Origin of the sequence: Arthrobacter sp. MYb213 (genome assembly GCF_002979915.1) — a bacterium.
Taxonomy (GTDB): domain Bacteria; phylum Actinomycetota; class Actinomycetes; order Actinomycetales; family Micrococcaceae; genus Glutamicibacter.
Genome location: NZ_PCQA01000004.1, coordinates 229,490 through 344,832, shown reverse-complemented (window position 1 = coordinate 344,832; position 115,343 = coordinate 229,490). Strand labels below are relative to the sequence as shown.

General features: G+C 54.8%; 113 protein-coding genes (2 of these 113 running past the window's edge). 60 read left to right on the top strand and 53 right to left on the bottom strand.

Features of this window, described 5'->3' with window-relative positions:
• Both CQ011_RS11855 and CQ011_RS11850 read right to left on the bottom strand, forming a co-directional pair.
• Positions 1-553: the 5' portion of a helix-turn-helix domain-containing protein gene (locus CQ011_RS11855; protein WP_105677922.1), read on the bottom strand. 44 nt of this gene lie to the left of the window's left edge; only the first 553 of its 597 coding nucleotides appear in the window; it begins with the start codon at positions 551-553; its stop codon lies off the left edge, out of view.
• A 62-nt stretch (positions 554-615) separates the two neighbouring features.
• Positions 616-1,161 (bottom strand): DinB family protein, encoded by a 546-nt coding sequence (locus tag CQ011_RS11850; protein ID WP_181148095.1) that lies wholly within the window; start codon positions 1,159-1,161, stop codon positions 616-618.
• A gap of 104 nt (positions 1,162-1,265) precedes the next feature.
• Between CQ011_RS11850 and CQ011_RS11845 the strand changes: the two genes are divergently transcribed.
• The 6 genes from CQ011_RS11845 (at position 1,266) to CQ011_RS11820 (ending at position 7,590) form a co-directional block, all read left to right on the top strand.
• Complete coding sequence (locus CQ011_RS11845) at positions 1,266-2,222, top strand: helix-turn-helix transcriptional regulator (protein ID WP_105677921.1); 957 nt, start codon at positions 1,266-1,268, stop codon at positions 2,220-2,222.
• A 481-nt stretch (positions 2,223-2,703) separates the two neighbouring features.
• On the top strand, positions 2,704-3,408 hold the full coding sequence (locus CQ011_RS11840; protein ID WP_286161178.1) for a type IV secretory system conjugative DNA transfer family protein: 705 nt from the start codon (positions 2,704-2,706) through the stop codon (positions 3,406-3,408).
• 29 nt (positions 3,409-3,437) lie between these two features.
• Positions 3,438-4,819, top strand: a protein-coding gene (locus CQ011_RS11835; protein WP_105678048.1) for an IS3 family transposase whose coding sequence is annotated in 2 segments (ribosomal slippage) — positions 3,438-3,756 and positions 3,756-4,819 — 1,383 coding nt in all. Because the reading frame shifts where the segments join, the coding sequence is not laid out codon by codon here.
• Positions 4,820-5,092: 273 nt separating this feature from the next.
• The gene (locus tag CQ011_RS11830) at positions 5,093-6,157 is read left to right on the top strand and encodes a hypothetical protein (protein WP_105677920.1); all 1,065 of its coding nucleotides are present in this window, start codon (positions 5,093-5,095) and stop codon (positions 6,155-6,157) included.
• On the top strand, positions 6,150-6,731 hold the full coding sequence (locus tag CQ011_RS11825; RefSeq protein WP_146112607.1) for a DUF4367 domain-containing protein: 582 nt from the start codon (positions 6,150-6,152) through the stop codon (positions 6,729-6,731). The genes CQ011_RS11830 and CQ011_RS11825 overlap by 8 nt, the downstream gene beginning before the upstream one ends.
• A 439-nt stretch (positions 6,732-7,170) precedes the next feature.
• Positions 7,171-7,590 (top strand): hypothetical protein, encoded by a 420-nt coding sequence (locus tag CQ011_RS11820; protein WP_105677918.1) that lies wholly within the window; start codon positions 7,171-7,173, stop codon positions 7,588-7,590.
• Positions 7,591-7,730: 140 nt separating this feature from the next.
• Here the strand turns inward: CQ011_RS11820 and CQ011_RS11815 are convergent, their stop codons facing one another.
• The 4 genes from CQ011_RS11815 to CQ011_RS11795 form a co-directional block, all read right to left on the bottom strand.
• Positions 7,731-8,183, bottom strand: a complete 453-nt coding sequence (locus CQ011_RS11815) for a DUF4913 domain-containing protein (protein ID WP_105677917.1) — start codon at positions 8,181-8,183, stop codon at positions 7,731-7,733.
• Positions 8,180-8,635 carry a hypothetical protein gene (locus tag CQ011_RS11810; RefSeq protein WP_105677916.1) on the bottom strand — a complete coding sequence of 152 codons (456 nt, stop codon included), beginning with the start codon at positions 8,633-8,635 and terminating at the stop codon, positions 8,180-8,182. Before CQ011_RS11810 ends, CQ011_RS11815 begins: the two co-directional genes overlap by 4 nt.
• A 489-nt stretch (positions 8,636-9,124) precedes the next feature.
• Positions 9,125-9,532 carry a molybdenum cofactor biosynthesis protein MoaE gene (locus CQ011_RS11800; protein ID WP_219844210.1) on the bottom strand — a complete coding sequence of 136 codons (408 nt, stop codon included), beginning with the start codon at positions 9,530-9,532 and terminating at the stop codon, positions 9,125-9,127.
• A 2-nt stretch (positions 9,533-9,534) separates the two neighbouring features.
• Positions 9,535-10,707 carry a ThiF family adenylyltransferase gene (locus CQ011_RS11795; protein WP_286161177.1) on the bottom strand — a complete coding sequence of 391 codons (1,173 nt, stop codon included), beginning with the start codon at positions 10,705-10,707 and terminating at the stop codon, positions 9,535-9,537.
• Positions 10,708-10,746: 39 nt separating this feature from the next.
• Between CQ011_RS11795 and CQ011_RS11790 the strand changes: the two genes are divergently transcribed.
• Genes CQ011_RS11790 through CQ011_RS11770 form a run of 5 tightly spaced genes read left to right on the top strand, consistent with a single transcriptional unit; the run spans position 10,747 to position 13,431 of the window.
• On the top strand, positions 10,747-10,998 hold the full coding sequence (locus CQ011_RS11790) for a MoaD/ThiS family protein (protein ID WP_105677912.1): 252 nt from the start codon (positions 10,747-10,749) through the stop codon (positions 10,996-10,998).
• A gap of 3 nt (positions 10,999-11,001) precedes the next feature.
• On the top strand, positions 11,002-12,234 hold the full coding sequence (locus tag CQ011_RS11785) for a molybdopterin molybdotransferase MoeA (protein WP_105677911.1): 1,233 nt from the start codon (positions 11,002-11,004) through the stop codon (positions 12,232-12,234).
• Positions 12,227-12,703: a cyclic pyranopterin monophosphate synthase MoaC gene (gene moaC / locus CQ011_RS11780; protein WP_105677910.1), complete on the top strand. Its 477-nt coding sequence runs from the start codon at positions 12,227-12,229 to the stop codon at positions 12,701-12,703. Before CQ011_RS11785 ends, moaC begins: the two co-directional genes overlap by 8 nt.
• Positions 12,693-13,184: a MogA/MoaB family molybdenum cofactor biosynthesis protein gene (locus CQ011_RS11775; RefSeq protein WP_105678047.1), complete on the top strand. Its 492-nt coding sequence runs from the start codon at positions 12,693-12,695 to the stop codon at positions 13,182-13,184. The genes moaC and CQ011_RS11775 overlap by 11 nt, the downstream gene beginning before the upstream one ends.
• A gap of 37 nt (positions 13,185-13,221) precedes the next feature.
• Complete coding sequence (locus tag CQ011_RS11770) at positions 13,222-13,431, top strand: DUF1653 domain-containing protein (RefSeq protein ID WP_105677909.1); 210 nt, start codon at positions 13,222-13,224, stop codon at positions 13,429-13,431.
• A 24-nt stretch (positions 13,432-13,455) separates the two neighbouring features.
• On the opposite strand, the gene CQ011_RS11765 is transcribed toward CQ011_RS11770, so the two are convergent.
• Positions 13,456-13,887 (bottom strand): MarR family winged helix-turn-helix transcriptional regulator, encoded by a 432-nt coding sequence (locus CQ011_RS11765; protein ID WP_105677908.1) that lies wholly within the window; start codon positions 13,885-13,887, stop codon positions 13,456-13,458.
• Positions 13,888-13,966: 79 nt separating this feature from the next.
• Here CQ011_RS11765 and CQ011_RS11760 point away from each other — a divergent pair, with 79 nt between their 5' ends.
• Positions 13,967-15,067 (top strand): ABC transporter permease, encoded by a 1,101-nt coding sequence (locus CQ011_RS11760; protein ID WP_181148094.1) that lies wholly within the window; start codon positions 13,967-13,969, stop codon positions 15,065-15,067.
• 97 nt (positions 15,068-15,164) lie between these two features.
• On the opposite strand, the gene CQ011_RS11755 is transcribed toward CQ011_RS11760, so the two are convergent.
• Positions 15,165-15,458, bottom strand: coding sequence for a DUF6966 domain-containing protein (locus tag CQ011_RS11755; protein ID WP_105677906.1), 294 nt, complete (start codon positions 15,456-15,458; stop codon positions 15,165-15,167).
• A gap of 66 nt (positions 15,459-15,524) precedes the next feature.
• Positions 15,525-16,175 (bottom strand): alpha/beta hydrolase, encoded by a 651-nt coding sequence (locus CQ011_RS11750; protein ID WP_105677905.1) that lies wholly within the window; start codon positions 16,173-16,175, stop codon positions 15,525-15,527.
• Positions 16,176-16,647: 472 nt separating this feature from the next.
• Here CQ011_RS11750 and CQ011_RS11745 point away from each other — a divergent pair, with 472 nt between their 5' ends.
• The 3 genes from CQ011_RS11745 to CQ011_RS11735 all read left to right on the top strand — a co-directional run bounded on the left by CQ011_RS11745 (position 16,648) and on the right by CQ011_RS11735 (position 18,549).
• Positions 16,648-17,529 carry a lipase family alpha/beta hydrolase gene (locus CQ011_RS11745; protein WP_105677904.1) on the top strand — a complete coding sequence of 294 codons (882 nt, stop codon included), beginning with the start codon at positions 16,648-16,650 and terminating at the stop codon, positions 17,527-17,529.
• Between the two features lie 230 nt (positions 17,530-17,759).
• Positions 17,760-18,017: a VOC family protein gene (locus CQ011_RS11740; RefSeq protein WP_286161176.1), complete on the top strand. Its 258-nt coding sequence runs from the start codon at positions 17,760-17,762 to the stop codon at positions 18,015-18,017.
• Between the two features lie 235 nt (positions 18,018-18,252).
• Positions 18,253-18,549, top strand: coding sequence for a cysteine hydrolase family protein (locus CQ011_RS11735; RefSeq protein ID WP_219844209.1), 297 nt, complete (start codon positions 18,253-18,255; stop codon positions 18,547-18,549).
• Positions 18,550-18,629: 80 nt separating this feature from the next.
• Here CQ011_RS11735 and CQ011_RS11730 read toward each other — a convergent pair whose 3' ends face one another.
• The 4 genes from CQ011_RS11730 to CQ011_RS11715 all read right to left on the bottom strand — a co-directional run bounded on the left by CQ011_RS11730 (position 18,630) and on the right by CQ011_RS11715 (position 22,096).
• Complete coding sequence (locus CQ011_RS11730) at positions 18,630-19,433, bottom strand: IclR family transcriptional regulator domain-containing protein (protein WP_105677903.1); 804 nt, start codon at positions 19,431-19,433, stop codon at positions 18,630-18,632.
• An 80-nt stretch (positions 19,434-19,513) separates the two neighbouring features.
• Positions 19,514-20,170, bottom strand: coding sequence for a 3-oxoacid CoA-transferase subunit B (locus tag CQ011_RS11725; RefSeq protein WP_105677902.1), 657 nt, complete (start codon positions 20,168-20,170; stop codon positions 19,514-19,516).
• Entirely contained in the window at positions 20,170-20,841 is a 672-nt protein-coding gene (locus CQ011_RS11720; RefSeq protein ID WP_105677901.1) for a 3-oxoacid CoA-transferase subunit A, read from the bottom strand. Before CQ011_RS11720 ends, CQ011_RS11725 begins: the two co-directional genes overlap by 1 nt.
• 43 nt (positions 20,842-20,884) lie before the next feature.
• Positions 20,885-22,096: a thiolase family protein gene (locus CQ011_RS11715; RefSeq protein WP_105677900.1), complete on the bottom strand. Its 1,212-nt coding sequence runs from the start codon at positions 22,094-22,096 to the stop codon at positions 20,885-20,887.
• A gap of 576 nt (positions 22,097-22,672) precedes the next feature.
• On the opposite strand from CQ011_RS11715, the gene CQ011_RS11710 reads away from it, so the two are divergent.
• On the top strand, positions 22,673-22,972 hold the full coding sequence (locus CQ011_RS11710) for a hypothetical protein (protein ID WP_105677899.1): 300 nt from the start codon (positions 22,673-22,675) through the stop codon (positions 22,970-22,972).
• A 379-nt stretch (positions 22,973-23,351) separates the two neighbouring features.
• On the opposite strand, the gene CQ011_RS11705 is transcribed toward CQ011_RS11710, so the two are convergent.
• The 4 genes from CQ011_RS11705 to CQ011_RS11690 form a co-directional block, all read right to left on the bottom strand.
• A complete protein-coding gene (locus CQ011_RS11705; RefSeq protein ID WP_105677898.1) occupies positions 23,352-23,825 on the bottom strand; it encodes a DUF3237 domain-containing protein in 474 nt (157 codons plus the stop codon).
• Positions 23,826-24,198: 373 nt separating this feature from the next.
• Positions 24,199-25,557, bottom strand: coding sequence for an MFS transporter (locus CQ011_RS11700; protein ID WP_105677897.1), 1,359 nt, complete (start codon positions 25,555-25,557; stop codon positions 24,199-24,201).
• Positions 25,558-25,650: 93 nt separating this feature from the next.
• Positions 25,651-26,661 (bottom strand): PDR/VanB family oxidoreductase, encoded by a 1,011-nt coding sequence (locus CQ011_RS11695; protein WP_105677896.1) that lies wholly within the window; start codon positions 26,659-26,661, stop codon positions 25,651-25,653.
• A gap of 29 nt (positions 26,662-26,690) precedes the next feature.
• Complete coding sequence (locus CQ011_RS11690) at positions 26,691-27,785, bottom strand: aromatic ring-hydroxylating oxygenase subunit alpha (RefSeq protein WP_105677895.1); 1,095 nt, start codon at positions 27,783-27,785, stop codon at positions 26,691-26,693.
• 113 nt (positions 27,786-27,898) lie between these two features.
• Here CQ011_RS11690 and CQ011_RS11685 point away from each other — a divergent pair, with 113 nt between their 5' ends.
• Together CQ011_RS11685 and CQ011_RS11680 are read left to right on the top strand one after the other, a co-directional pair.
• Positions 27,899-28,480, top strand: coding sequence for a PadR family transcriptional regulator (locus tag CQ011_RS11685; RefSeq protein ID WP_105677894.1), 582 nt, complete (start codon positions 27,899-27,901; stop codon positions 28,478-28,480).
• An 84-nt stretch (positions 28,481-28,564) separates the two neighbouring features.
• Complete coding sequence (locus CQ011_RS11680) at positions 28,565-29,314, top strand: IclR family transcriptional regulator (protein ID WP_105678046.1); 750 nt, start codon at positions 28,565-28,567, stop codon at positions 29,312-29,314.
• A 114-nt stretch (positions 29,315-29,428) separates the two neighbouring features.
• On the opposite strand, the gene CQ011_RS11675 is transcribed toward CQ011_RS11680, so the two are convergent.
• The 10 genes from CQ011_RS11675 to CQ011_RS11630 all read right to left on the bottom strand — a co-directional run bounded on the left by CQ011_RS11675 (position 29,429) and on the right by CQ011_RS11630 (position 39,321).
• Entirely contained in the window at positions 29,429-30,298 is an 870-nt protein-coding gene (locus CQ011_RS11675; RefSeq protein WP_105677893.1) for an ABC transporter ATP-binding protein, read from the bottom strand.
• Positions 30,288-31,061: an ABC transporter permease gene (locus CQ011_RS11670; RefSeq protein WP_105677892.1), complete on the bottom strand. Its 774-nt coding sequence runs from the start codon at positions 31,059-31,061 to the stop codon at positions 30,288-30,290. The genes CQ011_RS11675 and CQ011_RS11670 overlap by 11 nt, the downstream gene beginning before the upstream one ends.
• Positions 31,058-31,891 (bottom strand): ABC transporter permease, encoded by an 834-nt coding sequence (locus CQ011_RS11665; RefSeq protein WP_105677891.1) that lies wholly within the window; start codon positions 31,889-31,891, stop codon positions 31,058-31,060. Before CQ011_RS11665 ends, CQ011_RS11670 begins: the two co-directional genes overlap by 4 nt.
• Positions 31,888-32,865: an ABC transporter substrate-binding protein gene (locus CQ011_RS11660; RefSeq protein WP_105677890.1), complete on the bottom strand. Its 978-nt coding sequence runs from the start codon at positions 32,863-32,865 to the stop codon at positions 31,888-31,890. Before CQ011_RS11660 ends, CQ011_RS11665 begins: the two co-directional genes overlap by 4 nt.
• 86 nt (positions 32,866-32,951) lie before the next feature.
• Positions 32,952-33,950, bottom strand: coding sequence for an ABC transporter substrate-binding protein (locus CQ011_RS11655; RefSeq protein ID WP_105677889.1), 999 nt, complete (start codon positions 33,948-33,950; stop codon positions 32,952-32,954).
• Positions 33,951-34,209: 259 nt separating this feature from the next.
• Positions 34,210-35,727 (bottom strand): o-succinylbenzoate--CoA ligase, encoded by a 1,518-nt coding sequence (gene menE, locus CQ011_RS11650; RefSeq protein ID WP_105677888.1) that lies wholly within the window; start codon positions 35,725-35,727, stop codon positions 34,210-34,212.
• Between the two features lie 57 nt (positions 35,728-35,784).
• Positions 35,785-36,240 carry a MaoC family dehydratase gene (locus CQ011_RS11645; RefSeq protein ID WP_105677887.1) on the bottom strand — a complete coding sequence of 152 codons (456 nt, stop codon included), beginning with the start codon at positions 36,238-36,240 and terminating at the stop codon, positions 35,785-35,787.
• A 56-nt stretch (positions 36,241-36,296) separates the two neighbouring features.
• Complete coding sequence (locus CQ011_RS11640) at positions 36,297-37,484, bottom strand: acyl-CoA dehydrogenase family protein (RefSeq protein ID WP_105677886.1); 1,188 nt, start codon at positions 37,482-37,484, stop codon at positions 36,297-36,299.
• Complete coding sequence (locus CQ011_RS11635) at positions 37,484-38,374, bottom strand: amidohydrolase family protein (protein WP_105677885.1); 891 nt, start codon at positions 38,372-38,374, stop codon at positions 37,484-37,486. Before CQ011_RS11635 ends, CQ011_RS11640 begins: the two co-directional genes overlap by 1 nt.
• Before the next feature lie 17 nt (positions 38,375-38,391).
• Positions 38,392-39,321: an SDR family NAD(P)-dependent oxidoreductase gene (locus CQ011_RS11630; RefSeq protein WP_105677884.1), complete on the bottom strand. Its 930-nt coding sequence runs from the start codon at positions 39,319-39,321 to the stop codon at positions 38,392-38,394.
• Between the two features lie 134 nt (positions 39,322-39,455).
• Here CQ011_RS11630 and CQ011_RS11625 point away from each other — a divergent pair, with 134 nt between their 5' ends.
• The 7 genes from CQ011_RS11625 (at position 39,456) to pcaC (ending at position 45,483) form a co-directional block, all read left to right on the top strand.
• The gene (locus CQ011_RS11625) at positions 39,456-39,935 is read left to right on the top strand and encodes a MarR family winged helix-turn-helix transcriptional regulator (protein ID WP_105678045.1); all 480 of its coding nucleotides are present in this window, start codon (positions 39,456-39,458) and stop codon (positions 39,933-39,935) included.
• 157 nt (positions 39,936-40,092) lie between these two features.
• Positions 40,093-41,289: a 4-hydroxybenzoate 3-monooxygenase gene (locus CQ011_RS11620; protein WP_105677883.1), complete on the top strand. Its 1,197-nt coding sequence runs from the start codon at positions 40,093-40,095 to the stop codon at positions 41,287-41,289.
• Positions 41,290-41,333: 44 nt separating this feature from the next.
• Complete coding sequence (gene pcaH / locus CQ011_RS11615; protein WP_105677882.1) at positions 41,334-42,167, top strand: protocatechuate 3,4-dioxygenase subunit beta; 834 nt, start codon at positions 41,334-41,336, stop codon at positions 42,165-42,167.
• Entirely contained in the window at positions 42,168-42,746 is a 579-nt protein-coding gene (pcaG, locus tag CQ011_RS11610; protein ID WP_105677881.1) for a protocatechuate 3,4-dioxygenase subunit alpha, read from the top strand. It abuts the gene before it with no gap.
• Positions 42,747-42,873: 127 nt separating this feature from the next.
• Positions 42,874-44,280, top strand: a complete 1,407-nt coding sequence (locus CQ011_RS11605) for a lyase family protein (protein WP_105677880.1) — start codon at positions 42,874-42,876, stop codon at positions 44,278-44,280.
• Positions 44,262-45,059 carry an alpha/beta fold hydrolase gene (locus tag CQ011_RS11600; protein ID WP_181148093.1) on the top strand — a complete coding sequence of 266 codons (798 nt, stop codon included), beginning with the start codon at positions 44,262-44,264 and terminating at the stop codon, positions 45,057-45,059. Before CQ011_RS11605 ends, CQ011_RS11600 begins: the two co-directional genes overlap by 19 nt.
• A gap of 16 nt (positions 45,060-45,075) precedes the next feature.
• Positions 45,076-45,483 carry a 4-carboxymuconolactone decarboxylase gene (gene pcaC / locus CQ011_RS11595; RefSeq protein WP_105677879.1) on the top strand — a complete coding sequence of 136 codons (408 nt, stop codon included), beginning with the start codon at positions 45,076-45,078 and terminating at the stop codon, positions 45,481-45,483.
• Positions 45,484-45,568: 85 nt separating this feature from the next.
• On the opposite strand, the gene CQ011_RS11590 is transcribed toward pcaC, so the two are convergent.
• Together CQ011_RS11590 and CQ011_RS11585 are read right to left on the bottom strand one after the other, a co-directional pair.
• Positions 45,569-46,000: an acyl-CoA thioesterase gene (locus CQ011_RS11590; protein ID WP_105678043.1), complete on the bottom strand. Its 432-nt coding sequence runs from the start codon at positions 45,998-46,000 to the stop codon at positions 45,569-45,571.
• A 68-nt stretch (positions 46,001-46,068) separates the two neighbouring features.
• Positions 46,069-47,184 carry a hypothetical protein gene (locus tag CQ011_RS11585; RefSeq protein WP_105677878.1) on the bottom strand — a complete coding sequence of 372 codons (1,116 nt, stop codon included), beginning with the start codon at positions 47,182-47,184 and terminating at the stop codon, positions 46,069-46,071.
• A 179-nt stretch (positions 47,185-47,363) separates the two neighbouring features.
• Between CQ011_RS11585 and CQ011_RS11580 the strand changes: the two genes are divergently transcribed.
• Both CQ011_RS11580 and CQ011_RS11575 read left to right on the top strand, forming a co-directional pair.
• Positions 47,364-49,211 (top strand): calcineurin-like phosphoesterase C-terminal domain-containing protein, encoded by a 1,848-nt coding sequence (locus CQ011_RS11580; protein ID WP_105677877.1) that lies wholly within the window; start codon positions 47,364-47,366, stop codon positions 49,209-49,211.
• 111 nt (positions 49,212-49,322) lie between these two features.
• Positions 49,323-50,297 (top strand): D-2-hydroxyacid dehydrogenase family protein, encoded by a 975-nt coding sequence (locus CQ011_RS11575; RefSeq protein WP_105677876.1) that lies wholly within the window; start codon positions 49,323-49,325, stop codon positions 50,295-50,297.
• On the opposite strand, the gene CQ011_RS11570 is transcribed toward CQ011_RS11575, so the two are convergent.
• Entirely contained in the window at positions 50,263-50,979 is a 717-nt protein-coding gene (locus CQ011_RS11570; RefSeq protein WP_181148092.1) for a phosphatase PAP2 family protein, read from the bottom strand. The two genes, CQ011_RS11575 and CQ011_RS11570, sit on opposite strands and share 35 nt — an antisense overlap.
• Positions 50,980-51,045: 66 nt before the next feature.
• On the opposite strand from CQ011_RS11570, the gene CQ011_RS11565 reads away from it, so the two are divergent.
• The 8 genes from CQ011_RS11565 to CQ011_RS11530 all read left to right on the top strand — a co-directional run bounded on the left by CQ011_RS11565 (position 51,046) and on the right by CQ011_RS11530 (position 60,407).
• Positions 51,046-51,504: a 23S rRNA (pseudouridine(1915)-N(3))-methyltransferase RlmH gene (locus tag CQ011_RS11565; protein ID WP_181148091.1), complete on the top strand. Its 459-nt coding sequence runs from the start codon at positions 51,046-51,048 to the stop codon at positions 51,502-51,504.
• A 45-nt stretch (positions 51,505-51,549) separates the two neighbouring features.
• A complete protein-coding gene (locus tag CQ011_RS11560) occupies positions 51,550-52,032 on the top strand; it encodes a hypothetical protein (protein WP_105677874.1) in 483 nt (160 codons plus the stop codon).
• Between the two features lie 58 nt (positions 52,033-52,090).
• Positions 52,091-52,555 carry a hypothetical protein gene (locus tag CQ011_RS11555; protein WP_105677873.1) on the top strand — a complete coding sequence of 155 codons (465 nt, stop codon included), beginning with the start codon at positions 52,091-52,093 and terminating at the stop codon, positions 52,553-52,555.
• Positions 52,539-52,841: a transcriptional regulator gene (locus CQ011_RS11550; protein WP_105677872.1), complete on the top strand. Its 303-nt coding sequence runs from the start codon at positions 52,539-52,541 to the stop codon at positions 52,839-52,841. Before CQ011_RS11555 ends, CQ011_RS11550 begins: the two co-directional genes overlap by 17 nt.
• Before the next feature lie 40 nt (positions 52,842-52,881).
• A complete protein-coding gene (locus tag CQ011_RS11545) occupies positions 52,882-57,546 on the top strand; it encodes an ATP-dependent helicase (RefSeq protein ID WP_105677871.1) in 4,665 nt (1,554 codons plus the stop codon).
• 23 nt (positions 57,547-57,569) lie between these two features.
• A complete protein-coding gene (locus CQ011_RS11540; RefSeq protein WP_105677870.1) occupies positions 57,570-58,385 on the top strand; it encodes an Fpg/Nei family DNA glycosylase in 816 nt (271 codons plus the stop codon).
• A gap of 11 nt (positions 58,386-58,396) precedes the next feature.
• Positions 58,397-59,404 carry a pseudouridine synthase gene (locus CQ011_RS11535; protein ID WP_105678041.1) on the top strand — a complete coding sequence of 336 codons (1,008 nt, stop codon included), beginning with the start codon at positions 58,397-58,399 and terminating at the stop codon, positions 59,402-59,404.
• Positions 59,405-59,507: 103 nt separating this feature from the next.
• Positions 59,508-60,407: a hypothetical protein gene (locus tag CQ011_RS11530; protein WP_105677869.1), complete on the top strand. Its 900-nt coding sequence runs from the start codon at positions 59,508-59,510 to the stop codon at positions 60,405-60,407.
• Here the strand turns inward: CQ011_RS11530 and CQ011_RS11525 are convergent.
• The 3 genes from CQ011_RS11525 to CQ011_RS11515 form a co-directional block, all read right to left on the bottom strand.
• Entirely contained in the window at positions 60,404-61,180 is a 777-nt protein-coding gene (locus tag CQ011_RS11525; protein ID WP_105677868.1) for an SDR family NAD(P)-dependent oxidoreductase, read from the bottom strand. The genes CQ011_RS11530 and CQ011_RS11525 overlap by 4 nt on opposite strands.
• Positions 61,181-61,400: 220 nt before the next feature.
• Complete coding sequence (locus CQ011_RS11520) at positions 61,401-61,859, bottom strand: GatB/YqeY domain-containing protein (RefSeq protein WP_105677867.1); 459 nt, start codon at positions 61,857-61,859, stop codon at positions 61,401-61,403.
• 279 nt (positions 61,860-62,138) lie between these two features.
• On the bottom strand, positions 62,139-63,587 hold the full coding sequence (locus CQ011_RS11515) for a DHA2 family efflux MFS transporter permease subunit (RefSeq protein WP_105677866.1): 1,449 nt from the start codon (positions 63,585-63,587) through the stop codon (positions 62,139-62,141).
• Between the two features lie 182 nt (positions 63,588-63,769).
• Between CQ011_RS11515 and CQ011_RS11510 the strand changes: the two genes are divergently transcribed.
• On the top strand, positions 63,770-64,309 hold the full coding sequence (locus CQ011_RS11510) for an NUDIX hydrolase family protein (protein ID WP_096257539.1): 540 nt from the start codon (positions 63,770-63,772) through the stop codon (positions 64,307-64,309).
• Positions 64,310-64,314: 5 nt separating this feature from the next.
• On the opposite strand, the gene CQ011_RS11505 is transcribed toward CQ011_RS11510, so the two are convergent.
• The gene (locus CQ011_RS11505) at positions 64,315-65,406 is read right to left on the bottom strand and encodes an FUSC family protein (RefSeq protein WP_286161175.1); all 1,092 of its coding nucleotides are present in this window, start codon (positions 65,404-65,406) and stop codon (positions 64,315-64,317) included.
• Between the two features lie 134 nt (positions 65,407-65,540).
• Between CQ011_RS11505 and tgt the strand changes: the two genes are divergently transcribed.
• Entirely contained in the window at positions 65,541-66,833 is a 1,293-nt protein-coding gene (tgt, locus tag CQ011_RS11500; protein ID WP_105677865.1) for a tRNA guanosine(34) transglycosylase Tgt, read from the top strand.
• A gap of 86 nt (positions 66,834-66,919) precedes the next feature.
• On the opposite strand, the gene CQ011_RS17835 is transcribed toward tgt, so the two are convergent.
• The 3 genes from CQ011_RS17835 to CQ011_RS11485 all read right to left on the bottom strand — a co-directional run bounded on the left by CQ011_RS17835 (position 66,920) and on the right by CQ011_RS11485 (position 69,885).
• Entirely contained in the window at positions 66,920-68,509 is a 1,590-nt protein-coding gene (locus CQ011_RS17835; RefSeq protein WP_105677864.1) for a DUF6297 family protein, read from the bottom strand.
• Between the two features lie 10 nt (positions 68,510-68,519).
• Positions 68,520-69,206, bottom strand: coding sequence for an ABC transporter ATP-binding protein (locus CQ011_RS11490; RefSeq protein ID WP_105677863.1), 687 nt, complete (start codon positions 69,204-69,206; stop codon positions 68,520-68,522).
• Between the two features lie 64 nt (positions 69,207-69,270).
• The gene (locus CQ011_RS11485; protein WP_502692885.1) at positions 69,271-69,885 is read right to left on the bottom strand and encodes a queuosine precursor transporter; all 615 of its coding nucleotides are present in this window, start codon (positions 69,883-69,885) and stop codon (positions 69,271-69,273) included.
• On the opposite strand from CQ011_RS11485, the gene CQ011_RS17830 reads away from it, so the two are divergent.
• From CQ011_RS17830 to CQ011_RS11460, 6 genes are all read left to right on the top strand, one after another.
• Positions 69,884-70,108 (top strand): hypothetical protein, encoded by a 225-nt coding sequence (locus CQ011_RS17830; RefSeq protein WP_181148107.1) that lies wholly within the window; start codon positions 69,884-69,886, stop codon positions 70,106-70,108. The two genes, CQ011_RS11485 and CQ011_RS17830, sit on opposite strands and share 2 nt — an antisense overlap.
• Positions 70,109-70,321: 213 nt before the next feature.
• A complete protein-coding gene (locus CQ011_RS11480; protein ID WP_181148089.1) occupies positions 70,322-71,068 on the top strand; it encodes a TetR/AcrR family transcriptional regulator in 747 nt (248 codons plus the stop codon).
• 186 nt (positions 71,069-71,254) lie between these two features.
• Positions 71,255-71,869: a hypothetical protein gene (locus tag CQ011_RS11475; protein WP_105677860.1), complete on the top strand. Its 615-nt coding sequence runs from the start codon at positions 71,255-71,257 to the stop codon at positions 71,867-71,869.
• A gap of 36 nt (positions 71,870-71,905) precedes the next feature.
• Positions 71,906-72,730, top strand: coding sequence for a hydroxymethylpyrimidine/phosphomethylpyrimidine kinase (locus tag CQ011_RS11470; RefSeq protein ID WP_105677859.1), 825 nt, complete (start codon positions 71,906-71,908; stop codon positions 72,728-72,730).
• A 340-nt stretch (positions 72,731-73,070) separates the two neighbouring features.
• Entirely contained in the window at positions 73,071-73,559 is a 489-nt protein-coding gene (locus CQ011_RS11465) for an FBP domain-containing protein (protein ID WP_105677858.1), read from the top strand.
• A gap of 456 nt (positions 73,560-74,015) precedes the next feature.
• Positions 74,016-77,333 carry a S8 family peptidase gene (locus CQ011_RS11460; RefSeq protein WP_105677857.1) on the top strand — a complete coding sequence of 1,106 codons (3,318 nt, stop codon included), beginning with the start codon at positions 74,016-74,018 and terminating at the stop codon, positions 77,331-77,333.
• A 136-nt stretch (positions 77,334-77,469) separates the two neighbouring features.
• Here the strand turns inward: CQ011_RS11460 and CQ011_RS11455 are convergent, their stop codons facing one another.
• The 4 genes from CQ011_RS11455 to CQ011_RS11440 are packed head-to-tail and all read right to left on the bottom strand — an operon-like array spanning position 77,470 to position 81,713.
• Entirely contained in the window at positions 77,470-78,732 is a 1,263-nt protein-coding gene (locus CQ011_RS11455) for a glycoside hydrolase family 3 N-terminal domain-containing protein (protein WP_105677856.1), read from the bottom strand.
• A gap of 25 nt (positions 78,733-78,757) precedes the next feature.
• Entirely contained in the window at positions 78,758-80,077 is a 1,320-nt protein-coding gene (locus tag CQ011_RS11450) for a Y-family DNA polymerase (RefSeq protein ID WP_105677855.1), read from the bottom strand.
• Positions 80,067-80,513, bottom strand: a complete 447-nt coding sequence (locus CQ011_RS11445) for a LexA family protein (RefSeq protein WP_286161174.1) — start codon at positions 80,511-80,513, stop codon at positions 80,067-80,069. Before CQ011_RS11445 ends, CQ011_RS11450 begins: the two co-directional genes overlap by 11 nt.
• A 42-nt stretch (positions 80,514-80,555) precedes the next feature.
• Entirely contained in the window at positions 80,556-81,713 is a 1,158-nt protein-coding gene (locus tag CQ011_RS11440; RefSeq protein ID WP_105677853.1) for a glycosyltransferase 87 family protein, read from the bottom strand.
• A 290-nt stretch (positions 81,714-82,003) separates the two neighbouring features.
• On the opposite strand from CQ011_RS11440, the gene CQ011_RS11435 reads away from it, so the two are divergent.
• Both CQ011_RS11435 and CQ011_RS11430 read left to right on the top strand, forming a co-directional pair.
• Positions 82,004-82,861, top strand: a complete 858-nt coding sequence (locus CQ011_RS11435; protein WP_105677852.1) for an NAD(P)H-binding protein — start codon at positions 82,004-82,006, stop codon at positions 82,859-82,861.
• 68 nt (positions 82,862-82,929) lie between these two features.
• On the top strand, positions 82,930-83,874 hold the full coding sequence (locus tag CQ011_RS11430) for an aminoglycoside phosphotransferase family protein (protein WP_181148088.1): 945 nt from the start codon (positions 82,930-82,932) through the stop codon (positions 83,872-83,874).
• Between the two features lie 81 nt (positions 83,875-83,955).
• On the opposite strand, the gene CQ011_RS11425 is transcribed toward CQ011_RS11430, so the two are convergent.
• Positions 83,956-85,233, bottom strand: a complete 1,278-nt coding sequence (locus CQ011_RS11425) for an NAD(P)/FAD-dependent oxidoreductase (protein ID WP_105677850.1) — start codon at positions 85,231-85,233, stop codon at positions 83,956-83,958.
• A 310-nt stretch (positions 85,234-85,543) separates the two neighbouring features.
• Between CQ011_RS11425 and CQ011_RS11420 the strand changes: the two genes are divergently transcribed.
• Positions 85,544-86,740, top strand: a complete 1,197-nt coding sequence (locus CQ011_RS11420; RefSeq protein ID WP_105677849.1) for a hypothetical protein — start codon at positions 85,544-85,546, stop codon at positions 86,738-86,740.
• 79 nt (positions 86,741-86,819) lie between these two features.
• Here the strand turns inward: CQ011_RS11420 and CQ011_RS11415 are convergent, their stop codons facing one another.
• Both CQ011_RS11415 and CQ011_RS11410 read right to left on the bottom strand, forming a co-directional pair.
• Positions 86,820-87,440, bottom strand: coding sequence for a malonic semialdehyde reductase (locus tag CQ011_RS11415; RefSeq protein ID WP_105677848.1), 621 nt, complete (start codon positions 87,438-87,440; stop codon positions 86,820-86,822).
• 344 nt (positions 87,441-87,784) lie between these two features.
• Complete coding sequence (locus CQ011_RS11410; protein ID WP_181148087.1) at positions 87,785-88,954, bottom strand: sensor histidine kinase; 1,170 nt, start codon at positions 88,952-88,954, stop codon at positions 87,785-87,787.
• A 328-nt stretch (positions 88,955-89,282) separates the two neighbouring features.
• On the opposite strand from CQ011_RS11410, the gene CQ011_RS11405 reads away from it, so the two are divergent.
• The 4 genes from CQ011_RS11405 (at position 89,283) to CQ011_RS11390 (ending at position 94,425) form a co-directional block, all read left to right on the top strand.
• Positions 89,283-89,957, top strand: a complete 675-nt coding sequence (locus CQ011_RS11405) for a response regulator (RefSeq protein ID WP_105677846.1) — start codon at positions 89,283-89,285, stop codon at positions 89,955-89,957.
• Positions 89,958-90,071: 114 nt separating this feature from the next.
• Complete coding sequence (locus tag CQ011_RS11400) at positions 90,072-92,624, top strand: ATP-dependent Clp protease ATP-binding subunit (protein WP_105677845.1); 2,553 nt, start codon at positions 90,072-90,074, stop codon at positions 92,622-92,624.
• A gap of 201 nt (positions 92,625-92,825) precedes the next feature.
• Entirely contained in the window at positions 92,826-93,701 is an 876-nt protein-coding gene (locus tag CQ011_RS11395) for a hypothetical protein (protein WP_286161173.1), read from the top strand.
• A 61-nt stretch (positions 93,702-93,762) separates the two neighbouring features.
• Complete coding sequence (locus CQ011_RS11390; RefSeq protein WP_105677843.1) at positions 93,763-94,425, top strand: alpha/beta hydrolase family protein; 663 nt, start codon at positions 93,763-93,765, stop codon at positions 94,423-94,425.
• Here the strand turns inward: CQ011_RS11390 and CQ011_RS11385 are convergent.
• The 3 genes from CQ011_RS11385 to CQ011_RS11375 form a co-directional block, all read right to left on the bottom strand.
• The gene (locus CQ011_RS11385) at positions 94,422-95,132 is read right to left on the bottom strand and encodes an AAA family ATPase (RefSeq protein WP_105677842.1); all 711 of its coding nucleotides are present in this window, start codon (positions 95,130-95,132) and stop codon (positions 94,422-94,424) included. The genes CQ011_RS11390 and CQ011_RS11385 overlap by 4 nt on opposite strands.
• Positions 95,133-95,145: 13 nt before the next feature.
• A complete protein-coding gene (locus tag CQ011_RS11380) occupies positions 95,146-96,633 on the bottom strand; it encodes a helix-turn-helix transcriptional regulator (protein ID WP_105677841.1) in 1,488 nt (495 codons plus the stop codon).
• 153 nt (positions 96,634-96,786) lie between these two features.
• On the bottom strand, positions 96,787-97,956 hold the full coding sequence (locus CQ011_RS11375) for a hypothetical protein (protein WP_105677840.1): 1,170 nt from the start codon (positions 97,954-97,956) through the stop codon (positions 96,787-96,789).
• Between the two features lie 475 nt (positions 97,957-98,431).
• On the opposite strand from CQ011_RS11375, the gene CQ011_RS11370 reads away from it, so the two are divergent.
• From CQ011_RS11370 to CQ011_RS11340, 7 genes are all read left to right on the top strand, one after another.
• Positions 98,432-98,983 carry a dTMP kinase gene (locus CQ011_RS11370; RefSeq protein ID WP_181148086.1) on the top strand — a complete coding sequence of 184 codons (552 nt, stop codon included), beginning with the start codon at positions 98,432-98,434 and terminating at the stop codon, positions 98,981-98,983.
• A 9-nt stretch (positions 98,984-98,992) separates the two neighbouring features.
• A complete protein-coding gene (locus CQ011_RS11365; protein WP_105677838.1) occupies positions 98,993-99,595 on the top strand; it encodes a HutD family protein in 603 nt (200 codons plus the stop codon).
• Between the two features lie 314 nt (positions 99,596-99,909).
• Positions 99,910-101,211, top strand: coding sequence for an isocitrate lyase (aceA, locus tag CQ011_RS11360; protein WP_105678039.1), 1,302 nt, complete (start codon positions 99,910-99,912; stop codon positions 101,209-101,211).
• 82 nt (positions 101,212-101,293) lie between these two features.
• On the top strand, positions 101,294-102,931 hold the full coding sequence (gene aceB, locus CQ011_RS11355) for a malate synthase A (RefSeq protein ID WP_105677837.1): 1,638 nt from the start codon (positions 101,294-101,296) through the stop codon (positions 102,929-102,931).
• Positions 102,932-104,178: 1,247 nt separating this feature from the next.
• Positions 104,179-104,682 carry a hypothetical protein gene (locus CQ011_RS11350; RefSeq protein ID WP_105677836.1) on the top strand — a complete coding sequence of 168 codons (504 nt, stop codon included), beginning with the start codon at positions 104,179-104,181 and terminating at the stop codon, positions 104,680-104,682.
• Between the two features lie 52 nt (positions 104,683-104,734).
• Positions 104,735-105,178: a hypothetical protein gene (locus CQ011_RS11345; protein ID WP_105677835.1), complete on the top strand. Its 444-nt coding sequence runs from the start codon at positions 104,735-104,737 to the stop codon at positions 105,176-105,178.
• A gap of 979 nt (positions 105,179-106,157) precedes the next feature.
• Entirely contained in the window at positions 106,158-107,198 is a 1,041-nt protein-coding gene (locus tag CQ011_RS11340) for an alpha/beta hydrolase (protein WP_105677834.1), read from the top strand.
• Here the strand turns inward: CQ011_RS11340 and CQ011_RS11335 are convergent, their stop codons facing one another.
• From CQ011_RS11335 to CQ011_RS11325, 3 genes are read right to left on the bottom strand one after another with little or no spacing between them, the layout of a single operon-like run.
• Positions 107,199-107,771 carry a histidine phosphatase family protein gene (locus CQ011_RS11335; RefSeq protein ID WP_105677833.1) on the bottom strand — a complete coding sequence of 191 codons (573 nt, stop codon included), beginning with the start codon at positions 107,769-107,771 and terminating at the stop codon, positions 107,199-107,201.
• 58 nt (positions 107,772-107,829) lie between these two features.
• Complete coding sequence (locus CQ011_RS11330) at positions 107,830-108,465, bottom strand: ABC transporter ATP-binding protein (RefSeq protein WP_105677832.1); 636 nt, start codon at positions 108,463-108,465, stop codon at positions 107,830-107,832.
• On the bottom strand, positions 108,462-110,504 hold the full coding sequence (locus tag CQ011_RS11325) for a bacteriocin-associated integral membrane family protein (protein WP_105677831.1): 2,043 nt from the start codon (positions 110,502-110,504) through the stop codon (positions 108,462-108,464). The genes CQ011_RS11330 and CQ011_RS11325 overlap by 4 nt, the downstream gene beginning before the upstream one ends.
• A 436-nt stretch (positions 110,505-110,940) precedes the next feature.
• On the opposite strand from CQ011_RS11325, the gene CQ011_RS11320 reads away from it, so the two are divergent.
• Entirely contained in the window at positions 110,941-112,272 is a 1,332-nt protein-coding gene (locus tag CQ011_RS11320; protein WP_105678038.1) for an amino acid permease, read from the top strand.
• 54 nt (positions 112,273-112,326) lie between these two features.
• On the opposite strand, the gene CQ011_RS11315 is transcribed toward CQ011_RS11320, so the two are convergent.
• Positions 112,327-112,983, bottom strand: coding sequence for a YoaK family protein (locus CQ011_RS11315; RefSeq protein WP_105677830.1), 657 nt, complete (start codon positions 112,981-112,983; stop codon positions 112,327-112,329).
• 90 nt (positions 112,984-113,073) lie between these two features.
• Between CQ011_RS11315 and CQ011_RS11310 the strand changes: the two genes are divergently transcribed.
• Positions 113,074-113,730: a DsbA family oxidoreductase gene (locus tag CQ011_RS11310; RefSeq protein WP_105677829.1), complete on the top strand. Its 657-nt coding sequence runs from the start codon at positions 113,074-113,076 to the stop codon at positions 113,728-113,730.
• A 23-nt stretch (positions 113,731-113,753) separates the two neighbouring features.
• Here the strand turns inward: CQ011_RS11310 and CQ011_RS11305 are convergent, their stop codons facing one another.
• Together CQ011_RS11305 and CQ011_RS11300 are read right to left on the bottom strand one after the other, a co-directional pair.
• Complete coding sequence (locus CQ011_RS11305) at positions 113,754-114,386, bottom strand: LytR C-terminal domain-containing protein (RefSeq protein ID WP_105677828.1); 633 nt, start codon at positions 114,384-114,386, stop codon at positions 113,754-113,756.
• 66 nt (positions 114,387-114,452) lie between these two features.
• Positions 114,453-114,752, bottom strand: coding sequence for a type II toxin-antitoxin system VapB family antitoxin (locus CQ011_RS11300; RefSeq protein ID WP_096254069.1), 300 nt, complete (start codon positions 114,750-114,752; stop codon positions 114,453-114,455).
• 259 nt (positions 114,753-115,011) lie between these two features.
• On the opposite strand from CQ011_RS11300, the gene CQ011_RS11295 reads away from it, so the two are divergent.
• Positions 115,012-115,343: the start of an isopenicillin N synthase family dioxygenase gene (locus CQ011_RS11295; protein ID WP_105677827.1), read on the top strand. Its footprint extends 709 nt past the window's final position; 332 of the gene's 1,041 nt are visible here — the first part of the coding sequence; its start codon is at positions 115,012-115,014; its stop codon lies off the right edge, out of view.

The following is a 115,343-nucleotide window of genomic DNA, read 5'->3' as shown; positions in this document are numbered from 1 at the left end:
CTTGAAGTTCTCTAGGAGTTTCAGCGCGGATAACTTCCTTCATCTTCTCCCCTACCGGATACAACTCTTCCAAGAGGAAAACAGGCTCCGCTGGACGCGTGATGTCTGCGGCCCACCGCGGGATTGGAGTCTGAGTTTTATTCGCAATCCAACGAGTTAGTGCGGCCAGCGCCACCTGATATTGAGCGTCTTCTAAGGCCGGCGACTTATCCAAGAGCGGACGGCCTTGGTCTATGGACTCCGCGGAATACTCGCTCACAAGACGTAGCGCATATTCGTAGTCCTGTGCATTGAGAGTCTGTTGAAACTCGCGCGCTATTTCAGCACCCCGGTTGCGTATGATGCGCCGTCCGGGCTCCTCGAAACCAAGCGTCTCTAGGACTTTGAGAACCAGCCCAAGAGCCACCGTCTCTTTTCCAGATTCCAGGTCAACGATAAACTTGCGCGAAACACCCACCGAACTGGCCAACGCAGCTTGAGTCAGACCGAGAACACCGCGCTGGGTGCGGATCTTGTCTGCCAAGCTAGCGGCCGTGAACGATGAGCTTTTCATAATCCCATCATGTCACCGTACGGTGACATTGTCGATGGGTTGAGATGATGTTGGATCCCGTACTAGCCCATCGTTTTCTGCCCGTCCAATGACTCGCGAATGATGTCTGCATGTCCTGAATGCTGGGTGGTTTCGGAGATGATGTGCAGTAAGGTGCGGCGAACCGACCAGTGGGTGTCGACGAACCACGGAGCCGATGGGAGCTCATGTACGGTGTCCAGGTCTGCCTCAGCCAAGAGGGCATCGGTGCGGTCGGCAATCAGCGCATAGTTTTCCAGCAGCGCATCCAGAGTTTCGCCGGGCTGCATGTGGAATTCGCTATGGAAGGCTTCGATGGCTTCCGGTGGCATCTGGCTGAAATCCGCGCCGTCCCAGGCCATGGCGGCGCGGCCCTTGACGATGAATCCCTGCCACTGCTTTTCCACGGCATTCACATGCTTGATCAATCCGCCAAGGGTCAGCTCGCTGGCCGTAGTGCGCTGCACTGCCTGTTCGTCGGTCAGACCTTGGACGGTGAACCGCAGGAAATGCCTGGCATTGGCCAGTGCCTGGAACAGGTCGGCGCGTTCGCCACTCAGGGTGGTGTTGGTGATGGCCATGGTGCTCATAATTGCCTCCTGGCATAAGCTGCAGCCGGTATTTCCAGCTGGTAATACCCAGAATATGAGTGTTAAGTGCCAGTTTTTGTCCTAAATCAAGGCAGAATTATTGCATGAGTACCAGCACCAGATTTTTGCGTTTGCTCTCACTTCTACAGACCCATCGTTATTGGTCCGGAGACGAGCTGGCCGAACGCCTGAATGTCAGCTTGCGCACCGTGCGCCGAGACATCGACAGGCTACGCGAACTGGGGTATCCGGTGCAGGCTGATCGTGGCGTGGGCGGTGGCTATCAGTTGGCATCCGGTACCGCGCTGCCACCGTTGGTGCTTGACGACGAGGAAGCCGTGGCACTGGTAGTCGCATTGCAGTCCACCGTTCACGGCGGATCTTCTACGCTAGCCGAGGCCGCGTTGAGGGCAATGGGCAAAGTTGTGCCGGTGCTTCCAGCCAGATTACGGCAGCGCGCGCAAGCCCTGACCACGAGCACTGTCCCGCTCAATTCACAGTCCTCCATACCCGATCCAGTGGATCCCGGGGTACTTGTTGCTTTTGCCCAGGCCTGTCGCGACCATGAACGAATCTCCTTCGATTACCAGGACGCCAAAGGAAGCGCGAGCTCGCGCAGGGTAGAGCCGGTCCAGCTGGTGAATGTGGGCAACCGCTACTACCTGGTGGCTTTTGATCTGGACCGCGATGATTGGCGTAGCTTCCGCGTGGACCGCGCGCAGAATCCCTCGCCCAGGGCGTTGCGTTTCACGCCCCGACAAGTGCCAGGCGGCGATGCTGCGGGATTCGTACGCGCAGGGTTGCGCGGCAGTGGGCAACCCGAAGTAAGCGCGCGGATTCACGCCAGTGCGCAAAAGCTGGAGCCACTCATCGGTCGTTGGTTTCAGATCCAGCAGATCGATGAGGAAAGTTGCCTTGTGCGCACGGAGAATATGGATCTGCGCTGGGCAGCTTTTGGTCTGGCGATGAGTGAGGCCAAGGTCAGCGATGTACAACCTGAGGAATTGCGCGCGCTCCTAGATTCATGGATTTCTAACCTCCTCCTTGCTTCCTGTGAATAACGAAGCGCGCAGCTGCGTGTTGGGCGCATCGGGCAAACAAATAACGACAACGCTTCTGTGGCCGTTGGCCGGATTCCCAGCCCCATGACGGTCAGTCGCCGGGCTGGAGGGAAGGTCGGAGACCGGAGCATCGAATACATGGCGGAGGAAATCGACGACAGGCTCCCCGACATCATTTCCGAGTAGGAGACCTTCGAACCCGGTGCGGGTACTAAACAGGATGCCCATTTCGAGTCAGGTGGGAAGCGGTGACTCCCGCATCTGCACTTTGCCGCTACGGTAGTCCAGCGTCCAATCACCGATGCGTTCATATGCGCGCAAGATCCAGAAGCCCACTTAGAATCAGCGCGACGGCGCGTACGGCACAAGTTACCTGTGGGTTAACGTACTCTCCTATGAGAAAGTCATTCCGTGGATTCGCCACAACGGCTCGCAGCGTGCCGAATTTGATCATCGTAAATTAGCTACCGGCACAGATACCTTGTATCTGGTATCGAAAGAAGGCGGTGGATCTGCTCGTGCCATCACCGCTGCCCTGGTCATGGCTGTGATGACCGAAGCGGAAAAGACCGCAGCGCTACAGCCTGGCGGGCGACTCAAACGTCCCCTGATGACTGTATTGGATGAGGCGGCAAACGTGGTGCGTTGGCGCGAACTGCCCGACGTGTATTCCCACTACGGCTCCCGTGGCATCATCGTCTCCACGTTTTTCCAGTCCTACAGCCAAGTTGTGGAAGCTTACGGCGAGAAGGGCATGAACAAGCTCTGGGGCGCAGCCAATATTCGCGTCGCAGGATCTGGTCTTTCTGACGATAAGTTCCTGCCGTTCCTCTCCCAGCTCGTAGGCGAACGCGACGTGCTCAAACAATCATCCAGCACCAGCAGCAAGAGCGGGCGGTCGGTATCTAGCTCTATGCAGCGCGAAAAAATCATGGACGTGTCCGACCTCGCGGCACTACCTCGAGGCCGTGCCATTCTCACCAGCTCCGGCATGCCAGCCGGATTGATCGATCTACAGCACTACTCGTCTAAGCCTTATGCCCAGGACATTAAAGATTCAATGGAATACTACGAGGGCATCGCAACCCCCCTACGTGTCAGGCTTGAACGGTACCAACGACACACAGCAAAAACACCCCAGCACGTAGGGCAAGAACCAGGAAATCATCCTCAATGTCTGACCTAGCCACAACCCAAATGGGACAAGATAGTCGTATGACTACTCCAGGACCGCGCGCCGGTGGACCGTCCCGACGCAGAACATTCAACCCCACCGAGAAACTTGAACTGTTAGCCGGTTACGAGGAAGCTATCGCCAAGCAAAAAGGCGGCGCCTACCTGCGTGAACATGGCGTGTATTCCTCTCACATCGCCGAATGGCGCAAGCTACGCGACGCAGGCGTGCTGGAAGGCAAAGCAGCTGGAGCCCGTATTGGCAAGCTCAGCGCCGAACAGGCCGAAATTGCCCGCCTGCGCCGCCAGTTAGAGGTGAGCGAGGACAAGTGGAAGAAAACCGAGGATGCCCTAAACATCATGGGAAAACTCTCGGCGTTCTTCGAGAACGCCATCAACGAGTCACAGGACGAACCGAAGTCCAAGAAGAAATGAAGCGCGCCTACCGACAGCTGCTGGCCATCAAAATCCCGCAACGTAACGCCGCTGAGATGGTCGGTGTTTCACGCACCACGATGAACCGCAAGCCGAGCAAACCGCAAGATGCTCCGCGTCCAGCACCGCCGAACAAGCTCACTGATGCTGAGCGGGCTGCGATTCTTGACGCTTTGAACAGCCCTGAATGTGTGGATATGGCCCCGATGCAGGTCTATGCAAAGTTACTCGATGAAGGAGAATATTTGGGTTCTTTATCGACGTTTTATCGGGTGCTGAATGAGAATCGGCTGGTCAAGGAACGCCGCCGGTTGGCGAGGCATAAGCCGCGTGCGATCCCAGAGCTGGAAGCTAATGCACCAGGTCAAGTTTATTCTTGGGATATTACGAAACTGGCTGGTCCGGTGAAGGGTCAGTACTTTGACTGCTATTTGATGGTCGATATTTATTCACGGTATATCGTTGGCGCGCACGTGCACGCTACCGAGTCCGGCCTGCTAGCAGTAGAGATGATGAAGGAAATCTTTGGTGTTCATGGGATTCCACAGGTGGTTCATGCTGACCGTGGAACGAGTATGACCTCGAAGACGGTCGCGGCTTTGCTCGCTGATTTAGAGGTGACTAGATCGCATTCGCGGCCGCGAGTGAGCAATGATAACCCCTACAGCGAGTCGTTGTTCAAGACGTTGAAGTATGCTCCTCAGTTCCCTGAACGTTTCTCTTCGTTGGGTGACGCAAGACAGTTTATAAGTGAATTCGTGCAGTGGTACAACCAGGATCATCAGCATTCGGGGATCGGGTTGCATACGCCAGCGGACGTTCATTTTGGGTTGGCTGATTCGGTCGCTGCGAAGCGTTCACAAACGTTGGCGGCGGCTCGTGCGCGGCATCCTGAACGCTTTAGTACGTCGCAGGATCCGAAGATCTTAGCGATGCCTGAAGCTGCGTGGATTAACAATCCGAAAGATCGGGCAGTTCAGGCCGCATGATAGTTATTTAGACTCTTGTTGGTACCGTTTGACTTGAAAAATTCCGCCCGATAGTTCGATATATTCACGGTAGGCAGGAATCCTACTTCAACAAATTAATATAAATACACCAAAATTACATTGACGCAAACAAGAATCAAACATAGACTACTGAAAGTTTCAGATGATTTAGTGAAAACTTATCTGACATGCTTTCCTACAAGGCACCCCGCGCCGATTTCCCATTAAAAGTAGTCGCTCTTTCATTAATATCTCTATCGAATGAGGAAAATCATGAAAAACAAAAAACTGAAAACCTTAGTAACATCCACCAGTATTGCGGCGCTTATAGCATCCGGGGTCGGAGTTGCTCCGGCTCATGCCGAGACCATAAAGCCACAGGTGGAAGCAGTTGAACCCGATGTTGGCTCAGTAGCACTGATCGGATGGAAGAGTGTCATGATGGCGGCATTCGAATACATCTTGGCTAACACGAAATCACCTGTAAAGCACAAAGCTACGTTTTCCGATAATGGCTCCAGGGCAACATCAACCCCAGGGAGCGTTAGTTTCAACAAGGGAAGCAACGGAGTCAACACGGTTGACAAAAAGGTTTTCGCTCAGAAGGCCGGGCACAAAATTGAGATGTGGGGGAATTCCCAACAGCTTTTCTACACAGGAAAAATCGGCGTGGTACTACGCAAGGGCTCTTCTAAGCTGATCAACCGAACTGTAGGGCACAATCAGTACAGCACCTACACAGTTGGAAGTGGCAAAACAGGGAACTACATTGCCTCATATAATTCTACTTCCTCGCATAAGTGGCGCATATGGGTTGCCTACTATCACTACGGCACTAAGTCGCTTCGCTCCCTTAACGCAGATCCGGCTACGCAAGAACCAGATTTCGCGCAAGTTCAAGACAAAATGTATCTAAAGCCGTCAGAATCTCATCTTCGCTCCTCGGACAAGGCGCGGAAGTTCATGAAGTCAGCTGACGCGAGCCTGACATTTAGCGAACTCTACGAAGAATTCTATGATCGTGAACAAGATTCACTAATTGACGTCCCAAAGAGCCTGTCAGCTAATGACTCTGTCACAGTTTCGGACACGATTAGCGATATCAAGTTCGATCAAGAAAGTGACGCAACTTTCTTCTACTTCAACGATGCACGCACACCCGTAGAGCTCCCTTTCAGTGGCGATCACACCCAACAGTTCGCACCCGGGGATACCGTAAAGTTCAAATTTTCATTGAATAAGGTGAGCGACGGCCATGATTTTGTGAGCTTTGATTACACTGACATAATCGGCAAAACTGGCAAGTTCCCACCCTTGGAAGACTTTCTTGTTGACTAATCCACAAATGAACCGGAAGATGATTCAGGTGAAAACCAAGAAAAATCGATTATTTCTTCTTCTCGCCGTAGTGATCGGCGTACTTGTTTGGCTAGCCATCAGCATGACAAGAGGGCCAGTCACAGTGGAGGAACGCACATACAAACCGAATGAGCTAAACCAGGCCTTAGAAGATCTTGGTTACAACGTTTCCACACCTTCATATGTACCGGACTCTTACCAGTTGGATCGTGTCTTGGTTACACAATTTCCCCCGCAGGATAGTAACCCGAAGCAACTAACCCTTGTTTACAAGAATCAGAATGCAGCATCGTACGACCTTGTTGCTAAGGAACTGATACGTCCCTTTCCGGATGAGGTTAACGTTCAGGAATTTCCCACCGATCAACGTTCCACTGTCGACGTAAACGGCTCCGAGAGCGTAGTACTTACAACAGAAAACCCGGAAGCTAAATCGTTACGGATACTTTACGCTCCAGCTGCTGAAAAAATGTATCAAATTAACACCGAAAATAGAAACATTAATTCGATTCCAGAAAATGAAATGATCTCAGTGCTCGAATCAATTAAATAAAGCTCGTTAAAAATGGTCAAGTCACTTACAAGCTGATTTGGCCATTTTTAATTTCAATCAAAATTGGATACGGGCCTGATTTTAAATATCGATCACAAGCCAGTCAGGTTTTGTGATCAAAAATCCATGACCGCACCTGCGCTTCAATCGCTGTAGCGGTGGAATCGAATCATCACGTGTACGTTACTGAGCGAGTTCTTTTCATCAATCCAGTCACTCTCAATCTGGTTAATATCCCCTTCTGATCCCGCCCTTAACGCGGAAAAAGTAATTAAATGATGCGATGCCTCGACACATCGGTAGCAGGGGGGTCCCGAACCGCTCGTACCACGGCAACTCTATGTTGAAAAAGCCATTCACTGAGCTAAAACCGGTGAATGTAACTTGGTACGCGCATAGGATCTAGTCCTACAGCTCATTCAATTTGCAAAGGTCATTTGTGAACAAAAAACTCTTCTCAAAGATTATTGCCCCACTGTTGCTCCTGCCGCTAACTTTTTCGGCAACAGGATGCTCAGCCGATAGGCAGCAGGCTTGCGACAGAGGAAAACCCATCAGCGAGCCTCAGGAAGCAGTTCGAATACTACTTGAAGCTGCAGAAACCATTGACTATGACAAAGCGTGTTCAGTGATCATGGACAAATTAGACGAAACAGTCATGAACACACAGCTAGCTGCGCTGAAGACCGACATGGATTCGGCAGAAGTCACCTCTTCCAACTTCACGATGGTCGAGTTCGAGCGCGGCGGCCCAGCACACTTCTACCATGTGTATGCTGATCAACCTGATAAGTCCGTGGACCTGACATTAATGGAAGTTGGCAAAGGATCCAGAATAGCCTTCGGCTACGACGACTGAGTCACTACCGTATTATCAAGCTCCGCAATGAGGACGTGGACCCTGAAGGAAATTCAGGGTCTACGTCGTTATTTCTATGCTCTTGGCACAGCACAGCACAGCAAGGAATCGCCACCGACCTATCGAGTTGTCCTGTGCTTCTACACCGCTGAACGAAAGTATTCGCTCGGTGCCTTCTGAACCGGGAACATCTCGGGAAGTTCTGGATGCATCACCTTGTCATAAGCGTGGAACGGGCCATCCAACGCGGTCATACGATCGAATAACGGGTAGAAGTAATCACGATAGAACACCAGAATCTGCTGGGGACCATCCCAGCGCATCTGCTCCCACGTCTCCCACAGTGCGCTCACCAGTGAATACACTTCCGGATACTCATACCAGTTCGGTGCCCAAGCACGCCCTGAGGGACCTAGCTTGCGCAGATACCTTGGAAGCGCGTAGCCGTGCAGCCATTGCTCGGCATCCTGATACACAAAAGGACGCTCTTCTTCCTCTGTACCCTCCGGTTCGTTTGCGGGACTCTGTTGTGGTTCCTGCACTTCGCCGTCCAGATCCAGCGTGGTGTCATCCTCAGGGGGAAGCCCAATCATCGTGACAACTCCTGTGACTGGGTGCGCTGCGCGGAGGCACCGGCCATCACGCGCTTACGGTTTTTCATCGCGGTCTGAGGGTTACCGGTGGTAGGAGGCTTGGGGAAATCGGCATCTTTCCCGCCCTTCTCCTTCCACACGGCAAGGATTCTCTCGCTGCTCGGGCTGTGCTCGGTCAGCGGACGGTCAACAGGATCATTACGCTGGCCAGTGACCTCTTTCGACTCACCCAGTGCCGTGTTCTTCGTATCTTTCTCAGTCTCAGCTTCTGCAACGTCGCCCCTGGACAAGTGAGCTGATTCGTCTTGTCGTGCTTCGGCTGCGTCTTGTTCCAGATCGCCCTTTGAACTCCGCTCGGTGTCCTGCTGCACGTCATTGGGTTCGCGCGCGGTATCTTGGTCTTTGTTCTGGGCCTGATCGTTGAATCGGTGGCCCGACAAAATGAGCTCCACGAGTCAGTTATCTTTATGTTCCAGCCAAACGAAGAAGGACTTCTATCCACGACTGGAGAGCGGCCATGATTCCGTTGAAACGCCGAGGATGCCGGCCCGAGACTGTCAAATGTTCGTAATGGAGTCGGGCTGAAGAGTCAGGACGAGAGACTAGCGGCTCTCACTCCAGAAGCGTTTCGCCGGTGGCGGGGAGAGAATGCCACGGCGACAAATGCGATCGCTAAAACATCCAATGCCACGACTGCAAGGATCGACCCATGTGCGGCCACCCACATCAAGTTAGAGTGCGGAAGCAATGCTGCCGGGTTCACTCCCGATGCTGTTTCCATAAGGTTGATTGCAGCGGTATCAGCAATTTGCCACAGATTGTAGAAAGCGAAAACACCTACATTGAGCGCAACTAAAGATATCGAACCAAGTACCGCGAAGGTCCTGCGCGCACAGATTGTCATAGGATTCCTCAATTGAAAAACGTTCCCAGCAGTAGCTTTACAGCCCCACCCATTCGGAGCTACCGGAGGTGAAGTGTTGCTTTTTCCATATCGGCACCTCGGCTTTGATGCGTTCCACTAGGTTCTCGATCGCGTCAAATGCCTCCTTGCGGTGCGCTGCGGCCGAAGCAGCCACCAGTGCGGCATCACCGATCTTCAACGGACCCACGCGGTGCACAGCCGAAAGCTTCAGCCCGGTGCGCTGTTCTTCCTCGGCAATGATTTTTTCCAGGAATTCTTGGGCCTGTGGGTGATGTGAGTAGTCCAGCGAGTTCACCGATTGCCCACCATCGTGATTGCGGATAATCCCGTGAAAGAGCACCACCGCTCCGGCGGTATCGGACTGTACCGCGTCACGTACCGCGGCTTCGTCGATGGGTTTTTCGGTAATCAAGGCATAGCTCATAGTCAGGCTCCTTCAGCGTTCGAGGGTTCGGCCAGCAGGTTCGGGGCCAGTGCCGCCAAGGCGGGGATTCCGCCCTCAAGGTAGTTAGCTTCTACTCCGCGGCCGGCCAGTAATGCGGCGGCACGTTGCGAGCGTGGGCCGCGGGCACAGTACACCGTGACGCGAGCGGGGATTTGTTCGAGGGTGGCACCGGATTCAATGGCGGCTTCCAAGTCAGGCAACGGAAGGTGCAGGGAACCAGCAAGATGCTGCTCGGCCCGCTCGTCTTCATTGCGCACATCCAGCAGCACCGGGGCGCCGGTTCCGGCAAGTGCTTCGGCGAGCGCGGCAGCGTCGATACCTCCAGCCTCCGGTAGTGCTCCCGAGCAGAAGAGCACGTAGTCGATTAATCCGGTCACTTCTGCGGCTTGCGGGTCACGTGAATATTCAAGGGTGCGGGTGCTGGCGGCCAGTGCGTCATAGATCAGCACCTTACCTACCAGCGGGGTACCGATTCCGGTAATCAGTTTCAGCGCTTCGGTGGCCAGTAGTGAACCGATGGTTCCACATAATCCAGGCAGCACTCCCCCCACCGCACAATCCGGCACGGTGCCCGGGGCCGGTGGCACTGGGAAGAGATCTCGGTAGCCCGGGCCGTGCTCATGCCAGGCCACGGAAACTTGGCCATGGTGTTGCAGGATTGATCCCCAGATCAGTGGGATCCCGGATAGTTGCGCGGCATCATTGCTTAGATAACGCGTCGGGAAGTTGTCACTTCCATCGATCACCAGGTCATAATTCGCAAAGATCTCCAACGCATTGTCCGAGTCCAACCGCAGTGTGTGCTCGATGATTCTCACATTGGGGTCCAATGCGGTGGCCGCTTGGGCCAGTGAAGCGGTCTTAGCAACCCCGATATTTGCGGTGGCATGGGTGATCTGGCGGTGCAAATTTGATAACTCAACTACGTCATCATCAACTATCCCAATGGTGCCCACCCCGGCCCCGACCAGATACGGGATGCAAGCACTGCCCAGACCACCGGCGCCGATCACCAGTACCCGGGCGGCAGCCAACCGGCGCTGGGCAATGAGATTAAACCCGGGCAACGAAAGCTGCCGTTCGGCCCGTTGCCGCTGCTCTGCGCTCAGTTCAGCCCCGGGGCCAACAAGGGCTGGAAAGTCGCGTTCGCTCATCATCGTGTCCTCCGCGCGCCGGCGCGATAGCATGAAGTCATGTCGAAGATTACGATACGCTACTTCGCTGCCGCCGCAGCGGCGGCAGGGACCGAGCAGGAGTTATGGAACAAACCAGAAACCCTAGCCCAATTGCGTACAGAGCTCAGTGAAGCCTACGGCCCGGCGATGGCTCAGGTACTGCGCGCCGGAAGCTTCCTGATCAATGGCGTAGTCCGGCGCGACGCCGGTGCATTAGGCAATGATGAGTCGCTGACCGTGGACGTACTGCCGCCCTTTGCGGGCGGATAATCCATGTCCTGCACCTTAGAACACCATCGCTCCGAACTTGAAGCGCTATTGCGCCCGGTATTCAGCTCCTTGGGTACGCAGCTACTCCCGGTGGCAAGCGCGCAGCTCTGCGACAAAGTCACCAGCGAAGATCTCTTTGCTGCCTTGCCCATCCCCGCCTTCACCAATTCGCAGATGGATGGTTATGCTGCGCGTAGCGCCGACCTACTCTCAGCTTCCCGAACTACCCCGGTAACGCTGCCTTTGGGCTTCACCGCGGCAGCCGGAGACCGGCAGGTTCAACTCCAGCCGGGCACCGTCAGTCCGGTGATGACCGGGGCGATGATTCCCCAGGGAGCGGACACCGTCATCCCCGTAGAAGAAAGCGTCCTCGGTACTTTTCCAAAGCTGGTTCGTGCGGGCCAAGGCACTGTCAGCGGTCACGCACAATTCACCGCACCCAGCGCCTCGGGACGTTTCATCCGCCCGGTGGGAGTTGATCTGGAAGCCGGAGCCTTGGTGGCTAGTGCCGGTACCAGACTGACCCCCACCATGATCGCAGCCCTGGCTTCCAGCGGACTACGCGAGATCCCGGTACGCCGAACACTGACGGTGGCACTGTGCACTACCGGTGACGAACTGGGTGGTAGCAACCCGGCCGAGGGCCAGATCCCGGATGCCAACTCCCCCATGCTCGCGGCCCTGCTGCGCCGCTACGGGGTAGATGTGCGCACCCTCCAGCTGCCTGATGACCCAGACCGGTTCGCGGTGGCTATCGACCAACTCCAAGAACAAGTCGATCTGATCCTCACCGTAGGTGGGATTAGTGCAGGCGCATACGAAGTGGTCCGGCAGGCGCTCGCCGGGCGTGGAGGCAATTTCCATCATGTGGCGATCCAACCGGGCGGGCCACAGGGCTTCGCCCAGCTGGAGCACGCCGTAGTACTGTGTTTTCCGGGCAACCCGGTCAGCGCCCTACTTTCGGTTGAACTATTCCTCACCCCGTTACTGCGCGCGCTCAATGGACTGCCTGAACCGCAACCGGAGCACTTCCCCTTGGCGCAAACGGTGAGTTCCCCGGAACATAAACATCAGGTGCGCCGAGCACTGATCCAAGATGGTCAAGTCACCATCCTGGATCCAGGATCACATCTGGTCCATGACCTTGCCCGCGCCGATGCGCTGGTGCATATCCCGGTAGGAGTCAGCGAGCTGGTCGCTGGGCAAAGCGTTAAAATTTGGAGAATGAATGTCTGAGAAACTCACCCACCTGCGCGAAGACGGCAGCGCTCATATGGTCGATGTCAGCGACAAAGCCGTCACCAAGCGTGTGGCTACCGCCGAGGCTATCTTCGTCACCCGCCCGGAGGTCATTAAGATGCTGATGACCGGAGACCTGCCTAAGGGCGAAGCGCTGGGCACCGCCCGAGTTGCCGGAATCATGGCTGCTAAGCGTACCTGGGAACTGATCCCACTATGCCACCCGCTCCCCATCTCCAAGGTCTCCATCGACTTCACTGCAGAGGATTCTGCGGTGCGGGTTACCGCACAGGTGACCACCAAGGGTGTCACCGGGGTGGAAATGGAAGCCTTAACAGCTGCTAGCGTTGCCGCACTGACCCTCTATGACATGGTCAAGGCCGTGGACAAGCAAGCCGAGGTTCGCTCGGTGAAGGTGTTGGCTAAGTCTGGTGGAAAGAGTGGTGACTGGGTTCGTGGAGACTGAGCGTAGTGCTGCGGTGGTTGTCGCCTCTACCAGTGCGGCGGCAGGAACCACCACAGATAGAACCGGGTCGCTGATTACCGGGTGGCTGACCGAGCGTGGTTTTGAAACGGGTGAACCACAGGTCGTTGCCGATGGGCAGCCGGTGCGTTTTGCCGTAGATGAATTATTGGCTCATGGCGTCCAGGTAGTAATCGTCACCGGCGGCACCGGGGTCTCCCCCGATGATCAGTCCCCCGAAATGGTAGCCCCGCTGTTGGATGTGCAGCTGCCCGGAATTATCGAGGCCATTCGCCGTCGCGGTGAGGCGTCCACCCCACTGTCGATTATTACTCGCGGAGTGGCCGGGTTCGCGGGCGATAGTTTCGTGATCACCTTGCCCGGTTCCACCGGAGGCGTGAAAGACGGGTTGGCTGTCCTGGAACCGATCCTGGATCACCTGCTGGCCCAACGCAGCGGCGGTACCGGGCACGGTCCTCGCTAATTTTCCTTGCACCATCTTGATCAGAAAGGCCACCACGGTGAGTATCGAGCCTGGAATTTACCAGCACTTTAAGGGGCAGCGCTACGAGGTGCTGGCCGTAGGCAACCACAGTGAGACCGAAGAACCGCTGGTCTTTTACCGCAAGCTCTACGATGACTACAGTTTTTGGGCCCGCCCGTTGGCGATGTTTGACGAAATTGTTGAGCGCGACGGTTACAAGGGTCCGCGCTTTGCCCGGATTGCTTAACTCTAAAAGCTACTTGGGCGGCTGCTACTGTGAATCGGCTACGTTGTAGCGTTCCAACGCCGCCGCGAATGACGAGATCTGCTCTTCGCTCCAGCCCGCTAAGCGATCGTTGACCGCGTCGCGGTGCACAGCGGCAGAAGCTGCTAATCTCTCTCGTCCCAGATCGGTCAGCCCTAGTACGCGACCACGGCCTGCCTCAGCGTCGTCATAAGCGGCATAGCCTAAATCTAGTAATGTCCCGACCTGCCGGGAGACTGTCGAACGGTTTAACGCGAAGGCTTCGGCGATGTCTGTGGCCCGGGTGCCGGGAGTATCTGCAATAAATCGCAGGAGCGAATGCTCCACCAGACTCAGCGGTTCGGCCAGCTGTCGAGCGCGCGCATTGGCACGTCGGGTGATCATTTGCATGTGTAGGTAGACCGATTGGATATCAGTCTCTCGCTGTTCGGTGCCCATAGTTCGAGTCTAGTACGTGGCGCAATAAACACACTTTCAATGTTGCATAATGCAACATTACGGGTATTCTTTAAATCTAATGACTCTCACTGATACCTCCCCCGCTAAAACCCCTTCTTCCAGACACGCAAGCACGCCCGTGCCAAAGAAGGCTCCCGCAGCCAAGCCCGCGAAGCTTGGTTGGGGGAAGCTGGTTTTGACCATGCTGATCCCATTTTTCCTTTGCGCGATTATGGGCTTGTTCTACTTAGGTGCATTCCACGCACCTACACCTCATAACGTCCAGGTGGCGGTGGTTGGTGATTCTGCGCAGTCCAAGGTCTTCGCACAGTCTCTTCAGGACGAGGCAGACGGAGCACTGAGCGTGCGCACCGTACCTGACTCCCAGAGCGCTAAAAAGCTCGTCGAGCAGCGAGAAATCGTAGCAGCTTACGAAACCAAGGACTCGACGGCAACCCTCTTTGCTTCCAGTGCAGCTTCGGAAACATCGCTGAACATCGCTCAGAAGATTTTCATGAATCTTGCTTTTGAGCAGGGGCAACGTTTCCACGTCGAAGATGTGGTTTCCACCGGAGAACAAGACACTACCGGTCAGGGGCTATTCTTCTTGTTGGTGGCACTAAGTATCGGTGGTTATGCCAGCGCGGTGCCAATTGCAGGCTTCATGGGCAAGGTCAAACTTCCCGTTCGTTTTGCCATGGCGGCAGTTGCTGCAGCGGTAGTGGCTTCGATTGCGGTATTGATTGCCGGACCGATATATCAGGTCATCAACAGCCATCACGCCGGGATTTGGCTCATTTCTTGGGTCTATGCAGCTGGCATTACCCTGCTAGGCCTAGGTTTACATCCCCTTTTGCGGCACTGGACCACCCCCGCATTGACCCTGTGCTTCGTCGCCCTGAATTTCACCAGCTCGGGTGGAATTTTTCAACCAGAAATGCAGCCTGGTTTTTACGGCGCATTAAATGCCTTCTGGAACGGCGCGGGGTGGCTACATGCGGTGCAAACCCTGGTCTATTTCCCAGATCAAGCGATCGGCATGGATATCTTGCGTCTGATTCTGTGGCTCGTTCCCGGGGTTGCATTGATCATCCTGACCCACACCTGGAGCGTGCGGAAAACCCGCCTAGCTAATGAGTATGCAAAGATCAGAGAAGTCGAAGAAACCGTTGCTGCGTAGATGAAATTCTTCGCGGTGCGGTCAAGTGCCACCATGGCACTGGCCGCACCTTTCGCACATTCGAGTACGTCCCACATGCGCGGAACCGCACAAGCGGTTAGCCGCGCAATACCCTTCCATGGGCCGCGTGTAGTGCGCGATTTAGCCCATCCACCGCTTCGGCCATCACAGCGGTGCCCACATCATGAAATGAGCCCATACCGCCGCGGTAAAGTCCCAAGGCTTCGCCGGATGCCTCAGACAACTGCTCTCGGGTTTTGATATCAACAAAAAGATCATCGAGCCAACTCGCTACATGTTCTCGCCGTGAATCCTGATCATGCGCGGCGGCACGATGGAGTTTTGCGATCGCCTCGTGGATTTCCGCCAACGCCTGATTCATAGTGGCCATGAACCAAGATTACCTGTGTGCTCTGCACCAAAAATCAAGGAAGCACGTAAAACTATTTTCCTTTGCTTAGACTTCGTCGACCGAACCAGCGCCTAGTTGCGTGCGGACGTAATTGCGCACATCGTTCAGTTCATCCATATTAATCCCATATGCCAAGCCGGGATAGATGCGTTGGGTCAACGATGAATGACGAGGCAAAAATTCGGCGGTGCGCTCGATTGCAACCTGCGCGATCACGCGGTCTTCGGATCCGCGACCCCAGAACACCTCCGGCAACTGTTGCACGAGCGTAGCGTCGGCTGCCTGTTTCCCGCCGAGGACGAAGCCACCAAGAATTGTCGTGGCCAGTACGCGTTCCGGGCGGGTTCGCAGCAACTGACTTGCCATCAGACCACCTTGGGAGAATCCGATGGGAATGATCTTAGTTTCTGGATCCACATTTTCATCGATCCAGGCCCAGATCGCTGCGGTAGCCGCTTCGACTGGCGTCGCATCGGGTACGCCAGGAGTGATGATTTGAAACCATGCCGCGCCACCCTGCCCCAGTTCCATCGGTGCCCGTAGCGAAGCCCATGGCAGGCCCAAGCCCAGCGGCTCTGCCAGCGAGCTCAAGTCGTTTTCGTTTGAGCCATAGCCATGCAGGAAGACCAGCACGGCTGCAGATTGCGGATTGCTACTCCAATTGGCAGAACGCACATCGCTTAGCAGATTGCTCATGGCAGGTCAGCTCCTCATAAGTTGCTCGTGGGCCAGGCCCAAAGGTGGATACGAAGTCGGAGATCGCGATGCTTCCACGGAAGCTCCCACAAGACCAGAATACCGCATTTGCTTGAAGATACAAGTAATTTTTGATTACTACTCGCGTCACAATGCGCCACCGCCACCGACCGCGTAAGGCCGCAAGCGGGCGGCATCCTCTGGGCGAGAATCCATGCTCCAGTGAAATCAAGCTCGCCCAAAAGGCCGGTGGTGAGAGTGGAATTTAATGAAGTAAACCGCTGATAGGCGATAGATAGAGATCTTACTTTCAACCGCCCCCTCCGGATCCCTTAAGAATCCCAAATCTTAGCTTCAGCAAATTTTTCATCAAAAATCAACCCTAGACAGCACCTCAATCTACTGTGAGGATAAGCATTTATTACTCGTCAGTAACGAGTGATAACCCATCATTTCCAGCCGAAAGACCACCATGCAACGACGCATATTTTCCGGTCTGGCCGCACTTTGCCTAGCCGCTGCAACGCTCACCGCCCCGGCCATCGTGCCGAGCGCGGGAAGCACCGCACAAGCCGAGACAGTTTCTTCCCTGAGCATCAGCCCATCGGGGGCTAATGATTGGGATTGCGAACTCGATGCAGAACATCCGTATCCCGTAGTCCTCGTTCATGGAACCTTTGTCACCATGGACGTCAACTGGATCTCCTTGTCCCCCAAGCTCAAGCGCAACGGATATTGTGTTTTCGCATTGAATTACGGCTTTGAAAACGGTATCTCGGGTGCGGCACATGTACCCGACTCGGCAGCCCAACTCAGCGACTTCATTGACCGCGTCCGCCAGGCCACCGGCGCCAAGAAGGTGGACCTCGTCGGGCACAGTCAGGGTGGAATGATGCCTCGCTGGTACATGGGCCACATGGGCGGGGCGAAGTACGTCAATGAATTGGTGGCGATCGCACCGTCGAGCCACGGCACCCAGGGCATCTTGGTGCAAAGCCCCACCGGAGTGAAACTTGCCGGTAACTATGTTGGCTGGGTTTGTGATGCCTGCGCCGACCAGGTGGCGGGCAGCAAGTTCCTCACCGAACTGAACTCGATCGGAGACACCGTCCCGGGCGTGGATTACACGGTCATTTCCACCAAGTACGACGAGGTCGTCATGCCGTACAAGTCCCAAGCCCTCCAGGGCGATAGTGCACATGTGACCAATGTGGTGCTCCAGGACAAGTGCCCACTGGACATCTCGTCCCACGCCAGCGTGGCAGTTGATCCTGTGGTCCACCGCTGGGTACTCAACGCCCTGTCCACCGATGGCCCGGCAGATCCGGGCTACCGTCCTTCCTGCTACCTGTAGACCCGAATGGGCCCGTCCCGGCAGTCAAGTGTTGCCGGGACGGGCCACACCACTGCCCTAGGCAGTGCGCCGGCCGGCGGCTAGGTTAGAGCCCATGGATGGACTATCCAGCCGCGTACTTTTATGACCCGTGGACCTGATCGAGACCCAAAAGTTCTACCGCGAGGTGTTGCAGCTAGCCGTGGCCCGCGAATTCGGCAATTCTAAGTGGCCCAGACTGGTGTTTTTTCTTGGCAACGGATTACTCGAAGTTTCCGGCCAGCGGGATCCCGGGCCCGACGCCACGCTGGTGCTTTGGCTGCAGGTTCGCGAGGCAGCAAGCACAGTTGGAACTGCTGATCGACCGCGGAGCCACGGTTACTCGTGAGGCCCACAAAGAACCCTGGGGACTCATCGAAGGATGGATTCAGGACCCCGACGGGACCCGCATCGTGCTGGTGCAAGTGCCCGAGGAGCACCCGATCCGCCGGGATCTGCGTCGGCTGTAACTAAAATTGCCGGCTCATATCATCGGCTCATGGCGGGCTGTAATCGAACCTTGTTGAAGCGTTCGGCAGCCATGCAACGAAGCACCCCACGAATTTTGATCCGGCAAAAACCGCGATGAATTCCATTCACAATCAAGGAGACATTATTGGACCAAATGGTGCCTTCGCGCATTTGTTCCAAGAACAGATCGCTCGCCGCGACGTAGATATGGAGCTCAACTAGCCGCTACTCCAGATGGTCAAACAGGCCCGATGTTTAGTCGAAGGTTCCGACTCTGCAACGATCATCGAGGCTCTTGGGCCAAAGCTTAACGACGTGGTGCTCACCAATCAGAGAATCGGTGGAATCAGCCCCCAGCTGGCAGAAGTGCTTAATTTCCGCGGAATTGATTCCTTGATCATCGCCGGGGTCGCAACAAATATTTCGGTGGAAAGCACCGCCCTGGCCGCCGTGGACCACGGCTACCATGTGATGATCGCGCAAGACGCGTGCGCTGCGGCCACCGAGCATATTCATGCGGCCAGCATTTGATCCCTCGGGTTACTCGCAACTATAATCGCTTGCGCCGATATCGATTGGAATCCTGCAAAGCCGAAGTAACGCAAAGCCGCTTAGCGGCTTGCGGCCAAGGCTTCACATACCTGCTGCGAAGCGTTTAGCAGCTCAGGCAAGATCTTCTGTGCGGCCTGTTCGGCAGATTCGACGGTATTCGGGTGCACGCTCATTGACACGTTCATCGCAGCGACCACGTTTCCGTCGGGACCGAACACCGGTACGGCGACCGAGCGTAGCCCAATCTCCAATTCTTGATCCACCACCGCATATCCTTGAGCGCGGATCTTGTGCAGTTCCGCGAACAAATCCTGCGGATTATCGATGCCTACACCGGTTCCCGCGGGCACCCCAGCAGACACCACGGCATCTTGCTTCTCCTGGCTCTGATAGGCCAGATGCACCCTGCCCATGGAGGTATTCAGCGCCGGGAATCGGGTACCCACCGAGATTCCCACGCGCATGATCGAGCGGGTGTGGACCCTCGCGATATAAACGATGTCAGAGTCATCAAGCACGGACGCCGACGCAGATTCATGCACCTTAGCCGAGAGTTCTTCCAAGACCGGCTCAATGAGCTGCGGCAACGTGGCGCTAGAAAGGTACGCATAGCCTAGTTGCAAAACCTTGGAGGTGAGTTCGAAGTACTTGCCGTCCGAGCGGACATATCCAAGCTCTTGCAAGGTCAGTAGGAATCGGCGCGCGGTCGCGCGGGACAGCCCGGTTCGCACGGCAACCTCAGATAGCGTCATCGACGGATGGTCCGCATCAAAGCTGCTGATCACCTGAAGTCCGCGCGCCAAAGACTGCACGGAGGTAGTAATTGCACCCTGCTCGCTCACGAAACTCCTTGCACAGACCATCACAACGGCCCGCTGGTATTGAAAAGTGGGGGTGCCTTACACAAAATATTGGTAAAGCACCCCCACTAATCTACTTTGTTTTAGGCCTTGGTCAGTTCAACCGAAACCTTGGACTGCAGTTCTTCGAAGCTGATTCCGTGTGCGGAACGTACGAAGACCTTTGAATCTCGTAATTCAAAGATTGCTACCTCGGTGTAGATTCGTGAGACGCAGCCAAGCCCGGTGACCGGGTAGGAAAGTGCCTCGACCAGCTTTGATTCGCCGGTCTTGGTGAACAGGCTCATCATGACCCAAGTCTGTTTCGCGCCAATAGCCAGATCCATGGCCCCACCGACCGCAGGGATTGCACCTTCGGCGCCGGTGTGCCAGTTAGCTAGGTCGCCGGCCTCGGATACCTGGAAGGCTCCAAGTACACAAACGTCCAAGTGCCCACCGCGCATCATTGCGAAGGAATCAGCGTGATGGAAGAACGAGGCGCCAGGAAGTTCGGTGACCGGAATCTTGCCTGCGTTAATCAGATCCTCGTCAATGTCTTCCCCGGTAGCAACCGGGCCCATACCCAACATACCGTTTTCGGTGTGTAGGGTGACTCCCTGCTCATTGGTCAGGAAGTTGGAGACGTTAGTCGGCTGTCCGATTCCGAGGTTCACAAAGGCACCGGATGGAATATCCGCGGCGACCTTCTGAGCCATCTCATCGCGACTGAGTTTTTCTTGAGTGCTGGAGTAGTTGCTCATTATTTATTTCCTCCAAGTGCCACAACGGTATCTACATAGATCCCTGGGGTGATGACGTTTTCAGGATCTAGGTTGCCTGCCTCGACTACCTCGTCCACCTGAACGATGGCCTGCTTGGCGGCGGTAGCCATAATCGGACCGAAGTTACGGGCGGTCTTGCGGTACACCAGGTTGCCCATGGTGTCAGCCGTCAGTGCCTTGATCAGCGCGAAGTCTGCATTGATGGGGGTTTCCAAAACATAACCCTTACCATCAATAACGCGAGTTTCCTTGCCTTCAGCTAACAAGGTGCCGTAGCCGGTTGGGGTGAAGAATCCACCAATGCCCGCACCTGCGGCACGGATACGCTCGGCGAGGTTTCCTTGTGGAACCAGTTCAAGTTCGATTTCACCGGCGCGGTAGGCCTCATCAAAGTGCCATGAGTCCGACTGGCGTGGGAAGGAGCAGATAATCTTCTTCACCCGGCGTTCCTTGATCAGCAACGCAAGGCCGGCGTCAGCCTGACCAGCGTTATTGTTCACTACGGTCAGGTCCGTGGCGCCGCATTCCATCAGCGCGTCAATCAGTTCCATCGGCTGGCCGGCGTTACCGAAGCCACCAATCAAGACGGTTGAACCATCCTTGATTTCGGCGACGGCGTCCGCAGCCGAGCTAGCTATACGTGGTGCCATGTTTGAGCCTTTCTAAAGATTTGTGAAAGCAAGTAGCCGGAGACTACTTGCTTGCGTTTTCATTCTCGATAACTACTGCCAGCCCCTGGCCGACGCCAATGCAGATCGCTGCCACACCGTAGCGCTGGCCGGATTCTTGCAGACGGCGTGCCGCGGTGCCCAAGATGCGCAATCCCGACGCACCCAGTGGGTGACCGATGGAGATCGCGCCGCCCCATGCGTTGACGATGGTTGGGTCAATATCCCAGGCCCGGATGCAGGCCAAGGACTGTGCAGCGAAAGCTTCGTTGAGCTCAACAACTGAAATATCGGACCACTTCAGACCAGCCTTGGCCACTGCCTTATTTGCCGCTTCTACCGGGGCGAAGCCGAAGAACTGTGGGTCCAAGGCAAAGGAAGCGTTGGAGACGATTCGAGCTAAGGGAGCGGCGCCTAGCAACTCGCCGCCGCGAGCAGAACCGATGAAGGCTGCCGAGGCGCCGTCACTCATAGGCGAGGCATTACCTGCAGTCACTGTGGCGTTCTCGCCGGTACGGAATACCGTGCGTAGCTTGGCCAAGGTTTCTGCGGTGGAATCCGCACGGATGGTCTCATCCCGAGTCAGCTCGGTTCCGCGCTTGTTTGCTGGGGGAACCGAAACTACGAGGTTGTCATATTTTCCGGCATCCCATGCGGCCGCTGCCTGCTGGTGAGACAGAGCCGAGAATTCGTCCTGATCTTCACGCGAGATATTGTGCTTTTCTCGCAGCTGCTCGGTGGCTTCACCCAGAGAAACGGTCCATTCACCAGGCATGGCCGGGTTGACCAAACGCCAGCCCAAGGTGGTATTTGCCAACTCAAGGTTGGACATCGGGAAAGGGCGTTCGGTCTTTGGCAGTACCCATGGGGCACGGCTCATCGATTCGACTCCGCCGAGCAACACCAAGTCGGCATCACCGGTGGCAATCTGGCGGGAGGCGGCAATGGCGGCGTCCAGCGATGAACCGCACAAACGGTTCATGGTGGTGCCTGGCAAGGACGTAGGTAGGCCTGCCAGCAGGGTGCTCATGCGTGCAACGTTGCGGTTTTCCTCGCCGGCGCCGTTGGCGTTGCCGAAGATCGCTTCATCGATGGAGCTGGTATCGAGCTTTGGAGCGCGAGCCACCAGCTCGCGCACTACATGCGCTGCCAAGTCATCTGGACGGTGGGAGGATAGCGCTCCACCGATCTTTCCAAAAGGGGTACGGATTGCGTCGTATAGGTATGCCTGCTGCATAAATCCACTGCTCCATCGCTAGGTTTTGTTCACATTGTGAACTTCTGTTCGTAATATGAACTTTAGCAGTGAGCACTCTTCATTTTCAAGAGGTGGCTAACAAAGAAAATCCACGACTGGCTTTGGGGGAACAATTTGCGACACGATACCGTTTTTAACTTTGGCAGGGTAAGCACAGAGGCTTCATCATGCTCAGTGGAGTATCTCAAGAACGACAAGTGCACTTCAGAGCTGCCCAAATCATCTATTGAGCGTCCGCTGAGTAGCGGAGCAAATCCAGAGGGCAAGGAACAAGATACCTTGGTCGCTTCCGAACGAAGAGCCCTTTACTTTACGGCCAATAGCCGCCGCGACTGCTCCCCCAGCCATTTATTCGCCCAAAGACGACGGCAACGCGGGTCCGAGCGCCAACAAACCGAATTGATCCGAGACTCAAGTTGGGCCTAGATCTCGGATTAATTGAGAAAATTAGTGCGTCGCAAATACCGAGGATTGGTCGGTAATCTGAGCGTGGAACGAAGTGGATATTTTGGCTCTACTGAGCGTTATACATGAGGTCCAGAGGTTCCCAACCGGTTGACTTATCAAACCCCGCCTTTCATCTCGGCTGATTTTTCCGGCGGCTTGGCAGTCTCAACCGAAGACGACCCGGATTCAACGGATGTCGCTTTGCTCGACGCCACGGCTCCGGAGGGTGAAGCCCCTGTCGATGTCGCCGGACCGCTTGTACAACCGCTAAGAACCAACGCACCAATCGCCGCGAGCGCCATCGTCTTCCAGTTACGCTCCTGTAACACCACTCCCCCATTTCCCCAATGGTTTTGCTTACTTTCCACACACTACCTGCGAGATTCAACTTTCTGGGCCACTGGTTAGTAACGATTTTGTCTATCCGACATCGCTCAAAACAGTGACAAAGATGATGGGACTCGTTATCCGAAAGCGCTGCAAATTCGAGCGCTCAGCTCCAAGGACTACAGACGGCACCCGTGTCGGCACCTGGCGATAGGTAGGTTCAGGATATTCGAACGGGATAATGCTCGGCACATCCAATGATCGCTTCATTGAATGTGCCTCGGGCGTAGTTGGCCGCTCTGCCAGATCACGCCGGCCGCAAAAGCTCATCACAGAAATTTTGTGCACCCTTGGCAAAACACCCGATGGTAGCTGCGTCCTAGATCTGCGCGAAATAAAAATGGGTTAGGGACCGAGCGCGGAAAACGCTCGGCACCAAACCCATAGATAGCGCCGACTTCTAACGAACGCGGAACACATCGATGCGCACTCCGTGGGCAAGCCGTTCACCGGAGCCCAAGAATAATGTGCGGTTCAGCCACCCATAAGGTCCAGAATCATCGGCGGAGAGAGCGGGTATGCATCGGAAATAAACCCGGGAAGGATCCACGTGTTCCCCCGCCATCATGCGCTCAAGGTCCTCCGGAGCGGCTGAACGTATTGCGCGGTTCTCGACCAAAATGCGGTGACCGTCATCCAGCTCGAGCACATAGTTCGCTTCCAGGTATGCAAGGTCTGCGGATGGGTATCGCTGAAAGTCTGCACCCGCATCAAGCACACGTCCGGTCAACTGCGGACCGCTCACGCTACCGCCCCGGATCGGGGCGACCCGGCGCATGCCTTGAGCGGTATTGCCAATGGTGATTGTTTCACTTACTTCAACATCGATTGTTGCCACGAAGTCCAGGCCTGGCGGGGTGGGAATAATTGTCATGTGAAGAATCCTTCCACTAACTTTGGTTCAACATAATGTTGCCCCGGCAAACTGACTTGGCGGTTCACGCTCACGTCGATGCTACGTTTTTACACGAGTACGAATACACGCGCATTTTTTGACTCTTTGGCTCCCTCCCACCGTAGCGGTTGCACCTTCCCATATGCCGAGCGGCGTAGCTATTTTCAGACCAAATACGGCAGCACCTTTCGGTTTTACTGCCCGCCGAAAGGTGCTGCTATTGCCGAATCTGTGCTTCTAGGTAGGAGGATGATTTGTTGACGTACGTGGTAGGAGAATCGTGAATTGAACTCTCAAGCACGCTTCATATGCACGTCGTGTCTCTCGAACTGGGAACGGGACCCACCGATAGTTAGCCTGCCGTTTCCAGGGCAATAGCCTGAGAAGTAGTTTCCGGATCAGCAGTCGCCAGTGGTCGCATGAATCCAATAGCAACGGCGGCTATGAGCACCACTAGGCCTACTCCTAGATAAAGTTGGCCCGCGCTCCATGAGGCATCAAGCAATGTCCCTGCCGCCAGCGGTGCAAGAATCGCGCCGAACCGGCCAATACCAATAGCCCAGCCCACCCCGGTGCTTCGCGTCTGCGGTTCATAAGAGGCCGGCGCCAAGGTGTAGAGGCCGGCAATGCAACCGTTGATGAGCATGCCCACGACAACACCCATCACGAATGCTAGTGCCAAGACACCTACCGCAGAGATGAAAAGCACCATAGTGATCGACGAAAGCACAGTGAAACCGAGCAAAACTTTGCGCGTCTGCCACTTGGTGGTCAAGAGGCCAAACAACAAGGCTCCAAAGGTTCCGCCCAGGGTCAGCATCAGTCCGCCAATTACGCCTTGGCTTTCGGTCATGCCAGCGGTAACCAACAGTTTAGGCGTCCAGCTGTTAACAAAGTAGAAGCCGAACATGATGGCAAAGAATGCAACCCAGATCAGACTGGTGACGCGGCGGTTCGTAGGAGAAAACAGGGCTGTTAATTGTTGCCCTTTTTTCCCACCCGCAGCTGTTCCTCGTGCGTTGGAAGAGAATACGACGGTATCTGAGGCCAAACGTAGTTTACGTACAAGAACTCGCAGTTTCGCTTCGGCCCTATCGGTACGTTTCGTCAGTAGAAAATCTACAGACTCTGGAACCACAATTAGTAGCAATATAAACGCAACTGCAGTGAAAATTCCACCGAAAATGAATACCGAACGCCATCCAAAGTTAGCTTGGAGGGATACTGCAGCCATGCCACCGAGGGTAGCTCCTACTCCGTACCCTGCGGTGTAGATGCTGACTGCCATTCCCCGCCAGCGTTTATTGGAATACTCGCTGGTGATGACATTAGTGCAGGCGAGGATGCCGCCCACTCCCAATCCGGTGATCACACGCCATAGGCCTAATTGCGTGACGTCATCAGCCGTAGATGACAGAAACATGCCCACTGCGGTCAGCGCCGTAGTGAACAGCAGCATTGGGCGCCGGCCAAAGATATCCGCGAAAGGCGCCAAGAAGAGTGATCCAGCTGCCATCCCGAGTAGCCCGGCGCTAAGTAGGACGCCAAGCTGAGCACCATTCAGGCCAAATTCGTTGGAGACTTGGTTTGCGGTGAAGGCCATGGCCAACACATCAAACCCGTCTAAGGCGTTTAGAAAGGTACAAACACCCACCACTACCCATTGGAAGGCAGTCATGGGCGAAGCATCAATACGTTCTTTGATATTCATTGCAGAGTTCTTCCATTTTTAGGCACGTTCCAACGTCCTAGGGCTCCCCTGTTGGGAACCCTAGGAGACGTTAAATGGTGTTTTGGGTGTTCTCTAGTTAGGTTCGATGGTGATGATGGCGGGGCCCGCCATAGACGCATCGATTTGTGCCCCGGTCTTTGAGGTCACAGCGCGCGAGACACAGCAGTTCATCTTGGTCGATAACCGTTGCTGACGCTCGGAGTAGAAGACATCTCGGTGATCGATAGTCCCAGATAGTTCCAGGATGCGAACCTCGCACAGGCCGCACTCACCCTTGCGGCAGTCGAACATCATATCCGCGCCGGCATCTTCCAAAGCTTCAAGCATGGAACGCCCCTGCGGGACCTTGACTTCCAAGTTGAGCTTGGGAACTCGGACTGTGAATTCCTCAGGGTCATACCATCCACTATTGCCAAAAGTCTCGTAACGCAGGTTTGGCAGATCCAATTCGCGTTCAATCCAATTGCGTCGAACGGCATCCATTAACCGGATAGGGCCGCACATATACAGCTCTGTCCCAACGCTGGCCCGTTCCACGAGCTCGTTGACCTTCAGCGAACTTCCTTCATCGTCTATGTGTACTTCGAGCCGTTGTCCGTGTAGCTCGGTCAGCTCGTCTAGGTAAGCCATTGCCTGACGGCTACGCCCGACATAGACCAGCGTGTAGTCTGCTTTCAACCGCTTCAGCACGGCGGCCATGTTGGCGATAGCGGTGATGCCGATACCACCTGCAAGCAGAACATAGCGTTGAGCGCCGACGCGTAACGGAAAATTCTGTAGCGGCTGAGTAATTTCCAGCTTCTGTCCCGGGCGCAGGGAATGCATGAAGATCGAACCGCCCCGTGACAGTGGCGCCTTCGTCACGCTAAGCGCTAGACGAGTGCCCGTCTGGTTGAAATCCACGACTGAATAGGAACGTTTGACAGTTTCCCCGTCAACCTGCACCATGAGGTCTATATGCGTTCCGGGCTCGGCTTTGACCGGCATTGTAGGTTCAAGCACGATACGTAAGATGCCTTGTGCCACCTCGCGGGTCTCAATCACGGTGGCTGATTGCCAGGTTTCAATGTTTGTCGCTGCCATGGTTTTCTCTCGCTCTTTCTAAACGCTCATTAGCTTGCTGAGGGCAGACGCCCCTCGGCGTCCAACATGGCCTCTAGAATCCTGCGTACCCACATGCCCCCGGAGTCGATATTCAAGTTGTAGAACTCATAATCAGGGTTAGCATCGATGGCAGCCTGTTGCGCCTTGAGCATTTCCTCGTCTTCTCCGAAGACACCGTGCACGCCGTCACGTAGCTGCGTGGTGATCAGCTGGCTGTCGAGGCAATAGTTGCGCATGAAGGCCCAGAAGTAGTGCGATGACCTGTCAGTCTCCGGAGTGATGGTGTTCATGACAAAGCCGTTTACGCCCTGACTGCGGTCACCCTCTGGGGCGCCGGTACCTGCCTTGGCTACGCCCACGTCAATGCTGATGGTCGAGGGAGCCTCGAAATTGATGATTTGCCAACGATCCACCTTGCCCTCAAAGCCGGGGAACTTATCGCGCATGTTCTTCAGCCAGAACGGTGGGGCATCGATGTTGTGCATCCACCGGGTGACGGTCACTTTGTTGCCTTCACGGACGGTCACAAAATCAGATTCACTGAGCTCTTCCTGGCCGATAGTGGAAGAGTGGACGAATTCTTCGTGAGTCAGGTCCATCAGGTTATCTAGCACCAGTTGGAAGTTGCAGGCCGCATGAATGGTTAGCCCATCGCCGGCCCATTTCTCCGAAGTCATCTGGTGCATGTCCGGGACCAACTCTGGATCAGCCAAAGTCGGATCTCCCATCCAGATCCAGACGTAGCGATAGCGCTCTACCGTTGGAAAAGAAGGCACGGTAGCCGAAGGGTTGATGGTTTCCTGCGCTGGCATGGAGACACAGCGCCCAGCCGAGTTATAGACGATGCCGTGATACGGGCACTGGATTCCATCCTTGCCAACGGTTTTACCCATCGACAACGGTGCCAAGCGATGCCAACACGCATCCGCCAGCGTCACAACCTTGCCATCTTCGGTGCGATATAGCGCTACCGGACGGTTAGCAATCCGCCGGGACATCGGCTTTCGGGTGATCTCGTGATCCCAGCCGACGACATACCACGCGTTGAGTGGATGAGGCAGGACCTTATTAGTGGTGGAGCTGGTTGCAGCGGTGGTTGTCATGGTGTTCCTTCCCAGAGTGTGAACAACTCACTATCGAGATAGTGAGTGTTCTGAATCACAGACTAACTATGTATATAGTTATTGGCAAGACCTTTACGCCAGAGAAAGTTTTCATGAGCCTCCCAAACGCGCTGCTAGCCCTGCTCGTAGTAGAGCCAATGACCGGCTATGACCTCCACAAGCACTTCGAAGCTTCAGTCGGCCATGTGTGGCATGCCCCCGATTCGCAGATTTACCCAACGCTTAAACGTATGGAAGCGGAAGGCCTACTCGAAGGGGAAGACATTCCGTGGGGCCCACGTGGCAAGAAACGCCAATATCACGTCACGCCTGCTGGCCGTGAGGCTTTTAAAACTTGGATGAACACTCCTCTGGAATATGCTCGTACTCGCGATCCCGCTCACCTAAAAGCCGCTTACCTAGAGTGGGCGGAACCTGACGCAGCGCGCGAGCATTTGTTGGCGCATATCGAGCACCACAGCTCCATGCTGGCTCAGTGGCAACAGACAATGAAGGAAATTGAAGACGGGACCAGTGGCATGCTGGCGCGGCGCTTGGCACACACGCCCAAGAAAGATCAGGAAAAAACCCGCGCCTTTAAACGCTTCACTTATGAAGGGCTGATCGCTCAGGCCGAGGCCGAGATCGCGTGGGCACAACGTGGTCTGAGGCTTGTGGACAAGCTCAACGGCTAGTCCACTACATCCCAATCCAATCTGGACAGTGGATATCCGTTCTCCCTAATGAGTCTGGCCACCGTACTGATTTACAGTAGAACCATGGCAAATTCACCCAGCGGGGATTCAATGCTGGATCGTTTAGTGCGAATCCTGGATTCTTTTGACTCAGAAAATCAGTCACTGAGCGTCATTGCGCTGGCTCGCCGGGCTGAAATTCCCAAAGCCACCATGTATCGACTGCTCGATGAGTTAGTTGGCCACGATTTGCTGGCACGGAATAAAGATGGCCAGGTGCGCCTCGGGCTACGGTTGTGGGAATTGGCGAACCGAAGCACCACCACACAGGATCTGCGTAAAGCCGCATTACCTTTTATGGAAGATATCAACCAGCTCTTAGGGCAGAATACGCAGCTCTCGATGCTCCACCAAGATGAAGTGCTGATCATTGAACGACTCTCTCGTCCCGGCTCGGTAGTCAACAAGGCCAACGTGGCCGGTCGAATGCCGGTCCACAGTACTTCCATGGGGATGGCGTTACTTGCCTTCTCACGTCCAGAAGTTATCCGTGAGTTCCTGACGCGCCACCAAGAAATTATGGAATCAACGCACCCGAACTTTCGAGCAGAAATGGCCGAGATCCGACGCAACGGATACGCCTCATTCGATGGGTACATCGACTCGGAAACGACCGGAGCAGCGGCGCCAATTCTGGATAGTTCGGGCTACCAAGTAGCCGTTCTATCGGTGGTAGTCCCCCGCGATTCAACGTCGTTGCAGCCCGCTGCCATGGCACTGCGCACCGCGGCGCGAGGAATCTCGCGCGCACTACTACTAACAAATAACGCTTAAACGTTGGCTCAATCAATACCCACACTGTTCATGATTAAACGTCTGTTGGCCTGACTGAACACCTTTTCAGGAATCAGTCAGGCCAACATCAAAAACAAGAACAGCACTCAGAAACTACTTCGGATTAGTCAGGAATGTAGTCTTAGCTTCCTCCGGGCGGTGCCCCTGCTTAGCCTTCTGAATCTCGGCATAAACATGGTGACGCAACTCGGTAAAGCGCGGCAGCGACCGAGTCTCCAACTGATCACGTTCCGCAGGCAAATCAATGACAATATCTTCTTGCACCACCGTCGGTGAGGACGACAAGATAATCACACGTTCACCTAGATAGATCGACTCATCAATATCGTGAGTTACGAACAGCACGGTCACGCCCAGCTTCTTCCAGACGTTGCGGATCAGGTCTTCAAGATCCGCGCGAGTCTGCGCATCAACGGCCGCGAAAGGCTCATCCATCAGCAACACCTCAGGCTGGTAGGCGACGGCACGGGCAATCGCCACGCGCTGTTGCATACCGCCAGAAAGCTGCCAAGGGTAAGAGCGCGGCACGTGGCTAAGGCCCACGGCGTCCAGTGCGTCTTCCACAAGCTTCTTACGCTCGGCTTTGGGCACCCCGGCATTCTTCAACGGCAATTCAACATTGTCCGCCACGCGTAGCCAAGGGAACAGGGAGCGGCCATATTCCTGGAAAACTACCGCCATCTTCTTTGGCGGTCCGGTGACCTTTTCGCCGTCGAGTAGTACTTCACCGCTCGTTGCGCTCAAGAGTCCTGCGATGCATTTGAGCAAGGTGGTCTTACCGGAACCAGAAGGTCCAACCAAGCACACGAGTTCTCCGCGGCCCAGGTCAAAGGTCAGGTCGCGTACCGCTTCAATATCGCCACCGTCGGTGTGATAAACCTTCTTCAATCCGCGCACCGATAGCAGCGCTTCGCCTTCGGGCAGCGTACGTCCACCGGTGATGCCATTGGAATTAGACAGCATTTTCAACCTCTTTCAGACCGTTGTACCAACGCAAGACGCGGCGTTCGATCCACTGGAAAATAAACGACATGATGACACCGATCAGCCCGAGAACCACGATGCCGGACCACATTTCGGGAACCGCGAAGGAACGCTGGAACTGCACAATGGCGAAGCCCAATCCGGAGGATGAGGCAAACATTTCGGAAATGACCATGAGGATCAGACCGATGGACAGGCACTGGCGGATGCCAGCCATAATGGTCGGCATGGCGCTCGGTAGTATCTGGTAACGAATTCGCGCGAATCCGCTGATCCCGTAGGAGCGGCTGGTTTCGTTTTGTACCGGATCAATCGCGCGCACACCTTCAATGGTGTTAAGCAGCACCGGCCAAATGGCACCGGAGATGATGACCGCAACTTTCATTCCGTCGTTAATGCCGACCAGCAGCATCAGCACGGGAATCAATACCGGTGGTGGAAGTGCTCTGAAGAATTCAAAGACCGGCTCGGTGATGGCACGTGCGGTGCGGTTTAGACCAACGAGTAGTCCCAACAGCACGCCGAGAATAATCGCACCAACGACGCCAATGAGTAGCCGGCGGATACTTGGCAACACGTCGGTGAACATACGCTCGCCGATCCAGGTATCAATGAAGGTCTTCACTAAGTCTGCCGGGGTGGGAACGAAGAAGCTCGCCCCACCTGCCGTAGCAAGAATCCACCAGAGGATCAGCAGTACTGGAAGCGCCAGAATATAGAGGAGAGACTTGAGAGTTTTCATGCGATGTTCTCCCCACGAACTGAGACGTGCCATGACAGGATGCGCTTTTCAATTAGTCGCATGCCTAAGTTGATAAGCACGCCTAGAAGCCCGGTGGCAACAATCAATGCGTACATGCCAGCGATGGCACCGCCGGACTGGGCCAGCTGGATTTCTTTACCCAGACCGGGTGAACCGATGATCAGTTCTGCCGTAATTGCCAGGATCAATGCCACCGCAGCTCCGAGCCGAATACCGGTCATTAGGTACGGAAGCATGGTGGGGAAGATGACGTCGCGGATCCGCTGGAATGGTGAAAAACCATAGGATCGTGCAGTCTGCATCGCCACGTTATCAACGTCCGCTACACCGTAGAGCACCTGGATCAGCACCTGCCAGAAGCAGGCGTAAATGATCAACATCAGCGAGGATTCAATTTTGGTGCCAAAGAGCAGCACCGCCAACGGAATCAGCGCTACCGACGGAATAGGGCGTAGAAACTCAATGGTGGAGTTGGTGGCCCTGCGCAGGAAGCTCGACATTCCGATGACCAGTCCCAGCACCAGGGCAAGGAGCACCGCGACTAATAGTCCAATGAACCAGGCGAGCATGGTTTCGCCCACGGCCAACCAGAATGCGGTCAAGGTGAAGTCCTTGGCCAGCGTGACCAGCACTTCTGAGGCGGGTGGCAAATACTCCGCTTTCACGATGCCAAGAGCCGGTAACAGTTCCCAAATCCCTAGGAACACGAGGATACCAATCAAACCCCAGACCGCATTGGGCACCTTGGCCTTGGTAGTTTTGCGCCGGGCTCCTTTACCTCGCGCCGGCGTGGTGGTTACGGTACTCATGGAAGCAGCTTGTCCAGGTCAACTGGCTTTGACAGAGTTCCAAAGCTTTGTGCTGCGTCGCCTAGCTTCTGTGCGGCTTCACGATTAAACTCTGAGCGGAAACGCGGAAGGACCATCTCGGCACGCCCCGCGTCATCGATCTTCGTGTAGGTTCCGACGATGTCGCGGACAGCGTCAGGATTCTCTTGCGCGTAGTCCAAGGATTTGTTCATGGCACGCGTGAACTTTTCGGTTACTTCTGGGTTCTTTTCGGCATATTCGGTGGAGGTGAAATAGCCGGCTACGTCCAGTTCTGGATCAAATTTAGCGAAGTTTGCCGAGAGCATCTTCGCACCCGATTCAAGGGCCACACTCTGGAAGGGCTCCAGGATCCACGCTGCGTCGACGATACCGTTTTCGAGGGCAGCCGGAGCATCCGGGAATGGAACCTCTACGAATTCAACGCTCGAAGGGTCACCACCATCTGCTTTGACGATGGATTTGATGGTGGTGTCACCGATATTGGAAAGGTTGTTCACCGAGACCTTCTTACCTGCAAGGTCCTTTGGTGAAGAAATTTTTGAGTCGGCCTTAACAATGACGGAGCCGACGTCAGATTTGGTGTCTCCGGTGGTGGAAATACCGTTAGCCACAAATTTCATGTCTAGGCCCTTGTCATTGGCGACCATGACAGAAATGAAGTTTGAGAACGCGAAGTCGTAACTTCCCGACTGGATTCCCGGAACAATTGCCGAGCCGCCCGTGGCGGTTTCAATTTCCAGGTCGAGTCCTTCGTCAGCGAAGAATCCCTGCTTGTCGCCGAGCCAGATCGGCGCGGTGTCGACGATGGGAATCACTCCGACGGTAATTTTATCCAGCGCACCATTTGCGGCGCCTGATTCTTCTGCGGCTCCGCCGCTAGGCGATCCAGAGCTGCAGGCAGTAAGTGTGAGTACCGCCAAGGATGCAACGGCTAGCTTAATCGAGTGTTTCATGACTATTTCTCCCATATGGTGCAATTACTTGCTGCGGATCCGTTGAAGACCCGATCCGCAGCAAGTCGAACTCGGCGCGATGAAGATTACTGAATGATCATTGAGTTGAGGTCTGGGGCCTTGTCGAGGAATCCAAACTTCGCCGCAAGGTCGCCTAGCTTGGTGAGTTCATCGACGGGAGTGTCGGCTTCCCAGGTCTCCATCGTCAATCCCTTGGCGACTTCGGCGTCCATGTTGATGAAGTCGGGCAACATAGCACGAGCGGCATCAGGGTCATTTTGCGAAACCGGAAGAATTTCGTCCATCGCGCTCTTCCAGTTGCTGATGACTTCAGGGTTCTCTTGAGCGAACTTGCCACTGGTGAAGGTCACCATCGTTGGCATGCCCACGATAGCTTCCTGATTTGGGTAGCCGAGCAAGACATTGTCCTTGTTTGCCAAGGCGCGCGACAGGAATGGCTCCGGCGTCCATATCGCGTCAACGTTGCCGCGGTCCAGTTGCGCTTCCATGTCTGGGAAAGGCATTTCACTGAACTTGAGATCCTTCGGATTCGCGCCAGCCATTTCAGCTGATTCCATGATGGTCAGGTCGCCCTGGGTACGCAATGCGTTGACCGAAGTGATCTTGCCGACGAGGTCATCCCAGCTGTCAATGCCCGAATCCTTGCGGACGATCACGCCGTTGGCATCTTCGCCTTCGGAAACTGAATTGGAGTAGCCGGAGACAATTTTCATGTCTAGACCTTTATCCACGGCCGTCATCACCGACAGTGGGTTGCCCACCGCGATAGCCAGTTCACCGGTGGAAACCGCCGGCAGCATGGCTGCTCCAGCGTTTGAAGTACTTAGTTCAACGTCAAGGCCGTGCTTTTCGAAGACGCCTGAGTCAATGCCCTGCTGCACGGCAACTGATGGTGCGATGGGCAAGATACCTACGACGAGCTTGGTCAGCGAGCTATCGGATGAGCCTGAGGTGTTTGCCTCGTCGGCGGAGCCGGAGCCGGACGGCGATCCGGAACCGCAACCGACAAGCGCGAGTGAAAGGACCGAGGCTCCGGCGAGCAATGTAGACCAACGCTTATTCATGTTTTTCCCCTTGAAACCCGTTGATTCGGCTCCGAGTGGTGAGCCAAAATTATTGTGACTTGAGCCACAACTCAAGACTAATGCAACCATTGAAAAAGTCAATGGTTGACTTTATAACTATTTGAATTCCAATGGTTTCCAAGGCACATGCTGTTTTAACGCAGCGTCACACATTGACGCAATACACCCGAGCCATCCAGAAAGTACTTGGATGGCTCGGGTGTTCAAGTCGAATAATTCAGTTGCGACACCACGCGGCTTAGCTGTATTGCTTCCGCAATTCTGCCTTGCGGATCTTTCCGCTCGCGGTGCGCGGCAGTTCGTCGAGAAATACTGCGGTTCGAGGAATCTTATATCTCGCCAGACGACCGCTCAAATGTGCCACGATGTCGCTCTCGCTTAAGGCACTACCCGGCTTCAAAACAAGCACCGCACGCGGCACTTCGCCCCATTTTTCATCTGGGATACCAATCACCGCTACCGACTCAACATCTGCCAGTTCCATAATTGCTTGCTCAACTTCGGCTGGGTAGATATTCTCCCCACCCGAAATGATCATGTCCTTGAGCCGATCCGAGATATAGAGGAAGCCTTCGTCATCTACATAACCGATATCTCCCGAACGGAACCAGCCCCCTTCATAGAACGCACCCGCGGTAGCGTCTGCCCGTTCCCAGTATTCGCTAATGACGTTGGGCCCACTGATCAAAATTTCACCTACCTCGCCGGTAGGAAGTTCATTGCCTTGCGCATCGGCGATTCGAATGTCGGTAAAGAAATGGGGCAGCCCGGCTGATCCCATCTTGGATCGCGAATGCGAGGCCTGCAACAGGGTGGTCCCCGGCGCGGTTTCGGTCAGCCCATAGCCCCCGCTGAATCCTAATCCGCGAGATTCATAGGATTCAAGTACCCGCAACGGCACTGCGGAGCCTCCACAGGTCAGCATCTGCAACGAGGACAAATCGGTGTCTGCCCAGGTGTCGTGTTCGGCTAACATCTGGAAGGTCGTGGGAACTCCGGACAGTTGGGTGACTCGGTACTGCTCTACTGCCTGTAGCACTGCAGCCGGGTCAAACCGCTCTTGAAGCACCAGAGTGCCGCCCTTCAAGAGGACCGGAAGTGCTCCCATCCCCATCGCAGCCACGTGGAATAGCGGAGAGATCAACAACCCGACCGATTTACTCGTCACGTCATAGTCGACGATGACATTGTAGGAATTCCACGTCATATTCTCATGGGTCAGCACCGCCCCCTTAGGAGTCCCCGTGGTGCCCGAGGTGTAAAGGATAATCGCCGGATTCTCTAAGCGCACTTGAACATCGACGTGCCGGTTCTCGCCAGAATTTAGTGCCCGTTCATAACTCGAATCAGTACCAGGCACCGTCGCGACTTCCAAGCTTTCACGCACCGGACTATCGATAATTGCGCTCTGAGCCTCTGCAGCAAAATTCTCGACATAAATAAATATCTCGCTACCAGAATCCCGTAAAGCAAAATTCAGCTCGCGCGGGGTTAACCGGATATTTAGCGGAACAAAAAGAGCACCAAGCTGGGTGACCGCAAACATCGTTTCTAAAAACGCTGCGTGGTTGGCGCCTAAGAATGCCACCCGACTGCCGTGGGAGATTCCTCTGGCGCGCAACGCGTCACTTAGCCGATCGATGCGCTCGGCCAGCTGCGCATAGTTGAAGCTCACCCCGGCATGGATCACCGCTGTATGTTGCGCTGATTTCACCCTGCGGCGGTGAATCCATTTGCCAAACCCTTTATTTAACATCTGTCGCTCATTTCGCTAATTCTGTCGCGGTGCTACCGCTGTGGCTGCCGGGTTTAGTTAGGCGTAGAAACGGTAGAGGCCACGGGAAACTACGGCAGGCTTGCTCGCTCCTTCAACCTCGATCACTTGGTCTACGGCAATCTGGTAGCCGCCCTTAACCTCATCCACCTCGGCGATAGTGGCCTTCATTCGTATCTTCGAACCCACCGGAACTGGGGAGGGGAAGCGAACCTTTTCCAAACCGTAGTTCACCCGGGTCTTTACCCCGGTTACGTCGAAAAGTTCTGACCAGAAAGCGATCTGCAGGCTCAGCGTCAGGTACCCGTGGGCGATGGGGCCACCGAAAGGACCCTCCTTCGCCTTTTCCGGATCGGTGTGGATCCACTGGTGGTCATCGGTAGCGTCCGCGAAGGTATTTACCTGCTCCTGGGTCACTACTCGGTAGTCGCTGTAGCCCAGCTCTTTGCCGGCAGCGGTTGCAATATCTTCGTAGCTCAAGATGGTCTGTGCCATGGTGTGTCTCCTGTTAATTAGTGTCAGTTTGGTGGGCTTTTGTTGAATCAGTAGTTCTAGCGGAAGGCGCTAATACCGGTAATAGCGCGTCCGATAATCAACGAGTTGATCTCGTGAGTGCCCTCGTAGGAATAAATCGCCTCGGCATCGGCATGATGGCGAGCGACATTGTGCTCCAACAGAATTCCGTTGCCGCCACAGACCTCTCTGGCAAGCGCCACAGTTTCTCGCAACATCCGGGCGGTGAACATCTTGGCCATAGCCGAGTTCTCATCGCGGTATACCCCAGCGTCTTGTTGCTGAGTTAGGCGCACCACCATTGCCAAACTAGCGGTGACATTGGAAAGCATGTGCGCCAGCTTCTCTTGAATGAGCTGAAATGACGCCAGTGGTTTACCGAATTGGGTACGTTCGGTGACGTACTGACGCGCAGCCTCGTAGGCTCCTGCGGCGACTCCCGTGGCAATCCAGGCGACGTCCGAACGCATATTACGCAGACAAGCCGCAACGTCAGCAAAGGAATTGATTTCCTTGAGTCTTGCTGAATCTGGAACCCACACGTCATCCAGCTCGATATCGGCATTTTGCATGATCCGCAGGCTTGCCTTCCCGGCGATCTTCCGAATTTTCACCCCCGAATTATCGGTGGGTACCAAGAAGCATTTGACCTGTGAATCGGCCGCATCACGAGCAAAGATTGCCAGCACATCGGCTTGGGAAGCCCCGCCAATCCAGCGTTTTGCGCCATCGATGCGCCATCCGTCGGTGCCCTCGCGCTTTTCGGCGACGGCCGAGGTGGCCAAGCCGCCGGCGATATCCGAACCGTGGTCCGGTTCGGTCAAGGCGAAAACTCCCTTGTATTGATAGGAAGTAATCAGCGGATCAAGTTCAGCCACTTGTTCAGCGCTACCGCCGAGGTTCACCGTGGTGCGAAATAAACCTGCCTGCGCGTTGTAAAAGGTCACCACCGAAGCATCGACACGGCCGATTTCAAAGTTTCGAAATCCTCCGTACAACCCCGAGGGTTTCTGCCCTGCTTCTCTAAGTTCCAGCGGGTCCATCAGGTCCGCCTCGATCAGTGGCGCAACGATCTGTTCGGGAAATTCCCCGCGTTCCCAATAGTCATTAACTATCGGGCGAACGTGCCTATCAAGGACCGTACCCAACCGTGCCAAAGCGGCGCGTTCTGGCTCGCTCAACAGATCTTTGAATCCGTAGAGGTCGCTACCGGTGACTGGTTCCATTAACCATCAACTCCCAGGACTCGCATTGCGTTTCCTTTCAAAATTCCTGGGCGTACCGAATCTTTAAGTTCTAGCTCCGCGAAGGCACCCATCCATTTCTGTGGGGTGATCAGCGGATAATCGGTACCGAACAAGAGCTTGCCAGCCAAGACGTTATTTCCCATTTTCACCAGCGAGGCTGGGAAATATTTCGGGCTCCAGCCGGACAGGTCGATGTATACGTTCGCTTTATGCGTGGCAATTGAATTTGCTTCATCCTGCCAAGGCACCGACGGGTGCGCCATGATGATGGTCAAGTTCGGGAAGTCGGCTGCCACGTCATCGAGCAATAACGGGTTTGAGTATCGAAGCTTGATTCCTCGCCCACCGGGCAACCCCGCACCCATACCGTTTTGCCCGGTATGGAAAATACACGGCAATCCCAATTCCTGCAGGGTTTCCCACAACGGATAAAAGGCTACGTCGCTTGGGTCAAAGCCCTGGAGCGAAGGATGGAATTTAAACCCACGGACGCCAAGCTTTTGTGCCTGGTAAGTGGCGTCTCCCAATGCTGCTTCTCCGCGACGAGGGTCCACCGAACCAAAAGGAATGAGGACATCGTTGTTACGCGAACACCCGGCAACCAAGTCCTCGATGGAATTAGGTTCATGGCCCAGTGCGGTTCGCGCATCAACGGTGAAGACCACCGCAGCCATCTGTTGTTCGCGATACACCTGGGCGATGCGATCTATCGACGGGGTGCGTTCTTCAGATTTGAAATATGCTGCGGAAGCTTCAAAGAGGTCCTCGGGCATAGCCTTGTGACCACATTCGTCCACTTCAAGATGCACATGCATGTCGATGGCATTAATGGCTCCGAAGTTGATGCCTAGTTCATAGCGAACTGTCATTTGTTTTTCCTCGAACCTTATTTGGCTGGTTCTGGGCGAAGTTCTTCGGGAAGTTCTGGGAACTTCTCTCCAACGCTCTGCTGGTACTCACCAAAACGAGTAGAGAATTCGCTGGTCAACGTCTCGTAATCCCAGCCACCATCATGGAATTCGGTGTTCACTGCTTCTGGATGGCTCCAGATCTGGATGCGGTCTCCACCCACTCCAATGGCCTGCCCGTTCACATCCGCAGCAGCATCTGAGGCAAGGAATGCGATCAGTCCGGCCACGTCATCGGCGGTGCCGAAGCCTAGTTCCTTGCGGAAGAAGTCTGGCATGGCTTCGCCACGTTCATCGGCCTGCACCGCGGCGGAGAAGAACGGTACGGTCTTAGTCATTTCGGTTGCAGCTACCGGGATGACGACGTTGGCAGTAACTCCTGCGCGCTTCATTTCTAGCGCCCAAGTACGCACCATGCCCACGATGCCGGCCTTGGCCGCTGCGTAGTTGGTCTGGCCGAAGTTGCCGCGCTGACCTGTAGGCGAGCCGATGGCAATGATGCGTCCGGCAACCTTATTTTCCTTGAAGTAGCCGTAGGCTTCCCGCACACAGGTGAAGGTGCCGCGCAAGTGCACGTTGATCACCAGATCAAAGTCTTCGTCTGTCATTTTCAGCAGGGATTTATCGCGCAGTACACCCGCGTTGGTTACTAAAATGTCCAATCGTCCAAAATTCTCGATGGCCCCGGCAACTAGTGCTTTGGCTGCTTCGGTCGAGCCGACCGCGGCGACGACACCAGCGGCCTTGCCGCCGGATTCAGTGATTGCACTAACGGCTGCTTCTACGGCCGCCATGTCGACATCATTGATAATCACCGAAGCTCCCTGGCGGGCAAGTTCTTGGGCATAGCTCAGTCCGAGGCCGCGACCACTACCGGTAACGATTGCAACTTTTCCTGCTAACGACATGAGATCTCCAATTTAGTGTGATGTCCCGATTGTTCCGCAGGGGCGAAAAGTGGGAACCTTAGCTATATACATAAAATCTTTAATCCTTGAAAAAGTCAATGGTTTATTTTTTCATGAAAAGCGAGGACAATGGGATGAACGCGAGTAACGCGAAAAAATCGACCAAGACCAAGGTGGAACAGTTCATGAAATGCGACCTCATGCAGGAGTTGGATTTCCTTGTCGCGCGCATGCGCTCACTCGGGTCCGGTCGAGCCAACCTGGCGCTCAAACCTTTCGACCTGAAGGTGCGCTCATACTCGGTCCTTTCATTGGCATGTAGCGAAGTAATGCCAACTCAACGAGACCTCGCCGAGCTTCTCGCTCTCGATCCAAGCCAAATCGTCCCCCTGGTTGACGGCCTGGAAACTAAGGGTCTCGTCACCCGACTGGCTGATCCGAATGACCGCCGCTCTAAGGTGGTTGTCGCTACCGACGCCGGCAAAAAACTCTACGGTAAGGCTCGCAAGGCTACCGAGCAGAGTGAGCAGGAAACACTCAATGCACTCACCCCCGAGGAGCGTACCCAACTTCGCGACCTGCTCTCGCGGGTAGTGCTGGGTGATAGTGCGTAACTATTGAGCAACTTTTCTCATTCAATGAGACGCTGAGTATTGCTTGTCCGAATAACACCGCATTCTTGAGGAAGTTCAACATCCTCGACCATGTCCGGGGATTCGGCAATGCCGCCGGATTCCACTGAGACTGGTCCCGCACAGATCGGCAGGCACCATGGCTCAGACCCCACGGATCATTAAGACCAAGGTCGGCATCATCGGAGGCGGTCCTGCCGGCCTCATGCTCTCGCACCTGCTCTCCAAGTCAGGTATCGACAATCTTGTCGTTGAAATGCGAGACCATGAAACCATTCGCAACACCCACCGCGCGGGAATTCTTGAAGCTCAGGCAGTAAAGATGCTCACCGAGTCCGGCGTTGACGGACGTGTACTCACCGATGGTGATGAACATGCCGGTATCGATCTCCGATTTAACGGGGAATCGCATCCCCTGGACTTCCGCGACCTGGTCGACGCGACCGTGACACTTTATGCGCAGAACGAGGTCTTTGTTGACTTGGCCGCCGCCCGCCAGCGTGACGGTGGCGATGTTCGCTACAACTGCGAAGTCACCGAGATCATGGATATGGAAACATCCACCCCGAAGTTCCGTTTCACCGACGCCGAAGGCACTCTCTTTGAGGTCCATGCAGACGTCATCGTAGGCGCCGACGGCTCACGTTCATTCGCTCGCCGGCAGATGCCAGACACGGTGCGCAAGGACTTCAAGGTCGCGTACCCCTTCGCTTGGTTCGGCATTCTCACCGAAGCGCCAAAGTCTTCACCGGAATTGATCTACGCAAACTCGCCTCATGGGTTTGCCCTCATCTCCCAACGCAGTGAAACCGTGCAGCGCATGTATTTCCAATGCGACCCAAATGAAGACGTCAACGCCTGGAGTGATGATCAGATCTGGTCAGAACTGCAAAAGCGCGTTGATGGTCCAGATAACTTCCAACTCAAGACCGGCAAGATCTTTGACAAGACCGTCTTAGGCTTCCGCTCCTTCGTCCGCGAGCCGCTCTCACATGGGCGCATGTTCCTGATTGGCGATGCCGGGCATACCGTGCCACCGACCGGAGCCAAGGGACTAAACCTTGCCTTCGCTGATGTAAAAGTGCTCTTCGAAGCGCTCGATTCCTTCTTCTCCACCGGCAGTGACAAGCTGTTAGGCGGCTATTCTGACCTGGCGTTGAAGCGCGTGTGGAAAGCACAGAATTTCTCCTACTGGATGACGTCCATGCTCCACACCCCCGTCAACGCCGACCCGTTCATGGCTAAGCGAGCACTGGGCGAACTGGAAACAGTCACCTCTTCCCGGTATGGCCAGCAATACTTGGCCGAGTCGTACACCGGCTGGCCACACTCCTAAATCACAGTCATCTCAACATTCATCCATCCCGAAGGGAGCACGTAGTGAGCACCGAAACCACCAAGGACGAATCTTTCGAGAATTCCCACGTCCTAGATCCTGCGGCCACCGCCGACTCGCAGGAGACAATCAGCAAAGAGATCACCAGCGTTCACGAGGCATACCGCCAAGAAGTGATTGCCGGGAAGAAAGCTGAAACTCAGCCACGCATCAACTTCGCCCCGTACCGTTCCTCGCTGCTACGTTATCCGACGAAGAACCTGCACCATGTGGACCCGGAAACCATTGAGCTGTGCTCCCCTGCCTTCGGCCAGCGCGACGTTCATGCTTTGGAATCGGATCTGACCATTCAGCATAACGGTGAGCCCATTGGTGAGCGCATCGTTGTGGCCGGACGAGTGCTGGACGGCGACGGTCGTCCGGTGGCCGGTCAGCTGGTAGAAATCTGGCAGGCCAACGCCGCCGGCCGCTACATCCACAAGCGTGACCAGCACCCAGCCCCGATCGATCCGAACTTCACCGGGGTGGGCCGTGCGATCACCGGTCCAAACGGCGAATATTCATTCACCACCATCAAGCCGGCACCGTACCCGTGGAAAAACCACCACAACGCTTGGCGTCCGGCGCATATTCACTTTTCATTGTTCGGCACCGATTTCACCCAGCGCATGATCACCCAGATGTACTTCCCTGGCGATCCATTGTTCTCGTTGGACCCGATCTATCAGGCCATCACCGACCAAGATGCACGCGACCGTTTGGTCGCCACTTATGATCATTCGATCACCACCCACGAATGGGCCACCGGATACAACTGGGACATCGTCCTGACCGGCTCAAACCGCACCTGGATGGAAGACGAAGAGGGAGATCACTAAATGTCTCAGGCACCAAAACTCAAACTCGCTCCCACTCCGGGACAGACAATTGGTCCGTTCTATGGTTACGCTCTGCCGTTTGAAAAAGACAACGAGCTAGTTAACCAAGCGAACCCGAACTCGGTACGACTCCACGGCGTCATTACCGATGGCAAGGGCGAAGTCATCCCCGATTCATTGCTTGAAATTTGGCAGGCAGACGAGAACGGAAACGTGATTTCCCGCGATGGTTCGCTAGTTCGTGACGGGTACACCTTCACCGGTTGGGGCCGCACCGCGGTGGATAACGTTGGGCATTACACCTTCACTACGGTCAATCCTGGCGCTACCGAAGAAGGCAAAGCCCCGTTCATCATGCTCACCGTCTTTGCTCGTGGACTACTCAACCGACTGTTCACCCGCATCTATCTGCCGGAGGACACCGCAGCCCTGGCCGCGGATCCGTTGTTGTCTTCCTTGACCGAAGAGCAGCGCAAGACCTTGATCGCGACTCGCGAAGAAGACGGCTCATTACGTTTTGATATTCGCCTGCAAGGTGAGCACGAAACAGTGTTCCTCTCCTACCCACGCGAGAGTTAAGCACCAATTACAGACCCCGTGTCAGCGCTGTCGCACCCGAAAAAATCGGTGCGGGAGCGCCCACGGGGTTTTGCCCGTTGTCGGGCACTAAAGTTTGAAGTACAGCCAGCAAAGAATTGAGAGATGGATGAACAGCGTGGATTACGGTGTACTCGCTCCAGCTTGGGCCGGTACAAATGCTGCAACCACCGCTAGCGATGTGGCTTTTGTTCAAGCCATGCTAGATGTTGAAGCGGCCTGGGTGAAAGTGCAAGCCGAGGTGGGGTTGTGCACCACTGAAGAAGCACGGTTCGTTGCCGAAGTCGCCAAGGTCTCCCGCTACGATCTGGTGTCCTTGGCTGCTAAAACCCCGGATGGCGCCAACGCGCTAATCCCCCTGTTGTCCATGATGCGCGCACTGCTAGTGGAAGACGGAGCCTCCCATACAGCCGGTACTGCGCTACACCGCGGTGCCACCAGCCAAGACATTATCGATTCAGCACTGATGCTCGTGGTCTCACGAACCTTACAGACCACGCTGACAGATCTTCGCCAGATAACTCGCGGCCTAGCTACTTTGGCCGAGGAGCACCGCGAGACAGTGTGCATTGCTCGCTCACTGACCCAGCATGCACTGCCGACCACCTTCGGCTGGAAGGCAGCCAGCTGGCTGTCGGCAGTGCTCAGCGCCGAAGCTGGATTGCAGCAGGCGGAGCAACATCTTGCCCTACAGTGGGGTGGCGCGGTAGGTACGCTCGCTTCGCTAGAGCAGCTACTTGCCAAACATCCGGAAGTTAAGACCAGCTCCGCAGAGTTGAGCAGCAAGCTCGCAGGCGCTCTGGGCCTAAAAGATGTCGGCACCCCTTGGCATACCAACCGCATGCCAATCCTCCAGATTGGTTCGGCGTTGGCAAGTACCGTGGCAGCTTTAGGTACCTTTGGCGCCGATGTGCTCACCGCCTCACGCCCGGAAATTGCTGAGCTTTCCGAACCACGCGAGGCCGGTAAGGGCGGCTCATCGGCTATGCCGCATAAACAAAACCCGGTACGTTCGCTGTTGTTGCGCAACGCTGCGATCAGCGCCCCGGGATTAGTCGCAACCTTGTTCAGCGCCGCGGGTACCGCGGTTGATGAACGTCCCGACGGAGGCTGGCACTCCGAATGGCAGGCGCTACGCGAACTGCTGCGTTTAGCATCCGGGGCCGCTCATCACGGTGCGGTACTGGCCCTTGGGCTCCAGGTCAATGCATCTTCCATGCAACGCAATCTCCGTCTGAGTGGCGATGCGATCATGTCCGAACGCGTTTCCTCGGTGGCCGCAGGATTAGTCAGCGGAGGCAAAGCCGCCATTCAAGCATTAGTTCGACGTTCGCTGACCGACCAAGTCAGCCTCGGTGAACTATTGCGTCTAGAAATCCCCAGCACCGTGCTTTCAGACAAAGAACTCTCCGAATTACTTGATCCTGCCGGGTACCTCGGTGCCGCGGATCGTTTCACTACAACCGTTCTCGCCGATTATTCGGCACGGAAGGAATTATGGCAGTCCCACAGCTAACCCCCTCATTGCTACACACCAACAAGGAGCTCCCAACGCTCATCGCAGGTCCTTCATTGGGCACCGCGGCCTTGCCGCTTTGGGGGCCAGCCGTACCGTATCTGAAAGAGCACTTCCAGGTCGTCGCTTGGGATCTGCCTGGCCACGGTGAAAGCAAGCCTTCCACCGAAGCGTTCTCCTTGGGTGAGCTGGCCTCCGGCGTAATTGCCATGATTGATGCGCTACGCGCAGATGATGTCATCACCGAAGGCTCCAAACTGTACTACGCCGGCGTTTCGGTAGGTGGCGCTACCGCACTGCAACTGGCAGTGGACTACCCGGGCGTCTTTGATGGCATTTCATCCATCTGCTCTGCAGCGAAGATTGGCACCCCCGAAGGGTGGACCGAACGCGCTGAACTGGTAGCAAAGGCAGGAACCCCCACCATGGTTGCTGGGTCCGCCCAGCGCTGGTTCGCTCCAGGATTCATCGAGAAGAACCCGGTGGTCTCCACCGACCTGCTTCACAGTCTGCAGGATGCGGATCGTTTCGCATACGCCCATGCCTGCGGTGCTTTGGCCGGATTTGATGTGCGTGAGCAATTGGCCTCGACCACCGATCCGATCATTGCGATCAATGGTGCTCAGGATCAGGTCTGCCCACCGGCTGATGCACAATTCATTGCCGAGCACGCCCCCAAGGGTACTGCGGCGGTCATTGATTCCGCGGCTCACCTTGCACCTGCTGAAGCCCCCGAAGAAACGGCGGCTTTGCTGGTCGATTTCTTCACCTCCAACTAGAGAAGGTCTAAGTCTGATGTCAGATTCTCAGCGCCAGCCTGGCGACACTTATGATGCGGGCATGGTCGTGCGCCGCGAGGTACTCGGCAGCGAACACGTAGATCGCTCCACCAATAACTCGAATGAATTCACCGACGAATTCCAGGAAATGATCACCCGCTATGCATGGGGCACCATCTGGACCCGTGACGGATTGCCGCGCACCACCCGCAGCGCCATCACGCTAACCGCCATGATTGCCGGCGGCTACTGGGAAGAGCTGGAAATGCACGTACACGCTGCTCTGCGCAACGGCATGATCGCCGATGAAATCAAGGAAGTCTTTTTGCAGTGTGCAATTTACTGCTCGGTGCCTGCCGCGAATGTGGCGTTTAAGATCGGCAAAAAGGTCTTGGACGAGTACGCCGAGCAAGAAGCCAAGTAACAACGTTTCCTAAACATCCAAAACCGGTGCCCCCGAATGAATCAGAGGATTCCTTCGGGGGCACCGATATTTCACCTAGTAAGGCTCAGCCACGTGCTGAAATCAGCGACTTCCCGAGCCAGTCGCGTTCGACCTCGTTGAGCGCACGTGAGGATTTACCATCTTGCGCCAACGGAACCATCACCGTCGTTGAGTCGAAGACCGGCTGACCTTCTTGGTAACCGATTCCGCGCACGGTAAAGGATTTGTTTCCCACGCGGCTAATCCCCATACGGATCAGCATTTCTGGTTGGTAATACAGCGGACGCAGATATTCGATATTGATCGAGGCCACGACCGTGCCATATTCAAAACGTCCGGTGTTGCCGTCTTCGCGCGTCCACCGGATTCGTGCCTCTTCCATCAGCGTGACGATACGGGCGTTGTTAACATGCCCAAGGGCGTCCTGATCAGACCAGCGAAGTTGCAATAGTACTTCGGTTGCTGCGGCTAAATCCTGCTGGCTTGGTTCACTCATATCATCCATTTCATCAAAATTTGGCCATCGCACCTAGTTGGGTGACGTGTTGCTTTGCGACAGTTTCCTTAAGAACGAACCCAACGACGATCTTCGTTGTTCGCGTCGAGTAAGTTCCAAATGTCAGGCTCCGCATAGAATCTCAGCTCATCGGTGAACCAGTAGGTCTTATCGGGATCCCAACCGGCAATCACGGTGGCAAACTTTTCGTCGACCTCCAAACATTCCCCGGCGAGCGCCAAATAGCCGGCGATGCTTAGATGTACGCCGTCATAGTCTTGGGCCACCGCAAGCCAGTCCGGCATCATCCATGCTCCGTCGCGTCCGGTGGTCCGATACCAATCGTGGCGTTTGTGGGCGGTGACCTCGACACCGTAGCTGCGGCATAGTTGGACCCAATCGTTGGCTGTCAAGATTTCTAAAACTTTGACAGAAGGAAGAACGCTAGCTTTCCGTGCGACTGCTTGCTCCCAGTTGAAGGCATCTTCCACGCAGCTCACCCCTATTGGTTGGTGGTTAGTGAACACCCCTGTGGTTGCCCGCAAGTCCCAGCTAGGCTTGGACCACCATTCGCCTGAAATCATGGCGGTGACCGGTGTTGGCTTTTCTGCGCGCGCACGTGCCTCGGTGAGGATCAGGTTCTCTTTCCACCGACGGAGTTCGTCAAAAACATTTGGCTCGATGCTCGTCACCGAGCCAGCAGGATCAGGCTGGTCAAATTCCACATGAAACTGTGTGCGCAGATCAACTGGGGCTAGCCACTGCTGCGTGAAACCAGAGGCCACAATATGCTCGGCAACCCGATGCAAGGCGTTGCGCAGCGCGGGTGCAACCAAGAGGGTGTCCTCCCCATCTGGTTCTTGCCAGTATCTGGCATGGCCAACTGAGTCCTCTAACGCTTTTTGTAGGAGTCCTTCGGTCACCGGCAGCAGCTTCGTGATACTAATCAGCCTGCCAAGCTCCTCCACACTCACGCGAACGGTTCGTCCTACTTCCGCGCCCGGGCCAAACATGACCACCGAATCACCACGAGTTACCTCCACTTGATAAGACGCATGGAACATTGCCGAAACTAATGGATGCTCTTCGACACTGGACAGCGTCTGGTCTTCGCTGTCCAAGGTAAATTGCCAAAGCAAACGCCGTCCCCGCCGGCCACTGAGCAATAGTTCTACTAAATCCATAGCTGACCCCTACGTTCGACGAATCAAAACGATAAATCTTCCCAAGACATCTAGTTAGTTTTAACGCGATTGATTATTTGAGATTACCCCAGTGCTCATTGCTATTTACCTCCGGCTGACAATGTTGGCACTGGCTGGCCAACAGACCGGTCGATTGTCACTACCCCGGAGGAACGTTCGTGAAATCACTCGCTCAACCCGGCAAGACCAATCGTTTCACCCCGCTACGGATCACCGCAGGTTCGCTTGTCATTCTCGCAACCTCCGCAGCGCTCACCGCAGCGAATTCAGCACCCGTTCCAGAACAAGCCAACACCGCAGCCGCCAGCTGGGAAAGCAGCGCTTACCGTGGCCACGTCGAAGTCATTCCTGCTGACACCGAACAGCCAAATAAAACACCACGAACCATCGACGGCATAGTCTTCGATGATCAAAATCGCAACTCTCAGCGGGACGCTAACGAACCCGGAAGACCCGGAGTTACCGTGTCCAATGGACGCGAGGTGAGAACCACCGATGCTCAAGGACGCTATGAACTGCCAGCATTTGAGAACATGACCATGTTCGTCACCCAACCGCGTGGCTATCAAGTTCCGGTCGATGAACATAACGTCGCACAGTTCTTCTATACTCACCTTCCCCAAGGGTCACAGGAGCTCAAATACGGCGGGATCGCGCCAACCGGTCCGTTACCTGAAGCCGTCAATTTCCCGCTCACCCAAAGCTCTGACACCCAATCTCCCGAGCAAAGCTGCCTGATCGGCGCGGACGTACAGACCTACAATCACAAAGAAGTTGAGTTCGCCCGCAACGGTGTCTTCACCGATTTGGCACAGCGCACGGATTACACCGGATGCGGGGCACTATTCATCGGGGATCTGGTGGGTGATGACCTATCCATATTTTCCCAGACTCGCGAGCTAACCTCCATGCTCAACGGACCGGCACGATTCCTTCCCGGGAACCACGACATCGACTACGACGCCCTCGACGGGGAGCACGAATTTGATAGCTTCCGCGCCCAGTTTGGGCCAGAATATTACTCCTACGACACTGGAAAAACACATGTCGTTGCGCTGAGCACCATTGCCTACCCCACCAAGGTTCCAGCCAAAAAGGGTGACTACACCTATGACCTTGGTGAACAACAACTGGACTGGTTGCGCGCCGACATTGCAAAGGTTCCAAAGAATAAGGCCATTGTCTTAGCCGGGCACAGCCCCTTATTAGAATTCTTCTACAGCGATGAGCACACCACCAAACAGATCAAAGAAATCTATAAGATCCTCGAAGGCCGCGAAGTTGTTTCCCTCGGTGGACACACTCACATGTCGGAGAATTTACGTGCCGGTGATTTGATGGCCGGATGGCAGGATGAAGTGGGCGACGCTGGGTTGCCGTTCACCCATCTGACGGTCCCCGCGGTTTCCGGGCAATGGTATGACGGCCGGGTTACCGACAATGGTTATCCAACGTCCATCCAGCGTGACGGTACCCCACCCGGAGTCTTGACCCTAGATATCAAAAACACCAAGATCACCGAGCGCTTCACGGTGACCGGCGGTGATACTTCAAAGCAGATGTCCCTGGGACTTAACACCCCGCTCTACCGCACGTGGTACGAGCAAAACGTCACCAAGCCACGCGGCACCGTGAACGCATTGGAAGATCCACTGTCGGTCAGCCAAGTAGATCTGTCCAAGGACACCTGGCTCACCACAAACTTCTGGATGGGAAGTACCGGTTCAAAGGTCGAGGTAAGCCTTGATGGCGCAGCATCAGCCACTGCTCAACGTACCCAGCAATTGAATGGTGAACGTCCCCGCGTAGGCGCCGAATTCTCCGACCCGGTAGCTATTGCCGAACAGTTCGTACACGGTGGCGGATTGGCCGAGAAAACCACCCACCTATGGCGGTTTGAAGTACCTTCGGACCTAGCGGTGGGTTCGCACACGGCAACGGTGAAGGCCACCGATGTCCATGGACGTAGCTTCACCGACCAGCTGACCTTCGAAGTCACTTCGTAAGCGACCGCAGTTCTTGGCGGTGCCCGCTTTACCCAGCTGGGCACCGCCATATTTATGACTCATAGGCTCCCTATCGAGACCTTAGACCCTTGGCACGCATAGGATGAAACCATGCGTATTGCTATCTTGGATGACTATCAGAACGCGGCTCGTGACTTCGTGGATTTTGACGGACTGGCTGCCGAACTTAATGCCGAGCTCACGGTGTTCACCGAGCACCTTGGCCATGAAGACGACGCGGTCTGTGCCGCGTTATTACCATTCGACGTCATCATAGCGATGCGCGAGCGCACCCCATTCACTCGGGCACGCTTCGAAAAATTACCCAACCTTAAAATGCTAGTTTCTACCGGGCGACGTAACGGCTCGATTGATTTGGCTGCTGCAGGACTACACAACGTGCTCGTGTCCCACACCGGGTATTCACCAACCGATGCGGTGGAACATACCTGGGCCTTGATCCTTGCCGCCGCCCGCAGACTCGACGTGGAGCTGTTCTCTGCGCAGAATCCGCACGATAAGGCAAAGCCTTGGCAGTCCACCTATGGAATGGGATTGGCAGGCAAAACCCTTGGCGTCTACGGCCTAGGTAATCTTGGTTCGCGCGTGGCCAAGGTCGGTCTTGCCTTCGGTATGCGCGTTATTGCGTACAGTCAGAATCTGACTAAAGCTCGGGCCACCGAGGTGGGTGTTGAGCAGGTCTCGGAAGCTGAGTTCTTCGCAACTAGCGATGTACTGACCATCCATCTGAAGCTTTCCGAGCGAAGCACTGGAGTAGTCGGTGCCAAGCAACTGTCTTGGATGAAACCCGAGGCGATTTTGGTGAACACCTCGCGTAGCCGCATTGTTGACACTCAGGCCTTGATATCTGCATTAGAAAATCAGTTACTTCGTCTTGCTGCGCTGGATGTCTTTGATGTGGAGCCACTACCGGAAGCCGATCAGCTTTCCCGTACCCGAGGGCTGATCGCTACACCGCATATTGGTTATGTGACCGCCGAACAGTTTGAAATGTTCTATCAGGATTCGGCTGAGAATATTCGTGCGTGGGCTAAGGGTTCACCGATCCGCGTGATGGGTCTCTAAGCACGGGTTTACGAGGCACGAAGTAGAAGTGCAAGATTGCAACTACCGCGGCCCAAGCGGCACCGATCAGCAGTCCTACCACTACGTCTGATACCCAGTGGTGCCCAATGTAGATGCGCGATGCGCCCATGGCGAGTATAAAGAGGGCCGCGATGATGCTGATCAGGTATGCGTATCTTTGCAGACCATAAACAATGGCTAGATAGCTGGCAATGCCAATTAGCGCGGCCGCGTTGAGTGTATGCCCGCTGGGAAATGAATAGGATTCTGGGGGTGCTGGTCCACCGGGGATCCCCTGCGGACGGATGACTTGAAGGCTTGCTTTGAGAATGACCGTAAGCAACACCGAGACCAGCGCGGTGAATGCAACAGTCGCCAAGGGCCATACACCGCGCGTCCACCAACAAAGTAATCCAGTCAGCACAAGCATGATCATCGTCATCCCGGGGGTAGAACCCCAGAAATATAGGAAGTCCGAAGTACCTTGTAGTGCTGGAATTTGATGATCTAAAACCCACTGGTATGTGGGTTGGTCCATATCTTTAGCCCAGCCACCGACGTGCAAGGAAACTAGCACTCGTCGAGTGAAAAAGAACATCGCAACCACAAGACCAAAAATGATCCATAATATTTGTGTGCCACGAGGCTTGTGTCCCTGACGGAAGTTCCACGACGATCTCATAACTTCCATCGTAGTGGGCACGTTGGTACGCAACTTCCGCCACGAGCTATACGGAACAATAGAACCATGACGATCAAGATATTGGCCATCGGCAAAAAGCATGAGTCCTGGGTAGATGAGGGAATTACTCGCTACGAAAAGCGCCTGAAGAAGCCTTTTGACCTGTCATGGCAGTTGCTTAACCATTCTTCGCGTGAAAATGATGCGGCACGTATCGAAGAATCGGCACGAATCCTCGCGAAGATCGATGACCGCGATTTTGTGGTGTTGCTCGACGAACGTGGCAAAAACGTGGACTCCCCCGCGTTGGCGAATACACTTCGAGCTCCAATAGATTCTTCACGCAATGTCGTCATCATCATTGGCGGGGCCTACGGGGTGGACGCTTCGGTTCATCAGCGAGCGAACTTTGAGTGGTCCTTGTCCAAGCTGGTCTTCCCGCACCAGCTGGTGCGACTTATCCTCACCGAGCAGCTCTATCGGGCCCAAGACATTCTCGCCGGCGGCAAGTACCACCACGTTTAGACACTACTCTTGACTTTCCATTAAGGAAAGACAAGACTTTCCGTAATGGAAAGTGAGAAAGTCATGACTAATGAGCAGGAACAGATCGATAAGCTGACTGCAGCTGAACTTTTGACAACCGCTGATCGAGCTACTCACACGGTGGTTTCGACTGACGGTTCGACCCGTGTCTTCCTGCTCGTATATGCCTTCATCGCCAGCACAGTGCTGAGCCTTGCGGACGTTATCTCAGGAACCGCCCTCCTGTGGCTGGCAGCTTTAATCCTCCCGGTACTGCTGGTGCAATTTTTTTCGACACGAAATCGAGTCAAGGCTCGCCCTGTACTCGATGGTTCAGCTACCTACAGCTGGTATTTCTTTCTGGGATTAATCGCCGTAGCCTGCTTACGCATGTGGACCGCCGTGGACCTTGGCGCTATCGGAGCCAAATGGATCATCTCCTGCTTTATTCTGTGGCAGCTGCTCTCCTCCGCGCAACGAGCGTTGGATAAGGATCGAGTGCAGGACGCTCTGGAGCGATCCGTGTGACTAGCTAAGTTCCCTCACATTCAAAGCTTCCGCATCAATCCACAAAGAGGAGCCCACCATGAACCCGGCAGCACAGAATCAGCCAGCTCATGACGCTAAAGCACTTCTCGCTCAAGCCGAGGAAGCATCCACTGCCAGCGTAAGTGCTACAGAGCCACCACGCGGTTTATTACTTAGCTTGGCATTGATCTGTGCAGCCATCTTCTCACTTCACGGAGTCATCAACTCAGCACTGTGGTACTGGTCTTTGTTACTTTTCTTGGCCCCGTTGGTTTGGTACATCTATTGGTCTCGCAAGCGCGCAAAATCCCGGCCAGCGCTCAATCACTCCGGCAAATACATGCTTGGCGTTTGTCTCATGATGGCCGGGATGCAATTCAGTAATTTCTGGATTCCGCAGACCTGGTTGTTTGTCGCACTCAAGTTCATGACAGTATTCGCTGTGCTTAGCACCGCATTGTGGGTCATGCGCCGGGAAACGATCACTTCGCGCATCAAGGACGGAAATGAACAAGCAAGCTAATGAGGCACGCTTCGACGAGCTGATCCATGCACCGATTAGGCTGCGCATCTGCGCCAGCCTTGCGCCCGTGCAATGGGCAGAGTTCGCGTACCTCCGTGATGCTTTGAACGTTGCAGACTCCGTACTCAGCAAACATCTGAAGCAACTTACCGACACCGGTTATATCCAAATCGAACGATTCACCAAGCTAGGCCGCAGCCATATGCGAGTCTCCTTAACCAGGCCCGGTCGGGACGCCTACGTCGGACATGTGGCAGCCTTACGTGAAATTACGGCTGGCGAATAATGCCACTTCTTGTCGGTCCCCACAACGTAGTATCAATTCCATGAACGAGATTCTTTCCAGGTTTGGCGCAGCGACCCGTCAATGGTTCACTGACGTTTTCTCCGAACCAACGGCGGCCCAAGTAGGCGCCTGGGAATCAATCTCCAGCGGCCACCACACCCTGGTCATTGCGCCCACTGGTTCGGGTAAAACCCTGGCGGCGTTCCTCTGGGCATTGGACCGGCTTCACCAAGCCGAAGTTCCCAAACCAGCGCTGCCAGGGCTGGAACCCGAAACCACCCAAGGCTCCGGCGCCGGCACTAAGGTACTTTACATTTCACCGCTGAAGGCTCTGGGGGTGGACGTTGAACGCAACCTGCGTTCCCCACTGGCCGGAATCCGCGCCACAGCGCATGACTTGGGAATCTCTCAACCCTCGGTTTCGGTGGGTGTACGCTCCGGGGACACTCCCCCGAACGTGCGCAGACAGTTGCTAAAAAACCCGCCGGACATTCTGATCACCACACCCGAATCTTTGTATCTGATGTTGACCAGCCAGGCACGGCAGACCTTGACGAATGTGCACACCATCATCATCGATGAGGTGCATGCAATCGCTAGTTCCAAACGCGGCACCCACTTAGCTTTATCTTTAGAACGCCTCGATTCATTATTGTCGGTGCCTGCCCAACGCATTGGGCTTTCGGCCACCGTCGAGCCGCCCGAAGAAGTAGCTCGATTCCTTGCAGGTTCTGCGCCAGCAAATATTGTGCGCCCAAAATCCACCAAAAAATGGGAACTAGCGGTCCGCGTTCCGGTAGAAGATATGACAGACCTGCCGGCTGCGGCAGGTGCCCACGACCTCGGTCCTGGTTCCTCTCCCACCGCGGGGGCAAGCATCTGGCCGCATGTGGAGAATCAACTCGTTGATCTGGTTCTGGCCAACCACTCGACAATTATCTTCGCGAATTCGCGCCGGTTAGCCGAAAGGCTCACCGGTAGGCTCAACGAGATCTACGCCGAACGTGAGGGGTTTTCAGCCGAGAATACTTCCGGTACAACTCCCGCGGTAATGATGGCGCAAGCCGGATCCTCCGCGCCCAGCGACCCGCAAGCCCCACTGCTCGCGCGAGCGCACCACGGTTCGGTATCTAAAGATTCTCGAGCCCAAATCGAGGAAGACCTCAAACTCGGTAGGCTACGCGCGGTAGTTGCCACCAGTTCACTGGAACTGGGTATCGATATGGGACTAGTTGATCTGGTCATTCAGGTCGAATCCCCCAACTCCGTCTCCTCCGGATTACAACGTGTCGGACGTGCCGGACACCAGGTGGGTTCCGTGTCCAAGGGTATTTTCTTCCCTAAACACCGCGCAGATCTGCTCTCCACCGCGCTTGTAGTCACCCGCATGCGAGATGGCGCCATTGAAAAAATGGTGATCCCAGCCAACCCGTTAGATGTGCTGGCCCAACAAACGCTCGCAGCGGTCGCCATGGATGAACTAAACGTCGAGGCCTGGTTTGATACGGTTCGCCGGGCCGCCCCCTACCAGCAGCTGCCACGCAGCGTCTACCTCGCCACCTTAGATATGCTCTCGGGTAAGTACCCTTCTGATGAGTTTGCCACGTTGAAGCCACGACTTGTCTGGGACCGTGACGCTGGAACTCTCACCGCACGCCCCGGAGCCCAACGCCTTGCGGTGATTTCCGGTGGCACCATCCCGGACCGCGGACTATTCGGTGTATTTCTCGCCGGCTCGGAAGATGACAAAGCCCCTAAACGAGTGGGCGAACTCGACGAAGAAATGGTCTATGAATCTCGGGTGGGAGACGTCTTCGCGCTCGGAGCTACCAGCTGGCGTATTGAGAACATCACCCACGACAGGGTGCTTGTCACCCCGGCCTTCGGCCAGCCAGGCAAACTACCGTTCTGGCACGGTGATGGGCTGGGCCGCCCGGTAGAGCTGGGCGCCGAGCTAGGTAAATTTACCGCCGGGCTGCTCGCCGAAGAACGCGGGGAGGCCGCCTCACGGCTGGAACATAACGGGCTGGACTCGTACGCCGCTAATAACCTGCTGAATTATCTAGCCGAACAACAACGCGCCACCGGTCAGGTGCCGAACCATCAAAACTTTGTCATCGAACGCTTCCACGACGAGCTGGGCGACTGGCGCGTCATGTTGCACTCCCCCTTCGGACTGGCCGTCCACGCACCGTGGGCCTTAGCGATTGGGGCCCGAGTACGTGAACGCTGGGGGCTAGACGCCTCAGCGATGGCCGCCGATGACGGGATTGTTTTGCGCATCCCCGCGATGGATGACGAACCGCCAGGGGCTGAACTCTTCGCGTTCGAAGCAGATGAAATCGTTGACGTGGTCACCTCCCAGGTAGCGAACTCGGCATTGTTTGCCGCCCGCTTCCGTGAGTGTGCCGCGCGTGCTTTACTACTTCCACGAATCAATCCCACCAAACGCACTCCCTTATGGCAGCAACGCCAACGCGCCAGTCAGCTGCTAGACGTAGCGCGTAACTACCCGGACTTCCCAATCATCTTGGAAACCGTGCGCGAATGCCTGAACGACGTCTATGACCTACCAGCGCTGCGTGAAATCCTCTCCCAAGTGTCTTCCCGCGCCATCCGGCTGGTGGAGGTACAAACAGAACTCCCGTCCCCATTCGCACAATCCTTGCTCTTTGGCTACGTGGCGCAGTTCCTCTATGAGTCTGATGCGCCTTTGGCTGAGCGCCGTGCCGCGGCACTTAGCCTTGACCCGGTGCTGCTTGGTGAATTGCTGGGCCGCAACGACGTTCGCGAGGTACTCGACGCACAGGTGATCGCGCAGCTTGGCGACCAGCTGCAACATCTAGCACCAACCCGTCGCTTCAGTGGGGTCGAAGGAGTGGCGGATCTGTTGCGTCTGCTCGGACCGATGAGCGCAGCCCAGCTTGCACTGCGCTTACGCCATCCGGAACTCGAGGATGAAGCACTTGATGAGCAGAGCGCGCGAATCCACGCCGAAGCTTTGGTCGCCACCCGCCGCGCATTCACCCTACGTTTGGGAGGCCAGCACTCTTACGCGGCCATCGAAGATGCCGCTAATCTTCGTGATGCTTTAGGCACCCCACTACCTACTGGCATTCCCGCCTCATTCTTGGAACCCGCAACACAGCCGGTTCAGGATTTGGTCTCTCGGTATGCGCGCACGCACACGCCTTTCACGGCCGGCGAATTAGCAGCAGCATTGGGGCTCGGTGTGGCGATGTTGCGTCCGGTGATGGACCAACTCGTGGCCGCCGGACGATTATCGCTAGGAGCTTTCCGTCCCTTAGAGCTAGTCCCGGAAGGTGTTTCCGGGGATGAATATACCGATATTCAGGTTTTGCGCACTATCCGCACCCGCTCGTTAGCGGCTTTACGTGCCGAGGTGGAACCGGTAGACCAAGCCACCTATGCCCGGTTCTTGCCCGCCTGGCAGCAGGTCGGCTCCCAGCTGACCGGAAGCGATGGGGTCTACGAAGTGATTGCTCAATTAGCTGGCGCAGATCTTCCTGCCTCGGCACTTGAGTCATTCATTCTTCCAGCTCGACTACGCAATTATCAGAGTGCTTGGTTAGATGAATTAACCAGCTCTGGTGATGTGCTGATTTGTGGTGCCGGAGCCGCCGGAGGCAAGGACGGATGGCTATCCCTACACACCGCCGAGCATGCAGCGCTCACCCTTCCCGGAGGAAATACCAGCGAGTTGAGCGCGCTGGACTTAAAGGTGCTGAATTCATTTCAAAGTACCGGTGCATATTTCACCGAAGAAATTGCGGCGCTACTACAGCACAGCGAAGAGGCTCCACCAAGCAATCAAGAAATTACCGAGTCCTGTTGGAACTTGTTCTGGGCCGGTTTTATCTCCCCGGACACGCTCACCCCGGTGCGTGGTTATCTTGCCGGTGGCAGCACCGCGCATAAAATCGCTAAGCCGGCCCCACGTGCACGCGCGGCAAGACTTAACAGGCTGTCAGGGTTAAACCGTTTGGCTCGCGAACAAGCAGGGCAGTCCGCTCGTTCGCTGCGTGGTGGTGCAAGGTGGGCTTTACTCCCGTCTCCTGTCACAGACCCGACCATCGCCGCCCATGCCACCGCCGAGGTGCTCTTAGAGCGCTATGGGGTACTCACCCGGGGTTCGGTTGCTGCCGAAGCGGTGCCCGGAGGATTTGGCCAGCTCTACCGGGTGCTGTCCAAACTCGAAGAAGCGGGCCATGCCCGCCGCGGATACTTCATCGAGAAGCTCGGCGCCGCCCAGTTCTCCACTTCTAACACCATCGACCGGTTGCGCGGTTTTGTGTTGCCAGATGATCCACGCCGCAAATCCACTGCCACTGTTTTAGCTTCCACTGACCCGGCAAACCCCTATGGTGGAGCATTACCTTGGCCGGTGGGCGATACCGGGCACCGGCCGGGGCGTAAAGCTGGTGCTTTAGTCGGATTTCTCGATGGTTCGCTCTGCTTCTATTTGGAACGTGGAGGCCGAACCGTACTAACCTTTGGTGAGCATTCAGAAGATGCGTGGCAGCTACTTGCCTCTGAACTGGTGACGACGTTGCGCACCGCAAAGGTAGACAAGATTGCCATTGCCACGGTCAACGGCGAATCGGTCAGTTCGCATCCGTTGGCCGCGCCGCTACTTGCCGCCGGATTTTATTCCACCCCGCAAGGCATCCGGTTCCGCCGGTAGCCACCACAATTTCAGGAGTCCTCATGCCCGAAGGTGATTCCGTCTATCGAGCCACTGCTCGGTTGCATCTAGCCTTGGCCGGCCACAAGCTACTACGCAGTGACTTTCGAGTTCCTCAATTAGCCACGACAGATCTCAGCGACTATACGGTTGACGCGGTCCGCCCGCGAGGCAAACACCTGCTGATGCGCCTAGTGCCACCTTCCGATAGCGATTTTGAACCGGTGACCCTGCATTCTCATTTGCTGATGGAGGGCCGCTGGGATGTATATTCCCCTGCCGAACGGTGGAAACGTCCAGCGCACACAGCCCGAGTCGTGCTCTATACCGAATCTGCCACTGCCGTCGGTTTTGATATTGCTCAGGTGGATTTGATTCCCACCGACCACGAGCAAGACCTAGTCGGCCACCTTGGACCAGATCTCTTAGGCGCTGATTGGGATCCAGAGCAGGCGAGAAAGAATCTGTTGGCTGACCCCGAGCGAAGCATTGGCGACGCCTTGTTGGACCAACGGTTGTTAGCTGGAATCGGTAACGTATACCGGTGCGAAGTGCTGTTTCTGGCCAGGACCCACCCTTTGACGCCGGTAGGCAGACTCAAGGATTTAGCGCGGATCATTGAGCTCTCCCACCGGCTGCTGCAGGTGAACAAAGATCGAGGTAGAAGAGTTACTACTGGAGATCCACACAGTAGAGAGCCACTCTGGGTTTACGGGCGTGCAGCAAAACCGTGTCTGCGTTGCGGAACTAAAATTCAACTGTTTAAACTCGCCGCGCAGAATACTGGGCAAGAACGAGACTGCTATTACTGCCCCGCGTGCCAGGAAATGAAAGAATAGCCCTTATGGCTATGCTCTCCCCACTCCCGGTACGTAACGGCGTCAACGCAACACGTTTGCGTGTGCCCAAGGACGGGCCGTGGGATACCGTCGCAGACTACCTGTTAGAACGCTTCGGCCATGTAGATCCGGAAGGTCTCATGCGTCGTTTTGATAAGCAGGAGATCGTTGGCCTCGGTGGGGTTCCATTAAATATCAACACCACACTGGGCGAGCACGAGTTCATTTGGTATTACCGCTCGTTGCCGGCGGAAACTCCGATTCCCTTTGAAGCAAAAATCTTGCATCAAGATGAGCACCTCATTGCCTTGGACAAACCCCATTTCTTGCCTTCCACTCCGGGCGGTCGGTTCATCCAGGAATCCGCGTTGGTCCGTCTGCGCAACCAAGTAGGGAACCCCGATCTGGTTCCCATGCACCGATTAGACCGAGCCACCGCCGGGGTGATCTTGTTCGCGGCAAACCCGCAAACTCGCGGTGCATATCAAATGCTTTTTGAGAATCGAAAAATCTCCAAAAAATATCAGGCGGTCGTTGCCCTAGAGCCTGGGGCAGATCTAGAGACCGGTCGGGTGCTGGAAGCTAATGGAGAGCACCCCAACGTGCGCACTGCCCAAGAATTACATGCGCTATTGCAGTCAATGCCTCTGGTCTTTGAAAACCGGATGGCCAAGCTCAAGGGCCAGCTTCGTTCCTCAGTTGAAGAGGGCGTACCCAACGCACAAACTAAAATTTCTGTGGGCGCCATCGGTACTAGCAAAGGTCATCATGCTGGCTTGAAAGTTGCCATGATGGAGCTAGACCCGCTTTCGGGCAAAACCCACCAGTTACGTGTCCATCTAGCATCTCTGGGGCTGGGCATCATCAATGATGCGTTCTACCCGCGGCTGTGGGATTTGGCTCCAGATGACTACTCGCGCCCATTGCAGCTGCTGGCCCACACAATTTCTTTTACCGACCCACTCACCGGAAAACCGCGTAGTTTCAGCTCGCAACAACGTCTAATAGAAGCGCCCTAGACCAAGCCCCTCTTCTAAAAGCCAGTGGATTATCCTAGGCTGTTGCACACACCTGACGAGTAGCGTCTGGGTTTTTGAAGCACACAGCTAAGGACGGTAACCGATGGCAGAGCCGCAGCCCACCGAGAATTTACGTTCGCTTGTGGACTCAGCCCAACAGGCTATTGCCGCGGCCTCACAAAAGCAGAGCCTGCAATTGCCCTACGCTGCTCCTGACCGTCGCCCTAATCCTGCAGTAGAGACCTTTGACAAGGTTCGTTCCGGACTTTTTGGACTAGCCGCAGTCCTGTTGCTGCTCACTTCCTTAAACGCTGCGCTGGATACCAGTTTTGATTCCTCAACAGATATTTTGAACACCTCGCAAATTTTGGCATTCATCTGGCCAGCTATTGCGGTGCTGATGATCGCCAGCGCCATTTATTCGGCGTTGCCTCATCAGCTTTCCTCGCGGAGGCAACGAGCCATCACCGTCTATGGCCTCTCTGCCACAGCGTTGATGGCCTGCGCGCTGACCTTTACCGCCGGTTTTTTGCTTTGGCCAGGAGCGATACTTGCAACCTTGGCTACCGGCTTCGGGTTGTATGGAATGCTCCAAATGAATCGACAGACCGCACGCAATCATTTAGAGCGCATTGCCACCGATCTACCCGTGAGCTTATTCAGTGGCTTTTCGTTGGTATTCACCGTGCAGCTGTGGCTCTCTGCCGCCGGCTGGAACAGTCCAGGACACTTACTGCTGATCAGTATCGTAAGTGTTGCTGTGACACTATTGGCAGTAGCTTTCGCGCAGACAGAACGCGGCCGTCACGCCTTCGCCGCGGGTTTCGGCCTCGGCATGTTATCGGCCGCGTTCAGTGCTTGGCGCCAAGACAGCGCACCCTTGTGGTTTGCCGCGTTACTGGTCTTCATGACGATGATCGTCTTTATCTGTGCCGAAAGCCGACGCTTCCATATAGCTCACGCAGAACATCGAATCCAGCGCGGGCTTAGCGCGGAAGCTTAACGCGGTGCCATCCTGATGGCCCCATCAAGGCGGATCGTTTCACCGTTGAGCATTGGGTTAGCAACAATGTGCGCCACTAGGTCCGCGTACTCTTCGGGACGTCCCAGCCTGGACGGATGGGGCACCTGTGCACCTAACGAATCCTGAGCTGCTTGCGGCAATCCATCCATCATGGGCGTGTGGAAGATTCCCGGTGCTATCGTCATCACTCGAATTTGGTGAGTTGCCAGTTCGCGGGCCAGTGGAAGCGTCATTGCGGCTACCGCACCTTTAGAAGCTGCATAGGCGGGCTGACCAATCTGACCATCAAAGGCGGCCACCGATGCAGTATTGATGATCACTCCGCGTTCGCTAGTGCCGTTGGCGTCGACTACCGCTTCACTATGTGCCATAGCTTCGGCTGCCAGACGTACCACGTTGAAGGTACCGGTGACGTTAATTTCCAAGACCTTAGCGAACTTCTGCAGTGGTATAACGCCCTCGCGTCCGAGCACCTTACCTGGAGTGGCGACTCCTGCGCAGTTCACCACGGTTCTCAGGTGTCCTAGTTCGGTGGCTCGTTGCACCGCAGCAGCCACATCTTCTGCTTGGGTCACATCAGCCGGAACATAGCGAACGTTTGCAGCAATCTGGGCCGCAATTTCATCACCATCTTCACGAGGAAGATCCAGCACCACCACGTGCGTGGCACTCTCGGCAAGCTTTTGTGCTGTGGCTCGTCCCAGACCGGATAGTCCTCCGGTGACGAGCGCGACGGTATCTCGCAGTTCCATCAAATCCCCTTTTGAGCGTTGTTGACGTGAAATTTAGCCTAACTGCCGCTGGAAGATTTGAGAAGTATCCGTTAGTTGAGATGGCCAAACGCCGAGGACGTTGTTGGTTCCTTACCCGTTGCGCAAGATCCTCAATGAATACCGGCGCAGACCCCTGCCAGGCAGGTTAACCAAAAAAATTGGCGGTCAGAAGTTTAGCTTCCGACCACCAATCACATGGTTAGGCTAGCTTTGCGCGAACAAGCGTCGAGAGAGTCTTACCGTCGTAACGACCAGCGACCTGAGCATTGATTAGCTTCATTGCGGAGCCCATATCTTTCATGGTCAGCTCACGCTCGGCAGATAACTCAGCCATTACCGAATCAACGATCGAACGAGCCTCATCATCACTCAGTGCCTGAGGTAAATATCCTTCGAGGAATGTTGCCTCGGCGATTTCAGCCGCAGCTCGATCGGAGATTCCCTTTTCGGTGTAGGTCTTCGCGGTTTCATGACGGTTAGCAACCTGTTTGCGGATGAGCGCTTCCACCTCGGCGTCGTTTAGTTCCGTAGGAGTTTTGCCAGACTTTTCACGAGTTTCAATTTCGCCCAAGACATTGCGCAAGGTGGTTAGTTCCATCTTGTTACCTGCCTTCAGCTGCATGATGCTGTCTGTTCGAAGCTGCTCTTTGAGTGACATTTTCTTTCCTATTCCTCGGAGTGAGACGCTGGTGTATACGTCAACACTATTCCTGTTCGTCAGGTATTTAGGTACTGCCATTAAAACTCGTACATGCGTAAGAGCGCGCTTCAGCCGTAAACACCTAAACCGCTCATTTGCATGAGCCAAGCAGCTTTTCCACCAAGCCAAGCTGTCTCAGTGGCGTCATGGATACCTAGCTTTTACTCAGACGGAAATGGCCACCAGCTTCCGGGAAACCCGCAAACCGATGGCCATTGGAACCGCCATAAAAATGGATTAGTGCATCGCCGGAGCATTTTCAGACTCTTGAGTCGCAAGCTCTTTTTTGCCACCCAGCAGGAATCCAATGACCAAGATACCCACGCTGCAGGCAGCTCCCACGAGGAAGCCTGGGGCGAAGCCCTCCACCGTTGCGACAAGCTTGTCACTTCCGGCAGCAAGCTTCGAAGCGGTGGTCGCAGCCACGACGCCGACTACCAACGCGGTGCCCATCGCGCCACCAAGCTGTTGCAGGGTTGAGAGCAGGGCCGAACCATGGGAGTGCAAGTGGTGTGGCAGTGGGTTCAGTGCCGTGGTGAAGGCCGGGGTGAAGATCAGTGCCATCCCGAGGCTCATTGCCAGGTGCAGGAGTACCAAGAGCCAGATTGGCGTGGTGGAATCCAGAATCAACGCGTAGGCAAACAACACCGCGGTGAGCACCAGCGCACCGGGAACTACCAGCGGTCGAGGCCCAACCTTGTCGTACATTCTGCCGACAAATGGGGCCAAAACACCCATCAATAAGCCTCCGGGGAGCATGATCAATCCGGTAGTTAGCGTCTCCATTCCAAGCACATTGGTGAAGAACATTGGAAGCAGAATGATCACGCCGAATAACGCCACCATAGCGAACATCATCAGCACCAAGGAGAGCGTGAAATCGCGGTAGGTCAGTGGGCGCAGGTCCAAAAGCGCTTTATCTTCGCGCTGCAATCGGCTCTGTAAGAAGGCGAATGCGGCCAAGCACAACACCGCAAGAATAAGGATTCCCACGTTTAGTACCGAGGCGCCACCGGCAGACAACCGGCTCAGTCCGAAGACTAGGCCACCGAAGCCCGGAACGGCCAACAAGATTGAAAGCCCGGAAAGTGGGGTCTTTGCCTGCCCGGATTCATTACCCAATCGTGGGGTGCCAATGACCAGCGCCAGGATAGCAATTGGGATGATCACGATGAACATGAAACGCCAGGACAGGTACTGCAGAATCAAACCGGACAGCGTCGGGCCAATGGCTGGTGCGACGGAAATGACGATAGACACGTTGCCCATCAGTACGCCGCGGCGTGCCGGAGGAACTAGGTCAAGAATTGTGGTCATCAGCAAGGGCATCATTACTGCGGTACCGCAGGCTTGGATGACGCGGGCTACCAGCAGTACGCCGAAACCTGGGGCTAGGGCAGCCAGCGTGGTGCCCAAGGCGAACAGGCCCATGGCCAATAGGAATACCTTGCGGGTGCTCAGCACCTGCAAGAGGAAGCCTGTCATTGGAATGACTACGGCCATGGTGAGCATGAAGATAGTTGCCAGCCACTGGATCGCGTCAGCGGTGACGTCAAATTCAACCATCAGCACAGGCAATGCCACATTCATGATGGTTTCGTTAAGGATGACCACGAAGCTAGATACGATCAGTACCGCAATCGTGGTGAAATTCTTTTTGCTCAAGCGCTCTGGGGCGTTCGTCAAGGCAGGACACTGCTTCCGAGAGAAGTCGGGGAGAGAAGCCGCCAAAATAGGATGAAACGGCTCAACTAATCCTACAGTTCGTCCTTTTAACGCACCAGAGCCGGTGGGGCCCATTGTCAGTGAATTACGCAACACAGCGGGAAGTGCACCACAGCGAAGCAAATATGTATGAAGATGGTTCTATGAATGTGCGTACGCCCGACCCTTATCCAGGCTGGCTCAACGAAGAAGATCTCTACGAAGCCCGCCAACGTCTTCCGATGCTCTATGTTGAAGCTATCCCCGTGCGCCTCGATCCGCTGGGCTATGTCAACGAGGTAGGTTTGCTCCTCACCGGCGATGAGTCGGGGCAGATGCTACGCACCTTCGTTTCCGGCCGTGTGATGTACCGAGAAACGATTCGGGCGGCGTTGATCCGCCACATCGAAAAGGATCTGGGCACCATGGTGCTCCCCCAACTCCCAGCCTCACCGGTACCATTCACCGTTGCTGAGTATTTCCCCTCGCCCAGTGAAACTGGGCTGACCGACGACCGTCAGCATGCCGTAGCGATGTGCTATATCGTCCCGGTGCGTGGCGAATCAACTCCGCGTCAGGACGCTCTCGAGCTGACCTGGCTCTCCCCTGCAGAAGCCCTGAGCGAAGACATCCAAGGTGAGTTCGCCGGGGGGCGAGAAAATATTCTCCGACAGGCATTAGCCCATGTCGGAATCAATATTTAAGTAGATTATTTTTGATCTTGCTCGGGAATACCTAGGCGTCGGCGCATGCGCGTGCCGAACCAGCTACCAACGAGCACGCCGAGGATGCCCACCGCGGAACCGATGACCGTTTCAACGACACGGTCATACATCACCGCGGTGGACAGCCCGGTGATCAGGCTGGTGCCTACCAGCGCTAGCGGGGTAATAAATACCTGAGCAAGGAAGTAGTTGCGCATTACCAGCATTTCGGCCAAGAACTGAAATAGCCCAATGAAGACCACGAGGATCCACATCGCTGGGTTCAGCACAATAAGTAACGCAATGAGCAACATGCCGGCCAGCGTGCCGAGCACACGGTGCACGCCACGACGTACACGCAGAGCCGTCGTGTGACCTGCCAGCGGCACCACAGCGGCGACCATTGCCCAATAATTGTGGCCGGCTTCAAGCTGACTGCCGATGATATTCGCTAATGCGCCAGCTACGCCGGCGGTGAGCACGTAGAACAAGCCCTCCCACCAGATCGCTTTGCGTACGTTATCTGACAAAGGTGGCAAGGGAGTGCGTTTCCACAGGCTTGACCACTGGCCTAAGGCGCCACTCGCACCGATGATCAGCGCCAGCAGAATAGTCGCAGCCGCAGCAAACATGGCTTCAGCAAATGGCGCCGGCTTAGCAATCGAGGCAATGGCGGCGAATGCGAAGATGTGAAACAGCGAGCCGCCTGGCCGCAAACGCAGGAATCCGGTGACCACCGAACAAATGCCGGCTATCAAGGTTGTAGCTCCGACAATCTGCCAGGCCTTGAGCTCGGGATTATCGTGGTCAATCCAGAAGTTTGAGGCGCACAACGCCAAACCGATCACGATAAAGAACAACAGGCCTGAACGGCTCTGCATGCGCAACCGATTCCAGTACCCATCAACACGACCGTATACTCCGGTGAACGCACCAAAGACGACAAAGACCATCAGGTCTAATCGGTTTATCAGTAACAAGAAGATCAACGGCGCGAAGACGCCGATACCTGTGCGTAGTCCGATCCAGTGATCTTTCCGAGCTGGACCCAAGGTCACCAAGGAACGTGCGGATTCCTTAAAATTTTGGAAATTCACTAGATCCTTCCGTCGTTTACGACACAGTGCTGTTAACTGTATTATTCGCCTTTGACCAAGTCGAACGCTAGGTTTTGGCTCACTTTTGGGCTGTCGTTTTCCTCACCCGGCACCTGATACGGCACACTGGTTACGTGTCCGAGAAGAACTTTAACCCCAGCACCCCGCATTCCCGCCAAGCCGAGTTCGGTTTTGAGGTGGGTACACGCCTGACCTCTCCGGAGGGTGAGCCGATGTTGGGCCGTACCGGCGTGATCAATACCCCGCACGGTCAAATCAAGACCCCTGCCTTTATTGCGGTCGGCACCAAAGCCACCGTCAAGGCGTTAACTCCGGTTCAGGTTGAACAGCTCGGCGCGCAAGCGGTGCTTGCCAATGCGTACCACCTCTACCTGCAGCCCGGTTCCGACATCCTCGACGAGGCGGGTGGCCTCGGGAAGTTCATGAGCTGGGAGGGACCTACCTTCACCGATTCCGGTGGTTTCCAGGTAATGAGCCTCGGCTCAGGTTTCAAAAAGGTCATCGATATGAAATCCGTGGATCAGTCTGGCCCGGATGATGCGGTTGCCCCCGGCAAGGAACGCCTAGCAAATGTTGATAATGATGGGGTCTGGTTCAAGTCCCATCTTGATGGCAGCAAACACCGTTTCTCCCCCGAAATCTCGATGAATGTCCAGCACCAGATTGGTGCCGACATCATGTTTGCTTTTGACGAGCTGACCACCTTACAGAACTCCCGCGGTTATCAGGTGGAGTCCCTGGAACGCACTCGGCTGTGGGCTCAACGTTGCATTGCTGAGCATTTTGCGCTGACCGATTCACGTGCGGGCAAAGAGTACCAAGCACTCTTCGGTGTGATTCAGGGTGCTCAATATGAAGATCTGCGCCGTAAGGCGTGCCAGGATCTCGGGGCAATGGCTTTTGACGGTTTCGGTATTGGCGGAGCCCTCGAGAAAGAAAACCTTGGCACCATCGTGGGTTGGTGTTCCGAAGAACTGCCAGAAAACAAGCCACGTCACCTGCTGGGAATTTCCGAGCCAGATGATATTTTTACGGCAATCGAGAACGGTGCAGACACTTTTGATTGTGTTTCTCCCACTCGCGTAGCCCGGAACTCCGCCTTCTACACGCCACACGGACGGTTTAACCTCTCCGGGGCCCGGTACAAGCGCGACTTCACCCCGTTGGTTGAAGACTGCTCCTGCTACACCTGCCAGAACTTCACGCGCGCTTACATTCACCACCTGCACAAGTCCAAAGAACTGCTCAGCCACACGCTCATTTCCATCCACAACGAGCACTTCACTGTCAGCCTGGTAGATTCGGCACGCAACGCTATTGAAGACGGTAGCTTCTTCGAGCTGAAGGCAAAGGTCATGTCGGAGTACTACGCCGGCAAGCCTGATCCGCAAGGGCTGCCTGCCTGACTCCTAACCGTATTTTCTGGCAACGGCGGGTATCGATGATTTTTAATAATCATCGATACCCGCCGTTGCGTTTTGTTGGCCGTGAGTTACCGGACGTGAGCGATTGCTGACTCGCCGGCTCGTCGTAGTGCCGCGTACCCCGGGTAAGCGCACAGCAATCCAAACGCCCAGATTCCCCATGGCACGGGCGAGATTGGTGTAAGCAAAAGTAGGATCAGGGGCAGCCCCGAGGCTAGCGCTTGAAGGAAATACCGAAGTTCGATAAGCATCAGCGAACCGGTGTGTATCTCGTTGCTGGCACCAAGAATCAGTGCTTCCCAGTCACGTTCTCCACGCGTAGCCCGGCCCCAGGCAGCGGCGCTCGTGCCACTGCCGGCCACCAATACGCCGAGAACCCAAAATCCAAGGTTCGCCATGGAGATCATGCCTAGTGCTAACGGAAGCAATGAGCAGATGCTCAAAATTACGAGAATCACGCAAAGCGTGAATCCAATGGCAGGTCGGACTAGGGCTGTGCGTGGCAGGCCCAACAGCTGAGCCAGCCCTGGCGCACTGGCCAATGGGCGATTCAAGCGGCCGAAGCTCTCCGTAAGCACCCATAAAAGCAACACAAAGAATCCGGTCACTGCTAGTGGGTTAGCGATGGAACGTACCGCTAAAACCAGTGTGACAGTCAGCAAGACCAAGTTTCCCGGTGCACGCCAATATCTTCCGCGAAGGTATCGCAACAAAAGGATCTGGAGTACCACTGGCAGGTTGCGCAATGGCCGATACCAAGAATTTCTTGATCGGGGACCTGCCGATTCTGTAGCCGGCAGCATCCCGCTCAATTCCATTTGAGCCAAAGAACCTACAAGCTCATGCTGTATCTGCCCTGCCAGTCGCAGGCTATTGGCCTTCATCTGATCTATTTTGCGCGTTGCCTGCCAAATAACTATGGTTGCCAGCAGCAGTGCACCTGCGCAGCCTGCGGCCCAGAAGAGTGGGGCAAAGGCCAGTTTTCCAAGTAGTTCATAAGCGCCCTGAGCCCAGGTATTCTCGGTTAGTAACAGGCTCCACGAAATGCTCAGTCCCAAAATGAAGAGCATCAAGAGCTGATGACAGATTCTGCGCACTAACCGCGCACGCTCGGCTATTTGCACCAGCGTTGCAATCGCGCTGAGTAATGTTCCCGTCACAGCGAAGAAAACTAAACCACAGAGGAACACCTGAACTTCAAATCGACCAGAAAGGGTAAAGAGGCCTGCCAGCCACAAGATTCCGATAAAGCTGTTGAACAGCGCACCGAGGATGAGCGCATTATAAAACGAGCGTTTCCGTATCCCTCTCAGATCCACGGCTAGTGGTAACCACCAGGCGGCTTTATCGGGCCGAAGACCACAGGGACCGAGGTAAAGCAACCCCCTAAAACAACTCAGCAGTATGACTGGGAGTAGGGCCACCGTAAGATCTTGCAAGTCCCAGACGGCGCTGGGCAGTTGCGCTGTAGTCTCACCTGCACCTTGCAGCGCGAAGATCACCCCGGATAGTGCGCTAAACAAATAGACCAGCGCAACAACCGCCAGCAGCACCCAGATATACCCATCGGAGAATGCGTCGATGCGGGCTGAGCGATCCCGAAGTTTCTTGACCGAGCGGATCAGCTCTCTAGGGTCATAAGCTGTTTGTTCTACCACGTGGGCTCGTTTAGCGTTCAAGCCACAACGCCCCTGCCTGCGCGCCAATTGTTTGCACCCGATCGCCATCCAACAGGACCACTTCGTCAAGACATTCACGAATTAGCTGGGGGTCGTGGGTAACCACGAGCAGGGTTACCTGATTGGTGCGCATTTGCCGAAGCCTTCGATAGAGCTTGGTTCGAATGCGCTGATCTAGCCGTTGCTCCGGTTCATCCAAAATGAGTAAGCTCGCCGGGCGGATCAAGGCGGACGCCAACAGTAGTTTGCGCCGCTGGCCAGAAGATAATTCCTGGGGTAGTCGTTGCATCACCTGGGTGAGTTCAAAAAATTCTAGCTCGGCGTCGACCGCTGTCTGCCACTCTTTGAGCCGATGACCACGGGCCACCATTTCAAGATGTTCAGCCACCGTCAACTCTTCAAAAAACACACCGTCGGTGACCTGGACGGCGACCTCCTGACGAAACCGCGCCGAACCTTCGTCTAAGGGGGAACCACAATAACTGACAGTCCCGGAAACGGCTGGTTGCAGTCCTAACACGGTTCGAATGAGGCTCGATTTGCCACTCCCGTTTGCGCCGATAATCCCTAATCCGGCTCCGGTCTGCACGGAGAAACTAATTGGTTCGCAAAGAGCCTGCCCGGCATAGCCAATCAGCAGTTCGTGGGTTTCGATTTGCCTGTCGCCTGAGCTCATTTAATTAGCTTAGCGAGCGCGGGGTAACTTGCCTGTCATCCTTACTGCTGATTGAAAATCGACTTTAGACACCTGGCGCGGGTGCTGCATAACTTGGTTCACGTTTCTTGAACCAACGAATGACTAGTGAAGTAACCGGTACAAAGATGATTTCCACTGCCGTCTTGTAGACGAATCCGACAGCTACATAGTTGATGAAGTTAGAAGAATCAGTGATTCCGATGACCGGTGCCGCCACGGCACAAAAAATCAAGGTATCGAGGAATTCTCCGACACCACTTGACCCGATAAGTCTGCCTACCAGCCCACGTTCACCAAAACGTTGCTTCATCCGGACCAAGACCCACGAGTTGGCTAACTGCCCGACGAGAAATCCCAGCCCCGATGCCAGAACGATCTGCCAGATAGGTCCTAGCGTACGTTCGAGAGCTTCTTGTCCGTCGTAAAATTCGGCCGACGGCAGCTGAATCATGATCCAAAAGGCGAACACCGCAAAGAACGCGAGTGCAAACGTGACCAGGATGGACCATCTAGCAGCTTTGAGTCCATAAACTTCCGAAATCACATCGCCAAGAATGTAGGCCAGAGGGAAAAGGAAGAAGCCGCCATCGGTGATAAATGGCCCGATGATCACGCCCTTTGACGCTCCGATATTGGAGAGTATGACTATGGCGCCCATGAGCGCGAGCACTGCAGAAAAATATGGAGATCCGGCAGTAGCAAATATTGCTTTGGAGGCTCGGGTATTTATTGGTTTGGCGTTCGGTTCGCCCATGAAAATTTCCTCGTTAAAAGTGGTTCGCCAAGACTCCGCATGGACCGACACCTGGTTAATCAACAATGGTTTGCTGACCTGTCATGATGTGCCGGAGCGCTGTCCCGCTGTATTAGCACTTACCTAGTTAGTATCCCATGAAGACCTCAGCTCATTGCCGTGACCTACTTCACGGTAACTAGGTTTATTGAAGCCCAAAATACTTAATCTTCCATCTCACCTTGTGTTCTTCAGAATATGAATTCGAGGAAAGAAAAACGGTCGTGACTCGACCCGCATCATTTGCAGCAATTTGATGAGCTTTTTGAACGCGTTCAATAATTGGATACACTCAAAGAGTATGGGAACTCTTAGCCAGCCAACTCCGCTGAATCAGCCACGCACCGGCAAAGGGCAACAAACCAAAGCCAAACTACTGCGCACGGCTTTGGACGCGTTTGCCGAAGACGGATATCAGGCCGCCAGCATGCGCGCTATCGCGTCGCGTGCCGGGGTGTCCCTTTCGCACGCCTACTACTACTTCGGGTCAAAAGAAGACATAGTTCTTGAACTGCTCATCGCGCTACGGGCAGAACAATTTGAGATATGCAGTGCACAACTCGACGAAGGCAACACCTTAGAAGCGAATATCCGCATCGTCTTCGACGCCAGCGTGCAGGTGATGGAGAAATACCACGATTTCGGGCCATCCTTTCTCAAGGTCTTACTCTCAAGAGATCTCGAAAATAGCGAGCTCACGCAGATCGAGATGTCTTTATGGGAGAGCGTTGTCGCCGGAGCACGCCCACTTCCTCCGCTGGCAATCCGGCGTGACTTGCCTCGTTTTCTCTGGTTGCTGTCACGGCAAATCTTCTCAACTTGGGCCTACGACAGTTCGCCCAATCAGCGCCGTTCACGTGCACTGATGCGCAACATCGCCCCGGTTATTGGCAAATTTGCCATCCTCTGCCGTCTGCCGGTCGTGCGTTCACTCTTTGAAGATGTCCTCTCCCTCATGGATTCAAGAGCAGGTTCCATACAAGAACGAACGACATCGACCGTTGAATCGGCCTCTGAACACCGGTCCAGCAGAGCCAAAGCCTCTTAGTTCCCACTTCTATAGGCACACACGGGTCTTTCCAGCTCCGCGACCCTTGCGGAAGAGACCCTGCGCCAGATCATAATAAGCACCCACCGGCGCACGGGCTTCGCCGTTGCATATTCGCTATCTTTAAGGCGTAAAGTCGAAGGTACTGATCCATTATTTTCAAGGTGTTTAGGAGCTAATGTCACTATGAGCGGAAACGCGACTCCCCTGCCGCAGTGGACCGAGAGTTATGCTCTGCTCCGCGATCGCATTGCCACTTTCCCGAGTCCAGGTCAGTTACGCTCCGTTGACAGCAATGGTGATGACCCAGAGCTACTACGTTATTGGCCAACCAGCGATTGGAGCCCAGGTAGCGAGTACCGCCGCTTGATCTTGCTCGGGGCACCAAATACCGAGGTTGCAGAATCGCTTAAAGCGGCAGGCTGGAATGAAACTTCCTCAATGAATCTGCTGGCCGCAAAACCAGATGATGTTGAGCAGGTAGTCAAGCTCGCGGAAACCTCAAGTGTTTTTGAGGCTCCTATGGACAATTACGACGTGGTCGAAGTTGCTGAATTCGACCGCCCTGTAGCCCGTGGACGCATGCATTACGGCTCAACTTATGGGCTTCTTTCGGACCCCGATTTGCAGGCGCCAACCAACCCGGACTTGGTACGTCGTGCGGTACTGGCGAACTTTGCCGGGGCTGCCTACAGTCACGGCCTGCCGTGGATCTTGCTTGTTGCTAGTTCCGATCATCTCGATTCGATGACCGAGGGCTGGTCAAAAGCTACTAGTATCAGCATTTGGCAGCAAAGCTAAAAACCAATACATTCCGTACTACCTTCAAATGGGACTATGACTACTTCATCAAATACCTCAGGCCCAGCCCTGACCTTGACTATTGCCGGTTCGGAAGCAACCGGAGGCGCCGGGGCCCAAGCAGATCTGAAAACCTTTCAGGAGCTCGGCACCTACGGCATTGTTGCACTGACATGCATCGTGTCGTTTGATCCAAAGGACTCTTGGAACCACCGCTTCGTTCCAGTAGATCAGCAGGTCATTGCAGATCAGCTCGAAGCCATCCAGACCTGCTACGAGGGTCAGCTTGGCACCGTCAAGCTCGGCATGATGGGCTCACCTGCCACGATCAACACCGTCGCCACCGCGTTGCAGTCCCAGAAATGGAACAACGTTCTCCTTGACCCAGTGTTGATCTGCAAGGGTCAGGAGCCAGGCCATGCGTTAGATACTGACCAGGCGCTGAAGTCGACGTTACTGCCGCTGGCTAGCTTCGTCACTCCGAATCATTTCGAAGCCGAACAGCTCTCAGGGCTTTCGATCGACAATGAAGAAGACCTCATTGCCGCTGCCAAGAAAATCCATGAGATCTCGGGAGCAGCAGTACTCGCCAAGGGCGGCGTACGCATTGCCGGCGAAGACGCTATTGACGTCTTCTACGACGGAACCACGCTCGAAGTACTCCGCGAGAAAAAGATCGGCGAAGTTGCCGTGTCCGGAGCAGGCTGCTCACTAGCCGCCGCGGTTACCGCCGAACTAGCGAAGGGTGCAACCCCGTTGGAGGCTGCACGCACTGCGAAAGCCTTTGTCACCGAAGGCATTCGGAACCGCGTCTCAGGAAACACCCCCTTTGACGCACTTTGGCAGGGCGGCCGGCGCTAAGACGCCTGACACCGTACGCGACAAAGGCCACATCCATTTTGGATGTGGCCTTTGTTAGGATTGAAAGATCACGACTCCAGATTTACTCTGGAGCTCACACTGTCAAGACGTTGTGTGCCCGGGCACGCGGTAGGGAGGTCGGCTATGCAAGCCACTTTGACACCTGCCCCGTTCGTCCCCTCGACGGACGGGTAGCTTCCAAAACTCCACTCCCAACGCCGTCGGCGTTGCTGGTGCTTATTTGAGCTACCTTCTGTGAATTCGTTGCTGATGGGACATTCTTCTTCCACACAACTTTCCTGCGCCCTAAATGCGCGCAGCACATTTTTAAGGACCTGCCTTGCAGCCACTGACAGAAAAAACCATTCGCTCCGCCTTCATTAATGCCTCGCGCAGTGAGACGAAGAAGCTAACGTTGCCAGAAAATTTTGCAACATTGGACTGGGAAAACCTTGAGTACCTTGGATGGCGCGATCCCAAAATGCCACAGCGTGGCTACCTTGTTCACAGCAACGCCGCGGGCCAAACGCGGGCGCTCTTGCTGCGTTCAGCAGATGGAACCCGAAAGCGCAGCAGCCTGGCCATGTGCGACATGTGCCGAGACGTGAATATTCCTTGCTACGTCGGGGTATTCAGCACCCGGAGGGCAGGCCAACCAGGACGCGACGGTGACACCTTGGGCACTATGATTTGTTCCAACTTTGAATGCTCAACCAACGTGCGTATTCCGCCTCCAAAGAACGCGATTTACCCTGACCCGATGGTAGTTGTTGCCGAACGCATTGAACTGCTCGACGAAAGAGTGAACAGTTTTATCGGCCGCGTTTAATCGCCACTTCAATTAGCTGATTTGAAGTTCAACTAGCGGGCGCAGCATACTCTGGCGGAGTATGCTGCGCCCGCTTTTGCTTAATTCACGACTAAGCCCCGCAAGCTCTGTGCATACTGGAACGCGACTAAGCAATGAAACCATTACCCACTGGTAACAATCGGTTAAAAATATCTAAAAAGTCCTCGGCCACTAGGTGCTAAGTAGGCGCTGTTTTGCTTGGTGATTCGCGGTTTTAAATATGAAGCAAGTGCAAAATACTTTCTTTCACCAAAGATCACTATTCAATAACCCCTTGATATATGACGTGGGTCACCTAAGATTCCACAGTAGGAGACTCGACGTTTTAGCGGACGTCGGCCCCGGTCATCACTCAATACGCACCTTCATGCTGCGAGTGAAAACCGTTGCATCTTCACATGAAAGCATCCCGCTTTCAGCTCAGCTAGGAGAATCATGGTCACTCGGCGCAATCCACGATTGCCGCGGCTCATCTTGGGCTCAGCCACCGCTTTAGCGTTGGCTGTCACAATGACAGGCCCGGCATCAGCTGCCAACATCCCCCAACCGTCCGACGGTGAAAACGCAGCCTCACTGCCCATCATCAAAAGCCAGACACTTTCAGGACTAAAAGTCAGCGGGCAACTAGCCAAGGCCACCGGTGAGGTCTCGGTATTCGTTCAGCTCGAGGGCGACGGCGCATACAAAGAGGTCAAAAAGTCCGGTAAGAAGAAAGACAAGGACAAGGTCAAATCTGTCCGTGCCCAGGTTAAGTCCAAGGGTAAAGAGCTGGCCAAGGAAGCAAAATCCGAGGTTATCTACACAACTTCGAACGCATTGCGAGGCGTTGCACTCACCGGTGACGCCAAAGAGCTTCGTGCGCTAGCCGAACGTACAGATGTCGCAAAGATCAGCGCCATCGTACCCAAGTCACCTTCTAACCGCGGTGCGGTCATCGACACCGAAGCGTTAGACGCGTGGACCGCGCTAGATACTACCGGTGAAGGCGTGAAGATTGCAGTGCTCGATACGGGCATTGACTACACCCACTCAGGCTTTGGTGGACCAGGCACCATTGAAGACTACAAGAAAGCACAGGCTTCCAAGGAACTGCCTACCGCAGATTCCGGATTGATTGACAGCAAGAAGTTCATTGGTGGCTGGGATCTTGTCGGCGACGACTACAACGCTGACCCCGACGCCCCGGATTACCAGCCAGTCCCTAACCCGGATCCGAACCCATTGGACTGCGAAGCTGCAGGTCACGGCTCGCACGTTGCAGGCTCAGCGGCCGGCTACGGCGTGAATTCCGACGGTTCCACCTTCACAGGTGACTACTCCTCGCTGACCGCCGATGAAGTCGCCAAAATGAAGGTTGGCCCGGGCACCGCTCCGGAAGCCCAGCTCATTGGCATCCGCGTCTTCGGTTGCGGCGGATCATCCTCGGTCGTGGGCCAGGCACTGGACTACGTGCTTGATCCAAACGGTGACGGAGATTTCTCTGACCGCGCCGATGTGGTCAACATGTCCCTCGGCTCGGATCACTCACCGGTTCAGGACCCAGAAAATGACATTGTTGATGCTCTTTCTGAAGCTGGAATCCTTTCGGTCATCGCTTCGGGTAACGCAGGAGACGTCACCGACGTTGGCGGCTCACCTGGTAACTCTCGTTCCTCGTTGACGGTTGCTAACACCGTCGGTTCCCAGGTCACCTTGGATAAAATCCAAGTAGATGCGCCTGACAATGTTGCAGGAACCGCCGCAGGCCAGTACTCGGCAAACTTTAATTACACTTCTGCTGACCCGGCCGACTTGAGCGGTGACGTAGTAATGGCTCCGGCCAACAACGCTTTTGGTTGTACAGAATTTGAACCAGGTTCGCTGGAAGGCAAGTGGGTTTGGCTGCAGTGGAGCGAAGGCGGCGAGTTCCCTTGTGGATCCGGCATACGCTTCAACAACGCCGAAGCCGCCGGTGCCACCGGTGTCCTGTTAGATGCTGAAACCAATCTCTTTGATGCTGGCATCGCCGGCAACGCTAATATCCCAGGTGCACAGTTCACCTTGGACTACTCGAATAAGCTGCGCCCAGCCGCTGAGGCAGGAGACCTGAAGGTCACCCTAGATGCTTCCTTCGTTGGCGCTGCTTCCGGTGAATCAGGCGTCAAGGACACCTTAAATTCGTCCTCCTCACGAGGCGTGCACGGCTCCAACGGCGTAGTAAAGCCCGACGTTGCAGCACCAGGTACGCAGATCGGCTCGGTAGGCGTTGGAACCGGTAACGGACCAGCGGTCATGTCGGGCACCTCGATGGCTACCCCAATGGTTGCCGGCGTGGCAGCACTGGTCATGCAGGATAAGAACCTCACCGCAGCCGAAGCTAAGAGCACCATCATGAACACCGCAGCAGCGGATGTTTTTGCGGCTAATGGTAAGGCTTACGGTCCAAACCGTGTTGGCTCGGGCCGCGTCATGGCCAAGGCAGCACTTGATACCCCAGCCATTGCCTACGATTCGAAGGCAGCGGATCTGACCAGCGTGGTCTTCGGTGTCCTTGAAATTGACGGTAAGAAGAAATTCTCCGAAACACGTTCAATCACCGTAGAGAACACCAGCGACAAGGCCCAGACCTACAAGGTCAACTACGTGCCTGCTACGCAGATTCCTGGCACCAGCTTCTCGCTAGATCGCAACAGCGTGAGCTTGGCACCAGGAGCTAAGGCTCAGGTCAACGTTACTCTGCAGGTAGATCCCCAGAAGTGGGTCAAGACTTTGGACCCAACCATGGAGACCGTCCAGCAGGGTCTAGCCCGCGCCTGGGTATCAGATGCTAGTGGTCGCGTTGAGCTGACCAGCTCAACGGCTCCCACCTTGCGTGTTCCAGTGCAGGCAGCGCCTAAGCTTGCAGCCGATATGACCGCTTCGGTCAAGAAGCTGAAGAAGGGTGCAAACACCACCGAGCTGAATCTCAAGGGTAAGGATATCCGCGTAGGCGAGGGGGCCACCTCGGTCACTTCCCTGCTGGGTGCCTTTGAACTTGGTGCTTCGAGTGAGCGCGGTCCTAAGTCAATGGACAGCGTTCCAGCAGCCCGCGCGATGGACTTGCAGCACGTTGGCGCAGCCAGCACCGCACCGGTAACCGGTATGACCGATGGACTACTGAACATCGGTATCTCCACCTGGGATAACTGGGCACACCTTGCTGGCGGTACCGAGTTGGACGTCAACATCGATACCAATGGTGATGGCAAGGCCGACTTCGTGACCTTCACTACCGCACTTGACGGAATCGATCTTGACCTAGCGGCCACCTTCGATCTGGCTACCGGTGCACAGGTAGACCTGCAGCCAGTCAATGGTGTGCTTGGAGATGTTGATACCAACAGCTTCGACACCAACGTAGCGATCCTGCCGGTATCACTTGCCGCGCTGGGACTGGATGAGGATTCAGCCGAAATCTCTTACAGTGTTTCAAGCTACTCCTGGTACCACACCAATGACCAGGGCGCGATGATCCCAGTGGATGAGACCGACTGGGTCAAGTTCAACGTTGCCGAACCTCAGGTTGATTTTGGGGCTCAGGGCACCGTCTTCACCGATCTGAAGGGCACCAACATTCCGGTGACCGTTGCAGATCCATCCGTTGCCTCCAAGGCACTGTTGCTGCACCTGCACAACAGCACCGGAAAGCTCGGAGCGAAGAAGAACGAGACCGGCGACCGCGCACAGGTCTTGGACATCACCAAGGGTGATAAGAAAGGCAACGGAAAAGGCTAATCTTTCCTGAGCTAAGCGTCTGCATCTAAGTGTGCAGACCAAAAAGCTAGACCCGGGCGTTCCCTAGCGAGTAGGGATCCGCCCGGGTCTTCTCTTTGTCCAAAATAGCTTCATCCGGCAACGAGGCCGCCGAACATTATGAGTTTTCGCGAAGCTTTTCGGCCAGAATCAGTGTTGCCGCCTCGCGGACCTGCGCCGCCAGCTTGTCATCTTTTGCTGCCTGCTTTGCTAGAGCGCTGGCCATGGTCAACGACTTATTCTCATCCACGCATAAAGGCATCGTGCCGCCGGCTTGAACAAATTTGATTGCACGTTGACCTACCGGCACCGCGGAAACCTGTTTCGCATCGCATAGATCATCGGAGATGATCAAGCGTTCATAACCTAAGTCTTCCCGCAGCAGGCCGGTGATGATTTTCTTTGAAAAAGGAGCATCATTGTCCTTATCCAGCTGCGTATATTTGGCGTTTGAAATCATAACCCACGCGAGATCCTGCTCAATGGCTGCCTTAAAAGGTTCCAGATCGGTGCTATCTGCCCCGATTTTTGTGTCGGTAACCTGGGCATGGGTATCGGTGTTCAGGCTTACTCTGCCCAATCCGGGGAAGTGTTTGACCACCGGGTGCACTCCGGCATCACTGAGTTCTTGATTCACCAGCAGAATCGAGGAGGAAACATCCGCGGAATTATCGGCATACTGCCGTCCGAATTTTCCGATGGGCGCATTGCCCGTGCCCAAACTCTTTGGTACCACGTCGGCTACCGGCGCAAGGTTGACGTTGATCCCGGCCTCGGATAGCTCAGTACCGAGCGTGGAAATATTTGACCGTAGTTTTTTCTGGGTCCACGTGCCCTGTTCTAATGCGGTGGGTAGCTTGGTAAATCCGGTCCCCTGCAGCACCCGGACAAAGCCACCTTCTTGGTCGGTGGCTACCCAGACCGGTAGTCCGTTGGGAACATTGGTTTCCAACCCTTCATGGAGTTTGCGCACACTGCTAGAAATCTTGGTGTGCGAGAGCTGCGACCTGCCGCGAAGGAAAACATTTGAGATTCCAGACTTCTTCAGCGAAGCGATTTGTGCCGCTGAGGCGCCGTCTGCCGAGACGCCGGCCATAACCAAGCTCCGAGCCTGCTCAGATAGGCTCATCGAGTCGGCGAGCGCCACCGCTTGCTGTTGCAGTTGTGCTTCCGGGTCAACCTTCGTGGGGCTGGCCGAACTGGCTGTAGCCGAAGGCTCGGTAGCTGATCCGGAGGTTGAGGGGTTTGGTGAGCTGGGCTGAGTTGGCCCAGTTGTACTCGGCGCAGGCTGGTTCGCATTTTCTGCGGGGGCCGTACAACCGCTTAGTAAAAGTGTGCCGAGCAAGCTCAGCCCCACCGTTCGACGCAGCACAGTAGACATGAGAGTTATTGTGTCACCAAAACCTTCATGCTTGCACGGTAAAGAGCTCGTCCCAGTCACTGGTGTAGCGCGGAGACATATGTTCGCGCTTCATGGACCATTCCGGCGCTTTGGCCAGGCCGGCGCTGCCCAGGCCAATAGCTTTTGCGCCAAACCGTTGGGAGACCTGTTGCACGACATCACTGACGTTGACTTTTTCGTTGTCTTCAGCGGATGTTGAGCCGAGTAGTCCTAGGTCTAGCTCATCGGCTCCGGGGTGTTCGCTCAGTCCGGAGAGGATCACTCCCCCACGGACGTAGTCGATACCTGGCTCCATCAACTCGTTCATCGCTGCTACCGCAATCTTCGTCAGCACAATGGGATCTCGGGTGGGCCTGACTAGACGTATTTGGGCGCTAGGGAATGATGCGGCCGAGGTAGCAAAGCGGCTGGTTCCGGCTGTCACCGTGAGCAAGCTAGCGTAACGACCTTCGCTGGCCAGACGGCTTGCTGCTTTCTGTGCGTAGATGGACATCACCTGATCCATCGCTTCACGTGTTCGCACAGGGGTGGAGAAGGAACGGGTGAACATTACTTGGCCTTTATCCGAGCGCTCTTCCACCGGCCCGATACAGCGCTGCCCGTTGAGCTCCATCACCGTGCGTTGCAATACGACAGAGAACTTCTTGCGAATGAGCTGAGGGTCGGTGGCCTTGAGTTGGGCGATGCTTTGAACGCCCATCCCAGTCAATTTTTGACCGGTCTTTTTACCCACACCCCACACATCTGTGGCGGGAACCTGAGACATAATTCTGGATACCAGTGCAGGCTCCATCAACTGTTCAATGCATACTCCGTCCATAGACGGATTGTGCTTGGCGATGTGGTTAGAGAATTTAGCAAGGGTTTTAGTCGCAGATACCCCTACACAGACCGGCACCCCGATGGACTGAGTAATCGCGGCGCGGATCTGCACGGCAGTGTCACGGACTTGTTCCAGTGTTCCGTTGAGGCCGATAAATGATTCGTCGATGGAATACACTTCCTGCCAGGTACCGAAGCGACCTAGGAGTTCCATCACCCGAGCCGATATATCTCCATATAGCTCATAGTTACTCGAACGCACCGCAAGATTATGGCTGTCCATCAGGCGGCGCACCTTGAAGAATGGCTCGCCTGTGGCAATCCCTAGGTCTTTGGCTTCCTGCGATCTGGCGACGACGCAACCATCATTATTGGAGAGCACCACAACCGGCCGGTTGCGCAAGGAATAGTCAAAGATGCGTTCGCAAGAGACATAAAAGTTATTCACGTCTACTAAGGCAACATGGTCGCTGTGCCCGGATGTTCGAGGTTCAGCGGACATAGTGCAGACACCTAGTGATCACGCCGAAGACCTCAACTTCGTCTCCTTCGGTGAGGAGCACCGGTAGTGGTGACTCATCGCTAAGTAGCCCCACGTGTGATCCCTCTGTCTGCCACCGGCGTACCAGCATCTGGCCGTTCAAGCTCACCACAACCATGGTGCCGTGTTTAACCGGCAGGGAGCGGTCCACGATAATCTCGTCGCCGTCATAAATTCCGGCAGAGTGCATCGAGTGTCCCGATACCCGCATGATGAACGTGGCAACCCGATCATGAACGAGCAACCTATTCAGATCCAGCCCGCCATCAAAATAATCACGCGCCGGGGACGGGAACCCCATAGCGGAAACGGCTTGCACCGGTCCTTGGGTTGTTCCTGGAGGCATCACTGATTCGGCATCGCGCATCGAGACACCACCCTTAGCTAGAACAAACATTCGAATACTAAGAATTGTACAGTGCGTGGGTGACAAACAAACTCAGCTGAGAGAGGGCACCGAAACAGGCTTACTGTTCACGATTTTTTTGGTGTTCGTCAAAGCAATCACAAGACACAACAGTTGAGTGAGCACCGGCACCGCGGGTAATACATAGCACCAAGCGGGCAGGTCGCCATCCGGGAAATAACCGGCAAAAGCCACGATTTGTTTAGACCCAATCGACAGAATCAGGTAAGTCAGAGCCAACGCACCGAATATCGTGCCGCGCAGTACCGGCTTGAGCTCCAGTGCTACGACAACCCATGCAAACGTGATGACCGGCAACCAAACCCAGTGATGGGACCAGCTCACCGGAGAGACAAGCAAGGGGCAGGCGGAAGCAATGCCGAGCAACACCATAGGCTTTACGTGCCCATAGAGCTTCCAAAGCAAAGCAACAAAAGAAAGCCCCACGCCCAGTGCCAAGATGAGCCATACCAAGGAGGGTGCGTTCAGTCGTTCAAGTAATCCTTGCAGGGATACGTTGTCGATATACCCTACGTTTCCTACCCGCGAAGGATCCTGCACGACGTCCAGCCAATAGTCCAAGGTGTTCTGTGTTTGGAAAATTAGGCCTACAAGCTGGGTGCCGATAAAAGTGGCGATTCCAACGAACATCGCACGCCATTTACGCATAGCAAAAGGCAGAATCAAAAATGCGATCGGCGTCAGCTTGATCCCGGCACAGATTCCTACGGCAATCACAAACGGCATCAGCGACTTGTAACGCACGAAGGTGAGGTAACAGGCGCCGAGAATCAAGATGTTGATCTGCCCAAACCATACGGTGTCGCGGAAGGGAGCCGACATCAGCATTAAGCTCGTCAAGGTCAGCGGCGTGATCACCGAATTCAGTGCAGGCCATTTGTCCGCCACTCGTGTAGCCACGTCTTTGGCAACAAAAAAAGTCAGGATGATCGAGGCAGCCATGGTGAGCGTAACCGACACCCAGTAGGGGAAAAATGCCATCGGTAAGAACAATATTGCCGCAAACGTTGGGTACGTAAACGGTAGCCCCGGCGAATTCACCGGCCCCACGAACGGCCCATAAAGTGCTTCTGGTTCACGCAATAGCGTCAAGGCGCCTTCGCGATATACCGATAGATCCCACCCGGTCGGTTCAATGGCAACCAGCACCACAACTAGTGCCGCAACCATCAGGATTTCAAGGACTGCCGCACCTGGATGGACCTTACGAAAAATTGAAGAACGAATCTTCTTGCACCCCTTTATGGTGATCGTTTTGAGCCAATCCGCCCGGTTCGGCTTTTACCCGCACCCCGCGATCATTCGACCGGCGACCAAAGGCATACAACCACCCTATTTTATCGATTTATCAAGCTTTGTGTTGCACCTTCGACTTCTTCACGTTTAGCGCGCGCCACGTCACGCTTTATGGTTAGAACGAGGGCACCGTTGTGGGTGCATCGCTACGTTGGAGGTGCCAGATGAAAATACTCTTGATCAGTTGCGGAGATGTCGCGACCGAGGCAGGGCTGCGCTTTCACGCCGCCGGACATCAAATCACTGCGTGGCGTCGTGATAGCTCGAAACTTCCCTCGGTTTTCACCGGATATAACGTCGACCTACTCGAAGCAGATTCTTGGCCTCAGATTGATCCGGAAACCGACCTTGTTCTCTTTACCCCGGTACCGGCCACCCGTGACGTGACCGGATATGAGCGCGGCTATTTGCAGACAGCGCAACAGTTAATTGAGACTTTAAAAGCGTCCTGCCCACGCCTCAAGCGAATCATTTATGTGTCTTCTTCGGCGGTCCTTGGCGGTTCCGAGGGGCAACTGGTCAATGAGACCGCGCCTCTTGAACCGGCCCGGCCTACCGCGAAGGTACTCGCCGATACCGAAACATTGCTAGCCACAAGCGGTCTACCGCTGACAATTTTGCGCGCTTCAGGAATTTATGGACCGGGGCGCACCAGACTGATCGATCAGATGCGTTCAGGTTCGGCGCAATTACCAACCCAGTCTCACTGGACTAACCGGATTCACCGCGATGATCTTGCCCAAGCCATCGTCCATGTGGCTTCGCTAGGGCAAAAGGCCGAAGCACTGTATTTGGCTACCGACAGCGAACCAGCCCAGCTTGCCGACGTTTATCTCTTCCTCGCTAAGGAACTTGGCTCGAAAATCCCCGAGACCTCAACCGAACCTCCAACGTCGCGAAACGCCTCGGACCGCCGACTAAATAATGCGCGACTACTAGCCTCGGGTTTCATTCCGCGTTTCCCAAGTTACCGCGAAGGTTACAAGTCAATTCTTGCCAATGAATCCTCACGTCATGCTTAGTTGAGCAGGACCTGTGGAAACAAGTGAGCCCGCTAAATTCGGAGCGTCGAAGAAAGAAGGATCACCGAGTGAGTACACCGTGGACCCCGCGAATCAGTTGGGCGCAGCTTCCTGAACATGTCCGTACTGCGGTTGAAGACATACTCGGCTCACCGGTAGTTGAAGCGCACGGCCAGCAAGGCGGGTTTTCTCCTGGCACGGCGGACCGGGTGCGTACCGCGGACGGACGTAGGGCATTTGTTAAAGCCGTCGGCACCTCGCTCAATGCCGTCGCGCCGCGGTTGCATCGAGCCGAAGCGAAGATCTCTGCCTTACTGCCCGATACTTTGCCAGTTCCAAGGTACCTAGGGTCATATGAAAAACAGGGTTGGGTGGCCTTGGTCCTTGAAGATATTCCGGGCTCCCATCCCAAGACGCCGTGGACTCATGTCGAACTTGAACGAGTACTTGATTCGTTGCATGCACTAGGTAGCAATCCGGTACCGAGCACTTTGGCTCATTTACCTGCTCTGCACACCGAGGTGGCAGCTGAATTCACCGGGTGGGACCGCGTTGGCACCGATCCGCCGACGCACTTAGATCCGTGGATTGCTGATCGTCTCCCGCGGCTCCAGGACAGTGCGCGAGTCGGGTTATCTTGCCTGGAGGGGCAGTCGTTGGTGCACTCAGATATTCGTTCTGACAATCTTTTACTGACCGGGCAAAGCGCCTATATCGTCGATTGGCCTTGGGCCTGTATCGGGGTTCCGTGGTTTGATGCGTTATCGGTTCTCATAAATGTCCGCTTGCACGACGCCGAGTTCGATGTAGCGTCCGTCCTGAGCACCCATCCAGTTTTCGAAGGTTTACCGACAGACAGTATTGATGGGTTCCTTGCCGGGATGTCTGGTTATTTCATCGATGGCGCTCGGCAACCCGCCCCGCCTGGCCTGCCCACCCTGCGCAGTTTTCAACAAGCACAGGGTGAAGCGGCCATCGGTTGGCTTCGTGAACGCTGGCAACCAGCGGCCTAGAGTCGCAAGACAAAAGGCTCGGTTTATCATCGATCACCAATGAGAAACCGAGCCTTTAAGCGTTCAGACGTTTGCGCGGGGTTAGAAACCCTTACGCAATGGGTTGAAGTGACGTGCCAAGGTGGAAACGGTCTGCCCGGTAATCTGCTCGGCGAGAATCTTGCCGGTCAATGGGCCCAGCGCAACGCCCCACATGCCATGGCCACCGCCCACCGAGACGCGTGGCGAAGAAGTCTGCCCAACCAACGGCATGCCGTCGGCGGTGCATGGGCGACCTCCCACCCACTCTTCTTTGCGGTTTTCCCAATTGATTCCCTGGTATACCGGTGCTGCAGCGGCGACAATTGCTTCGATACGCTTTGGCTCCAGCTTGTGGTTCACGTCGCGGAATTCCATAGTTCCGGCAATGCGGAAGCGATCCCCCAATGGCGTACAAGCAACGCGCTGGGAAGGGAAGTAAATCGGGTGCGTTGGCATGCTTTCTGGCTCAACCGTGAACGAGTAGCCGCGGCCCGCTTGGACCACCACGTTAACACCAAATTTTTTAGCCAGATCAGTCATCCATGCACCGGTAGCCATCACCACATGATCTGCGGTAATCGCACGGCCTTCGGACCCAATGACGGTCGCCGATCCACCGTTATCGCGTACATCGGTGACGTTGAACGAACCGATAATGTCTCCACCTCGGGCAACAACGGATTCGGCCAATGACTCCATGAACTTTGGCGGGTTGAGGTAGCGCTGGTTTTTGATCGCCACGCCAGCTGCAACGCTATTGGAGAGGGTCGGCTCGATAGCGCGCAGCTCGTCACCACTGAGCAGCTCATAGTCCACGGAACCGCCGGTCTTCTGAATCATCTCAAATTCATGCAAGAGCGCATCGCGGTCCTTGAACGAGGTGAAACCGGTAAGGAAAGGATCTGCTGGCTTGGTTTTTTCTGCCACCCCAGGACCAGCCGAGGTACCCTCAGAAATCTCGTCAAAAGCATCCAACCCGTGGGTGCCAATTTCGGAGTAAATACGCATGGCTTCTTCCCACTTTTTAGGAGTGGAGTGCCAGGTGAATCCAAGAAGGAAGCGCAGAAGCTTTCCATCAGCCTTCAGAGGAATATATAGCGGTGAGGCCGGGTCAAACATCATCTTCAAACCATTGGAGAAGATTGATGGCTCTGCGATAGGCAAGGTCAATGCCGGAGTCAGCCAGCCCGCATTTCCCCATGACGAACCCGAAGCCACGCCACCGCGGTCCACTACGGTAACTTTGACGCCGGCTTCTTGCAGGTACCAAGCCGTCGATAATCCGACGAATCCGGCGCCAACAATTACAACATGATCCGGTGCTGGTGTTACCGCCATGGGCTACTCTCCTCAAAAGACTTTTATAGCTCAATGAAAGAGCCTTATGTCTTCACTGTCGCGCGAACTGAAGGGAAAATCAACGGGCACTGAGGATTCAACGGTGATGGCAACCACATATATGTGTGACCTGTATTTTTGACTGTAATTCCAACTTTATACCGTAGAAAATACGGAGCTTTGAAAGTATCCCCTCGCTATCCCCGGCTCGCGATTACGATGGCTTGCGCTGAACAACGCTGACGTGAGCTCCCTGCGTAGACTGGAACGGACGACCAATTCCCGTTTAGCAAAGGAACAACAACAGATCATGGCATCACGCAAGCCCGCCAAGAAAAAGGCTTCCTCGGGCCATCCAGCACGCCAAGCTGGGGCTAGTAGCGCACCGTTTGAATCTGAAGTTCGACAGGCCTTACAGCCGTTCAAATCCCAGCTATTCCGCCACTTCCAAGCCGATGGCCAACCAGCAAGTGAAACTCGCGCCGGCTTGGAAGGTCTCACCACTTTGCTGGTCGCTCATGCACAACTACGCAAGCGCGTGGATGTCACCACATTGGACCCCACCATTCTTGGCGAACAGCTGGGGCACCTAGCTTCCATAGGCGAGGAAGTCTCCGAGGCTAGCGCGGCCATCCTCAAGCACTACCTAACTTTCTTGGGTACCACCGCGAATTTTGGCGGCAACGTTGAGGAATTCAAGGAAGTTTTTGAGTTCCTCTCTCGCATGGCTGGCGATTCCCCCATCGTTGTCCCATTCATGGATGACGAGGAAGCCAACTCGGTCCTAGAATCCATGCCATTCGTTTATGCGGCACGTGAATTGATTGAATGGGTCGGCGAAGGCAAGCCAAGTGATCCAACAGGAATGATCAGCGGACAGACGCTACAAGAAGCAGCCGAAGCTCTGGGCCTCATGGTGACCGTTGATGAGACCAGTACCCCAGAAGCTAATCGCTGGGAGCCCGAAGACGGAACCGTGGTAGCGGACCTGGCATCGATTCCCCGCCTGGCCGCCTACTGGGATGCCTTTATCGGCACTGCCATGCTTCGCTACAGCTCACCGCAGGCTGTACCCACAGATTCACTTCGCGAAGCTCTGCTCGCATCCACCGGAGCTGGCGCACGCCTGATCAAGGAACTACTCGCCGAGGTCATCTATTCGCACGTGCTGATCAATACCTTGCAGACTCCCGGACAGGCCCAGGTTGCTGAGATGGTCGCCGGACTTCTCACCCATGCTGCTTCTTCGAAGCCACCACGCACCGAATTTGCATTGCACATCCCATCCGAAGATGACCTGCCGGTTGAGCAACACCACCTCATCTCAAGCCTCGAGGTCGCGGTCCCACAGGTTGAAACCATCTTGCGCACCTTTGAACGCGAAGGCCTACTGACCTTGGAAGAGGAAATCACCGTACCGGTGATCCTTCGGGCAGCACTTGAGCGCGCGCTTTCCAAGGTGTCGGACCACGTTCTTGAAAATGACCCGTCGGGAGCCGGAGAGTAACCCTCGCGCTAAAGGCCAAAGGGGTCCTCTGCAACAATTAAATTTGTTGCGGAGGACCCCTTTTATGCTTTTGAAGTGATTAGATGCTGCGAGTAGCGAACTGCGCATCATGGCGTGGAAGTCGATCAAACCATGCGTCAGCGCCTGGTTTGCCAACATTCACTATCAAGAACGACTTGTTGCGACCATCGACGTTCACCACGGCGTCAACCGCAGCTGCATCAAAGCCACCCATTGGGCCAGCAGCTAAACCAACGGCACGTACTGCCATGATGAAGTATCCGGCCTGCAACCATGCGTTGTTATTTCCGATCGCAGTGCGCGCACCCTGATCTTCAAACATTGCCTTGCGTTCTGGAGCATGTGGGAAGAAAGATGGGAATTCTTCGTGCCATTCGGTATCGAACGAAAGAATGGCTAGTGCCGGTGCAGTTAGCGCTTTCTGTGCGTTAGTGCCAGCCATGGTCTCTGAGACCTTTTGACGAGCCTCAGCGCTTTTCACCCACGTGATGCGCATTGGCTGGTTATTCATGAGAGTTGGACCCATTTTCATGGTGTCGTAGATTGCATCCAGAACGTCATCCGAGACCGGCTCATCGCTAAAGGAGTTTGCGCTACGGGCTTCGAAGAACAGCTGATCCGCCGCGTCCGAGTTAATGCTTAGCATTTCGTATGGTTGGGTTTCAGTCTGAACCGACATGTGATGCTCACTCTCGAAAGTTGATTGTATCCAAGAGGTATAACGGAAAACTCGGCCTAGGACATTCCACATCAGCCATGTGAGCTGTAACACAACAGGTATCGGTGAGGTTATAAAAGGTACGTCGCGCCACTAACAAACTCAGGCGTGCGATGGGGGCACAACGCCGAAGAAAGATCAGTTCGTCCATGACGCAACGTACCTTTTAATCACTGCGGAACTTTTGATGATGCCACTCGCAAAACATCACCAATTTCCCTGCGGTGATCGGTCTTCACCGATACATCTATAACTTATCGCGATTCCAAGAAAAGCGAAATCATACTTAAGTAGGAGGGTAGGGCCTAGAACGGGATGCTGGCGGTGAGCACCCAGTGGCCATCCACAACGTCCGCATTGAACCGGCCGCCGAAAGCATTCATCCGGTCTCGCATACCAATAAGACCAATTCCACCGACCGGCAGGTCGCCCTTTTTAGGCTTCGAGTTCGGCATCTGATTAGTCATTTCAAGGATTGCGTTCGACCCGGAGATCTCTAAACGCAGATTACAGGAACTCTCGCGCTTAGCGTGTTTGATAATGTTCGTGGTCGCTTCCTGCATCACTCGATACAACGCAGTCTGCGCAGAACGCGGAAGTTCAGAGATTTTTTCGTCGGTGTGAGAGGTCACAGAAAAACCGGAATCTTTTAACCGTTGCGTAAAGATCTCCAGGCCTTGAACTGCATAAACAGTGGTTGCCGCCGGCTTATCGGCGCTTCCACCCGACGAATCACTCATTGTCCCGTCGGTTCGCAATACATTGAGCATCAGCCTCAAGTCGTGGAGCGTCTCTGTACTGAGTTTTGCAATGATGTCGATTGCGTCAATGGCTGCCTGGCCACTATTGGCAAATTTTGCAGCTTTAGACTGCATAGCCACCACGGTGATGTCGTGGGCGACAATATCGTGCAGGTCCCGAGCGATGTTTTTACGTTCGCGCTCAATCGCGACTCGGTTTTGCTCCCGGCTCTCTTCCATGAGCAGAACCGCGTTGAGATTTCGCTCGCGGAGGTTAAATATGTTCCGCGCTAAAACATAGGCCACCGCTGCAATCGGCACAAAAATAACCAGCAAGATCGCGTCTTCGCCCGATCTGATCCCGTACTGTCCCATCCAAATAGCCAAAAGCACTAGGTACCAAATCCGCACAATAGACGAATTTGCGGTGGCGGCGAGGACACTAAAAATAACGAGTGAGAACACTAGCCACAGAAGCAGGTCTCCATCGCCAAAAAAGAAAAAGAGCGTGGCCAGATAAGCTCCAAGTGACGCAGCAACCCAACGCGTACCTACCAGCAGCGCGACCAGCAACAACAAACCAACTATCGCCCCGTGAACCACTCTGGTAGGGGAGTCTTCAAAACCATCCTGGAGTAGCGTATAGCTTTCCGTAGCTGTGATTGCCACAAAGGTGAGAATACCGACCCAAATGACAACACCCCGACCAGCAAAAAGCTTAGTTAGGGTGGCCATCATACGCAGTCTCATATGCGGAATACTTTACCTGACGAGCAGGAAAGTCAAATACGGTTTTAACCGCAAGATACGCCGTAATGCTTGCACACCCAATTAGAGAAGTCAGTACCCCATCCCGCTGGAGTCGCGACGGCCAGTCCCGAATAGGTAGACTCGGCCACCGGTGCCGCAGTTGCAGGTGCTGCTGCAGCAAACGGAGCCGCTACGAGGGCAGCTACTGCCAAAATCTTTAAAGCTTTCATTTCAAACCCCAAAACTATTGAACTTATATTCTTCGATTTAAGGCAGGTTGACTCCTGAGCTGCCTCCCATTTAAAGGAAACCAATGGAACAGATTAAGGTCCTCATCGTAGATGATGAGCCTCTTATTCGGCACGCGCTTAGCACGATCCTAGCAACGGATCAGGGAATTGTAACTGTTAATTCGGTACAAAATGGGCAAGAAGCGGTGACCTACTGTGAAGCGCACGAAGTAGATGTCGTCCTCATGGATTTACAAATGCCAATCATGAATGGCATTGAAGCTACAAAGAATATTAAATCCCTAGAGGACAGCCCGGAAATCCTTGCTATTACCGCATTTTCCTCGGATGATTATCTGGTCCCGGTCCTTGTTGCAGGCGCCAGTGGTTACCTCGTCAAAGACACTGAACCAGGCGAAATAATTAAGGCTGTTCATTCCGTTCATAATGGGTCTGCGGCCATCTCACCGTCGGTTTCGGCTGATTTAATCACCGCGGTTAGAAATGTTCACCGAACGCCACAAGATATTGCGGATCTTATCGACGATCTGGGTCTAACCAATCGTGAAATGCAAATCCTTGGACTTCTCTCCGAAGGTTTCAACAACACGGAGACGAGTCGGCGTTTGAATATCTCCGAGGCTACGGTAAAGACCCATATGGCGAAGATCTTTATGAAACTGGAAGTACGCGACCGGGTACAGGCGCTCATTGCAGCAACACGGCTGGGGCTCATCGAGATCCCCCGCGATGCCTAAAATCTGTGAACTACCACTCTTCTAGTTGCCTAACTCCACTTTGCGGGAATAGATTCTGTCGTATTACGTTGAACATGAGCATAGACCACTCAAGTTTCTACTAGGAGGCTCATCTTGCCAGCTTTTTTCGGACCACCGTCAGACGGCTCGTTCGAGGAATTCCTCTCCCGGTTCCTCTCCTCACGTGCTCAGGCCGCGCGCCCCATCGACATCACTCGTCTGCTCTCACAGCGCACTCACGAAGCGGTATCTATCGCCGCCGGGTTCGCCCACGAAAACGGGCATTCAGAGATTGATGCGTTGCACCTGCTTGTCGCCCTGCTCCGCACCGAGCCTGCCGGACAACACCTGAGCGCAATGGGTGTGGATCTTGAAGCCCTCTCCAAGGACGCAATTCAGCGCCTGCCACGCCGCGAAGAGGCAACCGAGAAGCCTTCTCGTCTCTCCTCCGCTGCGCAGCGCAGTCTCTTTGACGCGTATCAGGTTGCTCGAAACTACGGTTCGACCTATATCGATCCTGAACACCTATTCCTAGCCTTTGTCTTCTCACCAGACTCCCCCGTGGGCATGTTGCTCGCACAACACGGCATCACTGGACAAAGCCTGCAACAGGCAGCCATGGAGCAAGCCCAGCGCGCGCAGTCCGGCGAAGCTGAGACTGGCGAAGAACAAGATGTTTCAATGCTTGAACGCTACGGCACCGATCTGACCGCTTTGGCATCTGACGGACAAATCGATCCAGTCATCGGTCGTGATGACGAGTTGGCTCAAGTCGTTGAGATCTTGGCTCGCCGCACCAAAAACAACCCGGTACTTATCGGTGAAGCTGGCGTAGGTAAGACCGCTATCGCCGAGGGACTGGCTCGCGCCATCGTTGCCGGCGAAGTCCCTGAGCAAATCCGCGGAACTCAGCTGATCTCCATTGACCTCCCTGGAATGCTCTCTGGAACGCGTTACCGCGGTGACTTCGAACAGCGCCTGACCGGGCTGCTTGAGGAAGTCGCTGACGCGGAGGGGCAGACCATCATCTTTATTGATGAAATGCACCTGCTAGTTGGCGCCGGTTCCGGCGAATCCGGAAATATGGATGCAGCTAATATCCTCAAACCACGTCTAGCTCGCGGGGAATTGCACCTGATCGGCGCTACCACGCTAGATGAATTCCGTAAGGTCGAAAAAGATTCGGCTCTGGTACGACGCTTCGGCAAAGTCACCGTGGGAGAACCTTCTCAGGAAGTCGCCCTGGCGATCCTTGAGGGTTTGCAAGAATCTTATGAAGATCACCACCAGGTGCAATACACCCCTGAGGCCTTGAAAGCTGCAGTCTCGCTGTCGGCCCGCTACCTGACCGACCGTCGTTTGCCGGATAAGGCAATCGATCTGCTCGATATTGCTGGCGCCCGCAGGTCAATCGCCGCTGGCGGCACCGAGGACGTACAGGCACTACGCAACGAGCTGGTCGAGGCAGACCGCGAAAAGGCCCGTGCAATCGGCGAGGAACGTTATGAAGATGCCAGTGCATGGCGCGATCATAATGCTGCTCTCACCGAACGCATTACCGCTGCCGAGAAGGCCGGTGATTCTGGGATCACTCGTATCGTTGATGAAGCCCAAATTTCCGAGGTCATCTCTCGCTCCACTGGAATCCCAACCTCCCGGATCAACGGGGATGACAAGAACCGGTTGGCGTCCTTGGAAGAACAGCTGCACGCCTCGGTTATCGGCCAGCACGACGCAGTTGCGGCTGTCTCCCGTGCCGTGCGCCGCAGCCGTACCGGTTTAGCTCCGGCACAACGTCCAATTGGTTCCTTCTTGTTCCTCGGCCCGACCGGCGTGGGTAAAACCGAGCTGGCTAAGGCTCTGGCTAATAACCTGTTCGGTTCATCCGATGCCTTTGTACGGATCGACATGAGCGAGTACGGAGAAAAGCACACCGTCTCGCGGCTCATCGGTGCCCCTCCAGGCTATGTGGGGCACGACGAGCCAGGACAGCTCACCGAAAAGGTACGTCGCAACCCGTACTCGGTGATTTTGCTCGATGAAATCGAGAAGGCTCACCCCGATGTATTCAACGTGCTCTTGCAGGTCTTGGATGACGGACGCCTGACAGATACGGCCGGACGCACCGTCGATTTTTCCAATACTCTGATCTTGATGACCAGTAACCTCGGCGGCGAATACCTCGCTAACAAGGCCGGTAACTTTGGTTTCACCTCGGTCAATGCAAGTAGCGAGAAGGCTGAAATTCGGGCCAAGGTCATGGGTAAGGTTCGTGAGTTCATGCGTCCCGAGTTCCTGAACCGCCTGGACGAGGTACTACTCTTCGGCAAGCTCAGCGAGTCTGAGATTGCGCAGATTGTGAAACTGGTTCTCGATGAGACCGGCAAGCACCTGGCGGAGCAGGAACTGAAACTGCACGTCACCGACGCTGCTGTTTCATGGTTGGCAACGGAAGGCTACGACCCAGAGTTCGGTGCTCGTCCCCTGCGTCGTCTGGTTCAGCGCAAGGTCCAAGATGCTATCGCGGATCTGCTGATCGGTGATGAACTCAACGCCGGTGACACTGTAGAGGTCGACTTCGCTGCAGGACAGCTAAAGGTTGCCAAGCAGGTCCCAGCCGCGGAAATCGCATCAAGCGAATCGGTCATGGACTACTTCGGTAGCTAAAAATGCCCTTGAGAGGGGCTAACGGATCATTTCGATCCGTTAGCCCCTCTCGTGTTTAATCGTGACTATCCATTCCAAGATCAACGTCGTTACGGAGCAATGAATTCGCATCTTGTTCTGTAGGAGAGCCTCGATAGACTGACGATTGGCCAATACCCCGGAGGTTCCATGCGCTCGCGTCTTCTTTTTACCATTGCTGCTGTGTCTTTAGTGTTGGCAGGATGTTCAAGCCAGCCCAACGCGATTGCCACGGAATCTCCGACAAATGACAAAGAAACTCATGCTCCTGTTGCTTCTACTTCACCTTCAGTTTCGGCTACCTCAACTGTTAAGGCGGCGGCTGTTTCACCCACTCTAGACGCAAGCGGACAGGATTGGGCCGACTCGAAAATCCAAGCATGGTTGGATAATTCTGGGATCAAGTCGGTGAAGGGGTTCTATCCGCCAAACAATCTGATGATCAGTTGGAGCAGTTCAAAATCGGGACATCTCGAAATAGTCCTTGATAATTCCTACCGATTCAACCAAGACGGAATGCTTCAAAACTACCAAGGTCCCACCGACGAGCTTCGAATAATGGGCTTGGTGATGTTTGAAAGCATCGGTGAACAATCACCGGAATTAGAATCGGTAACGTTTGCTACCAAGAATGGAAAATACTCGGGCACTTACTCCCGATCCCGAACTGGTGCCGACCCTAATGATCGTGATGCTTGGGCTGAAGAGAAGTACGTGCAGTGGCTCGACTCAATGAATGACACCTATGAGTCGTTTTGCGGTGCGACCATCAAAAAACTCGAAACTTACCGTAGCTGTATCCCCACCGATCCACACGCGTACATAGATTCCGTAGAATCCCCTAAGTTCGGCGAACTAGTAGTGACTTTGGCTCCCGGCATTTGGCAAGACAACACCTACGACACGAAATCACTGCCTGGCGTTAATTTTGTATCCGGAAATATGATGCTCAAGATCAATGCCAAGGCCCATGGAAATGAACAGGTGGAAAAGCTGACCGTCGTAGTCGAGGGATCAGATGAAACGAGCACCGAGTTCAAGAATCCTCCCATGGAGTAGTCTCGCCACGGGCACCAGTCCAGACTCTTTGAACACCCCAGAAAGAACTACGCTTGATTCTATGAGCCAAGAAATACTTATCCCATGGGAAGACGGCCATTTGAGCGCATCTCTAGATGTTGCGGATGATGCATACGCGTTTCTTATCTTGGCTCACGGGTCAGGTGCCGGAAAAGATCATGCCTTCATGGCGGGGTTTGCTTCGGCCATAGTGCAACACCAGGTCTCCGTATTGCGCTTCAATTTTCCCTACATGGACGCCGGTAAAAAGTTCCCCGACAAGGCTCCGGTTGCCGTTGCCGCGTGGAAACGAGTCCACCAGTGGGCCGCAGATAATCTTGCCGCCGGCCTTCCCATTTTTACCGCAGGAAAATCCTTCGGTGGACGCATGGCTTCCCTTGCTGTCAGCGAAGGGATGCCCTCCGAAGCACTGATTTTCTTAGGCTACCCACTGCACGCCCCGCAGAAGGAAGACAAGCTCCGCGACGAGCACCTGTACCCGCTCACCATTCCCATGCTTTTTCTTGAGGGAACCCGCGATCCATTCGCCAACCCAGCGATTATCAACCGTGTGGTCTCGGACTTGAATGAAGAGGGCCAAATTGTCTGGTTTGAAGGCGGGGACCATTCATTTAAAGTTGCCTACTCGGGCCGTTCGGTAACCCAGGATGGCGCCGCATTAGCCGAGCCCACCGCCACGTTTATTCGTAGCCGGCTTAGCTAAGACTTCAAAAAGTCATGTGGGTCGGACAGAAATTCACGCCACTGCCTAATGAGTTCAAGCTGATCGTATTCACTTTCGCGCATACCCCAAGAACCGATTTCTAAGATCTTCGCGCCCGGGAACGCTGCCAGAACTGGCGAATGAGTGGAAATGATCAGCTGTGAGCCTCGCTCTACTATTTCACGCAACTTCCGCACCAAGGCACTGCATCCCGCTAAAGACAAAGCAGACTCAGGTTCGTCCAGAAGCCACAGTCCCTTGAGATTTACTCGCTCATCGACGAGATCCAAGAAGGATTCGCCATGACTGCGCTCGTGCAAGGCCGAGCCCAACGCCGATTGTTCCAAGTACGTGTAGAAGGAGTGCATGGTTTCTGCACGAAGAAAGAACCCCTTCCGTGAGGCAGCCGCACCACGGTGGAGTTTAAGCATTTGCGCGAGGGAAGATTCCGATGCTCGAGTCACGTGCATCGCGCCGGTAGAACCACCTTCCGGGTTCATCCCGTAGGCGATCGCCACCGCTTCAAGCAAGGTAGATTTACCAACGCCATTTTCTCCCACGATCACGGTGACTCTACCCAAATCCAGACCTTCGAGGAGCAGTTGTCGCACCGGTGGCAATACCAGAGGCCATTGCGCGGCAAGGGGTGCCCCGGGATCCACCGACTCCACACGACGCACGGGCAAGAACAGGTCGCTTTGATTCATTGCCACAGGATGTCTAGCGCTGTTGTTGCAAGAATCGGTAAACCTCAGTTTCATCTACGCCAGGGAACGCTCCGGTGGGCATCGCTGCCAATAGGTGCGTATTTGCGCGAGTAGACGGCCAAGCGTTTCCAAACCATTCGCTGGATAACTCTGCCGGTGGGCGTCTGCAACAGTTTTCATCTGGACACGTTGACTGGCAACGTTCCTTGGTGTCCCGGCCACGAAACCATTTAACATGCTCAAAGGGAACCCCGATGGACAGCGAATACAGCCCCGAAGAGTGCCGTTCGGTGCGCGCAGTGCACCAGTAGGTGCCATTTACCGTGTCGGTGTACTGCTCGAAGGAACGGAATTTATCCATCTGTTCAAAAACCACGCGACTGGTCCAATAGCGGCAAATACTCTGCCCTTCGATAGCGCCGGTGTGATCCGCTGGGAAATTAACTCGGTCATTTTCGTAGGCCTTATGCAATATCCCCGATTCATGGACCTTCTGAAAATGGCAGGTTACTCCCAGATGTTCTGTGGCCAAGTTGGTAAACCGGTGAGCTGCGGTTTCATAGGAGACCGCAAAAGCGTCGCGTAAATCCTCAATCGCGATTTCTCGTTTGGCCTTCGCCTGCCGCAAAAATTCGGTGGTTGATTTCTCAGGCATCATCAGGGCCGCGGCAAAGTAGTTGGTCGCGACGCGTTGGTCCAAAAAATTCGCATAGCTGGTGGGGGCTTCGTGGCCCAGAATGTAATGTCCCAACGCTTGAAGCAGGACCGAACGTGGGTCATGTTCCGAGCGGCTGGCCTGTGTTAGATAAATTCTCTTGTTCTTCAAGTCAGTCACAGAGCGGGTGGAATGCGGAAGATTGCCAACAAATCTGAGGCTGAATCCAAGGTGTTCAGCGATATCAGCTGCACGATGATGCGATAGTGGTCCAGCGTCATGGCCGACTGCTGCAAGCACCTTAGAGGCCTCTTGCTCAATTTCTTTGTAGTAGTTATTACGTTGACGCATCTCTTGACGTAGCGCGGTATTCGCACGTCGCGCTTCTTCCGGAGTTGCAGCCTGCTCTTCGAGACGGCGTTCTAGCTCGTTTTGCAATCCTACGAGTGATTCGAGCACGTCCATGGGTAAACGCGTACCTACGCGCACCTTGGGCAATCCCAATGCCTCATAGAGCGGGCCTCGTTGGGCACGTTCCAAGTCAATTTCCAATGCTGCACGTCGTGTAGGTGGCTCGGATCCCAACAGATCGTCCACTCCTACTTGCAAGGCGCGTGCCAATGACTTGAGCAACGAAAGTTTTGGTTCCCGCTTGCCATTTTCTATCAGTGAAAGCTGGCTGGGAGCCGTTCCTACTAACGCCGAGACATCGTCTAAAGTTAACGACTTTGCTTTGCGCAGGTGGCGAATTCGCCGGCCAAGCGCAAGCGTATCGAGCTCCGGGTCCAGAACAGACTCGGATTCGGCGTCAACGGAGAAATTACGATTCCATGTGGGTGCAGTCACATTCCCAGCCTAAGCGAAGAACAATCAATTTTTCTAGGAATTCACCCTAAATGACAATAATGGCGCGCGGAATGAACACTCGTGTCAAAAGATATTCTGTTCTTTCCCTTAGGGCGATCGCAGTCTTAACACGGCTACTCGTTACTCAACCAACTATTCCTTCCATTTCATGACTTCAACGTACGCGTCATTTGTTGAGTCCCCTGTTCCGTGCACGCCCCAGGCAAAGTAGTCACCGTTGCAGAAGGTTGTGCCGGTGAGCCCTTCCTTTGCAATCTTAGAAAGTTTATTGGATTCTAGATCCAGCAAATACTGCCAACCATCACTCGCGCCTCCAACGTCCACCACTTGCCAAGCAGCATGCTGCCCACAAACTGCGTAGCCCACAGCGCGTGACTCAGCTGGCAGTGCGACGGCCGTAACGTCCTTGTTCTCAGGATTAATGACTAAGAACTTGTCCGCCAATTGAGTCAGCAGAGTTTCCTCTTGCCCAACTAATTCTGTAAAAGCCGCGGTGTCATCGAGCAACGGGCTTCCGGTGAGTAAAACTTCAGGGTCCGCTTGCTCGGTATGAAGCGAAATTGATCTTGACACGTGATTCTCGGATTTCTTTTCTGTGTCCGTTTCAGTCTTCACATCTATAACCGCGATCCCCTGATCCAGCACGGCGGGACTGGTGGCATCATCAGCGAAAATCTTGCTTTCGTCACCTCCAGAAAGCGAATGCTGGAGAACCGACGTTGAAGTTGACCCGTTAGCTTTGGTGGTCAAAGTTGACCAATAAACGGACTTGTCGTCGGCTACCGGTGCAGCTACCTCGACACTCAACTGGTTGTTGCTAGATTCGTCATCGGTTTTTGACTTAGCCAACAACTTTGATTCTTCTCCCGGGCCACCGGTGAACAGCCGCCAAGTACCAGAGACGGATTGATAATTGGGGCTTTCTACCCAGAGATAACCATCATCTGTAGAGATAGCGGAGGTGACGGTTCGGTTGCCATCTCCTTCAACCAGCTTCCGAGTACTTCCAAATGCTGTGAACTCACCGTTATGCGCAAGCCCTATTTCACCATGGTCACTCAATTTGGTATCCGCTTGTGTGGGCTTCATTTGCTGGGACAGCTCACCTATGACCTCGCCTTGGGTGTTTAGTCCCAGCCCCAAGAGGAAATTCGATTGCTTTTGCCAGTTACCCGTTGAATCCTGTGCAGTGAACTGATCCCCAAACGCCACTTCAGTGGCAGCGTCCAGCTCTACGACTCGTGCGCTGACTTCTTTCCCACTGCCCCAATGGACCTCGGAGAGAGTCTGCGTCTGAGTCACGCCATTGTCAATTGCGCCGGGATTTGTCGCGGTCTCATTATTTGAAACACACGACGTGCTCAGACAGAGCGTCGCTGTTAGTAGGCCAAGGCCGAGGAGTCGGGGTTTAGGTCGCAAGGTCGATCCATTCTCTGATCTGGTCACTGACTCAGGCTGCGCGACATTAAATATTCAAATCTTACTCGCGGACCTGTTGGTCATTACCTTAGGTCAGCATTCTGGAGGTTTTCGACACCCTAAGGGATGACATTGGAGAAGTTCCTCCACCGCATGTTCGGATCTATTGCGCTCAAGCTCCGAGACTTACGGACTTGGATTCACGTGAAATTCCCAGCAACAATCCGCTATCAACACCTGGTACTTGAACGTTGCAGAGATTAAGACATCAACTTAAGGACCTGCGATTATCACCACCGAAATCTCACAGCGCCCCCTTCACCGTCCCCAGACTTTACGGCCCAGGGGGACGCTGATTGTGTTGGGCATCGATGGTTCAGGCAAAAGCACCGCAATTGCCGCGCTCGTCCACATCCTGCAGCAACAAGATCTTCCCACCCAGCGTGTGGCAAATCCAGCGGCTCGTAAATGGTTGAATCAGCGAGTCGACAATTCTCGTTTTGAAATTTCACGCGCCACACAGGATGGCATCGAATCAATATTCCGACTATTCAATGTCACGCGCAATACGATCAAAGCTTCATTGTTCTCCGGGGTCACCGTGATGGATCGTCACTTAGCCTGCCAACTTGCGCTTCGCCAGGTGCGAGGACTGCCACAAGGTCGATTCTTCCTCTGGCTAGCTCTCGCCTATACACAAGACGCTGACGTGGTTGTGCTCGACGTTGGAGCGGACACGGCGTATTCACGAATCCACCAGCGCGGCGAGGATACCGAAACCAAGGAATTCCTTGAGGCGAGCCGCAACGCGTATTTAGAGATGGCAGCGAAGCACAAATGGACGGTGATCAGTTCCGCCCAAAGCGTCGATGGTGTGGTTGATGAGCTACTGGCCGTGCTGGAGAAGTAAACTCGAATTATGAGTGAAGCAGCCACGCAGTTCGCCCCCGGAACCATCATCCCTCTGGCCCAGAGCAGTAAGAAACAGTGGGAACTGGGCCAGGTGCGCCAGATATGTGCCGGCGAGCTAACTACCGAGAGTCAGCTCACCGCCGCCGTGCAGGACTCCGCGAGCTGGAACCTCTCGATTCGTTCAATTGAAAAAGCAGGCTCTTTTCAGGGCTCCGGTATTGCGCAGGCGTTGACTCTCATTGCCGGTGATTTCCTCCAGCTTGATGTTGATGGGCAGATTCACGGACTTGAACCGTTGCGCCCACTAAAAATTGAGACGTCCAACCCAGTGACAACCAGCCAGCCCGCTGAGGAATTACTCGTGCTGCACCTGACGACCACGCCAGGACGTGTGCGCGGCACGGTGCGCATCGTTGAACTGTCCAAGAAACGCGATCAGTACCTGTTTGATGGCCAGCTAGGTGTATTGGTGCAGGGTAACGGCGTGCTGAAACTCAATGGCGAAGAACAAAAACTCGAAGTGCGCGACACCGTCATCGGTGGTGATGTGGCCGAACCGACCATCTCTGGTCGCGGTTTCATGGCAGTCGTATCCTTGGATCTGCCCTAAGCGGTAAAACTACTCATTTACGCACCATCCCCCCTCCTTTGGCGCGCCCAAAAATTAGCCAGCGTACGCTCTAGTTTCAGAAAAAACGCACTTCTTTCTCTTTCGCTTTCCACTTTTTGAGCAATCTTGCTCTAATCGCACGAATATATGCGAAGAAATCAATATTTTTGAGAATTATCAAAGAACTGCAAATCTTTCCTCTAAAGACCCCTATTGCACCCCTTGCTTCTGCGGAATAGTCAATGTCACGAAGAAGTTCACCGCATTCGATGAATACGGACGAACACCAACACGTGGGCGAAGGGGCCAGCACAATGACTGAGCAGAATTCAATTGACAACCGCATCGCAACTATCGAGAACGACTGGGAGAACAACCCACGCTGGAACGGTGTCACCCGCGATTACAGTGCCGCTGATGTCGTAAACCTGCAGGGTCGTGTTCAAGAAGAAAACACGCTAGCAAAGCGTGGTTCAGAAAAACTGTGGAAGCAGCTCACCGAGGAAACCCCCACCGGCGGATACACCAACGCCCTGGGTGCGTTGACCGGCAATCAGGCGGTCCAGCAGGTCAAGGCCGGACTTCGAGCGATTTATCTTTCCGGTTGGCAGGTGGCCGCGGATGCAAACCTCTCCGGGCAGACCTACCCTGATCAGTCCCTTTACCCGGCCAACTCGGTTCCACAGGTAGTGCGCCGCATCAATAACGCCCTGCTTCGCGCAGACCAAATCGAATTCTCCGAAGGCATTCAGAGCGTTGAGGACTGGATGGTCCCCATCGTCGCAGATGCCGAGGCAGGCTTCGGTGGTCCGCTCAACGCTTACGAGCTGATGAAGTCGATGATCACCGCCGGCGCATCTGGAGTCCACTGGGAAGACCAGCTGGCATCGGAAAAGAAGTGTGGCCACCTCGGTGGCAAGGTGCTCATCCCAACCCAGCAGCATGTTCGCACGCTCAATGCGGCTCGCCTGGCCGCCGATGTGGCGGGAACCCCATCGGTAGTCATCGCCCGCACCGACGCCGAGGCAGCCACCCTGATTACCTCGGATGTTGATGAACGAGATCAGCAGTTCATCACCGGCGAGCGCACCGCAGAAGGTTTCTACAAGGTTCGCAACGGAATCGAACCATGTATTGCCCGGGCCAAGGCCTACGCTCCGTACTCCGACCTCATCTGGATGGAGACCGGAACCCCGGATCTAGAGTTGGCTCGCAAGTTCGCCGAATCGGTCAAGGCTGACTTCCCTGATCAGATGCTCTCCTACAACTGCTCACCTTCCTTCAACTGGAAGAAGCACCTGGACGATGCAACGATCGCCAAGTTCCAGCGGGAACTCGGCGCGATGGGCTTCAGCTTCCAGTTCATCACGCTGGCCGGCTTCCACGCACTGAACCACTCGATGTTTGATCTGGCCGAGGGTTACGCCCGCGACGGGATGAGCGCCTATGTCGAGTTGCAGGAACGAGAATTCGCTTCCGAGTCCCGCGGCTACACCGCTACCAAGCACCAGCGCGAGGTCGGTACCGGCTACTTCGACAAGATCGCCACCACGTTGAACCCCAACGCCTCCACCCTGGCCTTGGTTGGTTCCACCGAAGAAGGACAGTTCCACTAAATCAGGACCCCTTTGGGGCCCTGACGGTGGGGCCGGCAATGACGCCGGCCCCACCGACCCCAAACTTTTAAGGAAGAACATCATGTTTACCCCCACCTCCCTGAACTCGATCCAGATCACCGCTACCCCAGTTCGTTACCAGGAACAGATCCTCACCGAACAGGCGTTGGATTTCATTTCCAACCTGCACCAGGCTTTTGAAGGCCGCCGTGTCGAGCTCATGCAGCGTCGTCAGCTGAACCGAGCTCGCATTGCCAACGGGCATGACCCGAAGTTCTTGGAGGAAACCCGTCACATCCGCGAAGATGCGTCATGGCAGGTTGCACCCATTGCACCGGGACTTGAAGACCGTCGGGTGGAAATCACCGGGCCGATTGAACGCAAGATGGCAATCAACGCACTGAACTCGGGCGCTAACGTATGGCTGGCAGATATGGAAGATGCTTGCTCCCCTACTTGGCAGAACGTGATCAAGAATCAGGTCAACCTGTTGCGGGTATTGGATGGGGAACTTGATTTCACCGACCCTGACGGCCGGGAATACAAGCTGAACGGCTACGAGCTGAGCGACCTGCCAACCATCGTAGTTCGCCCCCGTGGCCTGCACCTGCCAGAGAAGCACCTGCTGATCAACGGCAAGCCTATTGCCGGCGCATTTGTCGACTTCGGTTTGCACTTCTTCCACAACGCACAGCGTCTGATCGATTCTGGCCGTGGCGCGTATTACTACCTGCCAAAGTTGGAAAATCACCTCGAAGCACGGTTGTGGAACGACGTGTTTGTGCTGGCTCAAGAACTGCTGGGCATCGAGCGCGGCACCATTCGCGCCACGGTACTCATCGAGACCATCACCGCCGCGTTTGAGATGGAGGAAATCCTCTACGAGCTGCGAGAGCACTCGGCCGGACTGAACGCAGGACGCTGGGACTACATCTTCTCGATCATCAAGAACTTCCGTTCCCGCGGACCGCGCTTCGTCTTCCCAGACCGCGAGCTGGTGACCATGACCAGCCCGTTCATGCGGGCTTACACCGAACAGCTGGTGCGCGCCTGCCACCGCCGCGGGGCTACCGCAATCGGCGGAATGAGCGCTTTCGTGCCTAGCCGTAAGGATGCTTCGATCAACCAGATTGCATTCGAAAAGGTGTCCGAGGACAAGGCTCGCGAAGCCAACGACGGCTTTGACGGTTCTTGGGTGGCGCACCCGGATCTGGTTCCGGTAGCTCGTGAGGTCTATGACCGGGTATTGGGTGCAAATCCACACCAGATCTCCCGCACCCGTGAGGATGTGGAAGTTTCGGCCAAGGAACTGCTGAATGTGGAAGGCCTCGAAGGTCGAATCACCGAACGCGGTATCCGCGAGAACATCGAGATCGCCATACGCTACGTTGAGTCGTGGCTGCGCGGCAACGGTGCGGTGGCACTGCGCAACCTGATGGAAGATGCCGCTACCGCGGAAATCTCCCGCTCCCAGTTGTGGCAGTGGATCCACCAGTCGGCTATCACCGATACCGGTGAGGTCATCACCCGGGCCTGGATGCACGAACTGACCGATGAAACCATCGAGAAGATCGAGCGTTTTGAAGGAGACCGCTTCGAACAAGCGGTGGAAATCTTCGAAGCTTGCGCCTTGCGCGATGACTTCCCCACCTTCTTGACCTCCAACACCTACCAGCGTTACCTGGACACCCCAGCACCCGCCTATGAAATGGCCAGCTAGTCCAGGACAGTAACTCGGCGGTCCGCGCCTAAACTCAACAACTTATTGCGCACTGCCACGAACTGCGGCATTCATCGGATGGTAACCAGCCCATCCGGTGAATGCCGTTTTTCGTGCGCGGCAGGCGCTACGGTACACGATGCGTTGATCGCTCGCCCTCTGAAACTCTCGGAGGCAACGAGTCCTCGGCAGACCATTTATCAGTCTAAGACCCTTCAGTCTCGCTCGCCCGAAGTTCTGTCGAAGAGTGCGAGAATGCACTATTTATTCGGTATCAAGTAACGTACGATATCTCATCGTCGCAACGTGGAACGCAACCGCGACCTGATCGCAGGCTCCACATTGATCGTAGACAACACGAAACCGGAAAGGCGTTCCGAGGTGCAGGAAAGGTTTGACGTTCTCATGGCCCTAACCGAATCCGGACTCAGTGCCATTTCGTTTCGTCATATCCGGTAGCAACTACTTTTCCTTTCCCTCTTTGGCGTAGGCGTATTTGCCTTACTTCCGATGCCATTCCGGTCACGGCGATGCATCTGGCGCCCAACACTCCAACGGGTCATAAGGTGCCGGTCTTCAAAAACACTCTCAGCGCCCTCCAGCGCTCAAAGTAGCATGGGTGCGGTTTTGGCAGCTGAATTTTATGGCACCCTCGATGTCAACGTTCAGCTATTTGCTCATTTGAAACGTCGCGATCGGGGGTCCCCGTCAAGAAAATCGATGAATTTTCTTTCAAAAATGTGGAGATACACAGTCAGTATAGGATTCGGGCTTATTACACAAGCGAGAGACGGCGGAAAATCCAATTGCTCGATAGGTCGTTCGAACCACCCCGGATCTGTTGTCCCCCTCCACTTGTCAGTTGCCTAACTTCGGAGTCGCAATATTGTTCTTTTCAGCGAAATTGGAGAATAGAGATCTCGAAAGCATCTCCTGCGTGACTTTTCGTCAATAAACTCTCCAAAGGTTCCGCTTCAGCTACTTAGGTATCGAGCAAGCTTCCGACCTTTGAAGTTGACTGCCGATTGGCATGCATTTCGAAGACCAGTCAATTATTTACGTTAAATATTCGAGTGATATTTTAAATACCCTCAGGCCACAGTGTCGAAGTATGAGATTACAGTTTGGCGTGATAATTAATCAACAGTATGATCTTAAAGCGTCCTCATGATGGGGGCGCTTGAACCTGTGATTGCTCTCCCCGTAAAACGACTTACGGAAAAGAATCGCGCACTGAAGGGAACTCTATGAAAACCGCACCAAAAATCGCTACCATCGGCCTGTCTGCCGTTCTAATGCTCGGTGTAGCTATGCCTGCCGCCAACGCGAGTTTTATGCCAAGCGTCCCTTCAAGCGCAAAAGCACCCATGACGAGTACAACACCTATCCAAATTAACCTAAGCCAGATTGCCCGCGAGGCAGAAGCAGCCGGCGCGACTGACATTGCTGAACTTGCTCGTTCCCTTGAATCTCAGAAACAGAACGAAGCCAAACTTCGTGCGGCAGGGCTTAGCGTTGCCAAGCCAGCTGGTATCACCGGTGCCGTGAAGAAAATCGTGCTCTGGACCATTGACCACTCGGCACATCTGTTCCCGGCAAATGTCCAAAAATACCTTCACAAGATCACTACGGTCGTGCGCAATGCCGAATTAAATTCAGAAAATGAATTGATCATCGCGTTCCAAGTGGCTGGAATTCCATATGACGTTGCAAAGGACGCTGCTTGGGTCATCATGAACATCATCATCTAATTGATACCGGCAGGATGTTACGTTAGAAGTTCTTATTTGGGATGGAGGATTAATGAGTGAAGCTACGGGCGACGATAAGCCATTGAGCAAGATCGTCGCAATTTTCTGGGTGATACTGATTCTCATTGCGGTCTTGGTCTTCGTTTCGCTTCCGCTTTCGGCTGGCATCGGGAGTGCGATCCTGATTTTTGGAATGGATCAGGTTCGCCAAGATGTTGCCGGTTGGTTCGTTTACTGGGCTATCGGCACGTTGATTGCGACTGTAGTTGTCACCGGGATCATTGAAGCTTTCCTCAAGACGAAGTTTCCAGATAATAAACCACTCCGAGAAGCATCCTCATGGTCTACCGGATTTGTTGTGATGACAGTTTGCTATACAGGATTCTTCAACTCTTGGGTGGCCTGTGTGGTTGCTTCAGCGGTCTCAGCACTGTTATTCATTGTCTTGCTTTGGATCGTCAAGAAGTTTCCTGCGCGTAAACGACCAACGTCATAAGGCGAATAAATTTCTGGCAAATGAATGTTCAGGGACATAGTCTATTTTAGCCGTCTATCCCAGATTTTATGGAGGAGGCAGAACCCCCCGGATCCAGCCACTAGTTGGTCTGCCCGTGGGATTCTGTTTTCTGCATACCGATAGAAGCCCTATCACTTAAGATCAGGCTGGCACAGACGATTTCATTCAGTCAATAAACCAGTCAATGGGTGGACTTTCAGATGAATTGACTGAACTAGTGTTTACGCCAAGCTTGGGCGACAGACTTGACCGCTGAAACCTCCAACTGATTATGCACATTCCCGAACCGATGCCACATTCACTTGCGATGATGGACCTCCTCCAATCAAGAGGCGATGTGTGGGCGTTTCTACTATCTTGTAGCCCGCCAGCATCGCTCCAGCACATTCCGCTGCGACAAACTTCGGAACCGCGCTGTGGGAGGTTCGCCAATGCCACACGGATCCGCCTAATCGAACCAACCAGCTCATGAGATTCCAGAACTGAGCGAATCCCGGACAGGATTTGGCTGCCACGATAACGATGAATCCGGATCCTTAACGTATATTTTTGATGAATGACCGCCATCTAGCCGGTTAGTCGAGAGTCCCTTAGTCGATTGCTGAACATGTACTTCATCGCGCACATATAGCGTATTCACTCCTTCTGAGATGCTCGAAATCCTTGTGAGCCACGCTGTGGTCCGGACGCTATGTGGAGAAAACTTCTTACACCAGAACGACATGTGCAGGTGGCCTGCTAACGCGTATGTACTCTGACAATTGCGGCTTACCCACCAGCGTTACCTGGACACCCCAGCACCGGCCTATGAAATGGCCAGCTAGTCCAGGACAGTAACTCGGCGGTCCGCGCCTGAACTCAACAACTTATTGCGCACTGCCACGAACTGCGGCATTCATCGGATGGTAACCAGCCCATCCGGTGAATGCCGTTTTTCGTGCGCGGTTAGGATATCTTTATGGCCTTCCAATTTCGTTCCCCCACCGAGGAACTTTGGGGCGCCGATGTGCTGGGCGCAGATTATGCCTGTCGCAAGCTACCGCTCACGGACGGTTCCACTGCGACATTGATCCGTCACCGTCCGGCTGGTCGCCGGTTACGTTTTGCCCCACCCTTGCGTGGATTGGCGATCTTATATGTGCACGGCTGGTCCGATTACTTTTTCCAGACCGAGTTGGCGCGGTTCCTCACCGAGGCCGGAGCCGACTTCTATGCACTCGATCTGCGTCATTACGGGCGTAACCTCGGCGCCTCTAGCGTGCCGGGTTTCATCACTAACCTGGAGGATTATTTCGAGGAATTTGATGCGGCACACCGAATTATTTCCAGTGCGCATCCGGGCACACGTTTTGTGATGCTCGGCCATTCCACCGGTGGGCTCAGCGCGGCGCTCTATGCGGCGGCGAACCCGACCAAGGTTGATGCGCTGGCGCTTAATAGTCCGTGGCTAGAATTTCAGGCCTCGGAACTGGGACGCACCGCCTTAGCAAAAATTCTGAAAGCAACCAGCCATCGTAACCCCTACCGAAACCTCCCGGGCATCGACCCGGGGTTTTACACCCGCACGGTATCCAACCGTTTTGAAGGCGAATGGGAATACAACTTAGACTGGCGACCTGCCAACGGTTTTCCCTTGCACACCGGGTTCATCTCCGCGGTATTCGCCGCCCAGGCAAAGGTCAAGAAGGGCCTAGATTTGAAGCAACCGGTGCTGGTCATGCTTAGCGCCAAAGACTACCTGCTGCCGCGTTGGAATGATGCCGCTACCCGCTCCGATGTGGCACTAAACGTGCAGGTGGTCGCGCAACGAAGCATCAATCTAGGCCGCGAATTACATTTGGTTCGGCTACCCAACGCACTGCATGACGTGTTTCTTTCACCTGTGTCGATACGTTCCGACGCATACCTGCGGCTAGGATCATGGCTGTCTAACATTAAGAGTCAGCAATCCGACTCAGGTATTGCTCGGGCGGTACAGCGCACAGTAAGACGCGACTAACTACTGGGTTTTGACCGGCGGTTGTGGCACCTGGTCATTGACCAGCTTTAGTTCCCAACCATCGGTTTCATATTCCAGGATCGCTACCGATGCGTTGCGGATGGTGTCCAGCTGGTACCCGGCAAAATGCGAGAGCGTGTAACGAATAATCGTGCCGTGACAGACTACTGCAACATTTTTACCCGGGTAATCGGTAGCGATCTGTTCGATGGCCCGCAGCCCGCGGTCAACCACCGATTCCAAAGACTCGATGCCGCCACCGATTTTGCCTGGCCAGCGTTGCGCGGCCTCGGTTTCTAAAACCCCTTCGCCTTCGCCGTAATCACGCTCGATGAGCAGATCATAGGCTGGGCCAAGTTCTAGGCCGAGCCCGTCGGCGATAATCTGTGCGGTTTCACGTGCGCGACTTAGTGGAGAAGAAACGATGACGTCCCAACGTGCGGAGCCAAGGATCTGCACCGCGTCGCGGGCTTGCGCCCGCCCGGTGTCATTCAGCTCGATATTGCTACTTCCCTGCAACCGTCCTTCGAGGTTCCAGCGGGTCTGACCGTGTCTGATGAATCCAAGTTCCATAAGTCCATTCTCCCACCGTGCGTGCCTTCATTATTGCGCCCGCGGTGCTCGCGTTGCGCTAGGCCAAGTCCAGAACCGTGTCGCAATGGCTCATTACAACATTCGAATGGGTCGCGACTAGTACGGTTGCACCCGCATTCGCGATATTGCGCAGTTCGTTCAGCACCATGGATTCATTGGTGCTGTCCAAGGCGCCGGTGGGCTCATCAGCAAGCACGACCGCAGGACGCTTAACCAGCAGCCTGGCTAACGCCACCCGTTGTTGTTCTCCCCCGGATAAGGAATAGACCAGCTCCTTGCCTCGTCCGCCTAGTCCCACACGTTGCAACGCTCCGTCAAAGTCGGCACCCAGGATCTTTGATTTACCCGATGCTGCGAGTGCTACTTCGAGGTTGTCCCTGATCGTGGAGTTTTCGATCAGCGCATAATTTTGGAACATGTAGCCCAAAGAGTCACGCCGGAAATAACGTTGTTGCTTACCGGAAAAGGCGGAGATTTGTTGCCCGCCCACAGTAATACTTCCGGCATTGAGCTTCTCTAGTAACCCAATACAGTTCAAAAGAGTCGACTTTCCGGATCCCGAGGTTCCCATCACTGCCATCATCTGCCCGGCAGGCACGCTAAACGACAGGTTTTGAAATAGTGTTTTGGAGCCAAAGGTTTTGGTGGCCCCGTGAACCTCAATATTGCTCATGCGGTTTCCTCACTATGGGTGCGAATCAGGCTTTGAGTCTTCACGCGCACGACAACTAAAAGTAGCAAGACATTTAACAGGGCTACGCCCAGAACCACGACCGGTTGCCACTGCGCTACGGCCAGATCATTGGCTACATGCGACACCTCGCCGAAATTCTTCGCGCGAAGAGCCGTCCAAACTCCGCTGATCAACGCCCACACCACGGCTACCCCTAGGAGAACTGCTTCGGCTTTGAAAAGCCACCGGTGAGTGGACCAAAACGACCACCCATGCAGATATCGCACCAAAATCAGTTGGGCATTACCCCGGACATGAATCTGCGCCATTCCTACAGCGGTTGCGAGGAGCACCAGAAGCGCTACGACGGCACAAACTGTCTGGAAGCGAACCGACTCGTTCAACGTCGCTGAATCCTCGGCGGCCAATTGAGCGATCGGGAGGTAGGCGGAAATCCATGTTCCCAAGAATTCTTTAGGGGTGTCGTTCAGCGCTTGTTCTGCGTCCGCCATCAGAAGCTGGCCCCTACTGGCTAGCGACATGTAGCCATCATCGGCAATGAACCCTGAGTTCGCCCCGATGCCAACAACAATGACGTCCTCCAGATAACTCGGCTTGTTTGGATGATCTGCTCCTGTGCCGTAGAGGAAATGACTCTGTCCACCACGCAATACCTGAGTGCTTATCGATGGTGGTTGGCTACCTCCATAATTTTCCAGTAGTGCTCTTTCCACCTCGGCAGCGGAATGTGTGGAGTGTTCGGGAATCATGATGAGAACCTCATCGTCTGGAACATCGGTTATTTGCTGCCCCCGATTATCAAGGATTCGGTTGCGTTGGAGGTAGCCCTGACTAACTAGCAATACCTCGTCAGTAAGTGCGGCGCTCGATGAGTACTCAGCAAGTGTGCTCACCATTATGGTGTGCCCCAAACGATCTTGTTCTTTAAGCCAATTCCCCGACTCAACCGCTAACTGTTCCGTCTGTTGTGAAACATAAAGGCCTTCAAAGAAGATTTTTGCCACGTTGCCTACATCGGCTAAAGATTCTTGGTTTCGTTGCGCTTGTGAGGCCGCCGTGCTCGCAGCGAAAGCCGAGGCGATAAGTGCTATCGCCAAGATGATGCTTGGGAAACGTAAAAGATAGGTGGCCGGAACCGCAACTTTGAACCCGAATTTACCTTTGATCGCGTCGAGAATTTTCACGTCAAACGCCAAGAGTAACGCCGCAACATAGATGCAGGTGACGATTAATAACATGAGCGTTACCAGGCCAAGCCCCGATGCCAGATATCTGCCCAGCTGGTTCCATCCGTTGTACAGCAATAGCCCTATCAGCGCCGCGGTGAAGGAGATCGCAAGTATCAACGCGATGGCCGGTAGTTCTTGCCGGAGGTCTCGTTTTAATCCCGTACTGGTGTTGCCTCCGTGTAACCGAAGAATCGCGTAACTCTTTGCCCGTGAGAGGACCGAAAATCCGGTCAATAATGCCACGAGTAGCAAAACTAAAAGCGTTGCTGCCCCTAGGACACCAAAGAAAATCTCTCCGAGAGCGGCCGGAATAAAAGCACCCGGTCTTTCGGTTTCTACCGCATAACCTAACTGGCTAAAGTCGTGGACCACCATATCCAGCGCGGCCGAATTGCCAATGATGAAGTATTCTCCGCGAGGGTCTACCCCACTAAGCTCTGTTGCTGCGTGCACGTTAGTACTGACGCCCTGGCTGAACTGCGGAAACCCGGTGTCCAACCACTTTGCTTCTTTGCCATCATTATCGCCACTGGCCAGATAGAAGTGGCGCACTGAAGTGTCATGCAAATCGCGAATTTCTCGCACTATGGTGGAGCCGGAGCGTTGAGCTGATCCCTGAACCACTACGTCCAGCCCCTGACTTCCGGACAACGTATGTGTGCCCGAGACAAGAATTCTGCTCGCGCCTGCAAGCGTTGATTCATCAATGGACTTGGTGACCATGAAAGAGACAAAAAGTGAGTATAAAACGGCTACGGCAACGGCTAGTCGCAGTCCGGTATTTTTCATGTGTTCTTTCCGCCTGCTTTTGCACACCGACTTCAGAATGCTTCTAGGTCGAGAGCCACTGTCCATCGTTACTTCGCAATATTTACGGGCTTTAGTTTACCCAAAGAATAACCCCGGGCTATTATTCAACATATCTCTGACCAGTGAAAATATACTCAAAAGTTATCTCATACCCATTCTGGGCTCTTGTACCGAGCACGACAAGAAAAGGTTACGGCACCGCAGATGAGCTATCTCACGATAGAGCTTGACCACAAACAACCCCAGGCAACACCGCACAGCACGTAAAATTCTTGAGGCACGCGCTGGCTTAAATTCTTTGAACCACGCGCACAGCCACTGATCACATGCACCTCAAACAAGATCCGAGATTTTCATCGTGACCGATATTAAGGGCTCCCTCGCCCGCGGGCTCACGGCCCGCCACATCCGCTTCATGGCACTTGGCTCTGCTATTGGTACCGGATTGTTCTACGGTTCCTCAGCTGCCATTCAGGCCGCTGGACCGGCAGTACTTTTCGCCTACATGATTGGTGGCGCTGCGGTATTTATCGTCATGCGCGCCATGGGTGAGATGGCGGTGAAACATCCGGTCTCTGGTTCTTTTGCACACTATGCCTCACGCTACCTAGGCCGCTTCGCCGGGTTTGTCACCGGCTGGACCTTCACCTTTGAGATGGCAATCGTTGCCATTGCCGACGTGACCGCTTTCGGTATTTACATGCGTTTCTGGTTCCCGCAGGTCTCACAGTGGATCTGGGTTCTTGCCGTGGTGCTACTGATCGCGGTCATCAACTTGATGAAGGTTAAGGTCTTTGGCGAGACAGAGTTTTGGTTGGCAGTCATCAAGGTCACCGCAATCATTGCGATGATCATTGGCGGCGCGGCACTAATCGTCTTCGGTTTCACCGCACCTGGTTCGGAAACAGCCACTGGTTTTGCAACCTTAATGAGCGCCGGCACCCTATTCCCTAATGGATTCATGGGGCTACTGCTGTCGTTCGCTGTAGTGATGTTCGCCTTCGGTGGCATCGAGACCATCGGCATCACCGCCGGCGAGGCCGAAGATCCTGCGAAGTCTGTCCCAGCTGCGATCAACACCGTCCCCTGGCGCATCCTGCTGTTCTACGTAGCATCACTTGCCGTAGTCATGATGCTCTTCGACTGGCGTCAGATTGATGGGTCAGCCTCTCCATTCGTGCAGATCTTTGACGCACTGGGCCTTCCTGCCGCTGCTCACATATTAAACGCAGTGGTTATTACCGCCGCAGTGTCCGCAATCAATGCCGATACCTTTGGTGCCGGCCGCATGATGTTTGCGATGTCACGTGAAGGCCATGCTCCGGCCTCCTTCGCGAAAATCTCTCGCCATGGAGTGCCGTGGATGACAGTAGTTATCATGTCCATGGTGTTGCTGGTCGGCGTGGTTCTCAACGCCCTGCTACCGGAATCACTGTTCATGATCATCGCCTCAATCGCCACCTTCGCGACGGTCTGGGTGTGGATCATGATCCTCACCTCCTATTTGGCGATGCGCCGCAAGGAAAAAAAGAGCGTCGCCCTCGAACGCGAATTCACGGTTCCCGGTGGCACCATCAGCGCTTGGATTGCGTTGGTATTTATGGCCTTTGTGGTCGTACTCCTAGCCTTAAGCGCGGAGACTCGCGTCGCGCTTTATGCCGGTGCCGGTTGGCTAGTCCTGCTTGGTTTGGCCTATAAGTTCCTCGTGCGTACACCGCAAGAAGAGCTTGTCTCAAGCAATAAGTAAAACGTCCCATTACTAAAAATTCGCCAAGTCTATGACTTGGCGAATTTTTTGTGCTTAACGTGCGCCGCTCATCAGACGACGTTCACGTATCAATCCAAGGCTCGCCCAACCGAGCATGCCCAGAGCCACCAACCACAATGCAGCAAGCCCAAACTGCAAGTAGGCAAATGCGCCACATACCGAGCCGAGGGTAATCATGGCCCAAAGGATCGCGTAAGGAACCCACAAGGTTCGATTTGCCCCAGATAAGGCTCCTGCCAGATGCTGACCAAGCTTCACTAGCGTCCCGGTCATATAGGTCAATCCCAACGACACTTCCCCAGAGCGGGTATAGCTAACATTGACTGCCCCCATAGCCGCTGCCAGCAAGCAAGCCGTCACCGTTTCTCCCGAAGAACCTAAAATCGCTGCTACCAATAAGAGTGCCCCGGATAGATACATCACCCGGGGTCGCCTGAAGCGTGAAGCTTTGGCAGAAATCAGCGTCGCAAGCACCACTCCAAGCACGAAGCTGGCCACAAAACTCATCGCTAGCAACCAACCATTTACGTCACCAGTTGCGAGTGCGGCGGAGGAACGTGTTGAGTTACCGGACATAAAGGAGAGGAAATATCCGGAGAAATGTAAGAATCCCACGCCATCGACAAAACCAGCCATCATGGTGATTCCACCCGCAAAGAAGATCCCTCTATAGCTCAATGACTTGGCCATTTTCCTCCTGACTGCACCGAACTTCTTTTGCTTCTATCTTGCCATCTGGTAATCGGGAATGTAGCAGGGCTCCAAGTAGTTGAACCTTACATGAGTGAAAAACGAGTCCGTGTGGACATCTGGTCCGATATTGCCTGCCCTTGGTGCTTCATTGGAAAGCGCCGCTTTGAAAAGGGTGTCGAAGAATTTGAGTTCTCCGACAACGTGGATGTGTATTGGCATGCATACCAACTGGATCCGAGCCTGCCCGAACACTATGACGGTGATGAGTTGCAGTACCTTTCGCAGATAAAGGGTATGGATCCGGAGCAGGTGAAGGGCATGTTAGAACATGTCACCGAGCAGGCCGCTGGCGAAGGACTCAACTACAGATTTGATCAGTTGCGTCCGGCTAACTCGTTCACCGCACTGCGCCTACTTGAGCAGGCGAAGACCGAGTCCAAGGGCAGCGAGATGAAAGAGACCTTACTTTCGGCACATTTCGAGCGCGGCCTGGATACCGCAGACCGCCAGGTTCTTGCCAAGCTCGCTACGCAGGTCGGACTCGATGAGTCCGCTACCGCACAGACACTGAGTACGCAGAAATACGCCGAAGAAGTTAATGCAGATATCGAGCAGGCTCGTCAGTTGGGCATTAGCGGAGTGCCATTCTTTGTTATTGACGGCAAATACGGCATCTCCGGAGCGCAGCCAGCCGAGGCTTTCACCAACGCGCTGACTCAGGTTCACGCCGAAACCGTTAGCTAGATTCCACCGGTGCTTCGCTGCCGCTATTTCGATTCTGCGCAGCGAAGCTTTCCGGGACCGTCATTCAACTTGCGCTCCTTTTCCAGTCCTTCGAACTTGGCTCCGACCTCTAAATCAACGCGATCATCGCGGCGGTCTTTGTCAAAGACGAATACTGCACCAGGGACCTGCCGTTGAATGCTCAGCGCTTGCGCGTAACCCTTGGGGCCGGCAATCACCGCTCCCACTTCATCGGCATAGTCACTGGCTGATTCGGTGACCGAGGTGATGGTGAAGCCACGCTCTTTAAGGCTTTCGGCCGTTGCCCCTGCTAATCCTGACTCACCGGTGGTATTCAGTACGCGGACCATGACCGTGCCCGGATCTTGAATTTTGAAGTTCACATCAGGACACACCGGGTTTTCGATTTTGGCCGGAGCATCGCTTCCTGCCTGTGGTGCTTGGTCTTTATTCCAGGGCCAGTTGCCGGTGAAGATCAGTACTGAAGCCACAAAAACGACCACGACCAGCGAGGCCATGACCGTAAAAACCACGTTCTGTCGACTACGGCGACGCTTTTTGGCCTGCCCATCGGATTGAAAGGCGAGCTCTGCTTCGCTGACGATGTGTTGCCCATGCCAGCTGCTTGGATCGCGGCGATCCTTCGGCTCGGTCATAAACCCACCTTCCCTGCGCACCCTTGGGCCTGCGATGTGAGGCTATCTTGAGTCGAAGCCTACCCGTTAGCCTTCAAGATCCAACACCCTTGCATGGATTATTGCTCGATGGTGCAACGCCGAACGTAAGGCTCGGTGCAACCCATCTTCCAGATACAAAGTGCCCTGCCAGCGCACTACGTGCGGGAACAGATCTCCGTAGAAGGTTGAGTCCTCGGAAAGCAGTGCCGATAAATCGAGCACCGTCTTAGTGGTCACCAGCTCGTCGAGCTTCACCTGCTGTGGAGGGATTTCACTCCACTGCCGAGAGGTGGATAACTCATGCGCTGGGTACGGACGGGAATCGCCCACTGCTCGGAAAATCACTCTCTAAGCATATGTACAACTACCAGAAAAAACACTTTACCCTCCGCAAAACGCACATTCTTCACGTTTAAAACCGATATGCGAAGAAATGACGGGCCAGGCACCAACCACTACCGAGAAAACTGTTTAGCGAATCGCGATCGCTAATAATGGGACTTTGTTAAGCAAAAAGCAAGGATTGTTACGATGGGTGAAACTTGGCGGAACTCAGCGTAACGGACGCTAGTAACAATTGTGTTTTTGGGTGCACGCTAGATGTATGAACAACGTAGTCACCGAGATCCCAGTCCTCGATATCTCTACCGCACGTAACGCCGATGGAAGCTTTAACGAAGCCTTCATAGTAGCGCTACGCGATGCCGCGCATCGCGTAGGTTTCTTTCAAATCGTGGGTTACGGCTCCCAAGAAAACCAGGATCAGGAACTCTTAGACACCATTGCCGAGTTCTTCAAAAAACCGGTCGAAGAGAAGATCAAGCTCGACAACCGAAACAGTGCCCAATTCCGCGGTTACACCCGTATGGGCACCGAGATCACTCGGGGTCGCGCAGACGCACGCGAACAGATTGATTACGGTCCAGCACGTGAGAC

Bases quoted from the DNA above. Each gene is read 5' to 3' on its own strand.
- CQ011_RS11850 (WP_181148095.1), bottom strand. From the start codon at position 1,161: ATGAGCACCATGGCCATCACCAACACCACCCTGAGTGGCGAACGCGCC.
- CQ011_RS11845 (WP_105677921.1), top strand. From the start codon at position 1,266: ATGAGTACCAGCACCAGATTTTTGCGTTTGCTCTCACTTCTACAGACC.
- CQ011_RS11830 (WP_105677920.1), top strand. From the start codon at position 5,093: ATGAAAAACAAAAAACTGAAAACCTTAGTAACATCCACCAGTATTGCG.
- CQ011_RS11815 (WP_105677917.1), bottom strand. From the start codon at position 8,183: ATGATTGGGCTTCCCCCTGAGGATGACACCACGCTGGATCTGGACGGC.
- CQ011_RS11800 (WP_219844210.1), bottom strand. From the start codon at position 9,532: ATGAGCTATGCCTTGATTACCGAAAAACCCATCGACGAAGCCGCGGTA.
- CQ011_RS11795 (WP_286161177.1), bottom strand. From the start codon at position 10,707: ATGAGCGAACGCGACTTTCCAGCCCTTGTTGGCCCCGGGGCTGAACTG.
- CQ011_RS11790 (WP_105677912.1), top strand. From the start codon at position 10,747: ATGTCGAAGATTACGATACGCTACTTCGCTGCCGCCGCAGCGGCGGCA.
- CQ011_RS11785 (WP_105677911.1), top strand. From the start codon at position 11,002: ATGTCCTGCACCTTAGAACACCATCGCTCCGAACTTGAAGCGCTATTG.
- moaC (WP_105677910.1), top strand. From the start codon at position 12,227: ATGTCTGAGAAACTCACCCACCTGCGCGAAGACGGCAGCGCTCATATG.
- CQ011_RS11765 (WP_105677908.1), bottom strand. From the start codon at position 13,887: ATGGGCACCGAACAGCGAGAGACTGATATCCAATCGGTCTACCTACAC.
- CQ011_RS11760 (WP_181148094.1), top strand. From the start codon at position 13,967: ATGACTCTCACTGATACCTCCCCCGCTAAAACCCCTTCTTCCAGACAC.
- CQ011_RS11755 (WP_105677906.1), bottom strand. From the start codon at position 15,458: ATGGCCACTATGAATCAGGCGTTGGCGGAAATCCACGAGGCGATCGCA.
- CQ011_RS11750 (WP_105677905.1), bottom strand. From the start codon at position 16,175: ATGAGCAATCTGCTAAGCGATGTGCGTTCTGCCAATTGGAGTAGCAAT.
- CQ011_RS11745 (WP_105677904.1), top strand. From the start codon at position 16,648: ATGCAACGACGCATATTTTCCGGTCTGGCCGCACTTTGCCTAGCCGCT.
- CQ011_RS11735 (WP_219844209.1), top strand. From the start codon at position 18,253: ATGGTCAAACAGGCCCGATGTTTAGTCGAAGGTTCCGACTCTGCAACG.
- CQ011_RS11730 (WP_105677903.1), bottom strand. From the start codon at position 19,433: ATGGTCTGTGCAAGGAGTTTCGTGAGCGAGCAGGGTGCAATTACTACC.
- CQ011_RS11725 (WP_105677902.1), bottom strand. From the start codon at position 20,170: ATGAGCAACTACTCCAGCACTCAAGAAAAACTCAGTCGCGATGAGATG.
- CQ011_RS11720 (WP_105677901.1), bottom strand. From the start codon at position 20,841: ATGGCACCACGTATAGCTAGCTCGGCTGCGGACGCCGTCGCCGAAATC.
- CQ011_RS11715 (WP_105677900.1), bottom strand. From the start codon at position 22,096: ATGCAGCAGGCATACCTATACGACGCAATCCGTACCCCTTTTGGAAAG.
- CQ011_RS11705 (WP_105677898.1), bottom strand. From the start codon at position 23,825: ATGACAATTATTCCCACCCCGCCAGGCCTGGACTTCGTGGCAACAATC.
- CQ011_RS11700 (WP_105677897.1), bottom strand. From the start codon at position 25,557: ATGAATATCAAAGAACGTATTGATGCTTCGCCCATGACTGCCTTCCAA.
- CQ011_RS11695 (WP_105677896.1), bottom strand. From the start codon at position 26,661: ATGGCAGCGACAAACATTGAAACCTGGCAATCAGCCACCGTGATTGAG.
- CQ011_RS11690 (WP_105677895.1), bottom strand. From the start codon at position 27,785: ATGACAACCACCGCTGCAACCAGCTCCACCACTAATAAGGTCCTGCCT.
- CQ011_RS11685 (WP_105677894.1), top strand. From the start codon at position 27,899: ATGAGCCTCCCAAACGCGCTGCTAGCCCTGCTCGTAGTAGAGCCAATG.
- CQ011_RS11680 (WP_105678046.1), top strand. From the start codon at position 28,565: ATGGCAAATTCACCCAGCGGGGATTCAATGCTGGATCGTTTAGTGCGA.
- CQ011_RS11675 (WP_105677893.1), bottom strand. From the start codon at position 30,298: ATGCTGTCTAATTCCAATGGCATCACCGGTGGACGTACGCTGCCCGAA.
- CQ011_RS11670 (WP_105677892.1), bottom strand. From the start codon at position 31,061: ATGAAAACTCTCAAGTCTCTCCTCTATATTCTGGCGCTTCCAGTACTG.
- CQ011_RS11665 (WP_105677891.1), bottom strand. From the start codon at position 31,891: ATGAGTACCGTAACCACCACGCCGGCGCGAGGTAAAGGAGCCCGGCGC.
- CQ011_RS11660 (WP_105677890.1), bottom strand. From the start codon at position 32,865: ATGAAACACTCGATTAAGCTAGCCGTTGCATCCTTGGCGGTACTCACA.
- CQ011_RS11655 (WP_105677889.1), bottom strand. From the start codon at position 33,950: ATGAATAAGCGTTGGTCTACATTGCTCGCCGGAGCCTCGGTCCTTTCA.
- menE (WP_105677888.1), bottom strand. From the start codon at position 35,727: ATGTTAAATAAAGGGTTTGGCAAATGGATTCACCGCCGCAGGGTGAAA.
- CQ011_RS11645 (WP_105677887.1), bottom strand. From the start codon at position 36,240: ATGGCACAGACCATCTTGAGCTACGAAGATATTGCAACCGCTGCCGGC.
- CQ011_RS11640 (WP_105677886.1), bottom strand. From the start codon at position 37,484: ATGGAACCAGTCACCGGTAGCGACCTCTACGGATTCAAAGATCTGTTG.
- CQ011_RS11635 (WP_105677885.1), bottom strand. From the start codon at position 38,374: ATGACAGTTCGCTATGAACTAGGCATCAACTTCGGAGCCATTAATGCC.
- CQ011_RS11630 (WP_105677884.1), bottom strand. From the start codon at position 39,321: ATGTCGTTAGCAGGAAAAGTTGCAATCGTTACCGGTAGTGGTCGCGGC.
- CQ011_RS11625 (WP_105678045.1), top strand. From the start codon at position 39,456: ATGAACGCGAGTAACGCGAAAAAATCGACCAAGACCAAGGTGGAACAG.
- CQ011_RS11620 (WP_105677883.1), top strand. From the start codon at position 40,093: ATGGCTCAGACCCCACGGATCATTAAGACCAAGGTCGGCATCATCGGA.
- pcaG (WP_105677881.1), top strand. From the start codon at position 42,168: ATGTCTCAGGCACCAAAACTCAAACTCGCTCCCACTCCGGGACAGACA.
- CQ011_RS11605 (WP_105677880.1), top strand. From the start codon at position 42,874: ATGAACAGCGTGGATTACGGTGTACTCGCTCCAGCTTGGGCCGGTACA.
- CQ011_RS11600 (WP_181148093.1), top strand. From the start codon at position 44,262: ATGGCAGTCCCACAGCTAACCCCCTCATTGCTACACACCAACAAGGAG.
- pcaC (WP_105677879.1), top strand. From the start codon at position 45,076: ATGTCAGATTCTCAGCGCCAGCCTGGCGACACTTATGATGCGGGCATG.
- CQ011_RS11590 (WP_105678043.1), bottom strand. From the start codon at position 46,000: ATGAGTGAACCAAGCCAGCAGGATTTAGCCGCAGCAACCGAAGTACTA.
- CQ011_RS11585 (WP_105677878.1), bottom strand. From the start codon at position 47,184: ATGGATTTAGTAGAACTATTGCTCAGTGGCCGGCGGGGACGGCGTTTG.
- CQ011_RS11575 (WP_105677876.1), top strand. From the start codon at position 49,323: ATGCGTATTGCTATCTTGGATGACTATCAGAACGCGGCTCGTGACTTC.
- CQ011_RS11570 (WP_181148092.1), bottom strand. From the start codon at position 50,979: ATGAGATCGTCGTGGAACTTCCGTCAGGGACACAAGCCTCGTGGCACA.
- CQ011_RS11565 (WP_181148091.1), top strand. From the start codon at position 51,046: ATGACGATCAAGATATTGGCCATCGGCAAAAAGCATGAGTCCTGGGTA.
- CQ011_RS11560 (WP_105677874.1), top strand. From the start codon at position 51,550: ATGGAAAGTGAGAAAGTCATGACTAATGAGCAGGAACAGATCGATAAG.
- CQ011_RS11555 (WP_105677873.1), top strand. From the start codon at position 52,091: ATGAACCCGGCAGCACAGAATCAGCCAGCTCATGACGCTAAAGCACTT.
- CQ011_RS11550 (WP_105677872.1), top strand. From the start codon at position 52,539: ATGAACAAGCAAGCTAATGAGGCACGCTTCGACGAGCTGATCCATGCA.
- CQ011_RS11545 (WP_105677871.1), top strand. From the start codon at position 52,882: ATGAACGAGATTCTTTCCAGGTTTGGCGCAGCGACCCGTCAATGGTTC.
- CQ011_RS11540 (WP_105677870.1), top strand. From the start codon at position 57,570: ATGCCCGAAGGTGATTCCGTCTATCGAGCCACTGCTCGGTTGCATCTA.
- CQ011_RS11535 (WP_105678041.1), top strand. From the start codon at position 58,397: ATGCTCTCCCCACTCCCGGTACGTAACGGCGTCAACGCAACACGTTTG.
- CQ011_RS11530 (WP_105677869.1), top strand. From the start codon at position 59,508: ATGGCAGAGCCGCAGCCCACCGAGAATTTACGTTCGCTTGTGGACTCA.
- CQ011_RS11525 (WP_105677868.1), bottom strand. From the start codon at position 61,180: ATGGAACTGCGAGATACCGTCGCGCTCGTCACCGGAGGACTATCCGGT.
- CQ011_RS11520 (WP_105677867.1), bottom strand. From the start codon at position 61,859: ATGTCACTCAAAGAGCAGCTTCGAACAGACAGCATCATGCAGCTGAAG.
- CQ011_RS11510 (WP_096257539.1), top strand. From the start codon at position 63,770: ATGAATGTGCGTACGCCCGACCCTTATCCAGGCTGGCTCAACGAAGAA.
- CQ011_RS11490 (WP_105677863.1), bottom strand. From the start codon at position 69,206: ATGAGCTCAGGCGACAGGCAAATCGAAACCCACGAACTGCTGATTGGC.
- CQ011_RS17830 (WP_181148107.1), top strand. From the start codon at position 69,884: ATGAGCGCGAGCACTGCAGAAAAATATGGAGATCCGGCAGTAGCAAAT.
- CQ011_RS11485 (WP_502692885.1), bottom strand. From the start codon at position 69,885: ATGGGCGCCATAGTCATACTCTCCAATATCGGAGCGTCAAAGGGCGTG.
- CQ011_RS11480 (WP_181148089.1), top strand. From the start codon at position 70,322: ATGGGAACTCTTAGCCAGCCAACTCCGCTGAATCAGCCACGCACCGGC.
- CQ011_RS11475 (WP_105677860.1), top strand. From the start codon at position 71,255: ATGAGCGGAAACGCGACTCCCCTGCCGCAGTGGACCGAGAGTTATGCT.
- CQ011_RS11470 (WP_105677859.1), top strand. From the start codon at position 71,906: ATGACTACTTCATCAAATACCTCAGGCCCAGCCCTGACCTTGACTATT.
- CQ011_RS11460 (WP_105677857.1), top strand. From the start codon at position 74,016: ATGGTCACTCGGCGCAATCCACGATTGCCGCGGCTCATCTTGGGCTCA.
- CQ011_RS11455 (WP_105677856.1), bottom strand. From the start codon at position 78,732: ATGTCTACTGTGCTGCGTCGAACGGTGGGGCTGAGCTTGCTCGGCACA.
- CQ011_RS11450 (WP_105677855.1), bottom strand. From the start codon at position 80,077: ATGTCCGCTGAACCTCGAACATCCGGGCACAGCGACCATGTTGCCTTA.
- CQ011_RS11445 (WP_286161174.1), bottom strand. From the start codon at position 80,513: ATGTTTGTTCTAGCTAAGGGTGGTGTCTCGATGCGCGATGCCGAATCA.
- CQ011_RS11440 (WP_105677853.1), bottom strand. From the start codon at position 81,713: ATGGTTGCGGCACTAGTTGTGGTGCTGGTTGCCATTGAACCGACCGGG.
- CQ011_RS11435 (WP_105677852.1), top strand. From the start codon at position 82,004: ATGAAAATACTCTTGATCAGTTGCGGAGATGTCGCGACCGAGGCAGGG.
- CQ011_RS11425 (WP_105677850.1), bottom strand. From the start codon at position 85,233: ATGGCGGTAACACCAGCACCGGATCATGTTGTAATTGTTGGCGCCGGA.
- CQ011_RS11420 (WP_105677849.1), top strand. From the start codon at position 85,544: ATGGCATCACGCAAGCCCGCCAAGAAAAAGGCTTCCTCGGGCCATCCA.
- CQ011_RS11415 (WP_105677848.1), bottom strand. From the start codon at position 87,440: ATGTCGGTTCAGACTGAAACCCAACCATACGAAATGCTAAGCATTAAC.
- CQ011_RS11410 (WP_181148087.1), bottom strand. From the start codon at position 88,954: ATGGCCACCCTAACTAAGCTTTTTGCTGGTCGGGGTGTTGTCATTTGG.
- CQ011_RS11405 (WP_105677846.1), top strand. From the start codon at position 89,283: ATGGAACAGATTAAGGTCCTCATCGTAGATGATGAGCCTCTTATTCGG.
- CQ011_RS11390 (WP_105677843.1), top strand. From the start codon at position 93,763: ATGAGCCAAGAAATACTTATCCCATGGGAAGACGGCCATTTGAGCGCA.
- CQ011_RS11385 (WP_105677842.1), bottom strand. From the start codon at position 95,132: ATGAATCAAAGCGACCTGTTCTTGCCCGTGCGTCGTGTGGAGTCGGTG.
- CQ011_RS11365 (WP_105677838.1), top strand. From the start codon at position 98,993: ATGAGTGAAGCAGCCACGCAGTTCGCCCCCGGAACCATCATCCCTCTG.
- aceA (WP_105678039.1), top strand. From the start codon at position 99,910: ATGACTGAGCAGAATTCAATTGACAACCGCATCGCAACTATCGAGAAC.
- aceB (WP_105677837.1), top strand. From the start codon at position 101,294: ATGTTTACCCCCACCTCCCTGAACTCGATCCAGATCACCGCTACCCCA.
- CQ011_RS11350 (WP_105677836.1), top strand. From the start codon at position 104,179: ATGAAAACCGCACCAAAAATCGCTACCATCGGCCTGTCTGCCGTTCTA.
- CQ011_RS11345 (WP_105677835.1), top strand. From the start codon at position 104,735: ATGAGTGAAGCTACGGGCGACGATAAGCCATTGAGCAAGATCGTCGCA.
- CQ011_RS11340 (WP_105677834.1), top strand. From the start codon at position 106,158: ATGGCCTTCCAATTTCGTTCCCCCACCGAGGAACTTTGGGGCGCCGAT.
- CQ011_RS11335 (WP_105677833.1), bottom strand. From the start codon at position 107,771: ATGGAACTTGGATTCATCAGACACGGTCAGACCCGCTGGAACCTCGAA.
- CQ011_RS11330 (WP_105677832.1), bottom strand. From the start codon at position 108,465: ATGAGCAATATTGAGGTTCACGGGGCCACCAAAACCTTTGGCTCCAAA.
- CQ011_RS11325 (WP_105677831.1), bottom strand. From the start codon at position 110,504: ATGAAAAATACCGGACTGCGACTAGCCGTTGCCGTAGCCGTTTTATAC.
- CQ011_RS11320 (WP_105678038.1), top strand. From the start codon at position 110,941: ATGGCACTTGGCTCTGCTATTGGTACCGGATTGTTCTACGGTTCCTCA.
- CQ011_RS11315 (WP_105677830.1), bottom strand. From the start codon at position 112,983: ATGGCCAAGTCATTGAGCTATAGAGGGATCTTCTTTGCGGGTGGAATC.
- CQ011_RS11310 (WP_105677829.1), top strand. From the start codon at position 113,074: ATGAGTGAAAAACGAGTCCGTGTGGACATCTGGTCCGATATTGCCTGC.
- CQ011_RS11305 (WP_105677828.1), bottom strand. From the start codon at position 114,386: ATGACCGAGCCGAAGGATCGCCGCGATCCAAGCAGCTGGCATGGGCAA.